At 44.2% G+C, this 115343-nt stretch carries 111 protein-coding genes, 2 tRNA genes and 1 pseudogene (2 of these 114 running past the window's edge); 59 read left to right on the top strand and 55 right to left on the bottom strand.

Annotated elements, in window-relative coordinates; all coding sequences use genetic code 11:
• The 3 genes from D0C36_RS14970 to D0C36_RS14960 all read left to right on the top strand — a co-directional run.
• Positions 1–29, top strand: the 3' portion of a protein-coding gene (locus D0C36_RS14970; RefSeq protein WP_117392413.1) for an aldehyde dehydrogenase (NADP(+)). The gene continues 1456 nt to the left of window position 1, outside the view; only the last 29 of its 1485 coding nucleotides appear in the window; its start codon lies beyond the left edge, outside the window; it ends in the stop codon at positions 27–29.
• Positions 30–77: 48 nt separating this feature from the next.
• Positions 78–1499, top strand: a complete 1422-nt coding sequence (locus D0C36_RS14965) for an aminopeptidase P family protein (RefSeq protein ID WP_233524491.1) — start codon at positions 78–80, stop codon at positions 1497–1499.
• 160 nt (positions 1500–1659) lie between these two features.
• Positions 1660–3207 (top strand): alpha-N-arabinofuranosidase, encoded by a 1548-nt coding sequence (locus D0C36_RS14960; RefSeq protein ID WP_117392412.1) that lies wholly within the window; start codon positions 1660–1662, stop codon positions 3205–3207.
• Between the two features lie 15 nt (positions 3208–3222).
• On the opposite strand, the gene D0C36_RS14955 is transcribed toward D0C36_RS14960, so the two are convergent.
• On the bottom strand, positions 3223–6276 hold the full coding sequence (locus tag D0C36_RS14955; RefSeq protein WP_117392411.1) for a beta-L-arabinofuranosidase domain-containing protein: 3054 nt from the start codon (positions 6274–6276) through the stop codon (positions 3223–3225).
• A gap of 207 nt (positions 6277–6483) precedes the next feature.
• Here D0C36_RS14955 and D0C36_RS14950 point away from each other — a divergent pair, with 207 nt between their 5' ends.
• Complete coding sequence (locus tag D0C36_RS14950; RefSeq protein ID WP_117392410.1) at positions 6484–7389, top strand: alpha/beta hydrolase; 906 nt, start codon at positions 6484–6486, stop codon at positions 7387–7389.
• A 602-nt stretch (positions 7390–7991) separates the two neighbouring features.
• On the opposite strand, the gene D0C36_RS14945 is transcribed toward D0C36_RS14950, so the two are convergent.
• On the bottom strand, positions 7992–9185 hold the full coding sequence (locus D0C36_RS14945; RefSeq protein ID WP_199502030.1) for a sulfite oxidase: 1194 nt from the start codon (positions 9183–9185) through the stop codon (positions 7992–7994).
• Between the two features lie 114 nt (positions 9186–9299).
• Here D0C36_RS14945 and D0C36_RS14940 point away from each other — a divergent pair, with 114 nt between their 5' ends.
• Positions 9300–9695: a YidH family protein gene (locus D0C36_RS14940; RefSeq protein WP_117392409.1), complete on the top strand. Its 396-nt coding sequence runs from the start codon at positions 9300–9302 to the stop codon at positions 9693–9695.
• Positions 9696–9741: 46 nt separating this feature from the next.
• Positions 9742–9966: a hypothetical protein gene (locus D0C36_RS14935; protein ID WP_117392408.1), complete on the top strand. Its 225-nt coding sequence runs from the start codon at positions 9742–9744 to the stop codon at positions 9964–9966.
• An 11-nt stretch (positions 9967–9977) separates the two neighbouring features.
• On the opposite strand, the gene D0C36_RS14930 is transcribed toward D0C36_RS14935, so the two are convergent.
• Positions 9978–10430: a DUF305 domain-containing protein gene (locus tag D0C36_RS14930; RefSeq protein WP_117392772.1), complete on the bottom strand. Its 453-nt coding sequence runs from the start codon at positions 10428–10430 to the stop codon at positions 9978–9980.
• A gap of 145 nt (positions 10431–10575) precedes the next feature.
• Here D0C36_RS14930 and D0C36_RS14925 point away from each other — a divergent pair, with 145 nt between their 5' ends.
• From D0C36_RS14925 to D0C36_RS14860, 15 genes are all read left to right on the top strand, one after another.
• Positions 10576–11682, top strand: a complete 1107-nt coding sequence (locus D0C36_RS14925; RefSeq protein WP_117392771.1) for a c-type cytochrome — start codon at positions 10576–10578, stop codon at positions 11680–11682.
• Positions 11683–11692: 10 nt separating this feature from the next.
• Entirely contained in the window at positions 11693–12151 is a 459-nt protein-coding gene (locus D0C36_RS14920) for a DsrE family protein (RefSeq protein WP_117392407.1), read from the top strand.
• 32 nt (positions 12152–12183) lie between these two features.
• Positions 12184–13104 (top strand): molybdate ABC transporter substrate-binding protein, encoded by a 921-nt coding sequence (locus D0C36_RS14915; RefSeq protein WP_117392406.1) that lies wholly within the window; start codon positions 12184–12186, stop codon positions 13102–13104.
• Between the two features lie 4 nt (positions 13105–13108).
• Positions 13109–13849, top strand: coding sequence for a substrate-binding domain-containing protein (locus D0C36_RS14910; RefSeq protein WP_117392405.1), 741 nt, complete (start codon positions 13109–13111; stop codon positions 13847–13849).
• A gap of 163 nt (positions 13850–14012) precedes the next feature.
• Positions 14013–14159: a hypothetical protein gene (locus tag D0C36_RS24540; protein ID WP_157541623.1), complete on the top strand. Its 147-nt coding sequence runs from the start codon at positions 14013–14015 to the stop codon at positions 14157–14159.
• A 14-nt stretch (positions 14160–14173) separates the two neighbouring features.
• Positions 14174–15067 carry a LysR family transcriptional regulator gene (locus D0C36_RS14905; protein WP_117392404.1) on the top strand — a complete coding sequence of 298 codons (894 nt, stop codon included), beginning with the start codon at positions 14174–14176 and terminating at the stop codon, positions 15065–15067.
• Positions 15068–15076: 9 nt separating this feature from the next.
• Complete coding sequence (locus tag D0C36_RS14900; RefSeq protein ID WP_117392403.1) at positions 15077–15538, top strand: hypothetical protein; 462 nt, start codon at positions 15077–15079, stop codon at positions 15536–15538.
• A gap of 115 nt (positions 15539–15653) precedes the next feature.
• Entirely contained in the window at positions 15654–16313 is a 660-nt protein-coding gene (locus D0C36_RS14895) for an MBL fold metallo-hydrolase (RefSeq protein WP_117392402.1), read from the top strand.
• A 46-nt stretch (positions 16314–16359) separates the two neighbouring features.
• On the top strand, positions 16360–16968 hold the full coding sequence (locus D0C36_RS14890; RefSeq protein ID WP_117392401.1) for a Crp/Fnr family transcriptional regulator: 609 nt from the start codon (positions 16360–16362) through the stop codon (positions 16966–16968).
• A gap of 59 nt (positions 16969–17027) precedes the next feature.
• Positions 17028–17831, top strand: coding sequence for a sulfite exporter TauE/SafE family protein (locus D0C36_RS14885; protein ID WP_117392400.1), 804 nt, complete (start codon positions 17028–17030; stop codon positions 17829–17831).
• Entirely contained in the window at positions 17818–18378 is a 561-nt protein-coding gene (locus D0C36_RS14880) for a YeeE/YedE family protein (RefSeq protein WP_117392399.1), read from the top strand. Before D0C36_RS14885 ends, D0C36_RS14880 begins: the two co-directional genes overlap by 14 nt.
• Positions 18375–18785: a DUF6691 family protein gene (locus tag D0C36_RS14875; RefSeq protein ID WP_199502029.1), complete on the top strand. Its 411-nt coding sequence runs from the start codon at positions 18375–18377 to the stop codon at positions 18783–18785. Before D0C36_RS14880 ends, D0C36_RS14875 begins: the two co-directional genes overlap by 4 nt.
• A gap of 1 nt (position 18786) precedes the next feature.
• Positions 18787–20124, top strand: coding sequence for an MBL fold metallo-hydrolase (locus D0C36_RS14870; protein WP_117392397.1), 1338 nt, complete (start codon positions 18787–18789; stop codon positions 20122–20124).
• 98 nt (positions 20125–20222) lie between these two features.
• Positions 20223–20750 (top strand): class I SAM-dependent methyltransferase, encoded by a 528-nt coding sequence (locus D0C36_RS14865; RefSeq protein ID WP_199502046.1) that lies wholly within the window; start codon positions 20223–20225, stop codon positions 20748–20750.
• A 75-nt stretch (positions 20751–20825) separates the two neighbouring features.
• The gene (locus D0C36_RS14860) at positions 20826–21797 is read left to right on the top strand and encodes a YeiH family protein (RefSeq protein ID WP_117392396.1); all 972 of its coding nucleotides are present in this window, start codon (positions 20826–20828) and stop codon (positions 21795–21797) included.
• Between the two features lie 63 nt (positions 21798–21860).
• Here D0C36_RS14860 and arsB read toward each other — a convergent pair whose 3' ends face one another.
• From arsB to D0C36_RS14815, 9 genes are all read right to left on the bottom strand, one after another.
• Positions 21861–22925 carry an ACR3 family arsenite efflux transporter gene (gene arsB, locus D0C36_RS14855; protein ID WP_117392395.1) on the bottom strand — a complete coding sequence of 355 codons (1065 nt, stop codon included), beginning with the start codon at positions 22923–22925 and terminating at the stop codon, positions 21861–21863.
• Positions 22925–23344 (bottom strand): arsenate reductase ArsC, encoded by a 420-nt coding sequence (locus D0C36_RS14850; protein ID WP_117392394.1) that lies wholly within the window; start codon positions 23342–23344, stop codon positions 22925–22927. Before D0C36_RS14850 ends, arsB begins: the two co-directional genes overlap by 1 nt.
• On the bottom strand, positions 23345–23779 hold the full coding sequence (gene arsN2, locus D0C36_RS14845) for an arsenic resistance N-acetyltransferase ArsN2 (protein WP_117392393.1): 435 nt from the start codon (positions 23777–23779) through the stop codon (positions 23345–23347).
• An 11-nt stretch (positions 23780–23790) separates the two neighbouring features.
• On the bottom strand, positions 23791–24360 hold the full coding sequence (locus tag D0C36_RS14840) for a DUF6428 family protein (protein ID WP_117392392.1): 570 nt from the start codon (positions 24358–24360) through the stop codon (positions 23791–23793).
• Between the two features lie 53 nt (positions 24361–24413).
• Positions 24414–24746 (bottom strand): ArsR/SmtB family transcription factor, encoded by a 333-nt coding sequence (locus D0C36_RS14835; RefSeq protein ID WP_117392391.1) that lies wholly within the window; start codon positions 24744–24746, stop codon positions 24414–24416.
• A gap of 79 nt (positions 24747–24825) precedes the next feature.
• Entirely contained in the window at positions 24826–25773 is a 948-nt protein-coding gene (locus D0C36_RS14830; RefSeq protein WP_117392390.1) for a DUF5712 family protein, read from the bottom strand.
• Between the two features lie 3 nt (positions 25774–25776).
• Positions 25777–26331, bottom strand: a complete 555-nt coding sequence (locus D0C36_RS14825; RefSeq protein ID WP_147321999.1) for a BfmA/BtgA family mobilization protein — start codon at positions 26329–26331, stop codon at positions 25777–25779.
• A 459-nt stretch (positions 26332–26790) separates the two neighbouring features.
• Positions 26791–27144, bottom strand: coding sequence for a hypothetical protein (locus tag D0C36_RS14820; protein ID WP_117392388.1), 354 nt, complete (start codon positions 27142–27144; stop codon positions 26791–26793).
• Positions 27141–27407, bottom strand: coding sequence for a helix-turn-helix domain-containing protein (locus tag D0C36_RS14815; protein WP_117392387.1), 267 nt, complete (start codon positions 27405–27407; stop codon positions 27141–27143). The genes D0C36_RS14820 and D0C36_RS14815 overlap by 4 nt, the downstream gene beginning before the upstream one ends.
• Positions 27408–27669: 262 nt before the next feature.
• Here D0C36_RS14815 and D0C36_RS14810 point away from each other — a divergent pair, with 262 nt between their 5' ends.
• The gene (locus D0C36_RS14810) at positions 27670–28359 is read left to right on the top strand and encodes a hypothetical protein (protein ID WP_147321998.1); all 690 of its coding nucleotides are present in this window, start codon (positions 27670–27672) and stop codon (positions 28357–28359) included.
• Between the two features lie 38 nt (positions 28360–28397).
• Here the strand turns inward: D0C36_RS14810 and D0C36_RS14805 are convergent, their stop codons facing one another.
• The 4 genes from D0C36_RS14805 to D0C36_RS14790 all read right to left on the bottom strand — a co-directional run bounded on the left by D0C36_RS14805 (position 28398) and on the right by D0C36_RS14790 (position 30937).
• Complete coding sequence (locus D0C36_RS14805) at positions 28398–29048, bottom strand: zeta toxin family protein (protein WP_117392385.1); 651 nt, start codon at positions 29046–29048, stop codon at positions 28398–28400.
• Positions 29049–29052: 4 nt separating this feature from the next.
• The gene (locus D0C36_RS14800; RefSeq protein ID WP_147321997.1) at positions 29053–29325 is read right to left on the bottom strand and encodes a hypothetical protein; all 273 of its coding nucleotides are present in this window, start codon (positions 29323–29325) and stop codon (positions 29053–29055) included.
• A gap of 44 nt (positions 29326–29369) precedes the next feature.
• Positions 29370–30608 carry a site-specific integrase gene (locus D0C36_RS14795; RefSeq protein ID WP_117392383.1) on the bottom strand — a complete coding sequence of 413 codons (1239 nt, stop codon included), beginning with the start codon at positions 30606–30608 and terminating at the stop codon, positions 29370–29372.
• A gap of 255 nt (positions 30609–30863) precedes the next feature.
• Positions 30864–30937: transfer RNA gene (locus tag D0C36_RS14790), tRNA-Asp, on the bottom strand.
• Between the two features lie 352 nt (positions 30938–31289).
• Here D0C36_RS14790 and D0C36_RS14785 point away from each other — a divergent pair.
• From D0C36_RS14785 to D0C36_RS14775, 3 genes are all read left to right on the top strand, one after another.
• The gene (locus D0C36_RS14785) at positions 31290–32975 is read left to right on the top strand and encodes a sodium:solute symporter family transporter (RefSeq protein WP_117392382.1); all 1686 of its coding nucleotides are present in this window, start codon (positions 31290–31292) and stop codon (positions 32973–32975) included.
• 249 nt (positions 32976–33224) lie between these two features.
• The gene (locus D0C36_RS24865; protein WP_199502028.1) at positions 33225–33974 is read left to right on the top strand and encodes a collagen-like domain-containing protein; all 750 of its coding nucleotides are present in this window, start codon (positions 33225–33227) and stop codon (positions 33972–33974) included.
• Positions 33975–34202: 228 nt separating this feature from the next.
• On the top strand, positions 34203–37169 hold the full coding sequence (locus D0C36_RS14775; RefSeq protein WP_158557120.1) for a TonB-dependent receptor domain-containing protein: 2967 nt from the start codon (positions 34203–34205) through the stop codon (positions 37167–37169).
• Between the two features lie 58 nt (positions 37170–37227).
• On the opposite strand, the gene D0C36_RS14770 is transcribed toward D0C36_RS14775, so the two are convergent.
• Both D0C36_RS14770 and D0C36_RS14765 read right to left on the bottom strand, forming a co-directional pair.
• Complete coding sequence (locus D0C36_RS14770) at positions 37228–37602, bottom strand: response regulator (RefSeq protein ID WP_117392380.1); 375 nt, start codon at positions 37600–37602, stop codon at positions 37228–37230.
• Positions 37603–37794: 192 nt separating this feature from the next.
• Positions 37795–39978: a S9 family peptidase gene (locus tag D0C36_RS14765; RefSeq protein WP_117392379.1), complete on the bottom strand. Its 2184-nt coding sequence runs from the start codon at positions 39976–39978 to the stop codon at positions 37795–37797.
• Positions 39979–40068: 90 nt separating this feature from the next.
• On the opposite strand from D0C36_RS14765, the gene D0C36_RS14760 reads away from it, so the two are divergent.
• Positions 40069–41604 carry a serine hydrolase gene (locus D0C36_RS14760; RefSeq protein WP_117392378.1) on the top strand — a complete coding sequence of 512 codons (1536 nt, stop codon included), beginning with the start codon at positions 40069–40071 and terminating at the stop codon, positions 41602–41604.
• A gap of 321 nt (positions 41605–41925) precedes the next feature.
• Here D0C36_RS14760 and xth read toward each other — a convergent pair whose 3' ends face one another.
• A complete protein-coding gene (gene xth, locus D0C36_RS14755; RefSeq protein ID WP_117392377.1) occupies positions 41926–42696 on the bottom strand; it encodes an exodeoxyribonuclease III in 771 nt (256 codons plus the stop codon).
• A gap of 48 nt (positions 42697–42744) precedes the next feature.
• Positions 42745–44571: an FAD-dependent oxidoreductase gene (locus D0C36_RS14750; RefSeq protein ID WP_117392376.1), complete on the bottom strand. Its 1827-nt coding sequence runs from the start codon at positions 44569–44571 to the stop codon at positions 42745–42747.
• 68 nt (positions 44572–44639) lie between these two features.
• On the opposite strand from D0C36_RS14750, the gene D0C36_RS14745 reads away from it, so the two are divergent.
• Complete coding sequence (locus D0C36_RS14745; protein ID WP_117392375.1) at positions 44640–45176, top strand: YfiT family bacillithiol transferase; 537 nt, start codon at positions 44640–44642, stop codon at positions 45174–45176.
• Here D0C36_RS14745 and D0C36_RS14740 read toward each other — a convergent pair.
• The 4 genes from D0C36_RS14740 to D0C36_RS14725 form a co-directional block, all read right to left on the bottom strand.
• Positions 45173–45916, bottom strand: a complete 744-nt coding sequence (locus D0C36_RS14740; protein ID WP_117392374.1) for a lysophospholipid acyltransferase family protein — start codon at positions 45914–45916, stop codon at positions 45173–45175. The two genes, D0C36_RS14745 and D0C36_RS14740, sit on opposite strands and share 4 nt — an antisense overlap.
• 49 nt (positions 45917–45965) lie before the next feature.
• Positions 45966–46526 carry an NUDIX domain-containing protein gene (locus D0C36_RS14735; RefSeq protein ID WP_117392770.1) on the bottom strand — a complete coding sequence of 187 codons (561 nt, stop codon included), beginning with the start codon at positions 46524–46526 and terminating at the stop codon, positions 45966–45968.
• A 133-nt stretch (positions 46527–46659) separates the two neighbouring features.
• Complete coding sequence (locus tag D0C36_RS14730; RefSeq protein WP_117392373.1) at positions 46660–47634, bottom strand: glycoside hydrolase family 43 protein; 975 nt, start codon at positions 47632–47634, stop codon at positions 46660–46662.
• A 4-nt stretch (positions 47635–47638) separates the two neighbouring features.
• A complete protein-coding gene (locus tag D0C36_RS14725) occupies positions 47639–48379 on the bottom strand; it encodes a YdcF family protein (protein ID WP_158557119.1) in 741 nt (246 codons plus the stop codon).
• 254 nt (positions 48380–48633) lie between these two features.
• On the opposite strand from D0C36_RS14725, the gene D0C36_RS14720 reads away from it, so the two are divergent.
• A complete protein-coding gene (locus D0C36_RS14720; protein WP_158557118.1) occupies positions 48634–49311 on the top strand; it encodes a response regulator transcription factor in 678 nt (225 codons plus the stop codon).
• A gap of 198 nt (positions 49312–49509) precedes the next feature.
• Here D0C36_RS14720 and D0C36_RS14715 read toward each other — a convergent pair whose 3' ends face one another.
• The 4 genes from D0C36_RS14715 to D0C36_RS14700 all read right to left on the bottom strand — a co-directional run bounded on the left by D0C36_RS14715 (position 49510) and on the right by D0C36_RS14700 (position 53815).
• Positions 49510–50151 carry a gluconate 2-dehydrogenase subunit 3 family protein gene (locus D0C36_RS14715; RefSeq protein ID WP_117392370.1) on the bottom strand — a complete coding sequence of 214 codons (642 nt, stop codon included), beginning with the start codon at positions 50149–50151 and terminating at the stop codon, positions 49510–49512.
• 4 nt (positions 50152–50155) lie between these two features.
• A complete protein-coding gene (locus D0C36_RS14710) occupies positions 50156–51892 on the bottom strand; it encodes a GMC oxidoreductase (protein WP_117392369.1) in 1737 nt (578 codons plus the stop codon).
• A gap of 32 nt (positions 51893–51924) precedes the next feature.
• Positions 51925–52599 carry a 3-keto-disaccharide hydrolase gene (locus D0C36_RS14705; RefSeq protein ID WP_117392769.1) on the bottom strand — a complete coding sequence of 225 codons (675 nt, stop codon included), beginning with the start codon at positions 52597–52599 and terminating at the stop codon, positions 51925–51927.
• A gap of 214 nt (positions 52600–52813) precedes the next feature.
• Positions 52814–53815 carry a hypothetical protein gene (locus D0C36_RS14700; RefSeq protein WP_117392368.1) on the bottom strand — a complete coding sequence of 334 codons (1002 nt, stop codon included), beginning with the start codon at positions 53813–53815 and terminating at the stop codon, positions 52814–52816.
• A gap of 167 nt (positions 53816–53982) precedes the next feature.
• Here D0C36_RS14700 and D0C36_RS14695 point away from each other — a divergent pair, with 167 nt between their 5' ends.
• Complete coding sequence (locus D0C36_RS14695) at positions 53983–55236, top strand: DEAD/DEAH box helicase (protein WP_199502027.1); 1254 nt, start codon at positions 53983–53985, stop codon at positions 55234–55236.
• Between the two features lie 259 nt (positions 55237–55495).
• Positions 55496–56380: a TIM barrel protein gene (locus D0C36_RS14690; protein WP_117392367.1), complete on the top strand. Its 885-nt coding sequence runs from the start codon at positions 55496–55498 to the stop codon at positions 56378–56380.
• 186 nt (positions 56381–56566) lie between these two features.
• Here the strand turns inward: D0C36_RS14690 and D0C36_RS14685 are convergent, their stop codons facing one another.
• The gene (locus D0C36_RS14685) at positions 56567–57967 is read right to left on the bottom strand and encodes a Gfo/Idh/MocA family oxidoreductase (protein ID WP_117392366.1); all 1401 of its coding nucleotides are present in this window, start codon (positions 57965–57967) and stop codon (positions 56567–56569) included.
• Positions 57968–58177: 210 nt separating this feature from the next.
• Here D0C36_RS14685 and D0C36_RS14680 point away from each other — a divergent pair, with 210 nt between their 5' ends.
• The gene (locus D0C36_RS14680) at positions 58178–60082 is read left to right on the top strand and encodes a beta-N-acetylhexosaminidase (protein ID WP_117392365.1); all 1905 of its coding nucleotides are present in this window, start codon (positions 58178–58180) and stop codon (positions 60080–60082) included.
• A gap of 161 nt (positions 60083–60243) precedes the next feature.
• Here D0C36_RS14680 and D0C36_RS14675 read toward each other — a convergent pair whose 3' ends face one another.
• On the bottom strand, positions 60244–60666 hold the full coding sequence (locus D0C36_RS14675; RefSeq protein WP_117392364.1) for a hypothetical protein: 423 nt from the start codon (positions 60664–60666) through the stop codon (positions 60244–60246).
• 141 nt (positions 60667–60807) lie between these two features.
• Between D0C36_RS14675 and D0C36_RS14670 the strand changes: the two genes are divergently transcribed.
• Both D0C36_RS14670 and D0C36_RS14665 read left to right on the top strand, forming a co-directional pair.
• Positions 60808–61230, top strand: coding sequence for a YybH family protein (locus D0C36_RS14670; protein WP_117392363.1), 423 nt, complete (start codon positions 60808–60810; stop codon positions 61228–61230).
• Between the two features lie 39 nt (positions 61231–61269).
• Positions 61270–61956 carry a hypothetical protein gene (locus D0C36_RS14665; protein WP_117392362.1) on the top strand — a complete coding sequence of 229 codons (687 nt, stop codon included), beginning with the start codon at positions 61270–61272 and terminating at the stop codon, positions 61954–61956.
• Positions 61957–62040: 84 nt separating this feature from the next.
• Here D0C36_RS14665 and D0C36_RS14660 read toward each other — a convergent pair whose 3' ends face one another.
• The 4 genes from D0C36_RS14660 to D0C36_RS14645 all read right to left on the bottom strand — a co-directional run bounded on the left by D0C36_RS14660 (position 62041) and on the right by D0C36_RS14645 (position 66849).
• Positions 62041–63042, bottom strand: coding sequence for a PAS domain S-box protein (locus tag D0C36_RS14660; protein WP_117392361.1), 1002 nt, complete (start codon positions 63040–63042; stop codon positions 62041–62043).
• 190 nt (positions 63043–63232) lie between these two features.
• Complete coding sequence (locus D0C36_RS14655) at positions 63233–64696, bottom strand: hybrid sensor histidine kinase/response regulator (RefSeq protein ID WP_117392360.1); 1464 nt, start codon at positions 64694–64696, stop codon at positions 63233–63235.
• Positions 64697–64739: 43 nt separating this feature from the next.
• On the bottom strand, positions 64740–65177 hold the full coding sequence (locus tag D0C36_RS14650) for a response regulator (protein ID WP_117392359.1): 438 nt from the start codon (positions 65175–65177) through the stop codon (positions 64740–64742).
• 22 nt (positions 65178–65199) lie between these two features.
• Positions 65200–66849, bottom strand: a complete 1650-nt coding sequence (locus D0C36_RS14645; protein ID WP_117392358.1) for a PAS domain-containing sensor histidine kinase — start codon at positions 66847–66849, stop codon at positions 65200–65202.
• A gap of 250 nt (positions 66850–67099) precedes the next feature.
• Here D0C36_RS14645 and D0C36_RS14640 point away from each other — a divergent pair, with 250 nt between their 5' ends.
• Positions 67100–67405 (top strand): EamA family transporter, encoded by a 306-nt coding sequence (locus D0C36_RS14640; RefSeq protein ID WP_147321996.1) that lies wholly within the window; start codon positions 67100–67102, stop codon positions 67403–67405.
• Here the strand turns inward: D0C36_RS14640 and D0C36_RS14635 are convergent.
• Positions 67402–67974 carry a DUF6438 domain-containing protein gene (locus tag D0C36_RS14635; protein ID WP_117392356.1) on the bottom strand — a complete coding sequence of 191 codons (573 nt, stop codon included), beginning with the start codon at positions 67972–67974 and terminating at the stop codon, positions 67402–67404. The two genes, D0C36_RS14640 and D0C36_RS14635, sit on opposite strands and share 4 nt — an antisense overlap.
• 148 nt (positions 67975–68122) lie before the next feature.
• Here D0C36_RS14635 and D0C36_RS14630 point away from each other — a divergent pair, with 148 nt between their 5' ends.
• Both D0C36_RS14630 and D0C36_RS14625 read left to right on the top strand, forming a co-directional pair.
• Positions 68123–68959: an SDR family NAD(P)-dependent oxidoreductase gene (locus tag D0C36_RS14630; protein WP_117392355.1), complete on the top strand. Its 837-nt coding sequence runs from the start codon at positions 68123–68125 to the stop codon at positions 68957–68959.
• A 62-nt stretch (positions 68960–69021) separates the two neighbouring features.
• Positions 69022–69942 carry a helix-turn-helix domain-containing protein gene (locus D0C36_RS14625; protein WP_117392767.1) on the top strand — a complete coding sequence of 307 codons (921 nt, stop codon included), beginning with the start codon at positions 69022–69024 and terminating at the stop codon, positions 69940–69942.
• Here D0C36_RS14625 and D0C36_RS14620 read toward each other — a convergent pair.
• Both D0C36_RS14620 and D0C36_RS14615 read right to left on the bottom strand, forming a co-directional pair.
• Entirely contained in the window at positions 69939–70640 is a 702-nt protein-coding gene (locus D0C36_RS14620; RefSeq protein WP_117392354.1) for a hypothetical protein, read from the bottom strand. The two genes, D0C36_RS14625 and D0C36_RS14620, sit on opposite strands and share 4 nt — an antisense overlap.
• 38 nt (positions 70641–70678) lie before the next feature.
• Positions 70679–71170, bottom strand: coding sequence for a GyrI-like domain-containing protein (locus D0C36_RS14615; RefSeq protein WP_117392353.1), 492 nt, complete (start codon positions 71168–71170; stop codon positions 70679–70681).
• Positions 71171–71305: 135 nt separating this feature from the next.
• On the opposite strand from D0C36_RS14615, the gene D0C36_RS14610 reads away from it, so the two are divergent.
• Positions 71306–73750, top strand: a complete 2445-nt coding sequence (locus D0C36_RS14610) for a TonB-dependent receptor (RefSeq protein WP_117392352.1) — start codon at positions 71306–71308, stop codon at positions 73748–73750.
• A 131-nt stretch (positions 73751–73881) separates the two neighbouring features.
• Entirely contained in the window at positions 73882–74799 is a 918-nt protein-coding gene (rlmF, locus tag D0C36_RS14605; protein WP_233524489.1) for a 23S rRNA (adenine(1618)-N(6))-methyltransferase RlmF, read from the top strand.
• Between the two features lie 131 nt (positions 74800–74930).
• On the opposite strand, the gene D0C36_RS14600 is transcribed toward rlmF, so the two are convergent.
• Positions 74931–75437 carry a DinB family protein gene (locus D0C36_RS14600; protein ID WP_117392350.1) on the bottom strand — a complete coding sequence of 169 codons (507 nt, stop codon included), beginning with the start codon at positions 75435–75437 and terminating at the stop codon, positions 74931–74933.
• A gap of 142 nt (positions 75438–75579) precedes the next feature.
• Between D0C36_RS14600 and D0C36_RS24685 the strand changes: the two genes are divergently transcribed.
• On the top strand, positions 75580–75738 hold the full coding sequence (locus D0C36_RS24685; RefSeq protein WP_199502026.1) for a hypothetical protein: 159 nt from the start codon (positions 75580–75582) through the stop codon (positions 75736–75738).
• Between the two features lie 60 nt (positions 75739–75798).
• Here the strand turns inward: D0C36_RS24685 and D0C36_RS14590 are convergent, their stop codons facing one another.
• A complete protein-coding gene (locus D0C36_RS14590; protein WP_117392766.1) occupies positions 75799–76779 on the bottom strand; it encodes a GlxA family transcriptional regulator in 981 nt (326 codons plus the stop codon).
• A gap of 118 nt (positions 76780–76897) precedes the next feature.
• On the opposite strand from D0C36_RS14590, the gene D0C36_RS14585 reads away from it, so the two are divergent.
• The 5 genes from D0C36_RS14585 (at position 76898) to D0C36_RS14565 (ending at position 79629) form a co-directional block, all read left to right on the top strand.
• The gene (locus D0C36_RS14585; protein ID WP_199502025.1) at positions 76898–77113 is read left to right on the top strand and encodes a hypothetical protein; all 216 of its coding nucleotides are present in this window, start codon (positions 76898–76900) and stop codon (positions 77111–77113) included.
• A gap of 27 nt (positions 77114–77140) precedes the next feature.
• Positions 77141–77548, top strand: a complete 408-nt coding sequence (locus D0C36_RS14580; RefSeq protein ID WP_117392348.1) for a VOC family protein — start codon at positions 77141–77143, stop codon at positions 77546–77548.
• A gap of 18 nt (positions 77549–77566) precedes the next feature.
• The gene (locus D0C36_RS14575) at positions 77567–77947 is read left to right on the top strand and encodes a DoxX family protein (RefSeq protein ID WP_117392347.1); all 381 of its coding nucleotides are present in this window, start codon (positions 77567–77569) and stop codon (positions 77945–77947) included.
• 5 nt (positions 77948–77952) lie between these two features.
• Complete coding sequence (locus tag D0C36_RS14570) at positions 77953–78492, top strand: SRPBCC family protein (protein ID WP_117392346.1); 540 nt, start codon at positions 77953–77955, stop codon at positions 78490–78492.
• A gap of 261 nt (positions 78493–78753) precedes the next feature.
• Entirely contained in the window at positions 78754–79629 is an 876-nt protein-coding gene (locus D0C36_RS14565; RefSeq protein WP_117392345.1) for a DMT family transporter, read from the top strand.
• A 44-nt stretch (positions 79630–79673) separates the two neighbouring features.
• On the opposite strand, the gene D0C36_RS14560 is transcribed toward D0C36_RS14565, so the two are convergent.
• On the bottom strand, positions 79674–79961 hold the full coding sequence (locus D0C36_RS14560; RefSeq protein ID WP_117392344.1) for a hypothetical protein: 288 nt from the start codon (positions 79959–79961) through the stop codon (positions 79674–79676).
• Positions 79962–80050: 89 nt separating this feature from the next.
• Positions 80051–80926, bottom strand: a complete 876-nt coding sequence (locus tag D0C36_RS14555) for an alpha/beta fold hydrolase (protein ID WP_199502024.1) — start codon at positions 80924–80926, stop codon at positions 80051–80053.
• Between the two features lie 268 nt (positions 80927–81194).
• Here D0C36_RS14555 and D0C36_RS14550 point away from each other — a divergent pair, with 268 nt between their 5' ends.
• On the top strand, positions 81195–82742 hold the full coding sequence (locus D0C36_RS14550; RefSeq protein ID WP_117392342.1) for a DHA2 family efflux MFS transporter permease subunit: 1548 nt from the start codon (positions 81195–81197) through the stop codon (positions 82740–82742).
• Positions 82743–82801: 59 nt separating this feature from the next.
• Complete coding sequence (locus D0C36_RS14545) at positions 82802–83422, top strand: TetR/AcrR family transcriptional regulator (RefSeq protein WP_117392341.1); 621 nt, start codon at positions 82802–82804, stop codon at positions 83420–83422.
• A gap of 36 nt (positions 83423–83458) precedes the next feature.
• Here the strand turns inward: D0C36_RS14545 and D0C36_RS14540 are convergent.
• The 3 genes from D0C36_RS14540 to metG all read right to left on the bottom strand — a co-directional run bounded on the left by D0C36_RS14540 (position 83459) and on the right by metG (position 86578).
• Positions 83459–83530 (bottom strand) — tRNA-Arg (locus D0C36_RS14540).
• A 54-nt stretch (positions 83531–83584) separates the two neighbouring features.
• Positions 83585–84436, bottom strand: coding sequence for a hypothetical protein (locus D0C36_RS14535; RefSeq protein WP_117392340.1), 852 nt, complete (start codon positions 84434–84436; stop codon positions 83585–83587).
• Between the two features lie 75 nt (positions 84437–84511).
• Positions 84512–86578 carry a methionine--tRNA ligase gene (metG, locus tag D0C36_RS14530; protein WP_117392339.1) on the bottom strand — a complete coding sequence of 689 codons (2067 nt, stop codon included), beginning with the start codon at positions 86576–86578 and terminating at the stop codon, positions 84512–84514.
• A 130-nt stretch (positions 86579–86708) separates the two neighbouring features.
• Here metG and D0C36_RS14525 point away from each other — a divergent pair, with 130 nt between their 5' ends.
• Together D0C36_RS14525 and D0C36_RS14520 are read left to right on the top strand one after the other, a co-directional pair.
• Positions 86709–87623, top strand: a complete 915-nt coding sequence (locus D0C36_RS14525) for a S66 peptidase family protein (protein ID WP_117392338.1) — start codon at positions 86709–86711, stop codon at positions 87621–87623.
• Between the two features lie 18 nt (positions 87624–87641).
• Entirely contained in the window at positions 87642–88049 is a 408-nt protein-coding gene (locus D0C36_RS14520; protein ID WP_117392337.1) for a DoxX family protein, read from the top strand.
• A gap of 86 nt (positions 88050–88135) precedes the next feature.
• Here the strand turns inward: D0C36_RS14520 and D0C36_RS14515 are convergent, their stop codons facing one another.
• Genes D0C36_RS14515 through D0C36_RS14505 form a run of 3 tightly spaced genes read right to left on the bottom strand, consistent with a single transcriptional unit; the run spans position 88136 to position 93925 of the window.
• A complete protein-coding gene (locus D0C36_RS14515; RefSeq protein ID WP_158557117.1) occupies positions 88136–89161 on the bottom strand; it encodes a DUF1735 domain-containing protein in 1026 nt (341 codons plus the stop codon).
• 34 nt (positions 89162–89195) lie between these two features.
• Positions 89196–90635 carry a SusD/RagB family nutrient-binding outer membrane lipoprotein gene (locus D0C36_RS14510; RefSeq protein WP_117392335.1) on the bottom strand — a complete coding sequence of 480 codons (1440 nt, stop codon included), beginning with the start codon at positions 90633–90635 and terminating at the stop codon, positions 89196–89198.
• A 35-nt stretch (positions 90636–90670) separates the two neighbouring features.
• Positions 90671–93925 (bottom strand): SusC/RagA family TonB-linked outer membrane protein, encoded by a 3255-nt coding sequence (locus tag D0C36_RS14505; protein ID WP_117392334.1) that lies wholly within the window; start codon positions 93923–93925, stop codon positions 90671–90673.
• A 184-nt stretch (positions 93926–94109) separates the two neighbouring features.
• Between D0C36_RS14505 and D0C36_RS14500 the strand changes: the two genes are divergently transcribed.
• The 3 genes from D0C36_RS14500 (at position 94110) to D0C36_RS14485 (ending at position 99047) form a co-directional block, all read left to right on the top strand.
• The gene (locus tag D0C36_RS14500; protein WP_117392333.1) at positions 94110–94451 is read left to right on the top strand and encodes a PadR family transcriptional regulator; all 342 of its coding nucleotides are present in this window, start codon (positions 94110–94112) and stop codon (positions 94449–94451) included.
• Positions 94452–94470: 19 nt separating this feature from the next.
• A complete protein-coding gene (locus D0C36_RS14495) occupies positions 94471–96123 on the top strand; it encodes a PspC domain-containing protein (protein WP_117392332.1) in 1653 nt (550 codons plus the stop codon).
• 437 nt (positions 96124–96560) lie between these two features.
• Positions 96561–99047, top strand: a complete 2487-nt coding sequence (locus tag D0C36_RS14485) for an outer membrane beta-barrel family protein (RefSeq protein ID WP_117392330.1) — start codon at positions 96561–96563, stop codon at positions 99045–99047.
• Positions 99048–99167: 120 nt separating this feature from the next.
• Here D0C36_RS14485 and D0C36_RS14480 read toward each other — a convergent pair whose 3' ends face one another.
• Positions 99168–101669, bottom strand: coding sequence for a M14 family metallopeptidase (locus tag D0C36_RS14480; RefSeq protein WP_117392329.1), 2502 nt, complete (start codon positions 101667–101669; stop codon positions 99168–99170).
• Between the two features lie 96 nt (positions 101670–101765).
• On the opposite strand from D0C36_RS14480, the gene recQ reads away from it, so the two are divergent.
• The 4 genes from recQ to D0C36_RS14460 all read left to right on the top strand — a co-directional run bounded on the left by recQ (position 101766) and on the right by D0C36_RS14460 (position 106662).
• Positions 101766–103916, top strand: a complete 2151-nt coding sequence (gene recQ / locus D0C36_RS14475; RefSeq protein ID WP_117392328.1) for a DNA helicase RecQ — start codon at positions 101766–101768, stop codon at positions 103914–103916.
• A 32-nt stretch (positions 103917–103948) separates the two neighbouring features.
• Positions 103949–105280: a UDP-N-acetylmuramoyl-tripeptide--D-alanyl-D-alanine ligase gene (locus D0C36_RS14470; RefSeq protein WP_117392327.1), complete on the top strand. Its 1332-nt coding sequence runs from the start codon at positions 103949–103951 to the stop codon at positions 105278–105280.
• 140 nt (positions 105281–105420) lie between these two features.
• Positions 105421–105627, top strand: a complete 207-nt coding sequence (locus D0C36_RS14465) for a hypothetical protein (RefSeq protein WP_117392326.1) — start codon at positions 105421–105423, stop codon at positions 105625–105627.
• Between the two features lie 6 nt (positions 105628–105633).
• Complete coding sequence (locus D0C36_RS14460; protein WP_117392325.1) at positions 105634–106662, top strand: hypothetical protein; 1029 nt, start codon at positions 105634–105636, stop codon at positions 106660–106662.
• On the opposite strand, the gene D0C36_RS14455 is transcribed toward D0C36_RS14460, so the two are convergent.
• The gene (locus D0C36_RS14455) at positions 106652–107794 is read right to left on the bottom strand and encodes an NAD(P)/FAD-dependent oxidoreductase (protein ID WP_117392324.1); all 1143 of its coding nucleotides are present in this window, start codon (positions 107792–107794) and stop codon (positions 106652–106654) included. The two genes, D0C36_RS14460 and D0C36_RS14455, sit on opposite strands and share 11 nt — an antisense overlap.
• Before the next feature lie 105 nt (positions 107795–107899).
• Here D0C36_RS14455 and D0C36_RS14450 point away from each other — a divergent pair, with 105 nt between their 5' ends.
• Positions 107900–108616, top strand: a complete 717-nt coding sequence (locus D0C36_RS14450; protein ID WP_117392323.1) for a zinc metallopeptidase — start codon at positions 107900–107902, stop codon at positions 108614–108616.
• A 104-nt stretch (positions 108617–108720) separates the two neighbouring features.
• Positions 108721–109386 carry a hypothetical protein gene (locus tag D0C36_RS14445; RefSeq protein WP_117392322.1) on the top strand — a complete coding sequence of 222 codons (666 nt, stop codon included), beginning with the start codon at positions 108721–108723 and terminating at the stop codon, positions 109384–109386.
• 315 nt (positions 109387–109701) lie between these two features.
• Here the strand turns inward: D0C36_RS14445 and D0C36_RS14440 are convergent.
• The 4 genes and pseudogenes from D0C36_RS14440 to D0C36_RS14425 all read right to left on the bottom strand — a co-directional run.
• Positions 109702–110355, bottom strand: a pseudogene (locus D0C36_RS14440) (phosphatidylserine decarboxylase family protein); the annotation flags it as partial.
• Positions 110356–110379: 24 nt separating this feature from the next.
• A complete protein-coding gene (locus D0C36_RS14435) occupies positions 110380–111192 on the bottom strand; it encodes a phosphatidate cytidylyltransferase (protein ID WP_117392321.1) in 813 nt (270 codons plus the stop codon).
• The gene (locus D0C36_RS14430; RefSeq protein WP_117392320.1) at positions 111189–111401 is read right to left on the bottom strand and encodes a putative signal transducing protein; all 213 of its coding nucleotides are present in this window, start codon (positions 111399–111401) and stop codon (positions 111189–111191) included. The genes D0C36_RS14435 and D0C36_RS14430 overlap by 4 nt, the downstream gene beginning before the upstream one ends.
• Positions 111382–112323, bottom strand: a complete 942-nt coding sequence (locus tag D0C36_RS14425; RefSeq protein WP_117392319.1) for a CPBP family intramembrane glutamic endopeptidase — start codon at positions 112321–112323, stop codon at positions 111382–111384. Before D0C36_RS14425 ends, D0C36_RS14430 begins: the two co-directional genes overlap by 20 nt.
• Before the next feature lie 39 nt (positions 112324–112362).
• Between D0C36_RS14425 and dusB the strand changes: the two genes are divergently transcribed.
• Entirely contained in the window at positions 112363–113355 is a 993-nt protein-coding gene (gene dusB / locus D0C36_RS14420) for a tRNA dihydrouridine synthase DusB (RefSeq protein WP_117392318.1), read from the top strand.
• Positions 113356–113397: 42 nt separating this feature from the next.
• The gene (gene apaG / locus D0C36_RS14415; protein ID WP_117392317.1) at positions 113398–113784 is read left to right on the top strand and encodes a Co2+/Mg2+ efflux protein ApaG; all 387 of its coding nucleotides are present in this window, start codon (positions 113398–113400) and stop codon (positions 113782–113784) included.
• 495 nt (positions 113785–114279) lie between these two features.
• Here apaG and rplS read toward each other — a convergent pair whose 3' ends face one another.
• Complete coding sequence (gene rplS / locus D0C36_RS14410) at positions 114280–114627, bottom strand: 50S ribosomal protein L19 (RefSeq protein ID WP_117392316.1); 348 nt, start codon at positions 114625–114627, stop codon at positions 114280–114282.
• A gap of 199 nt (positions 114628–114826) precedes the next feature.
• On the bottom strand, positions 114827–115343 hold the 3' portion of the coding sequence (gene trmD, locus D0C36_RS14405; protein ID WP_117392315.1) for a tRNA (guanosine(37)-N1)-methyltransferase TrmD. The gene runs 158 nt beyond the window's last position; 517 of the gene's 675 nt are visible here — the last part of the coding sequence; the start codon falls outside the window, past its right edge; its stop codon occupies positions 114827–114829.

The following is a 115343-nucleotide window of genomic DNA, read 5'->3' as shown; positions in this document are numbered from 1 at the left end:
GCTTGTTTGACGGCGAATGGAAAAAATAAGCCGTTAATTTGACTAATATTTGCATGCCGGTTACCTAAATAACCGGCATGCTTAATTTTACGATTATGGAGTTTCAGCTTTTTGATAAACAGGTTTACGAGCAGCGCCGCAGCGTTTTAAAACAAAAAATGAGCGGTAAAGGCATCATCGTTTTAATGGGAAACGATGAGAGCAGCATGAATTACAAGGACAACACCTTCCCTTTTAGGCAGGATAGCAGTTTTCTTTATTATTTCGGGCTTGATGTGGCGGGTTTGGCAGCCGTGATGGATACCAACACCGGCGAGGAAGTGATATTTGGTAACGACCTTACTATCGATGATATCATCTGGACAGGTACCTTACCATCAGTAGCCGAAATGGCGGCATTGGCAGGCGTATCTCAAACCAAAGCCTACCCGCAAATTGCTGATTACATTGGCAAAGCGCTCTCTGCAGGCAGGGCCGTTAATCTTTTACCGCCTTACCGCCCCGAAAATAAGGTAAAGCTGGCGACTTGGTTACAAACCGATATTGCCGGCCTTAAAAACCATGTATCGGTAGATTTGATCAAAGCCGTTATTAGCCAAAGGGTGATCAAAACAGCACTTGAGGTTGCGGAGATAGAAAAAGCCGTAAATATCAGTATTGATATGGAATTGGCGGTGATCAAATATGCGCGCCCGGGCATACGCGAATACGAACTGGTAGCCAAAGCTCATGAAGTAGCCATAGCAAACGATGCAAGGCTCGGTTACCCGGCCATCATCACCAAACATGGCCAAACGCTGCATACGCACTATTACGGTAATATTTTGGCCGATGGCGATATGGTACTAAGCGATATCGGTGCCGAAAATGCCATGCACTACGGCGGCGACCTTACCCGCACCTTCCCGGTAGGTAAACAATTTGACACCCGCCAGCGCGAACTTTATGATGTTGTGCTAAACTCAATGGATCATGCCATTAGTTTATTAAAACCAGGCACGAGGTATAAGGATATACACCTGCAGGCTTGCCAGAAACTGGCGGAAGGCCTAACAGCAGTGGGCATAATGAAAGGCGATACTGAAGAAGCCGTTGCCGCCGGTGCGCACACTATGTTTTTCCAATGTGGCTTGGGCCACATGCTGGGTATGGATACCCACGATATGGAAGACCTTGGCGAGCAATACGTAGGCTATACCGATACGCTTAAGAAAGAGACAGAAATTTTCGGCTTAAAATCCCTGAGGCTGGGCCGCGAGCTTGAGGCCGGTTATGTGCTTACCGTTGAGCCGGGCATCTACATCATCCCCGAACTGATAGACCGTTGGGAAGCCGAGAAAAAATACAATGACTTCATCAACTACGATGTATTAAATACCTACCGCGATTTTGGTGGGATCCGCATTGAGGATAACTTCCTGATAACTGATAACGGCAGCCAGTTATTAGGTAAATACCTGCCTAAAACAAGGCAGGAGATAGAAGCTTTAAGATCATAAGACACATTCTTTCTTATCTAACGATAAAAGCGGCCTGCATCCTAAGATGCGGGCCGCTTTGTTAAATGCCTGCTATAATGTGTTAATTAATAGTAATTTGCTTTATGGCTTAATAATTATTTTTAGCCGTTACTAAATCCGCCAACCTCAACAGTATCTTATGAAGTCACTATTTTTTAAAGCTTTTATTGCCTCATTTTTATGCTCTTTGGTTGTTAAAGGGCAAACCATCATCAACGTAGAGCTTAAGAGCGCGGCACCCAACCCGGTGATCAGTAAATATATTTACAGCCATTTTGCTGAGCATTTGGGCCGGGGTATTTACGATGGCTTTTACGTAGGTGACACTTCAAAAATACCAAATACCAATGGCGTACGTAATGATGTAGTTGCAGCGCTTAAGAAAATGAAGATACCATCGTTAAGATGGCCCGGCGGTTGCTTTGCCGATACTTATCATTGGAAAGATGGCATCGGCCCGAAGGATAAAAGGCCGGCCATTGTAAATAAATGGTGGGGTAACGTTGCAGAAGACAATAGCTTTGGCACCCATGATTTTTTAAACCTTTGCGAGCTGTTAGGTGCCGACCCCTATGTAGCCGGTAACGTTGGCAGCGGCACAGTACAGGAATTGGCAGATTGGGTACAGTACACCAGCTCTGATAACAAAAACCCCATGTCTGACCTGCGTAAGGCCAATGGCCGCACTGAGCCCTGGAGCGTAAAGTTTTGGGGCGTAGGCAACGAGGCCTGGGGCTGTGGCGGCAACATGACACCGGAGTACTATGCCAACGAGTTTCGCAAATACGCCACATTTATGGGGAGCTCAGAAGGCAAAACCAAACTGTTCCGCGTAGCATCGGGCGCCAGCGATGATGATTACAACTGGACTGAAACCCTGATGAAGAATATACCACACCACCTTATTGAAGGGGTAGCCATTCATCACTATGCTGTTATTGATTGGAACCATAAAGGCCCGGCAACAGGCTTTAGCGAGGAACAATATTTTACCACTATGCAGCGCTCGCTCCAGATGGACTCGTTGGTGACCAAACATAGCCGCATAATGGATAAATACGATCCTAAAAAACAAATAGCCCTTGTAGTTGATGAGTGGGGCGGATGGTATGACGTAGAGCAAGGCACCAATCCGGGTTTCCTTTACCAGCAAAACACCATGCGCGATGCCATGATAGCCGGCACTACTTTAAATATTTTTAACAACCATGCAGACAGGGTGCGTATGGCTAACCTTGCCCAATGTATAAATGTGCTGCAGGCGGTTATATTGACCAATCAACAAAAAATGATACTTACGCCAACTTACTATGTGATGGAAATGTACAACGTGCATCAGGATGCCACGCTGGTACCTACACAGGTGAGTGATACTGAATACAGTTTTGGGAAAGATAAACTACCGGCGGTATCAGCCTCGGCATCAAAAAATACCGCGGGGGTAGTAAACATCACTCTAACCAATATTGACCCGGCTAAAAAGCAGAAAGTAACGTTAAGACTAAACGGGCAAAGCTTTAAAAACATCAGCGGGCGTATCCTAACATCAGCCAAAACCGGTGATTGCAATACGTTTAATGCACCCGATAAGGTGAAAACAATAACCTTTAAAGATTTTAAAATGACCGGCAATACTGTAGAAATAATACTGCCCGCCATTTCTGTAGTTGCACTTTCACTTAATTAACGCTCTGCTATCGTATCACTTTAAAAGTACATCCAGGTAAACCGAATAGCGGCCATACGAATCATAGAATGGCTTAAACGGCACACCTTCAATAGTAAAGTTGAGTTGCTTTGGGTCGCCTTTAATAGCACTGCTGATATCTTGTGCATCAAGCGTTACCTTGCGCCAGTCTTTTCGCGCTTCATTTTCCTGGGCGGCTAACAGTATAGGCCCATAAAACAGGCTGGCTATATTCTGCTGATCCATAACGGGATCAAGGTGGAAAGTGAATGGCATTTTCAGATCAATCGCGTCACCGCTTTTCCAGGTGCGGCTGAGTTTTAAATAGGTGCCGGGCGTGGCCGTAACTTGCTGCGCTTGCCCGTTTATCTTTACAAAGAAACCTTTGGTGGCCCATCCCGGTACGCGCACATATACGTCAAACTTGCCGCTGCCTTTTATGGTCAACTTTGTGTAGTCTTCATGCGGGAAATTGGTGTTTTGCTCTATTACAACATTGCGCTCCGTCCACCTCAAAGTTGAGGGGATATAGAGGTTAACATACAAGGCCTTGTTATCCGTACTTTTAAAATAGATAGAGTTTTGGAGCTTGGTATTGCTTTCCAATCCTGTGCCATTGCAGCAGGTGAAGCCGGTCATGTCGCCGTTACTAAATTGTTTTGCCGAGCCGGGTCTAAGCGGTACATGATAAGTATTTGCCGGGCTATCCTCATCTACCGAAGCCAATATATGGTTATATAGCGCCCGCTCGTAATAATCCATCAGTTGGCCTTGCTGGTTGTACATAAACAGATCGCTGGTTAGTTTCAGCATATTATAGGTTGCACAGGTTTCGTTTTGCCCCCCGGCCGAGAATCCATTTTGGTACAAAGTTGCCGGCTGCCCAATAAAACACTCGGCATTAGCCGGGTTGCGTGCGCCTGCAACACCACCAATACTGTACATATAATCGCTAATAGCTTTGTGCCAAAAATTGTCGGCTATTTTGTAGTAATCGGGGTTGTTAGATGCCCGGTAGGTTTCAATACTTCCTATGATCTGCGGAATGTGCTGGTTAGCATGCAACCCTCTAAAATTATCTACGTTTTTCGCCAAACCGCTGTCGTGTTGCTTATCCCCAAAAAATACCCTGATGTTATCAAACTGCTGCGCGGTCTCGAGATAGCTTTTGTTACCAGTTAACTCGTACAAACGCGCCATTACCTCATTCATGCCGCCGTATTCGCCTGCTATGTAAGTATTCCACATCTTAATAAGGGTATCTTGCGGTAACCTGCTCAGGCGGGCATGCACCCAGTCGCCCATGCGGGTAGCTGTGGCAAGAGCTTTTTTATTATTGCTTACTGCGTAGACATCTAACAAACCGGCCAAAATTTTATGCAGGGTATAATACGGCGCCCAGATCTGATTTTTTTGCCCGCCATATTTGGCGCCATGCTCCAGCATAATAAACTGATCAGGCGGATAGGCGCTAATATATCCCGTTCCCCAATTCCAGTAATCGGTGCGCAGGCCCTCGGTACTCAAGTCAGAGTCATATTTAGTTTTCCCTTTACCCACCGGTACATCCGCGGGGTTAGCAACATGCGGGCCGCCGGGCTTTACGGCTACGCCGGATAGTTGGGAGAGCGAATACAAGGTATTCACCATATATGCCATTTTGCGGGCAAAATTTGCCTGTAAAACCTTATTATAACCCGTACTTGCATAAGCCTGCGCAATGGCCGTAAGGTAATGCCCGGTGGCGTGCCCGCGCAGTTTGGTATCCTGGCTATCCCAAACACCCAAAGGTTTGGCGCCCGCCGGTTGCTTTTGCCCAAAGGTTTCCCTAAACATATACAGGAACGAGTTGGGATCTGTTTTGGCAAGGGTTGTGATAAACTTGTCCCTGTTTTCTTCAAACTTGGTTTGATTGCCGGCCACATCATTATTTAAAGACACTTGACTTAGCTTAAAGGCTTGCAGGGTTGGTTTTGGGGCCAAAGCTTTTGCCACCTCGTTTACGGTTACGGTAACCTGCGGTTGCAATACCGTACCCGGAACGCGGCCAGTAATTTTATATTGGCCGGGCTTAAGAACCTCATTATTGTTATTTGGGTTTGGCCATAGTACCCTCACCTTTGGCCCTTTTATGCCGTTTTTATATACCCCGTTCAAATACCCGGGCAAGCGTGGCAGATTGCCAACTGTTGTAGATACGGTGGTATCTGCAACGCTGACTAAATAAGCATTGTAAAGCTGCGGCTTTGTAGCCGCAAAATGTTGAAGGTCATCTTCTGCGGCAGCTTGGGTGTTCACATTTACATCACTGTTACCTTTTAAAGTATTGCCGTAGATAGTTGCAACCTGCTTACCAGACAACGGAACACGGTAAACGCGAACATCATGCAAAAGCGCATTTAAATACGGATCTGTAGCCGTTAACGATCGCCCCACATACAGTGTTTTCTTATCATTCCTATTACCAAAAACCTGCGTTAGCTCATTTGGGATCCCGGTTGCCTGCCCAGCTTGTTTCCCGTTAAGATAAATGAATGTTGTTTTTGATGAAATATCTATCACCACGGCCAGATGCGCCCATTTGTTCAGTTCGATAGCCGGGGCTATAGCCGGCAAATTACTACCGTTGTTTGTTAGTATAGCCTGGTAACCCGGCTGCTGCACGCCACCTATAGGGCTGGCGCTGAAATGGTTTTTTTCATTCTTCCCGAAATCAAAAAAACGCTGGCCCGGCTGCGTTGAACGTAAATAGATCCAACCTGTAACGCTTATAGATTCCAAACCGGTAAGCACCTCACCGGGCAGGTTTATAAAAGCATTTTCTCCGGATAGCGATAATACTTTACCGAAACGGCTATCGCCCACAAAACTCCAGTCGCCATACAATTTACCATGCAGGTTATTCCGCGACCAGTCTTTTACATCGCCATTAAGAACGTAACGCGCAACCATATCTGTTTCGCCAATGCCGTCCAATATCTGATCTCCGCTTTGGGCATACGAAACCCTCGTCGCCAAAAAAAAGATGGCTACGATAAGCAAGGCTATTATTTTAAGATTTTTAACCATATATCATTGTTAATAAACAAATTAACATCTAACAAAGTCGGCATTTTGAAGCATAACTTCGATGGTCTAAAATAACTACTTAGCTTGGCGATATCGGTTTAAATATTAGCTTATTGTTAGCGTATACTAACCCGGTTGCCCCTTATAAAAACTACTTCAAATTTATTATACGCTTTAATCGGCTATTTTTGAGACAATATAAGCCCTATGAAAAATCTTCAAATTGTGCTGTTTTTCTTTCTTCTGATCATTTCAAGAAGTGCCGGTGCACAAAATGAAAACCCTATTATAAAATTTCTGCCCAAAGGCACTGTTCTTTATCAGAATGTATCTTATGCTAACGATACTTTAATTAGGCATCAGTTAGATGTTTACATCCCTTCTACCCAAAAAGGCTCTTATCCTGTAGTGGTTTGGCTACATGGTGGCGGATGGCGAAAAGGCGACAAATACAGTGCGATGGACTATATGGGCACCACCGCCCGTGAAATGATTGAAAAAGGATACGCCATCGTATCCGCAAATTACCGGTACAGCAGTACTGATCAATTTCCGGCACAGATACAAGACTGCAACCAGGTGTTAACTTATATCACTGGGAATGCAAGTAAATACCATTTAGACGTTAACAGAATAGCCTTGATAGGTTTCTCTGCAGGCGGCCATCTTGCGGCTTTGCTGGGCCTATCCAATAATAATAAGGTCGGCAGGTTTTATGCAGACGGGAACATTCAGCAATGCAATATCAAACTTGTTTTTGATTACTACGGCATAAGCAATCTTGAAACACTTACCGGGCCGGGAACCACCGACCCGAACAGCGGTGTTCAATTACTCATTGGTGCCAAAGCCGCCGAACAGCCGCAAAAAGCTAAAGAAGCAAGCCCGGTAAATTATATAGACCAAAATGACCCGCCATTTTTTATTGTGCATGGCGATAAAGACCAGGCGGTGGATCATAGTCAGTCTGTAGAACTAAGCACAAAGCTTAATGAAGCGCATGTAAAAAATGAATTGCTACTCTTGCCCGGTGCGCCCCATGGTGGGCCTTTTTTTGACACCCCGGCCGTGAGAGCTAAGCTTTTCCGTTATTTGGAAAGATATTTAAAGTGATCAAAAGATTTTTAGGTCGGCTAATTAAAACAATTCCAAAACTCTTACAAAACGGACCTTTTGAAAACAAAAAAGCCTGTAAGTTGATGACTTACAGGCTTTATGCAATCTTGAAATTGCTTTGNTAGAGGGTTTTGATACCCTTTCTGCGGAATGGACGGCTCCGTAACCCTGTCCATTTATGTGCTGTTATTCAGTATTTTACCAATTTTCAACTACTGTACTCCCGAATTTTTTCTGAGCAAAGACAATAGCATTCAATATCAAATGATACTAACAAAAATAAGAAAAACCGGCAAATAGTAGCCAATTGTTACCATGATTAAAACATAGGGACATTAAGTGCTGGTGTGATTGGCGGCCATGCTATTGAACTCACCATTCTTTATTCATTACTTAAGCAACCAAAAGCGCTAGCCGGGTAAAATGTCAGGGCCGGGGCGCAACCGCTGAAAGCGGACAACCGCGCCACGCTTGTATAGCCTTGACTTTTTGTCCCGGCGGTGGGCTATCTTTGCGTTTGTGGTGAATAAGATAAATGGAATTTTTATTGGAATTATTTATGTTTAGAGAAGATCATTGGGTATTTACCTGGCAATATTCTATTGCGCTTCCACTTCAACCGTTACGATCTTGTTTACCATATAAGTTCTTCGGTCTTTATCATGCTGCATAGGCTGTGTAATTCCATTACTATCGGTTGCTCTCGACATTAGCTTATGCCGCTGTTGTCCCAGCGGAACCTCCCAGTTGTATTCCCAAAGCCGCCATGCAAACCTAACTGACTTGCCTAATAACTTTGCCGGTTGCCAAGTTTTACCTTCATCGAAGCTAAGCTCTACCTTTACGATTTCGCTTTCGCCGCACCAGGCCGCACCATGCACCCGGTATATTTTACCTGCAGGGATCACTTCGCTTAGCGCTGGTCTGGCGATCTCTGCTTTTACCTGTACTTCGGTAACTGCGGTCAGTGTCGGCTGTTCATCAGTGCGTTTCCAATATGCATATTCCAGGGTTTGCCAATAACCTTCAAACGGCTTATTTACAGCTAATATCTTGGTTAACCATTTCACTGAAGCCATACCATACCAGCCCGGGATGATCGCCCTTACCGGGTACCCATGCTCAGGGCTAAGGTCCTTTCCGTTCATTTGATAGGCAAGGATCACCTCCGCCTGCATCGCTTTAGTAAGCGGTAGACTTCTGGCGAAGTGGATAGCACCGGGAGACTTGGGTTCTTCCGAAACTTCACCTTTATCTGCTCCTTCCAAGATGATCTCGACTGCTCCCTCTTTTATCCCAGCCTTTTCAAGTAACACAGCAAGTGGCACACCTGTCCATTCTGCATTCCCTACGGCACCCTGTTCCCACAACAAGCCTTTTACCTTTGGGGCCAAATTGGCGCGCCCATTTCCGGCGCACTCCAATGTCGCCATCACTTTTTTTGCGGGCAAAGCACGTAACTCATCATAGGTGAGCGTGATCTCTTTATTAACATGCCCACCGATCGTCATTTTCCACTCTTTCGCCTGTAGCTTCGGGATTGGGAAATGAGTGCGTATAAAAAACTGATTGTTTGGTGTAATGGCTTCTGAAAGCATCGGAAAAGGGAATTCAAAATTGACCGGTTCCTTTTCCCTGATGATTAGGCCCGGGAAGGATGGTTCAGATCCTTTATCTGCGTTACTCGCTGAAGCGATTCCCGGAATGATTGCGGTTGCCATGACGGGAACTGTCCCTTTCAGGAAAGCACGTCGTCCGTTATTGTTCGTTCCGTTATTTTGCGCCTTATCCATAATTGACCGATTTTGATTGGAGTGTTAAATAATTAAGGATCGGCAGTGCATTTTGTTTGAACAGGCAATCTCGACCGGTTGCCAACAAATCAGCTTTTCAATTGCTTAGATCTTATGGAAATACCAAGCGCAAACACGAACAAAGAAAAGATCAATCCCGGTGATCATCTGGCCAATGAACGCACCTTTTTGGCCTGGATCAGGACAAGTATCGCTTTAATGGGTTTTGGGTTTGTAGTCGTAAAATTCAGCTTGTTCGTCAAGCAATTATCCCTCGTTATTACTGACAAGATCGTTCTGCCAGGGAAGGGCTTTTCCGCGACCATCGGGATCATACTCGTCGCTATCGGTGCCCTGATGGCCTTGTTAAGTTATTTCAGGTATCGACGTATTGAAAAACAATTGCTTAGAAATACCTACTTTCCTTCGTTCGCCTTATCGCTTTTGCTGACCGTTGCGATAGTACTGGTCAGCGGGTTGCTGCTTTGGTATCTTTTACCCAATACCTGATCAACCCTTTTGTGGAACAATTTTAATATTTAAGGGTTAAATAAACATGGGAATACATTCTGAATTTATGGTATCCGCTACGATACCTGGCGGTTCCGATCAGCAATATAAAGTGACGCACCAGGACGAAACATTTGCCGTGGAGACAGATAGCGGAACGATCACACTTATAAATAATGGTGATAATTCATGGAGTATTGTTAACGGTGATATCTCGCAAGAGTCCGCCAATATTATTGGGCAGGCTATTGAAGACCATTATCAGAAGTAATTCTTTCTGAACTATCGCTCAAGCCTTTCGATCATCTTCTTCATTTGTATGATCTCTGCCTGCTGTGCCTTAACAATACTATCCGCCAGTTTGCGCACCTCCGGGTCTTTGAGTTCGGCGTTTTTACTGGTCAGGACCGCTATAGAGTGATGCGGTATCATGCCCTTCATCCACTGGATATCGCCCACAGCGATTTGAAGTCTTACGCCCCATAAGGCAGTGCCGAAAATGACAATACTGAATACCATGATCAAAAAATTCTTCTTTCGATCGGTATACATATTGCGCATCATCATCAACATTAGAACTGCCATCGGGCAGATCATCAGTGAGGTCATGTAAAATCTGGTCAGGTTAAGATAAATATGATCCCACTCATACACATTAAGATACATAACGGCATACATGATCATGAATGACAGCGCAAGCATGATCAGGAAACGTGTATAGACTTTTTTATTCATGATCGATCTTTTATGGTAAAACCCAACTGTTTCTAAAATGTTCATTTGTTAAGATACCATAACCACAGGTTATCAATCATCAAATTTTGTGATATAACTTCAGCCTTTTTCGCTTGTACTTTTGATGTATCAACCAACAAACAAAATGAAACAGCAAGACGAAAATAGAGAAGTGACCAAAGCCTTGGTAAAAGTATCAAAGGCCTTAATTACCGTAAGTGTTTTGTTTGCGGTTTGTATAATAGTGGTGATCGTGACATTGATAGTACCAACTGGTCATTTACCTGGTAAGGATTCCCAGAAGATAAATGGCAGATCCGACCAACCAGTTACCATTCCATCTACCGAAGCCTCTGCCGGTACGACACCACGCCCTATTCCGGCTGATGCATGGAAAGCTCCAAATGATAATACGATACCTGCCGGTAAAGATGGCGAGATGATCAAATATGGCAGGGAGCTTGTAGCACATACCGCCAGATATTTTGGCCCTCAAGGCAGCATCGCGAAGATCACTAACGGGATGAATTGTCAGAACTGCCACCTTGATGCCGGGTCACGCCTTTTCGGTAATAATTATGCCAGCTTTATTGCTAGTTATCCAAAACTGAGCAACAGGAGTGGCAGGGTGGAGCAGCCTGAAGAACGCATCGCTGAATGCTTCGAGCGTAGTTTGGCCGGTAAAGTACCTAACCCATCCAGTAAAGAGATCCAGGCCATGTTGGCTTACATGAAGTGGATCGGCAAGGACGTAAAGAAAGGTCAGAAACTATTTGGAAATGCAACAGAAAAGCTGGCATTCATGGACCAGGCAGCAGACCCGGCCAAGGGCAAGGAAGTGTTTATGATGAAATGCCAAAGCTGCCATGGTGCTAATGGCGAGGGCCTGCTTAACGCCGATAAAAAAACCTACGCCAATCCGCCGTTATGGGGAAAGCACAGCTATAACGATGGCGCAGGCATGTACAGGCTGACCAATTTTGCAGGTTTTGTGAAAAACAATATGCCATATGGCGCTTCATATCATAGTCCGCAATTAACAGATGAAGAGGCCTGGAACGTTGGCGCCTTTGTTAACTCCCAGCCGCGCCCTCATAAGGATCAGCAACATGACTGGAAAGACCTGAAAAAGAAACCGATCGATTTCCCGTTCGGGCCTTACGCCGACCAGTTCAGCGAGAAGCAGCATAAATACGGGCCGTTCAAACCCATCAAAGACGCACAAAAACAAGCATCAATCATCAAATCATAAAATAAGAACCATGAAAAAGTACATCATCATTTTAGCAGCCTTCGCGCTGACCGCTTTCACAAAAACTGTTAAAGCACAACAAACCGATCCCGCCGCCTTTACGGGCGCAACCGCAAAGCTCAAGCATTACGATGCGCTTTACATCATCAATTCCGGCGATGATAAAAAGATCAAGGGGACGTTAAGGAACATCAATAACGCGCTGGAAGATCCAAGACTAAAAGGTAAACTCCATGTTGAACTGATCGCTTTTGGTGACGGCGTGGCTGTTTACATGAAAAGTAGCGCCTATGAGCAAACTTTAAAGGACCTACAGGCAAAGGGAGTGGTGCTGGCACAGTGCGATAACACGATCAAGGAAAGGAAAATTGACAAAGCCGACCTGTTTCCATTCATCTCCTATGTGCCGAGCGGCAACGGTGAGATCATCATCCGCCAATACGAAGGCTGGGCTACTGTACATCCCTAATAAGCATCCTCATTCAATTTATATAAACCATCATGAAATATCTTCAAAAAATAACATTTGCAATAACAGCAATAACAGCCTTGAGTAGCCAGGTAAAAGCACAGGATCACCGATTTGATCCACCCTGGAATACCCCGCCTGAAAGCAAGGTGCAATTTACCGTCCCGGGAGTCGACAATGTACCCGATCTGTTCGGCGACATTAACGACCCGCAACTGGTGGTATTCTTTGCCGGAAATCAGTTCATGTGTATAGACGACCTGCTGGCCGCGTTCAAAAAACAATACCCGCAATACCAGCGTGTATTTGCCGAAACCTTGCCACCGGGCATACTGGCTAAGCAGATCATAGGTGGCAGCATTGTTATTGGGAACATGCGTATCACCTTGAAACCCGATGTTTACACTGCAGGAAAAAGCCGGATCGATCAGATGCCGGAATATTTCAGCAAGACCGCACCTTATGCCTACAACCGTTTAGCTATTATGGTGCAAGAGGGTAATCCTAAAAAAGTGAAGGGATTGAAAGACCTTGGGCGTAACGATGTGCGTGTAAGCATGCCCAATCCGGAGTGGGAAGGAATTGGTAAACGTATAGAGGAAGCTTATGTAAAAGTGGGCGGTGAAACCTTAAAAAATACGATCATGGATACCAAGGTTAAAAACGGCAAAACTTTTCTAACCCAGATACACCACAGGCAAACGCCAATGCGCATTATGTATCAACAGAGTGATGCTGCACCGGTATGGTACACCGAAGCCTATTATCAGAAAATGATCGGTTACCCGGCAGATATGGTGGAGATCCCTGAGAAAGATAACATCAGCGCCACTTATGTGGCCGGACAATTAAAGGCCGCGCCGCACGCGCAGGCTGCGCAGGATTTTATGGACTTTTTAGTAAGCCCGGTAGCCAAATCAATTTACCGGAAATATGGTTTTATAACAAAATAACAATATGAAAAGATCGATCATTATCATAGTTCTCATGGCCAATGTAGCTGTGGCCTTCGCCCAAAAAGACACCCTTCACATTTACGGACCCGGCGGCCCGCTTTCAGCCATGCAGGATTGCGCTAAAGCATTCACCGCTAAAACAGGTATTCCTGTAAAAGTAACCGGTGGCCCGGAACCGAAGTGGCTTTCACAAGCGCAGGCAGACGGCGATGTGATCTACGGCGGTGCGGAATATATGCTTACGCAGTTCATGCAAACCCATCCGGGAATGGTTGATGCAGCCACACGTGTGGAACTTTATAAAAGACGCGCGGCCATATTGGTAAGGTCGGGGAATCCAAAACAGATCACAAGTTTAAAAGATCTTGCCAAACCCGGTATAAAAGTGCTGGACGTGAACGGAGCCGGGCAGTTGGGCTTGTGGGAAGATATCGCCGGTAAAGAAAACCTGATCGGCGCGATACAAAAAAACATCGGCGGTTCCTACGCCAATACCGCGCTGGGCATCGAGGCCTGGAAGAAAGACAAAAGCTATGATGCCTGGATCACCTACGCATCGTGGCACAATAATTTGAAGGATGTTACGCAAGTTGTGGAATTGTCTTTGGCATCACGCTTATATCGTGGTACGCCGGTAGCACTTACATCCAATACCAAACAGGCTACGCAAGCCAAACAGTTCATTCAGTTCTTGCAAAGTGTCGATGGCCATGTGATATTTAAGAAATGGGGCTGGGAATAAAGCTCATATTTAAAACCCTAACATGAACTGAACGACAGAATCAGCCTGTTTTTGCCTTATATGCTTGAGCTGTTTTTCATAACCTTAGGCTATCAACCATCTGTTTTGACGATGAAAATGACTTGGTGTTATGATTGATCTTTGAGTTATAAGCAAAGAGATCATGAAAACTATTCAACGTTATGTACATTATCAATTTGATGACCAAGCAATAATAATTGGCAACAAGGTTATAAATATAGCTGTATCAGTCATCGCCTTGGCAGCAGCTACTTTCCCATTTTTGTTGTTATTTTTCCGACTTAGCTAATAACATTTATCAGTATGTTCGATTTTCGATTACAGGTTTTTCATACAGTGGCCAAGAGGCTGAACTTTACTAAAGCTTCTGCTGAGTTGTATATCAGCCAGCCTGCGGTAACCAAGCATATCAAAGAACTGGAGGAACAGTTCAAAACGACGCTGATAGAACGTAGCGGGAATAAAAAAATATCGCTCACACCTGCTGGCGAAATGTTGCTGGCTTATGCGGATAGACTGGCCGCTGTTTACAACGAGCTGGACTTTGATATGAACCTGCTGATCAAAAAACATTCGGGTACGTTGCGTATCGGTGGCAGTAATACGGTTGCGCAATACGTGATCCCCCCGGTATTAGCCCGGTTCCACGAAAAGTTTAGAGACGTACAAGTGAACCTGGTGCCCGGTAATACTGAGCAGGTGGAACTGGCATTGTTAAACAAAGAGATCGATCTGGGTATAGTAGAGGGCATCCTGCGTAATCCGCAACTCAGCTATCAGGAATTTTTGAGTGATGAACTGGTGCTGATCTGTAGCGCCTCAAATACTTTTAAAAAGGACAGCATTAAACCGGAAGAATTAAAAGATTTACCCTTATTACTACGTGAACCAGGTTCAGGGACTTTGGACGTCATTGCTCACGCTTTAAAGCCTTTCAATATTAAGTTATCAGATCTGAATATCGAGATGCAGTTAGGCGGCACGGAAAGTATAAAGTCTTATTTGCTACACAGCAAATGTTTTGCATTTGTATCTGTGCAGTCGATATTAAAAGAACTAAAATACAACGAATGCAGGATCATTGATATCAAAGATCTGACTATAGAGCGTCCATTTTATTTTATCCTGCCACACGGTCAACCTTCATCGTTAGCAGAAATATTTATGCGATTCGCTAAAAGCTATAAGAGCCTATAAGCCTCTGATATGACTGAAAAGAGAAATAAAGTCATCATCATGTTTATTGCTGAAGCGCCTGGTTCTATCGATAAACATTTTTATTTAAAGAACACCAATTTATTCCGGGCAATGCGCACGGCCTTTGAACAGGCTTTTGGTAAATTTAGTTCTGCTGACGACTTTCTTGACTTTTTTAACAAGTCCGGATGCGTCTTGGATCACCTTTATCCTTTGGGTAAAGAAATATTGACTAAACCAACGGGTTATGCTGCCCGGCAGTTGGCAGATCGCATGCGTTCGCTTCAACCTGATCATGTTATTATTCTAATGAAGCGTATTGCTCCCGTTATCTGCAAAGCTGCCGTCGATGCTGATTTTCCCTCGTCTAAAATTCTAATTACAGCATATCCAGCAGGAAGTGAAAGGAACAGGCAGCTTTTTATAAGAGATGTATCAAATTGGTCAAAAAAAATGTTCGATAATATTTAGTTATCGCGATGTCTGTTTACCATAATAGATCTCTTTACGGCAATAGGATCTGATAGCTTGGTTGGGCTGGAAACTTTCCCATCATTTGAGGGTTTATTTATCATATTCAAATGCTATGAAAATATCTAAATATATCCACTCTTGCCTACTACTGGAAAAAGACGGTTTTCAGTTATTATTCGATCCCGGTAAGTTTACATTTGCCGAGGACTTAGTAAAAGTGGAGCAATTTATTAAAGTCAATGCTGTCATCATTACCCATAGTCATCCCGACCACCTGGACGTGGAACAACTGAAAGCCATCGTTAAATTAAGCGGCGCTAAGATTTATACCAACAAAGAAGTCGCTAAAGAATTAAAAGAGTCCGGGCTATCTTATAACTTGGTTGAGGCCGGGTTGTTCGATATCGGTCCTTTTGCTTTGCAGGCGATCAATGTAAAACATGAAAATATTCTTGATAGTCCATTGCCTGATATGCAGGCCTACTTGATCGATGGCAGGGTCTTAAATCCTGCGGATTCTTTTGGCACTTATGATGATGAATTTCAACAGCCTGAATTATTAATACTGCCTGTTATGGCTCCGTTTACGACAGAGATAGCGGTAGCGGAGTTTGCTGATCATATTAAACCCAAGGCCGTACTACCGGTGCACGATGGCTACGCCAAGGAATTCTTTTTAAAACAACGCTACGAGACCTATAGTAAGCACTTTGAAAAACGAGGGATCGTATTTCATCAGGCCATGCAACCGGGTTTTAGTATTAGCATTTGAAGAAGCAGTATTAGGTAATAGATCTTAAGACTGCTAAATTTACTCAATGATACAGTTTGGCCCTGCGTTGCAATTAGAATTAGAGGCAAATAGCCAGCGTAAGCAGTTGCCTGCCGGTACGGTGCTGATGTCGTCAAACAGTTATGTGCGTTCGTTGCCGGTGCTTTTATCCGGCAGTATGCGGGTGATGCGGCAGGATGAGGATGGCCGCGAAATATTACTTTATTACATTAAGCCCGGCGAAAGCTGCATCATGTCATTCCTGGCCGGGATACATGAAGATACCTCGAAAGTACACCTGGAGGTGGAAGAGGATGCCGATGTACTGATGTTGCCCATTACCAAAGCCAGCGAATGGATAAAGAGCTATCCCGAATGGGCCGATTTTATCTTTAAGCTTTACCACCAGCGTTTTGAGGAATTACTCACGGTAATTAACGAAGTGGCCTTTCAAAAACTGGACGACCGCATTGTTGAACTGCTGAAGAAGAAGGCTGCGGTATTTAATTCCCATGAGTTTCAGCTCACGCACCAGCAACTGGCAGAAGAGTTAGGCACTACGCGCGAAGTGATCTCACGCCTGCTTAAACAGATGGAAAAGAAGGAAATGATCATTCTTTCCCGCAATAAGATCACTTTAAATTTCCCTGTGTAACATAAGTCACTAATTACCGGGCTTAAAGCGGATAGCTTTGTTCCATCAATCATCAGATTTTGGAAATAGCAGGTTACGCAGCTTCGGTTTTAATTGGTTTATCCCTCGGTTTGATAGGCGGTGGTGGCTCTATCTTAACCGTACCTATTCTCGTTTGTTTTTTTGCTATTGATCCGGTATTGGCCACCACATATTCTTTATTTGTAGTTGGGCTCGCAAGCACCGCAGGTGCGGCCAGCCATTATCAAAAGGGCAATGTAGATGTGAAAACGGCATTCTTATTCGGTTTACCCTCATTAACGGCGGTATTTATAATGCGGCGATGGGTAATGCCGATCATGCCAGTTCATTTATTTACCCTCGGCCATTGGGCGTTAACCAAAAGTATGCTGCTGATGCTGATATTTGCCGGGTTGATGCTGGCCGCATCAGTTTCCATGCTACAACGGACAAAAGGAATCGAACTTGCATCAATTGAGATCAATTACCGAAGGCTTATCTTACAGGCCATAGCGGTTGGCCTCATCACTGGTTTTGTGGGGGTTGGCGGTGGCTTTTTGATCATCCCTTCACTGGTATTATTCGCCGGTCTGCCGATGAAAAAAGCTATAGGCACCTCGCTCATGGTGATGGCCATCAGCTCGCTATTGGGGGTATTGGGTGATATCACCGGGCATGTAGCCATCAATTATTCGTTCTTAGCCATCTTTTCGGGTTTCGCCATTGCCGGTATCATTCTCGGCAGTTACCTTACGCGGTTTATCAGCGATACGCGCCTGAAACCGGCCTTTGGCTGGTTTGTACTGGCTATGGGTATCTTTGTTTTAATAAGCACTTTAACCAACTCCTATGAATATCATTAAACACCCCTGGCCCTGGTATGTAGCAGGGCCATTAATAGGCCTCATCGTCCCGGCGCTATTGCTATTGGGTAACAAAACATTCGGCATCTCATCCACCTTGCGGCAGATCTGTGCGGCATGCATTCCTGCAAATGTTTCCTTTTTTAAGTTTGATTGGAAGAAAGATGCCTGGAACTTGTTTTTTATCGCCGGTATAGTGTTGGGAGGATTCATCGCTGCGCATTTGTTATCCAACCCCGGCCCGGTAGCCATCAACCCTAAAACTACCGCCGCTTTACAGCAACAAGGCATCAAAGATTTTACAGGGCTGCTGCCGCAGGATATTTTTGGTTTCAAAGGGCTTGCAACTTTAAAAGGATTTGTATTTATCGTTGTCGGCGGTTTCCTGGTCGGCTTCGGTACCCGCTATGCAGGGGGCTGCACATCCGGGCATGCCATTATGGGTATTTCCTCTTTGCAATGGCCTTCGCTGGTCGCAACCTGTTGCTTTATGATCGGCGGCTTTGTAATGACCTGGTTGATCTTACCTTATTTATTACAGCTATGAGGAACCTGAAATTTTTACTGGTCGGGATGTGCTTCGGTATCATCCTGATCAAATCCGAAGTGATATCGTGGTTCCGCATACAGGAAATGTTCCGCCTGCAAGCCTTCCACATGTATGGCATCATCGGCAGTGCTATTGTAGTCGCCATGATCTCCATCTTGTTGATCAAACGATTCAATATCAAAACGATCCATCAGGAAGCGATCATCATCCCGGATAAGCAGTTTAACTGGGGCTATGTTTATGGTGGTTTGATCTTCGGATTGGGCTGGGCGCTTACCGGTGCGTGCCCAGGCCCCATATTCGCGCAGATCGGCAGCGGCATTTTAGTTACCTCAGTTACCCTGTTGAGCGCCATAGCAGGTACCTGGGTTTATGGTTTATTACGTGAAAAACTTCCACATTGATATGAAAATTGAACAATTTGAAGATAAAGGGCTATCGCATTATTCTTACGCGGTATTAAGCGAATGCGAAAACAAGATCGTGCTGATCGACCCGTCAAGAGACATTACGCCCTACCTGTCTTTTGCCCAAACGCATGGTGCTGCCATCATCGCTGTGATCGAAACCCATCCGCATGCGGATTTTGTAAGCGGACATCTGGAATTGCAACAGGTTACCGGCGCGGTCATTTATTCTTCCAAGCTATTGGGCGCGGAATATGCCCATCAAACATTTGATGATGGTGATGAGATCGTATTCGGTAAAATAAAATTGAAAGCTTTGAACACACCAGGGCATTCGCCAGATAGTATCAGCATTGTTCTGGAGCATGATGGCAAGGACAAAGCTGTATTTACAGGTGATACTTTATTTATTGGTGATTGCGGCAGGCCCGATCTGCGCGAGCAGGCGGGTAACCTAACTGCGAAGCGCGAGGAGTTGGCTAAACTAATGTATCATTCGCTACGCGATAAATTGTTGACTTTAGATGATGTGGTTGGGGTTTATCCGGCACATGGGGCAGGTACCTTATGCGGCAAAGCATTGAGCGAAGCTAACCGCAGTACCATTGGTGCGGAAAAGGCAGGTAACTGGTCATTACAGGAAATTAGCGAAGCGGAATTTGTGCGCGAGTTATTGGCAGACCAACCGTTTATACCCAAGTATTTCGCCTACGATGTCGCCTTAAATAAGCATGGTGCCATAGGCTTAAAAACAGCTTTAGCCGATGTCCCTGTCAAAAAACCAATTACGTTAAACAGCAAACTGTTTATTATTGATGCAAGGCCTGAAGCAGATTTTAAAAAGGGGCATCTACCGGGATCGATCAATATCCAGGACGGCGGCAAGTTCGAGACTTGGCTGGGTAGTATCATCGCGCCGGAAGAAGTGTTTTACCTGGTAGCGGAAAATGAGGAGAAATTAAAGCAATTGATCAGCAAAACGGCAAAGATCGGTTACGAAGCTTTTATAGAAGCTGCATTCGTTGTAGCGGGTGGCGATGAACAAATGGCAGAGCTGCATTTGGCGCATTTTGCAGCGCACCCGGAGCAATATACTATCGTCGATATCCGTAATGAAGCAGAAATAAAAACACAGCCGGTCTTCAGGAACGCCATCCATATTCCACTGTACGAGCTTCGGGAATGTTTAGCGAATATACCTTTAAGTAAGCCTGTCGTAGTACATTGTGCCGGTGGGTACCGCAGTGCTGCGGGAAGCAGTATCATTGCCAACGCGTTGGGGACAAAAACCAAGGTATTTGATCTGGGCGAGGCGATCAAAAACTTTATATCCTAACAATGGCAAACAAAAAAGAACACTGGGAAAACGTTTATGCTCAGAAAAAACTGACCGAAGTAAGCTGGTACGAGCCAATACCGTAAACCTCGTTAACGATCATCAATAGTTTTGACCTTCCCAAGGATGCCGCGATCATCGACATCGGCGGCGGGGACAGTTTATTGGCCGATCACCTGCTGGCATTGGGCTACACCAACATCACCGTTTTGGATATTTCCGCTAAAGCCATTGGTAGAGCAAAATTGAGATTAGGCGATAAATCCAATGAAATTAAATGGATCGTGAGCGATGTACTGAATATTGTAACCGGCGATCAATATGACCTTTGGCATGACCGCGCAGCTTTTCATTTTCTTACCGAACCAGAAGATCAAATCAAATATGTGGCGGCGGTAGCTAAATATTTAAACGCTAATGGAAAACTTATCATCGGGACTTTTAGTATCGATGGCCCGGAAAAGTGCAGCGGATTAGCGGTTGAACGTCATTCACCTGCTTCATTATCAAACATTTTCCGGGAGCACTTTCATTTAACGGGAAGTATGGAGCATATCCATCATACGCCATTTAATACCGGGCAGCTATTTAATTACAGCTGGTTTCAAAATTACCATAACCTGTAGTTATCGGCCATCGCCTTTTATGATAAAAATCATCACTAAATAAGACGGAATTTTGGGGTATCAAAAGCAAAGATCATGGATACCCAACATCAATTAACTCAAACCCATACATTTCTTCACCTGAACGAAAACACCCGCAAATTTATCTTTATTATTTGCGTGACCTTGTGCCTTACACCATTCGTCAGTCCGGCTATCGCGCTGTTATTAGGTTTGGCGGTTGCACAATTATCAGGTCACCCTTACCTGCATTTAAATCATAAGGCTACACACTTGTTGTTACAGGTATCGGTTGTGGGGTTGGGTTTCGGTATGAACGTGCATAGCGCCATGCAGGCCGGTAAAGAAGGCGTGCTGTTTACCATCGCATCGATCAGCAGTACTTTGGTGTTCGGTTTCCTGATCGGCAAATGGCTGAAGATCGAAACGAAAACTTCTTACCTGATCTCAAACGGTACGGCTATCTGCGGTGGCAGCGCCATTGCAGCCATCTCTCCGGTGATCAAGGCCGAAGAAAAACAGATCTCTGTCGCTTTAGGTTGTGTGTTTATACTGAACTCTATCGCGCTGTTTGTGTTCCCGGTAGTCGGGCATTACTTCAACTTATCACAAACCCAGTTCGGTTTATGGTGTGCCATTGCCATTCATGATACCAGTTCTGTTGTCGGGGCTGCCAGTAAATACGGCGCACACGCTTTAGAGGTAGCTACTACAGTGAAATTAGCCAGGGCGCTGTGGATCGTGCCGATCTCATTTTTGTCGACCTTTCTGTTCAAAAACCAATCTAAAAAAGTAGCTATTCCTTATTTCATCGGGTTATTCATTCTGGCAATGATCGCCAACACTTATCTGCCGGTAGTAAAACTGATCAGCCCCTACATGGTCATGATAGCGAAAGCTGGACTTACCTTGACACTGTTCCTGATCGGTGCAGGTCTATCTCGCCAGGTATTGGCTTCAGTAGGATTCAAACCCTTGGTGCAGGGTGTGGCGTTATGGATATTGATCTCAGTGAGCGCCTTGTACGCTATCCTGCATTTGGTATAGATGAACATGGGGTCGAGAAGTATCAAATGCCCTTTTTTCGGTCGGTCGTTTTATTTTTTAGGATCAGGCTGGGTAGTATTTGGTTCTAAACCAAAAAGCCAAATTCACTAATGCTATCAGCGCCGGAACTTCCACAAGCGGGCCGATCACACCGGCAAATGCTTCACCTGAATTAATGCCGAACACGCCGATGGCAACAGCGATAGCCAGCTCAAAATTGTTACCGGTTGCCGTAAAGGCAATAGATGTCGATCTTGAATAATCGGCACCGAATGACTTGCCGATAAAAAAACTGGCAATAAACATAATGGTAAAATAGATCACTAATGGGATAGCGATGCGCACTACGTCGAATGGTATTTTTACAATCAGATCACCTTTTAAGCTGAACATGACGATAATAGTGAATAGCAGGGCGATCAAAGTTATCGGCGATATGAAGGGTACATATTTGGTATTGAACCATGTTTCGCCTTTCAGTTTAATGAGCGTATAACGGCTGATCACGCCCGCTGCAAATGGAACACCTAAATAGATGCCGACCGACTTGGCAATTTCTGCGATCGTAATATTAACAGCCAGACCTTTTAAGCCGAATAGGGGCGGCAGGATCGTAATGAATATATAAGCATAAACACTGTATAACAGCACCTGGAAAATACTGTTCAAAGCGATCAGGCCGGCGGCATATTCACGGTTGCCCTCAGCGAGTTCGTTCCAAACCACAACCATCGCGATACAACGGGCCAACCCGATCAATATCAGCCCGATCATATAATCAGGATGGTCGCGCAATAGTGTGATGGCAAGAATAAACATGAGTATCGGACCGATGATCCAGTTCAAGATCAGCGAAGCGCTCAATACCTTAGTATTGCGGAATACTTCGCCCATGTTCTCGTATTTCACTTTGGCCAATGGCGGATACATCATCAGGATCAGGCCAATGGCCAGCGGGATATTGGTGGTACCGCTCGAAAAGGAATTAATAAAAGTGGCCGATGAAGGGAAAAAATAACCAAGGCCAACACCAATGGCCATCGCCAGGAAGATCCACAAGGTGAGGTAACGGTCAATAAAGCCTAATCGTTGTCTTTCAACAGTCGGCGCGCAGTGGTCAATACTCATTAGTCCTTTAGGTTTTCGTTCACGAAATTCCTTGCGTATTGCCTGATCATTTCCCGCACTTCGCGAAACTGCTCCATAATTTGTTCATCTGTACCAGTAGCTTTGGCCGGGTCCGGAAAATTTTGATGCAGTTTAATAGCCTTGGTTGGGAAGTAAGGACAATTCTCCTTCGCGTTATCGCAAACGGTGATCACGTAGTCGAAAGGGATATCGGCATACTCATCTACATTGTTGGAAGTATGGCCGGATATATCTATACCATCACGCTTCATGATCTCAATGGCTTTGGGGTTTACGCCATGCGTTTCGATACCTGCGCTGTAAATAGTTGCTTTGTCACCTGCAAAATAACGCAGGTAACCTTCGGCTATTTGGCTGCGGCAGCTGTTTCCTGTACAGAGCACTAATATGTTTTTCATTTATAATTTAATTAGAGGTTTTGACATAACGACTGCCGAAACCGGGCAGACATGGGAAAATTCGGATGAAGCTTTTAACGGTTCGGGCACTTCTTCCCGGCTGACGCGTTTAAAGCCATGGTTTTCAAAATGACCAGGAGCTGTTTCTGTCAGCAGAAAAAGCTTGGTCATGTTTTGATCTAAGGCTGTAGCTTCAATTTTTTGCAAGAGTTGAGCGGCGATGCCTTGTTTTCGGAAATTGGGGTGAATGACCACCGAACGCAGTAGACCATTACTGCCGTAGATCTCCACTCCGGCGGCCCCGATGACTTCGCCATCGTTAATGGCGACAAAGAAATTGTTCAGTGTTTCCGGCAGATCTGCATAAGGTAGTTTGGCCAAACTTAAAAGTTCAACTACTTCTGCTTTGTAAGGTTGCGCAGCTTTGATCTCCATGATGAAGTTGTTTAACAGCAGCCCCCGCCCGGTGTGCAGCAGGCTTCAGCGGGTGCAGCCAGGTTCACTAATTGTACTTTTGGTTTTTCAACGACCGCAGGCGCACAACATTCCTCACCCTTATCATTCGTGCCGCAATTGCCGCCGCGACCAATAGCCTTGCATTGCACCGCATCCGGGCGCAGGTCAACGATTAAAGCATTTTCACTCACGATCATTTCATTGGGGAACATTTGGCGGGTATCAAATTCAGAGTTACCGAACTCGATCTTTACTGTACCATTGGGGTTCAGTGGCAGCATTTTCTCGACGATATCCACGATAGATAAAGCTTTGCCTACTTTCATCGAACGCTCTTGCTGTTCGCCCTCCGGCACCCAAAGCTGTACGATAATTTCTGTCCAGGCATTCATTACGCCGCCGCAATCCACGGAAGTGATCGGCGCTTGTTTGATCTCGGTGATATGGTAAGCTGGATCTACCAGTTTGCCTTCTGCATATTGGAATTGCAGGTCAAGGTCCGGATGCTGTAATAAGGTATCCTTAAAGGTTTTCCAATTGTTGGCTTCTATTTTATTCATGGCTTTGTATTTGTTGCTTATTGTAATATTACGATAGATCAAGCCAAAAAATTTTAACAGCAGCTATCGTTCTTTTCTGTGTAAGAGCCAAACAATATATTCAATTCCAGTTGCAGGGCTTTCCAGGCTTTGGGCTCAATACAATAACATACACTCACCCCCTCAATAGTCCCTTGTATCAGACCGGCATTCTTCAGCTCTTTCAAATGCTGCGAAATGGTCGCTTGCGCTAACCCCAGTTCTTCTACCAGATCGCCGCAGATACAGGCATTCGCTTTAATGATCTGCTGTAAAATAGCGATACGAGCGGGATGCGCAATGGCTTTTAACTGCACTGCCAGCTTGTTTTGCTGTTCGTTGAATATGTCCGTTTTGGTAATGCCCATAACTATATTGCAATATTACGATTAAATTGACAATCAACAAATTTTATTAAAAGACAGACTGTATCGATTACAAGCAACTTTAATAACGATAACCTTGACCTCTTTTCTTTTTCTTTTTTGGCCGGTCTGACTGGGGAGAGGCGGCAATATGTGTTTGCTCCAGTAATACATCTAAGAACTTTCCGATTGTTGTACCAGTAGATGCCATCATTTTTTGTGGTGTAGTAAATTGTTGCTGAGCAACTCCTTCGGCTAATTCCTTTATTTGATCTTTATCAGGGGAAAACTGTTCTCCCGCAGAGAGTATGTCCATTTGGCGCCTTTGTTCAAGGCTACCGTTTTTTATTACATTGGCATAAGCCATAGTATCATGCAAGCCACGGTCAAATTTAAAATGTTGATCAAAAATATGCTCGCCACATTGCTTGAAAGCTACCCGGTCAAATTCGCCCATCTTTTTAGAATGTTCGACATTTCTTCCGCGTGAGTTATTCATTGGGCTTAGCTTTACAGTATTGCCGGCATCCTTACGGCTGACAATCACTTGTATGTGCATTTGTTCTCCCGGCTTTCGTTCTCCCCGTTTTTTTAAGCCTTCCTTTACTTCCTTATCCTCATAACTGTAATAGCGGTAATTTTCCAATTTGGCAAACCATATCAAGTCATTGCTATCTTTAATATTGGCCCGGTTAAAATTGCGCGCATATTCATCCATCACCAATACTGCATAACCTTTCAGTAGTTCCTTAACTTGTTCCCGGTTATTCTCTGCGAACAGGTGATTGAGCTCTTTTTGACTCGGGCTGATATTTACAAGGAAGAATTTTGCATCATTGCGGCCGAGTTTAGCAATATTATTATCAATCTTTTGCCTTACTTCATAGGCGGCATAAAGATTATCTGTTTGATTAAACCAATATTCTTGCTGTGCATTATCTAAACGATTCTCCTTTTCCAGATAATTGACCAACCCTCCTGCACTGCCCTTGTTATCTGCTGTTTTGCTGTCTGTTATATTAATAAACATATCTTATCTTAATATTTCTATTTGTGCTTTTGTAGTTGACAACAATTCTTCCTTTTCCCGGCCGGTATTAAAACCACTGATATTTTCCCTGGCTTTCACGTAGCCCTCCAGTATCAACACAAATTGCTTCTTCAGTTGGTCTTTACCGGTTTGTTGAAGTTCTACACGCTTCATCACATCAGCAATAAGTTTAAACCTGTCTGATGCTGTTTGCTGCCCGGCCAGCATTGTATTTAAACTTGGCGACAACGTTTCGTTAAAAAAAGTTATAACATTCCTAAATGCTTCAACCATTCGGTCTACTTCCCGCCGGGTAGGTATCAGCAAATCATTTTCCTGGGTTTTAATGAAGCCAATCAAATCTTTATGGTTCTTTATGAGCGAGTTCTTTAGCATTTCATCATTCAGATCCATTGGATCTTTCTTGCTTTTGTAGAAATAATCTACCATTTGAATAAATATCTGTCGCTTTGTCCTTCCCAATTTCAAGGCAATCTTCTCAAACTTTTGATCGACCGCTTCGGGATACCTTACCGACCTGGTGTTAATGTCTTGCATACATCACAATTTTTTTGTTAAAACTTTGCTGGCATTAAACTATATATCTTGATACATAGATGTACAGATAGCCAGCTATATGGGATACCATTAAGTATCCTGAAATTGGCCTTTTTAAAGCCGTAGGAGCAGGCAAGTATCCCCGGAGGATACTTCAAACCCTTTTTGCAGCGCAAAAAGCAAGCAAAGTAGGGCTCTGCCCAACTTCCGCTTGCTCCCTTATGGGACAAGCCAGGTAGCCATCCATATTTGCACAGTTGATATTAAAAATGGTTGTCGCACTTCGCGCGACAACCATTTTAATGGCCAAGAGAAGTACTTGAGGGAGTGGACTTGAATGGTGGGTAATATCATTCTTGAGATAATTGAGTAATAAATTGATATGCCGGTAAATTGGTACACTGATATATGTTTATGTGGTTATCCCAATACAAAATAGCTGGATAACAATTTATCCAGTTACATAGATATATTATTACCAACATGGCTTTCAGAGTCGTTTACTTTCCAGTTTTCCGGCCAGTCAACCGTACTTGCTTTTGTCGGGTGATAGGATGGCAGATAGAGGATGTAACCAAAGTCCCGTAACTCTTTAATGCACTTTTGATAAGTGGCGGTGGATGCAATTCTTGACGTCGCCATTAAACCGCTTCTGCTTATTTTAAATGGACGCTGATAGCCTGAGCGCTGCCAAAAAATGAAAAGCCCTGAGAAAAGACTGACATGTGTGGGAAACAACCGCTCATCCTTACCCAGTGATCTGAATAACTTTGAATAGCCTTTTAAATCCATTGAAGATGATAAGGCTTTCATTTTACACCTCCTTCTAACAGTTTGTGAATATCTTCCAACTTGTAATAAAGCATTCCGCCAATTTTGGCAAACCTTAGTGTGCCATTGATACGCAGGTTTTGTAAGGTGCCTGGTGATATATTTAAAAGCTTTCTTACCTCTACACTTTTAAGCCACTTTTTCCCCTGGCTTTCTACAGGCTCGATCATTTGCCTGATCTCCTGGAGCAGGTCTTTTTTAAAATCATTCAAATCGTCTTTCGTGATCACTTCAATTGCCGCCATATTTGATTTGTTTAAATTGCAAAACAGTAAAAATTAATTATCAATGCTCCTAACGACTATCAACATCTATTTGAGAATCGTTGAAATGCCTAAATGATGCAGAACAAATTTAGTTAATGTTTTGATAAAATAAAATAATATCAAAACATTTCTTATTTTTGTATCATTCCACTGAAATATATTTAACGAGAGATATATTACATTTGAAAAATCATCATTGGCAGGTACTTAAATAATGGGGAAGATCGGTTACAAAACATATTTGAATGACAGGCTTAAACAAGTGGACTTTCATGGTACGCCGACATTTCCCTTATACATACAGATTACTCACGAACGAAAAAGCATCTTTTTTAAAAGCTATTATTTCCAGTTACTCTCAAAGCGTAAGTATTTGATCGTTGTTCCGGGTATAGTTTCTAGAGGGCCATCGTTGGAGTTTGTAAAGAGCAGGGAAGAAGTGATTATTAAGTATTGTATTGAACAACTTGGTGATGCTTTTTCGCTCGACATTTTCAAAGCATCATATGATGGCATGAGCACTGATCTGTGTGATATGCTGGAAGGTGGCTTTTTTGAATACCTGTTTAATTTCTTTTGGGACGAGGGAAACCCGTATATGCGGGACGCTATACAAAATGCGGTCTCTACAGTGAACCCGTATGACTTGCTTCATGACTTTAAACGTATGTTTAAAGCCGACTTTTATAATAAGTTGATAGAAAATTCCTTTTTTTATGCGCCTCCGTATTTGCCGCTTTATGGATTTAAAGATGGCCCGCAAAAAGGAGATCCGATTATTTTTTCTGTTATGGATTGGCAGGATGATTCTGTTAAAAAGAAATTTAAAACTTACGTGGAGAAAACTTACCCGTTTGCGAAAGCTGATGAAATAGTAAAAGCTGTAGATACCTGGGCACAAAAGTATTTGTCCTCATTTTCCGGAAAATGAAAAAGCCGCTCCATTTGAAGCGGCTGACAGGAAGTATGTTAACGACTTGGGCCTCTGTAAGGTCGCAATTCTTGTGTAGGCGAAGGTGGTATGAATTTCTCGACAATAGAGTTTATCCGATCGACAAACTTTTCGGGTATATTAATACTTTGATAAACAACGCTTCGATTTTGGATGCTAAGCAAGGAACGAAAATGTTGGTTACTTTTTGAAGCATCAGCGATCTCTACGTTATCAAAGTGATCGGCAAACCGTTCGATATATTCCAACCCTAAATCGTAGTTCTGTTGAATGTTTTTTATATCTACAAAATGTCCACCGTTTTTAACTCTTTCATTCACACGGAAAACAGATTGCTCAATACTATCTAAAGTCAAATAAATCAACTGGGTGGCATAACCGTGCGCTTTAAAATGAGCAACAACATCCATCAATGATTCGTCTCTGAAATTTGTTTCCAAAGTAAAATGCCGTCTATCTTTAACAGCGGTATTCGCCTGTCTAAAAAAATCTTTAGTCGCTTCCTCATATATGCGTCGTTTAGGCATATGAGGTGATTGGGCCTCTATCTGTGCAACAACTTTGTCCACGTCAAAAATAATGGCACCAGGTTTCGACAAATCTTTAGAGAAAGTCGATTTTCCCGCTCCATTTGGCCCCGCGACAAATAATAGTTGCGGGTTTGACATAAGATTAAAGGGTTTTTATAAAGTGTTCCTGATATTTATCGTCCATCCACATCAAGTCCTTGCGGTCAACGTATTCGTGTACCGCATGGGACGTAGTTGGGCAAACAGAGGGATCGTAATATGTGATGTAACCACCTTTAGCAAATTTTTCCTTTTTCATCGCTTCGTAGGTCGGCCTAAGTCGTTCCTGCCTTTCTTCTTCTGATAGATCAAAAAAGGATTTTAAACGTAAGTCGATTGCTGCGTTGTTACTCATGGTTTGACGGAATGTTCTCATACAAATATAAAAATTGAAATATTAAGAATTATGAATGTTGATATTTAGGCGGTCTTGGCTACACGTTTCTTTGGTAACAGTTTAGCCTCTAATTGCGACATGTCTTCGCTGATTTTATGATCCAAAACTTTGGCATATATCTGCGTGGTCTTGATGCTGGTATGCCCCATCATTTTAGATACCGTTTCAATGGGTACACCATTATTTAGGGTAACGGTAGTGGCAAACGTGTGGCGGGCAATATGAAAAGTGAGTTCCTTTTCAATATCACAAATACCTGCAAGTTCTTTTAAGTAAGCATTCATTTTTTGATTACTCATAACAGGTAATAATAGGTTTTCAGCGATACATTGCGGATGCTTATCGTAGGTGCGAATAATACCTGCTGCCACAGGTAAGACAGGGATACGGGAAAGTGTATCTGTTTTTTGGCGCTGGGTATATATCCAGGTTTTGTTGTCAATTCCTTTTACCAGTTCAGAACGTTTAAGCTTTCGTGCATCAACGTAGGCCAGCCCCGTGTAACAACTGAAAACAAAAATATCCCTTACCGTGCGTAAGCGTGCGTTCGGGATTTTCTTTTTTGTCAACCGGTCAAGCTCTTTAGTGTCGAGTACCTGCCTGTAAACCTTTTGGGTACGTGGCTTATAATTCAGATATGGATCGATTGTCAGCCAGCCATTACCCAGACAGATCCGCACGATCTTACCGAGGTTCTTAATATATTTTATAGCAGAATTATTGGCGCACTTACGGACAGTCCGAAGGTAGTATTCAAAATCGTTCAGGAATGCAAAGTTGATCTTGCTAACGGGGATATCAGTAATATTATATTGCCATTGCATAAAATCCTTGGTGTGCATTAAAGCTGTTTCGTAACGCTGCCAGGTGCTTTTCTCAAACTCATGCCCAATCAAAGCTTTCATCTTCTCATTGTGGTCTTCAAATATGGCCACAAGGGTTCTTGCACGTTCTAGTTTACCTGTGTAGCGACTCTTAATGGTTTCTACCGTTACTGTTTCATCGGCAGCAGTCATCTGTCTATGGATTTCGTAAAGCTGATGCTCAATACTGCTCATGAAAGCATTAAGGGAGCGGGCATCTTCTTTATTGCCGGTCGCCCTGCCGGTATCAATATCCCAGCGGTCAGGATTACATTTCCGGCCAATGGAAATTTCGGTACGTTTGCCATCCACAGTGATGCGCAAATAAATAGGGGCTGAACCTGATTCATAATTCTTAGGCTTTCTCAGGCAGAAAAGCACGGCGAGCATAGTTCTCATGTTGTTTTAACTTGCTTTTAAAGTGAACAAAATTGTTAATTAAGTCACTTGAAATCAAGATGCGCAATCACTGAACAGGTTGATATACAGATATATATCAGTTAATTCGGGAGTTGTTTTGTGGCTCGGCTATTAACTCCCGAATTATTGTCATTTTCCTTGCGAAAACTTGAATAATTTGGCTTGGCCGTAAAACAAAAAACCCTTCAAATGATATCATTTGAAGGGTTTTGCTTGGTAATGTTACCTTTTTAGCGGAATGGACGGGACTCGAACCCGCGACCCCATGCGTGACAGGCATGTATTCTAACCAGCTGAACTACCACTCCGTTTGGGACTGCAAATATACGCTTCGTTTTTTATTTCACAATTTTTTTTTTCAAAAAAGTGATTTTATTGTTTTTTGCCTTTATTTCCGTCAAAAACACAGTTTTTAAAAATTTAGTTTAAATTCGTTTTTCAATACCCCAATATAAACCGGTTTATAACCATTTAATTCTGATAAACGCATGCTGCTTTTTAGCATTAATAGGGGTACGCCCTTTGCAAAAAAGGGCATGTTGTTACTGACAGTCAAAACGTTATAAAAGCGGCATTATATTAAGGGTTAAAGCATCATCAAAAAACTCATTAAACACTATATTTATCCTCAAACCAAATAAACCCAATTAGTAAACATAGATGAAAACCCTATCAAACGGCGATTACATTGTATTTTTTATTTACTTCGTGATCGTATCAGCATACGGCTACTGGATCTACAAACGTAAACATGACGCCGATGCAACCTCAAAAGATTATTTCCTGGCCGAAGGCTCTTTAACCTGGTGGGCAATCGGCGCATCGCTTATTGCTTCAAATATCTCGGCCGAGCAGTTTATCGGCACCAGCGGTTCGGCATTTAAAATGGGCCTCGCCATATCTACATACGAGTGGATGGCTGCAGCAACCCTTATCATCGTGGCTATATTCTTCATCCCCATATATCTTAAGAACAAGATATTTACCATGCCGCAGTTTTTACATGAGCGCTATAACGGGACTGTAGCAATGGTGATGGCCATATTCTGGCTGTTGTTGTACATTGTGGTAAACCTTATGTCTATCCTTTACCTGGGTGCATTGGCCATCAGCGGTATATCGGGCATTAACATTATCTGGTGTATTGTTGCACTGGCGGTGTTTGCCGTTATTATTACCCTTGGCGGGATGAAGGTTATTGGCTATACCGATGTTATACAGGTATTTGTGCTGATATTAGGCGGTTTGGTAGCTACGTACCTTGCGTTAAACCTCATCAGCGAAAAATCGGGCACAACGGGCATGTGGAACGGCCTTAATATTATGCGCAGCGAAGCCAGCGACCACTTCCACATGATATTTGATAAGAGCAATCCAAATTATATGGAGATGCCGGGCTTATCAGTATTAATTGGTGGTATGATCATCGTTAACCTTAACTACTGGGGCTGTAACCAATACATCACCCAAAGGGCGTTAGGCGCTAATCTAAAAACAGCACGTGGCGGTATCCTTTTCGCAGCGTTTCTTAAACTGTTGATGCCGATTATTGTGGTTATACCGGGCATTGCGGTTTATTTGCTTTATCAAAAAGGTATGTTTCACCAGGAGATGCTAAGCTCATCGGGCGTTAACGACCCAAATAAAGCCTACCCTTCGCTTTTAAACCTATTGCCTAATGGATTAAAGGGTTTATCATTTGCAGCGCTTACAGCGGCTATTGTGGCCTCATTAGCAGGTAAAGCAAACAGCATAGCCACCATCTTCACTTTAGATATTTACAAGAAAGCTATTAACCCCGGCGCCACAGATAAAAAACTGGTTACACTGGGTAAAATTTCAGTTGCTGTTGCAATGGGCCTTGGTGTTATCATGTCACTATTAATTGGCGAACAACTGATGGGCGAGGGTAAACAGGGCTTCCAATATATACAAGAGTACACCGGCTTTGTATCACCAGGTATATTTGCCATGTTCATCTTAGGTTTCTTTTGGAAAAAAGCCACGCCGAATGCAGCACTGTTTGCAACTATTGGCGGCTTTTGCTTCTCGGTATTCTTTAAATTCCTGCCTCATTTTGCAAACCTGGCATTTATGGCGCCGTTCGGTTTCTCAAAAGACAATGGTGCAGGCGTTTACGAGATCCCTTTTATTGACCGTATGGGCTTTGTATTTATCCTTTGCGTAATTGGTATGTACTTCATATCAATGGCCGATCAACGCCGAGGCGTTAAAACCAGCGGCCTTGAGGTTGATGCATCAATGTTTAAAACATCACGTGCATTTACTGCCGGGGCACTTATAGTGGGTGGCATTATCGTAGCATTATATTCATTTTTTTGGTAAATATTTCGTTTACCGACAACAGAGGCGGCCATGTGTCGCCTTTGTTGTTTTACAAACACATCAACTGTATATCAAGCATTTACAATACAACAGTTGCCTAATTTCGGTATTAATAAAAATTCCGAAAACGAGTTTAAAGCAAATTTATTTCATGGGTTAAGTTTTTTTTGAAACTAATTGTTAAAGGCGTCGTAGAAGGCTAATACACAAATTCAATACACTCACAAAAAATCTCCAATAACTCGACTCATGAAAAAAACTAAACTATTATTCACCGCTTTTGCATTTTGCTGCCTAAGTTTTGGCGCTTGTAAAAAATCTACCACTCCTGGTCCGCAAGGCCCTAAAGGCGACGTAGGCGCTACTGGTGCTGCCGGCACAAACGGCACAAACGGTACCGATGGAACAAATGGCACAAACGGAAAAGATGGTAAAGACGGAGCAACAGGTGCTACAGGAGCAACCGGCGCCACTGGTGCTACCGGTGCTATAGGCCCGCAAGGCCCAACCGGTGCTACGGGTGCCACAGGAGCAACCGGTGCTACAGGTGCAACCGGCGCTACCGGACCGCAAGGCCCTAAAGGCGACACCGGCGCTACCGGCGCAAATGGCCAGGACGGTAAAGATGGCAATGCCAACGTACAAAGCTTTGTGCTTACCAACAAAAGCGTAACGCTTACTGGCTTTACAAAATTAAACGTTCCGGCTATAACGCAAGACGTTGTTGATAAAGGTTTAGTATTAGTATATTTTAGGGTAACGGGTCAAACCACAAACTACTACGCCCTTCCGTACACAGAAATAGACCGCTCACTAAGCGTATCAAGTTATGGTGTTGGTTACGTAGATATTAAAGCAAACTTTACTGCACAAGGGGGCATCGATTTCCGTGTAGTAGTTATCCCTGGTACCAGCTTAGGTTCGTTAGCTGTAAACCATCCGGGGTTAAACCTGCGTAGCTTTAGCCAGGTTGCCTCAACATTTGGCTTAAGAAACTAAACAACAATTACTTACTGTATAAAAATTTATACAGCTATTTAATACAATAGTATACCAAGCCCCGCCTATGCGGGGCTTTTCTTTTTGCTTATGTAACAATCATATTGCGTACATATTATAATATGTAACAATGATATGATTTTTAAATTTTTAAGTAGGATAAAGTGAACATTTGCACAATAAATGTTATTTACCGATATCAAACCCCTACTACTCAAAAAGAATTTTATGAAGTATATATATCTAATATTGGCACTAACAGGCCTAAGCTTTTTGCAGGCAAACGCCCAAACAGCAAGGCCACTGAGCGGTACCGTTATCGACTCTACAAAATTAACCCTGCCGGGCAGCAGCGTTAAGATCAAAGATGAACTGGGCGACAGCACCGTTACCAGTACCGATGTTAACGGTAAGTTCACCTTCCCGGCGGTAAAGGGCAGCAAGATCACTTTAACTGTAAGCTCGATAGGTTACGAAGGCCTTATAAAACACTTTACCCTGCCGGCAGATGGCAAGGCTGTAACGCTTGATCCTATCGTCCTTAAATCGGCCGTTAGGCAATTAGGCGCAGTAACCATTGTAGGCGTTAACCCGGTAGTTTTTAAGGAAGATACCGTACAATACAGCGTGAGTGCCTACAAAGTGCGCGAGAATGCCCCTATTGAGGATGTAATTAAAAAGATACCGGGTATTGATGTTGATAAAGACGGCAACGTTACTGCACAAGGAAAACAAGTTACCAAGGTACGCGTAAACGGTAAAGATTTTTTTGGCGGCGATGTGCAAAGTGCCACCAAAAACCTGCCTGCCGATGTAATAGAGAGCGTACAGGTAATTGACGATTATGGCGACCAGGCTAACCTTACCGGCGTTAAAACAGGCGAACCCAATAAAGTATTGAACTTTACTATCCGTAAGGATAAAAACTACGGTTACTTTGGCCAGGCAACCGCAGGCGAAGGCCGCGACCTTTTGCCGAAACAGGATGGTGCGGATGTTAAGAACGACAACCGCTATATAGGCCTGTTAAACTTCTTCAAGTTTAACGGCGACCAGCAGATCTCCGTGATAGGTAACCTCAACAATACCAACGTTAACACTTTTACCTACGGCTCTCCTAACCCTGGTGGCGGTGGCAATGGCGGCGGTGGCAATGGTGGTGGCGGTGGCGGCCGTCAAAGCGGCGGCGGTGCCTTCCGTGGCGCAAGCTCAGGTTCAACAACTTCTGCTACCGGTATTACCAACGCACGCTCTATTGGTGCAAACTTTAAAGACCAATGGGGTAAGGCGCTCTCAGTTTATGGCAGCTACAGCTATACTGATAATACCACATTTACTAACTCTAATGTTATACGTAAACTGCCGCAAAGCACCAATACCGACAAAAGCCAAATTACCAGCAACCCAACAAACCATCGCTTTAACTTCAACCTGGAGTGGAAGCCCGATACCATCAACTATTTGAAGGTAACACCTACCTTTAATTATGCGGGTAGTAACGTAACCGGTAAGGACGACCAGATCTCACAAGTTAACGGCGTTACCAGCCTGGCCTTTAATTCTGTAACGGCATCAACATCAGTATCTCCAAATTATGGCTTAACCGGTTTTTATAACCACCGTTTTAAGAATAGTAAACGTAATTTAAATATAGGCTTTAGCGCTAACACCGGCAGAACCAATCAATTTGATAACCCAATTTATCAGTTTACAACAGGGCCAAGCACAGCGCCTGCCAACCAGGTTACTTATACTGATAGCAAGAACACCAGCTATGGCCTCAACGGCTCATACATGGAACCCATAGGCAAGGTATCGTTCATTGAGTTAAACTATGCCTTCAATCATAACTTTACATCAAGCGATAAAGAGGCCGATACCGTTTACGCAACCAACCCAGACCGCTATCACCGCTACGATCTGCTAAGTAACCGTTACGAGTATACTTTTACAACCAATCGTTTTGGGTTAAACTATCGCCTCATCGAGAAAAAATACAACCTTACTTTAGGTATCGGTGGCCAGCCATCTAAACTGGATGGTGTTAACCTGTTAACCAATACCAAAACCAGTTTTTCAACTTTTAATGTTATCCCGGCGGCAAGCTTCAATTACACATTCTCTCGCAGCCAGGCTTTGCGTTTCAATTATAACGGCAGCAGCAACCAGCCAAGTTTTGATCAGTTACAGCCCGTTATTGATTTCACCAACGCGCTTTTCCCGGTACAGGGTAATCCTAACTTAAGGCCCGAGTTTGCAAATAACCTGTCATTACGCTACAATGCCTTTAGCTTTCAAACCGGTAATATTTTTCTTATCAGCGCCAACTATACTAAAACCGATCATAAGGTTGTACAAAATGTAGTGTCTTATCCAGCTGAGTTCGATGCTGCCGTTTTGGCCGCCAACCCTGATCTGAAAAAATACCAGAACACCAACCTTATCCAGTACCAAAATGCTGATGGTTATTATACATACGGCGCCAATTTCTTGTATTCTAAACCGTGGAAAGACCGCAAGTACACGTTAATATTTGGTAGCCAGGTAAACTTTACCAATGATGTTGGTTATTCTCAAAAAATAGATGCAATGAATGTTGCTTCGGAGATAACAAGAAACGTTGCTAAAACTTTAACGTTTGCGCCTCAACTACGCTTCCGCGTAAATGTTACCGATGTAATTGATGCAGAGGCATTCTCAAGGCTATCGTTGACAAAAATAGATAACAGCGTGCTGCTTAACGGCACACAAAACAGCAACATCAGATCATTAGACCTGGGTATAAATGGTAAAAACTATGTTTGGAAAGATTGGACATTCTCTTACGATTATACCAAAAACCTTAACTATGGTTATGACCCTAAATTGCAGGTTAAAAACCCTAACTTATTAAACGCATACGTAGAGCGCCGCTTCCTTAAAGATCACCGTGGCACCCTGCGCTTTGCGGTGTATGATATATTTAACGAAAACACCGGATTTTCTATCACCAACGCCGGTAACATACAAACACAAACCAATGTTAATAAACTTGGCCGGTACGCCCTGTTAACTTTCACTTTCCGCTTGCAGAAATTTGCAGGTAAAGCGCCAAGTCAAGACAGAGGTTTTAGAGGTGGTGACCGCGGCGATCGTGGCCCTGGCGGCGGTGGCCCGCCTGCAGGTGGTCCTCCTCCGGGTGGTGCCCCAATGTAACATAAAAGAAAAGGCCCAATGCAAAATGCATTGGGCCTTTTCTTTTATAATAAGTTTATTACTGTTTTACCAATACAGAATTGATTACTTTCTCCAGCTCTTCCAAATCAAAAGGTTTAGCCAGGTAGGCTTCGGCACCGGCATGGTCGGCCAGTAACTGGATATCACTATTGGCCGAGAAATACACCACCGGGATAGCTTTCAGTTTCTCGTCCTTCTTTAACGTTTGGGTTGCAATAATACCGCCCGCATCGGGGATCCAGTTATCCATCAGGATAACATCGGGTATTACGGCGCTTACTTTTTCTATGATATTGTTGCAATCTGTATGCGTGTGGACTTCCCAGCCCTGCTCTTCGAGAATGTAATTGCAGATAGATAAAATATCCTCGTCGTCATCAAAAATGATGATCTTTTTACTGGTGTCGCTCATGGGTAAAGTAGAGGTGTGAAACTATAAAGAAGTTTTAATAAAAGCAAAATTTTTTAATTAGGGGTGTAAGTTACAACATCTAACATTTTTTACCCCCGCGCTATGTAACACAAAATTAACTATCGTGTTTTACCGACACAATAAAAAAGCCCGCTTTTAATTAGCGGGCTTAGTTTTTTAACAGTTGAGATATTATTTTGCACCCGGCGGGCAGTGCTCTCTTAAGTATTTAGTGAAAAGATTACGCAGGTGTGTGCTTGTACCCGGCCCTTCAGATATGCTGTGTGTACGGTTAGGATAAGCCATCATCTGGAACTGTTTATTGTACTTAACCAATTCGTTTATCAGCTCCTCGGCATTTTTGTAGTGCACGTTATCGTCGCCGGTGCCATGTATATACAGCAGGTTCCCTTTCAGATTTTTAGCGTACGTAATAGGCGATCCTTTGATGAAAGGCGCGCGGCCTTCATCATTAATAGGCACTCCCATGTAACGCTCCTGGTAAATGTTATCATAAGTCAATTGGTCGCCTACGGCGGCAATGGCAATCCCCGTTTTGTAGATCTCAGGATATTGGAACATCAGGTTTAAGGTTGATGAACCACCACCGCTCCAGCCCCAAACAGCAACGCGGGCGCTATCCACAAAAGGCCATTTTAGTATCTCTTTAGCGCCCATAGCCTGGTCGCGGATGTTGGTGATACCAATGCTTTTGTAAACAGCCTTGCGCCATGCAGCACCCTTAGGTGCCGGTGCGCCGCGGTTCTCTAACGAAATATAGATGTAACCATCTGCCGCCATATCACCGGCGTACAAAAAGTTGCGGCCGGCGCCATAAGTATCTGTTACGGTTTGCGCAGCAGGTTCGCCGTATACATAAAATACCACAGGGTATTTCTTGTTGGGATCAAAATTGGTTGGTTTTTTCATCCAGCCGTCCAGCTCAACGCCATCAACGGTTTTCACTTTAAAAAACTCCGTTTTGTTTTGCGCCGTAGCATCCAGTTTAATAGTATCGCCGCTAATGTGCTGATGATTAGGCAGGCTCACCACCTCGCTTTGCGGGCGGGTGTATGCGTTACTGAAACTGTGCATAGCCAGTTTACCACCAGGCGCCACTTCATAATCGTGACTGCCCGGCTGGTTTGCAGGGGTCAGACGCTCCTCTTTACCGCCGCTAATTTTAATGCGGTACAGGTAGCTCTGCGTAGCATTTGTTGGCGATGCAGTGTAGTAGATATAACCACTGGCCTCATCTATTAGTTTAATACCGGTAATATCATAATTACCCTTGGTAATCAATGTCTCTTTGCCCTCGCGGGTAATTTTTGAGATGTGTCTCCAACCGTCTTTTTCGCTCACCCATAAAAACTCTTTGCCTTTGTTCAGCCACTCCCATCCTACAGGGTTACCATCATTCCAACGGCTTTTGCCGTCTATCCAGGCTTTATCAGTTTCCTGGTGGATAACGCGGGTAGTACCGTTTGATATATTGCCTATGAACACCTTGCTCTCTGTTTGTGCACGGTTCAGTTGCTCCAGTATAATTTCGTTGGGGTTTTTAGAAAACTCCATACGGGTAATGTAATGCTGTACGGCATCGCCCGGTACGGCCATCCATTTGTTGGCGGCAGTAGTTACATCAACCACACCAATGCGGGCCATGCTTGGATCTTCGCCTGCCACGGGGTACTCAACAGGTACGGTGAACGAGTAGGTAGAATCCGTAGTGTTCAGCATCAGGTAGTTTTTGATCTTGCTCGCATCAATCTGCCAGTAAGCAATATTCCTGCTATCCGGCGACCAGCGGAAACCGTCGCGGCAGTCAAACTCTTCCTCATAAGCCCAGTCGAACGTGCCGTTTATGAGTTTTTTAGTGCCATCGGTGGTCAGCTGCTTAATGCTGTTATCAGCAAGGTTCTCTACATAAATATTGTGCTCGCTTACGTAAGCCACCTTGCTACCATCCGGAGAGAATTTGGCAAACATTAATGATGATACAGGCAGGCCTTTACCTAATTGCACAAGGCTTTTATTTTGCGGGCTGTACACCCAATAATCGCCACGGGTATCATAGCGCCAAACTTTTTTTGTGTTGTTGTTGATGAGTACCTTTTGCCCGTCATCAGACAAACTGAAACGACGTATAGCAATAGGCGATTTGCCTGCCGGGGTAAGCATTTCTTTGGTTATCCACGGGGTTTGCTTGCTGTCGTCGCGGGCATCAACCTTTACTATCTCTCCGCCTTTTATCTGGTAATATTGGCTTCCGTCTTTAGTCCAGTTGGTACTTTGCGCTTTAACGCTTGTTTGCCAGCTAAACGGCAACAGTAACGCCAATGCAAACCAACCTTTACGGTAAAACTTTATGTTCATACAGTTAAATTGATTGTGTTAATTAAAATAAATAATGGTGCAGTAAAAATTGCGTTAAATTAGCATTTTAATGCCTTAGCAAACAAGTTCATGAAAAAATTACACCTGCTTTTCTCCTTCTGCCTGATAACCAGCCTTTCGGTAAACGCCCAAAAGATAGATCGTAGTAAGTTTATTACCGATAGTTTGGATGCGTACATCAACCGCGCGCTTACCAACTGGCGCATTCCCGGTGCCGCCGTTTGTATTGTTAAGGATGGAAAGGTGGTAATGATGAAGGGTTACGGCATAAAAGAACTTGGCCTGCCCAACAAAGTTGATGCTAATACCCTGTTCATGATTGGCAGCAACACCAAGGCATTTACGGCAACGGCGCTGGCCATGTTGCAGGCTGATAAAAAGTTATCGCTTGATGACCGCGTTACCAAATACATCCCCGAGTTTAAGCTGGAGAACCATGCTGCCGGCGAACAGGCCATCATCAAAGATCTGCTTTGCCATCGCTTAGGTTTCCGCACTTTTCAGGGCGATTTTACTTTCTACAACAGTAACCTGAGCAGGCACGAAATAATTGAGAAGTTAGGCAAGATGAAAGCCACCTATCCTTTCCGTACTACATGGGGCTATACCAATGCGGCTTTCTTAACCGCAGGCGAGATCATTAACCGTGCCGTTGGCAAACAATGGGAAACGTACCTGAAAGAAAGCATTTTTTCTCCCCTTGGGATGAACAGCACATTGGCCCTTACTGCCGAAATGCCAAAAGCAACCAACCGCACTGTTCCGCATACTTTGGTTGATGGCCGCTTAACTGCCCTGCCTTACGCCACGCTGGATGGCATTGCACCGGCCGGCTCAATCAGTTCATCAGTAAATGATATGAGCAAATGGGTAATGGCTTTGCTGGATAATGGTAAAGTGGGCAACAAACAGGTGATACCTGCCGCGGCAATAGCTGCTACCCGCCAGCCCATGGATGTGGTGGGCAACACTTACCACCTTAACGGCGACAGCGGCTTTCAACTTTATGGCCTGGGCTGGTTCCTGCAGGATTACTGCGGCAAGCGCCTGGTAATGCACGATGGTGGTGTAACCGGTTATGTATCATCTGTCACCCTTGTACCATCAGAGAAACTGGGTATTATAGTATTGACCAATACCGACCATAATGCATTATATGAAGCTTTACGCTGGGATATTATTGATGCATACTTAGGCAACAAGAATTACCATTACAACGAGGAGTTTCTGGAAGATAACAAAAAGGAAACAGCAAGATCTCAGGCGGCAGATAAGCTTAAACGCGATACGGTGATGATGAACCTGAAACCTCAACTATCCATAGGCAAATACACCGGCAAATACTTTAATGACCTTTACGGCAACATGACCATTGAGCGCGGCGAAGAAGGCAACCAATTGGAAGCCCGTTTTGAGCACCATCCAAAAATGTATGCCAAAATGCTACCGCTCGGCGGCAACCGTTTCCAGGTAACCTTCTCTGATCCTACCTTCGGTAAAGCGGTATTCCCTTTCATGGTAAGGGACGGCAAAGTAACCGGTATCCGGGTCAAAGTAGCAGAGTTTGTAGAGCATGACCCGTATGATTTTAAGAAGTTGGATTGACGAAATCAACACTACGTCATTGCGATCCGCCAGCTGGCGGAGTGGCAATCCCCGGTATACCGAGCGGCTCTGTAAGTAGAGGATTGCCATGTCGCTGACGCTCCTCGCAATGACGCACTTATTAATCACCCCTGTCACTTCGAACGAGGTACGAGGAGAAATCTTGTTATGCATTCTTAGCGAACTTGTCTTATCTAACAAGATTTCTCCTCCGTCGCGCTCGTTCGAAATGACAGATAGCCAAAACACTGCAACACCTGGCAATCAGCCAATTAAAATATCTGTTAACACAACAGCGTCAGTAACAAACCATTGTTCACACTAATCCAGTTCTATCCAAACCGGCGCATGGTCGCTGGTTTTTTCCCAGCCGCGCACTTGCTTATCCACGCCGGCGGCCTTTAAACGGGCATCTATAGCAGGGCTAAGTAGGAAATGATCTATCCGCAAACCGGCGTTACGGCCATAAGCATCGCGGAAATAATCCCAGAAGGTATAGATGGTTTCGTCGGGGTATAATTTGCGTAGGGCATCCGTCCAGCCCTGGTCAACCAGGTTTTTAAACGCAGCTCTCGTCTCCGGGCGGAAGAGTGCATCCTCTACCCAGCGCTCGGGTTTGTAAGCATCCTTTTCGGTAGGTATCACGTTGTAATCGCCCGTTAACACAACCGGCTTGCCCGATGCCAGCAGATCGGCGGCATGGCGGGTCAATCGGTCAAACCAGGCCAGTTTATAATCAAACTTTGGCCCCGGTGCAGGGTTGCCGTTTGGCAGATACAAACCACCAACGGTTATACCGCCCACCTCAGCCTCAATGTAACGGCTATGCAGGTCTTCGGGGTCGCCGGGCAGTACGTGTCGGCTCTCTCTTATCTCCAGTCCCTTTGAGAGGATAGCCACTCCATTCCAGCTTTTTTGGCCATGCCATATAGCATTGTACCCGGCATCAATAATAGCCTGCTCGGGAAACTTCTCTTGCGGGGCTTTAAGTTCCTGCAGGCAAACAATATCGGGTTGGGTTTCCTGCAGCCAGCGCAGCAATACCGGCAGGCGGCCGTTTACGCCGTTAACATTATAGGTGGCAATTTTCATGAGGATAGTGTTTGCTCAAATATATTGCAATTGCAGGGTTAAGCGCAACTAATTTATCACCTTGCCACTTATATCAACCTTGCGGGCAAAAGGGTTAAAAAAGCGGTTGGCCAGCACCGCAAATTCGCGGCGGGTGATGGGGCGATCGGCTTTAAATTCAGTATCGAACTTATAATAACTCTTCCAGCTCTTTTGCAGGGCATTGCGCAGATCATCAGGGTCGCGCAGGTTCATGTTGCTGATAAAGGAGATAGTATTAGCAACGGTGAATAGTTGCCCCGGCTTTTCCTGATTAAACCAGATGAATGAGCGGGAATAGATCTCATCCAGAAACGGGCGAATCTCTGCTGTAGTCACGGTACTATCGGGCATAAATAAAACCTCTGTCCTGTTACCTTTTATCTTCTGCACACCTTTAAGCATGCCGGTAGCGCCAACTTGCTGTATAGCCCTCCAGGCCGGGTCGGTTTGTTTAATATCTGCAAAAGGCATCAGGTAACCCTTAAAATCAAGTATCTCGCCCTGGATGATGCGCGGCTGCAAGTTTTTGGTGGTGGTTTGAAAAAAAGCGCGGAAGGCAGCAGCGGCACCCGCACCCTGTCCTAAGCTCATCTGCACAGCAGCATCAGTCACGGCGCCGTTCACCAGGTGGGTTACTGATAACGCCTTCTCCGTAACAAACAAATTCTCCTGATCTTTTACTACTACGGCACCCAACGGAATAGTAAACGCCGGGAAAGGCGGATAACTAATATGCAGCACACCGGCCTCGCTGTAATGCTGTCCCGGAACAGCATCGCTCACGGCAATTGCTGTGCGGTATAACTGAGACCCGCGGTCATACGGTGTGTAAATATCATCAAGCATCATCCGCACCAGGCCTGCCGCACGGCGGTTCTCGCGGACGTAGGGGATATACGGCAAATGGTCGGCGGTTTTAAAATCATCAGCAAAGCCAAAATTTTTAAAGCCCAGTTCGGTTTGCAGGTAGTAGATCAATCCAAGGGTGTGCAGCCTTGCCTTTCGAAACGTTTCAGCACGGTTCTCGGGCTGCATGTCTTCGCTGGTCACCGAGTACTGGCTGGCGCAATTATCCCAGTTGATCATGTATTTATCATTGGGTAGTTTCGCGCTGTTCAACAGTTTTTTGACGTCTACGCCTTTAAGGCAGGCGTATTTTGACGCATCGTAGCCTTCCGGCTTGGGGATGGTATGATCGGTGTTTCGCCCATAATCCCGTAGTGTAGCAATATAGCTGATGTCTTCGATCTGGTTGGTGGCATTGGTTGGGGCTAAGGCTTCTTTAGAATCGCTGCGGCTATCGAAACCTGCCGTCATCAACACGTTGATCTTGCTTACCACATCGCCCAATTCGGTGGCATCTATCAGCGCTTTAGCCTTTATAGTTACTTTTTCTTTATTGTCGATGATGGTCACTTCCCAGCCTGTGCCGTCCTTCTTTACATCAGTAAAAGGCGTGTTGAGTTTTACGGTGAGGTTCTTTACAGTATCGGTCAGTTTCTTGAGGATGGTTGCCCCCATGGCTGGTTCAAAGGCCAGCGGGGCGTTGTAAGTGGTATCATAGCCAAGGCGCAGTTTGTAAACATCAACCACCCTTTTGCGGAACTCTCCGTATATGCCTGACGGGAAATTACGGTTGGTTTCCAGGTAACTGAATCCACCTGCCGTCATGGCCCCGCCCAGCCATGGCCCTTGCTCTATCAATAAGGTTTTTACCTTACTGCGCGCACTTTGTATAGCTGCCGAAACACCGCTTGCGCCGCCACCAATAACCAGTACATCGGTTTTTATGGTTTCGGCATAGGCGGTTGTAAAGCCGAGGCAAAGGACTATGAGGAGTAACTTTTTTATCATCAGTTCAGCGAAATATTCATAAAACGCTAATTTAGGCGCGTTCTATATCCACCCATAAAAATATAACAATGATACTTACCGACGAACAAATGCGCTATCCTATCGGAAAATTTACACCACCCGTGTCATACACCGAACAGGACTACCGCAATTGGATACATGAAATAGCTACTTTACCCGGCCGTGTGCGTGAAGCCATCCTGGGCCTTACTTACGAGCAACTGGACACCCAATACCGCGCCGGCGGCTGGACGCTGCGCCAGGTTGTACACCATTTGGCTGATAGCCACATGAATGCGCTTTGCCGTTTTAAACTGGCGCTTACAGAAGAAAACCCAATCATAAAACCCTACGAAGAGGCAGCCTGGGCCATCCAACCGGATTACCGCCTGCCGGTTGAGCCTTCTTTAAAAATGCTTGAGGGCATTCATCAGCACCTTGTTGCGCTGTTTGAAAGTTTTACCGAAGACCAGTGGAATCGCACCTTTATACATCCTGAATCGGGCGCCGTGATCTCATTAAAACGCAACCTGGCAACATATGCTTGGCATGGCAATCACCACCTGGCGCATTTAACAGAAACCGTAAAAAGGATAAGAAGTTAAGCCTGCAGCTTTTCAACCTTTGCCCTTATGCGGTCTTCGGCCAGTTTAACCAGTTCATCAACCGTACCGGTTGATGGCTCTATTGGCTCAAGCACTTCCCAGGTCATGGGGGTAAAGGTATTTAGCGGATACATGCCATATTGAATCAGTTTCCAGCTATCGGTAATAGCTACCGGCACTAATAAAGCATTGGGGCATTTCTTTAGTAAGGTTGCAATACCTGCCGATTGGAAAGTTTTTACATGCCCGTCTTTAGAGCGTGTTCCCTCAGGGAATATCATAGCACCCCAGTTATTATCTTTCATGCGGGTGCCAAACTTGGATAGCTCCATTATAGAACCGCGGGGGTCTTTACGGTCTATATTAGCACCGCCACCATGGCGAAGGTTGAATGAAATAGAGGGAATGCCTTTTGCCAGTTCAACTTTTGAAACAAACTTGGCGTGGTACTTCCACAGGAAAAAGATCATCGGCGGGATATCGAACAAGCTTTGATGGTTCGCCATAAAAATAATAGGCCGACCAACAGGCAGGTTCTGCTCGTTTTTAAAATGCACGGTGTTACCCGCAAAGTAAACCGATGTTACTAAGAAAAAATTAAGGATATCCACACATCTCTTATGCGCAGCATAACCGCCCAACTTAAGGCAAATCCATTGCAGGGGATGAAAGATCAGCAAAAACAGGAAGAATACCGAAATAGCTATCGGCGAAAGGATGTATCCTAAAAACTTTCTCATAATGAACTTACAAATTTAAGTTTTTTTGAGAAATGGATAAGTGTTTCAGTTATAAAGTGTTCTCTAACTGCATTAACTTTACTTTAAGTATCGCTGCAACAGCAAGGCAATCGGTTATTTCGCCATTGCAAACCATGCGGTAAACCTCATCAAAAGGCACTTTATTTACCATCAGGTCTTCGGTATCCTCGGGCTCAGCCTCAAATTGCTGCAGGCCTTTGGCTACGTACAATATGCATAATTCATCAGTAACAGAGTTTGATAAATGCATCCGTTGAATCTCTTTCCAGTCTGATGCTTTGAGCCCGGTTTCTTCTAATAATTCGCGCTTTGCCGATTCTAAAGGATCAATCCCCAACGGGCCACCACCTTCGGGGATCTCCCAGCTGTATTGGTTCAGCGTAAATCGGTACTGGCCCACCAGATAGGTGTTCATGTCATCATCCAAAGGCAATATACCAATGGCGATGTTCTTATAGTGCACTTTGCCATAAATGCCCGGGTTTCCCGATGGGTTGATCACCTGGTATTCGGTAACGTTTATCCACGGGTTATCATAGATGGGTTGTTCTGATACAATTTTCCAGGGGTTATGGGTGGGGTGTTGCATAGTACCGGAATTAAAAACCATGTCATTGCGATCCGCCGGCTGGCGGAGAAGCAATCTCCTCACACGCTACTCAAACGCGAGGAGATTGCCGCGTCGCTAACGCTCATCGCAATGACATGATTGTATAATGTTCTTACTTTATCTTATTCGCCGTTACACCTTCATTGGTCATTTTAACGGTATTGATGAGGCCGTTTTTATCGAAGGTCATTTTATCTATACAGGTAACGCGGTGGTTGCCATCGGTCTCGCCAAGCGGGCGGCGGTGGTAAACAATGTACCACTCATCTTTGCCGGGCACCTGTATCACCGAGTGGTGGCCTGCGCCGGTAGCAATGGCGGCATCCTGTTGTAAAATAGTTCCTTCTTTTTTAAACGGACCATTAACACTATCGCCGATGGCGTAGGCTACTTTATAGTCGGGACCAGTCCATCCGCCTTCGCTCCACATAAAGTAGTATTTACCCTTACGGATAAACATGATAGGCCCTTCCACATAACCTTTCGGCGTCATTTCGCGGTAAGTTGTGCCATCAGCAAAAGGCTCCAAACCTGTAAAATCGCTTTTTAACCTGGCGATGTTGCAATGCCCCCATCCGCCGTAAATGATGTAGTACTGGCCGTCTTTGTCCTTAAATACAAACTGATCTATAGGTTGGGCGCCGTTCACAATTTTGTCTATCAGGGGTTTGCCCAACAGGTCTTTAAATGGGCCTTCGGGTTTATCGGCAACTGCCACACCTATACCACCGGTCTCATTGTTGTTCTGGATATCGTTAGCTCCAAAGAAGAAGTAGTATTTGTTATCCTTTTTAACAATGGCAGGTGCCCACATGGCGCGTTTGGCCCATTTTACGTTTGATGAATCGAGCACGTTATCATGCTTCGTCCAGTTCACCAAATCGGGCGACGAAAAGGCGTCAAAATGTACTTGTTTGTTGTAGGGTGCCGAGTAAGTAGGATATACCCAATACTGTTTACCAAAAATGGCAGCTTCGGGGTCGGCATACCATCCTTCAGCAATGGGGTTACCTGATGTTTTTTTTTGCGCAACGCCTTGCTGGGCAATCCCAGCAATGGCTAATAAGCCTAATAATAGTTTTTTCATACGTTTATCTTACTAATGCTACAACGTAGCCAATAACTTCTTTAATATATAAATTCCACAGTTCAATGGCATCAGCATTGGGGATTATAGCCTCGGTGCTAAAATGTTTTGTCTCCAAATAATTGCAAGGATAAGGAATAACCTCGATGTTATGTTTCTTAAATATCAAAGCCGCCCTGCGCACATGAAAAGCAGAAGTAACTAATAAATAAGGCCCTTTAAGACCGCTTTTTTGCAAAAGTACTTTGGAAAATTTTGCATTCTCGTCGGTATTTCGGGCATTGCTGTCTAAAAGCACCAAGCTATCGGCAACTCCCGATTGCCTGAATGCCTTTTTCACAAAACTTACTTCGTTAAATTTATCAGGATACAGACTGGCGTTTCCGCCGGTAAAAAGTATGCGGCCTGCGGTGCTATCTTTTAAAAGGTTAACAGCTGTATAATACCGGTTACCGGCCCAGTTAAAGAATCCATTGCCGGTTTCGTCCTCAGAAACAAAACCTCCTAAAAGAATAATGGCACTGTATTTTTTGCCGGATAATTGCGCAGGGGCCTTATCCCATAGCCGGGCAAAACCATCAGCAGTAGTTCTTATCGAGAACAAGTAAAATACAATTATGCCGGCTATCAATGCCTTTTGCTTCTGTTTACCTTTACGCGTTATAGCGGCATAAACAAATAATGCAAATGCCCAAAACAGCGGCATGGCAAATGCTAAAAGCACCTTAGAAAGGATAAAGTACATACTGCCGCAAAATAGCATTTTTTACAATAATGCGCCCAGCAATACCACAAATGTAGTATTGCGAAATACTGTGTTGCGGTAGTATCTTAGCTGTTACAACTAAACCTACACAATGAAACGATTTTTTACCCTGGCATTTATGGCTCCGGCGGCGGGTTCAGTTTCTAATAGTTAATATAACTTATGGTACAAAGACGCAGCCAAGGCGGCTTTGTTATTTTTAATTTATCTTTAAACAAAACAGGGTGATGACCATGAGCAGTATACGGGTTGCTATTGTTGATGATAAGCGATTGTTGCGCGAGGCGCTTGTTAACAATATTGCCAATTACAAAGAAATAGAAGTTGTTTTGCAGGCCGGCGACGGGATGGATTTTCTGAATGACCTTGCCGGGCTACGTGCCGAAGACCGCCCCCAAGTGGTGCTAATGGATATTGAGATGCCCGTTATGAATGGCATTGAAGCGGTAATGATAGCTAAAGACCGCTATCCTGATATGCATTTCCTGATGCTTACTGTTTTTGATGACGATGATAAATTGTTTGATGCCATTAAAGCCGGGGCAGATGGTTATTTGCTGAAAGATGAAAAGGTATCAAATATTGTAAAGGCCATTGCCGAGATAGTACACGAGGGCGGTGTGCCCATGTCGCCACGGATAGCCCGGAAAGCGCTGGGCCTGTTGCGCAATAAACCAGAGACTGTTGAGCCAGCCAGTCCTGCGGCAGACAATGAATACGCCCTCTCTGCCCGCGAAATGGAAATCCTGAACCGTATTGTTGATGGGTTAAACTACCAGGAAATTGGCGAGCGCCTATTCATTAGCCCGCATACGGTGCGCAAACATATCGCTAATATTTACGAGAAGTTGCATGTATCAAACAAGGCATCGGCTATAAAAGTAGCTACGCAGAAGAAGTGGTTTAATTAGAGCTCCTTCCAAACACAATGTCATTTCGAGCGAGCTTGCGGTGGTATCGAGCGCGCGGGGCGACGAGAAATCTTCTGCATGCGATACTTACGGCGGAGAAGATTTCTCCTCGCTGTCGCTCGTTCGAAATGACATAATTATAGAGTACAAAAAAGGCAAACCTTTCGGTTTGCCTTTTTAATATCAGGATATATCCAATTATATCGTCACGTTCTCCATACCGTATTGTTTCAATACATCGACTGGTACGCCTGTCCATTTGTTTGGGGCATTCCCGGCATAGCCAACATCTTTCGTGCCCATCTCGCTGCTCCAGAAACCTGAGGCGGTAAGGTTACGCATCAAACTGAAAAACTTAACACCTTGTGCAACCTCTGCTTTGGCAGTAGATGGATAAGCTATTTGGTCTAACAGTTCTGTTTGTTGCTTGCTGCTGCATTTGATGAACGGGTTGCCGTAGTGGTTTAAGCAATACAGGTCAACCCATTTAAGGCCGCCACGCATTGGTAGTTTATGTGATGGCATATCCTTCACAATAAACTCGATAAACTCGGGCACTTTGGCATCAGATGCACTGCCGGAGTGCTCATCTTTTGGGATAATGATATCTGCCAGCACAGTGATAGTAGCCATCTCGTGCTCGTCAAAGTATTTCTCTTCTTTTAACTTATTCTCACGTTCAACCTCTTCGGGCATACGGCCGGGTACAGCTTCCTGTTTGCCGCCGGCTGCAGCAGTATCTGCTTTTTTGTCCTCGCCGGTTTTACAACCTACGCCAACCAAAAGGCCCGTGCTAAGGGTTCCTAAACCTAATGCTTTAAGGGAGTCTCTTCTGTTCATAAGGCTATACGTTTAGTTTTTTACGTTGTGATAAAATGTATTCTGCAGTACGCATGCTTAGCGCAAGGATGGTCCAGGTGGCGTTTTTATCACCTTGCTGAACAAACGGAGCGGCATCAACCACAAACAGGTTGTTACAGTCATGCGCCTGGCAGTATTTGTTAAGGGCCGATTTTTTAGGATCATCGCCCATACGCACCGTACCCACCTCGTGGATGATCTTGCCTGGTGCCTCTAAACCGTAGTTGGTTTCGGGGCCTTGCATTTTACCATGGATAGCGCCCATATTGTGCAGTACCTCTTCAAAAGTTTCTTGCATGTGTTTGGCTTGGGCAATCTCGTCGTTTGTCCATTTGTAGTGGAAACGCAATACAGGGATACCGTATTTATCAACCACACCATCAGGGTCTATCTCGCAATAGTTATCGGCACGGGCAATGGCTGTACCACGGCCGGCCATACCTACCTGCGTACCAAAGAAACGGCGATAATCATCTTTTAATCCAGCGCCGTAACCGCCGCCTGGTTTTTGCTTACCATCGCGGCCCGGAACGGCACCGTTCATATTCTCTATACCCCAGCCAAAGCCATAAGTTGGCATGTGCATACCGCCACCGTACTCGATGTGGTAACCACGTGGGAAATTCAGTTTTTTGTTATCTAACCACCAAGGCGAGTAGATGTGCACACTGCCCACACCATCCTCGTTATAGCGCTTGCGGTCCATCAGCTGCGGAAGAAAACCACCCGCGCTTGAACCTGTACTATCATGAATGTATTTACCAACTACACCGCTGCTGTTGGCCAAACCACCCGGGTGTGCGGCTGATTTTGAGTTAAGCAACAAACGTGCAGATTCGCCCGCACTGGCTCCCAGGATAACTATTTTGGCGTTTACCTGGTACTCCTGCATATCTTCGCGGTTAACATAAGATACGCCGGTAGCTTTACCTTCTTTATCGGTTAATACCTCGCGCACCATGGCGTTGGTGATCAGCTTAAGATTGCCGGTTTTTAATGATGGGATTACCAAACATGATGATGCCGAGAAATCGCCATACACTTTACAGCTACGGCCACATTGCCCGCAGTAGAAACATGCACCACGGTCTTTGTTATCTTTAAGTGCTTCTGTCAAAACAGAGCCACGACCGGTAATCACCTTAACGCCCGCTTTGGTAGCGCCTTGTTTAATGAACAGTTCATTTAAACGCGGTTTTGGCGGCGGAAGGAAGATACCATCCGGTTCGCTTTCAATATTTTCTACCGTACCGTAAACACCTATCATGCGGTCAACACGGTCGTAGAACGGTTTAAGGTCATCATAAGTGATAGGCCACGGATCGGTTAAACCATCTTTGGGCTTAAAGTCATCAGGCCCCATACGTAATGATATACGACCCCAGTGATTGGTACGGCCGCCCAGCATACGCGCGCGGAACCACTCAAACTCGGTACCATCCTTAGTAGTATATGGCTCGCCATCCAATTGCCAGCCGCCGTAAGCAGCATCAAAATCACCAAACGGACGGGTTGTACCAGCACCACGGCGGGCAGATTCCCATGCCCATTTTAACTGGTGCGAATCTGTTTTCGGATCGAAATAAGCACCAGCCTCAAGCATCAGTACTTTTAAGCCGGCATGCGCCAGTACGTAACCGGCCATACCACCACCGGCGCCCGAGCCTACAACAATAGCGTCGTAAACCGTGCCGGTCTTTTTTATCTGAAGATCTTCCATTTATATGTCGAACTATAAATTAAGAGAGTAAATTACAAAGTTTTAAGCTTGATGTTCTTGTACGATACAACAGCACCGTGCGATTGCAAAGCGATGTGTCCTTTTGGATATTTAGCAAAATCTTTCCAGGTTTTAAATTTGCTGTTATTGATCAGCTCGGTCCACTCGGGGCTACCCATTTGTACGTTGATCACTTCTTTGCCATTCAGCCAGAAAATAAGGTGACCGTTTTCTTTATGGATCTTAGCGGTATTCCACTGGCCTGCCGGTTTTGCAGCATCAGCCGGGGCGGCTTTCATATCATATAATGAACCTGCTAAGTGATTAGCTTTTTTATTGTCTTCGGCTTTCTCGTTATCTAAAACCTGCATCTCTATCCCAGATAGGTAAGTAGCGCCCAAAGCAGGATCTTCGTGCACGCCGAAAATAATACCGCTGTTCCCGCCTTCGGCAATTTTCCAGTCGATAGAAAGTTCGTAGTTTTCGTATTCAGCATCGGTAACCAGATCAGCCTGGTTAGGTGCTTTAGGGTCTAACTGTAAAGCGCCGTCAACAACGCTCCACGGGCCCGCATCTTGTTTTAAGTAGGCATGCCAGCCATTAGTAGTTTTACCATCAAACAGGCTTTGAGTGCCTTTTTTTGATTGTGCAAATGATGCGTACTGTAACGTTGCTACAGCAAGAGTGCTCAAAATAAGTTTTTTCATATTCATGCAGATTGCAACAGCACAGTTAGGTGCTGCCGGTTTATTTTAGTGCGTGTAAATCTAACATTTATTTTAATTGCTGCTGTAATAACGCAGTTTGTCAATCAAAATTTTTACAGTTTAGAATTGTTCTTGAATACTGATACACTCCACTAAAAACAAGGGTTTGAGCACCCTTTACTGCAAACTGCCAACCGGCCACTACAAACTCACACTACTTGCTAAACAGGAAATTCAACCCCGAGGCTATGCCCAGCTGCATGTAGAAATAGTTGTCCTGGAAATAGATATTGTAATCGTCCTGCCCGCGATAGCCGGCGCCAACCAAAAAGGCTGCGTTATGCATAAACGGGAACTGGTAGTAATATTTTAAGCTGGCATTTAAGCGTTTACCCAAATCGGTAGCGGCATAACCTGTTTTACCGGCAATGTAGGTAAAATCAAACTGCAGGCGCTGCCAGTTTCTAAAGTCAGATTTATTGGGGTCAATATCGTCCTGGTAGCGTTTGGCCAGGTTGTGGATGTAGGTACCATTAACACGCACAAAACCGTAATGGCCCGGCAGGCCCAGAGAGGCACCGCCACCATCGTCAAATAAAGAACGGTGCATTTCTATCCCAAGGGTTCCAAATTGGTTTAGGATAGTATTTGGCTTATCGGTTCGTTTACCAAGCGTATAATTCACCTGTATAAAATCGGTACTGAATTTGCCGCTGTCCACATTTACGCTTCCATCGGTATTTAGAGAAGGCCCGCGGATACCGTTGGAGTGGTGTGTATATGATGCTGATATATATTGCGGATGATAAGCATCATTATTTAACCGGTAGTACAGGTTTAAGCCCGGCATATAGCTTGGCGATTTTACCGGGTTACCATATTCTTTCAGCAACCTCACTTTAACCCTTGCCGACACATCAACAAACAAGCGCGATCGCGGTGAACTCAGCAATACAAAGTGTGTATTTACATCGCCAACCAATAAAGTTTTATTAGGCTGAAAAAACTCCTGCCCTAAAAATGCCGGCGACAGGTTCTGGATATAGATATTATTAAAATCGCGGTTAAGGATGCGGGTTGCCACTTTGCTGCTATCAACAGGTAGCGTAACACGGCCTGTATCAGTCCCGGCTGCTACGGCTTTTTGATATGGAAATGCCAGTGCCAAAATGGCTATTAATACAGAATACAGGTAGGTTCGTAGATGTTTAAGCATATTAAATAATTACCTTCAGTAATAAACGTGAATGCGTTTTGTTTGGATTGTTACGCATTTGTAGTATTTAACAGTTGCCAAATGTATAGCACCTATTAACATTGTAAAGTAAAAACAAGCTTAAGCGGCATTTTTTGCTACCTTGCAGGCATACGTTTAACAATAGAGTGACATTTCAGGATTTTAATTTCGACGAACAACTTTTAGAGGGTGTTTTAAGCATGGGCTTTAATACCCCTACCCCAATACAATCAATGGCCATTCCGGTTATCATGAATGGCGACGACCTGATAGCTTGTGCACAAACAGGCACGGGCAAAACCGCGTCATATTTGCTCCCTGTTTTAGATAACATCTGCAAAACACATAAACACCACACCACTGCTTTAATATTGGCACCAACCCGCGAGTTGGCACAACAGATAGACCAGCAGGTAGAAGGTTTGGCCTATTTCTCGGGCGTAAGTTCGCAGGCTGTTTTTGGCGGCGGCGATGGTATGGCCTATGAACAACAACGCCGCGGTATCGAAAACAATGTAAACATCATCATAGCAACACCAGGTAGATTGATAGCCCATCTTACATCGGGCGTGTTAAAGATGAACCACATTACCCATTTGGTTTTAGACGAAGCCGACCGTATGCTGGATATGGGTTTCCATGACGATATTATGCGGATAGTAAATTATCTGCCTAAAAAACGCCAAACGCTGTTATTCTCGGCTACCATGCCGCAGCGCATCCGCAAGCTGGCTAACGCCATATTGCATGAGCCACAGCAGATCAATATCGCTATTTCGCAACCTGCTGCCGGGATAGATCAGCAGATCTACCGCCTGCACGATCAGCAAAAAACGCCTTTGTTAAAGCTGATACTGAAAGAGGGTTACCAAAGCTCTATCATCTTTGCATCCCGCAAGGAAATTGTGAAATCGCTTTTTAAGGAACTGAAGGCTGCCCATATCAACACTGCTGCATTCCACTCAGATCTGGAACAGAAAGAGCGAGAGGAAATTTTGCTTCGCTTTAAGAACAGGCAGTTGCCGGTTATTATTGGTACCGATGCCCTATCGCGCGGTATTGATGTTGAGGGTATCGACCTGGTAGTGAATTACGATGTACCACCTGATCCGGAAGATTATGTTCACCGCATTGGCCGTACGGCACGCGCGGCAACAACCGGTACCGCCATCACCTTCGTTAACAACCGCGATCTGCGCCGTTTAAAAAGTATCGAGGAGCTGATTGAGCGCCCTATTACAGAGAAAGAATTACCGGAAAGCCTGAAAGGTATTGAGCCGATAAAAGAAGACCGCTCTGACAGGCACGATGATAAGAGAAGAGGCGGCCGCCGCAACGACCGTCGTTTCGGTAAAAAGAAACCACCGAGACCTGCAGGTGGTGAAAGTAAACCGGCATAAGAAATTTACAAACAAGGCACAGTGATTTAATCATTGTGCCTTGTTTGTTTAATTACCCCTGCTGCCCGTGTTGGTGTTGTCACCAACACGAAGCTATGCAGATCAATAATTGTTGGTGACAACACCAACAATGGCGTGGAGACTCCTTGTTATTTAAGCCAAACCAGCTAAAATTTTAAACCTTTTTATTTTTCCGGTGTCTATTTGTTTTAAAACACCAATGTGTTACATTTACACAACCAATTAAAAAAACCAGATAATGACATCAAGACGCTCGTTCCTTAAAAGCAGTGCAATGCTATCGGCAGGCCTGTTAATGGCTCCTGAATTATTTGCAGCTAAAAAGAAAAAATACATAGGCGTACAGCTTTACACCGTACGTGATGCAATGGCTAAAGACCCTGTGGGTACTTTAGGCAAAGTTGCTAAAGTAGGCTTTAACTCGGTTGAGGGTGCTACTTATACCGGCACGCAGAAATTTTACGGAATGGAGCCTGCCGAATTTAAAAAGGTGCTGGGCGATAACGGCCTGATAATGCCAAGCGGACACTTTATGTTGGGCGAAGGCATGCCTGATACCAAAGGCACTATTGTTAACGACTGGCAAAAAGCGGTTGACGATGCCGCAGCGGTTGGCCTTAAATACATGGTTTGCGCTTACCTGCTGGATAGCGAACGCGGAACACTTGATCACTATAAAGAAACTGCCGAGAAACTAAACAAAGGTGGCGAGATAGCTAAAAAAGCCGGCATACAGCTTTGCTACCACAACCACGATTTTGAGTTTGCATCACAAGATGGTAAATACCCGTACGATGTATTGCTGGATTCAACCGATGCCGATTTGGTAAAAATGGAGATGGACATTTACTGGATGTACCGCGCAAAGCAAGACCCTATTGCGATGTTTGAGAAACACCCGGGCCGTTTCCCGCTATGGCACGTAAAAGATATGGATAACACCCCTAAACAAATGTTTACCGAAGTTGGTAACGGTGTTATTCCGTTTAAAAAGATATTTGCCCATGCAAAAACTGCGGGCTTAAAGTATTTCTTTAACGAGCAGGATATTTGCCCAGGCGATCCGTTTGTAAGCATTACTAAAAGCTACAACTACATTAAGGCAAACCACTTCCACGTGTAACTATTGATTGAACACTTATAAAAGTAAAGCCGGCCGCTGAGAAGCGCCCGGCTTTTTTGTTTGGTACAAATTCGTCATTGCGAGGAGCATAGCGACGTGGCAATCCCCTACTTACAGAGCGGCTCTGCTTATCGGGGATTGCCACGTCGCCTTCGGCGTCCTCGCAATGACGGGAAAGTGGCGATGTTACACCAATTTCATATTCTCCGCATCCCAACGGATAACTTTCTTCTGGAAATAGCTATCGTTACAGGCCAGTGCCGGAGCTGCTGCCCTAAAACCGAATACAGCATCTTCCACAATTGGTTTACCGGTGCGGATAGCATCAAAGAAATTGGTCATGTGGTCAATGTTTGCGCTATAGTCTTCAGGGGCTCGATAAACTATCGGCTCTGATTTAGGAGCTTCCTGCTGGGCTTTTGTCCAGCGCTGGTTGTAAGCCGCCAGTAGTTTCTTTTGCTCTGCCTCCGGGTAGGTTTCTAATGAATCCCAACCACCAATGCCCGGCGCATCAGTAATATGGTTTTTACGGATGCTGAAACTTTCGCCTTCTCCGCCCAGGTCCATTACACCTTCAGAGCCTATAATTTTTGTTGTGCCGTAATCACCCTCGCCGCTTACAAAGTTCACACGAAGTGTTACCTGGAAAGCCGGATGCTCTTTTGTTTCGCCGTACTGGATAACTGCACTCATTACATCGGGCACGTTACGGCCATCTTTCCAGTAATCTAAAGCACCTATCGAGAAAATGGTCTCGGGCCCTTTTGAACCGGTTATAAAATGGATACCGCTTAACAAGTGAACGAACAAGTCACCGGCAACTCCGGTACCATACTCGCGGTAATTTCTCCAACGGAAGAAACGCAGCGGGTCAAAATCATGCTTCTCATTTGGCGGTGCCGTAGCCTGGAAACGCGCCCAGTCTACATTTTGTATGTTACCGTCCATCGGCAGTGTGTATTGCCATGCCCCCAATCCGCTGTTGCGATTAAACGATGCTTCGATAGAGTTGATCTTTCCTATTGCTCCGGCCTCATACATCTCCTTCGCTTTGCGATAAGCAATACTGCTTACACGCTGGCTGCCCACCTGGAAAACCGCTTTAGTTTCTTTCTGCACGCGGATCTCCTCAAGGCCCTGGCTTATTTTATGCACCATTGGTTTCTCGCTATATACAGCCTTGCCTTTGCGCATGGCATCAATGGCTATCTGGCTGTGCCAGTTATCGCTGGTAGCTACAATTACGGCATCTATATCTTTACGCTCCAGTATCTCGCGGTGATCCATGGTTGTGAACAGGTCTTTACCGTACACCTCTTTTGAACGGGCAAGGCGGCCTTTGTACAAGTCGCACACACCCACCAGCTCTACCCCCGGAACTGCCAATGCCGCGCGGGTATCATTAAAGCCCATAATGCCCATACCTATGGTAGCAATGCGCACTTTATCATTAGGGCTAACGCGCTTTTTATCGCGTAGTATACGTACTTCGTTCTCTTGTTTTGCGGCAAAACTGTTAAGTGAGGCAGAGGTCAGTAATACTGAGGTGCCCAGATGTTTCAGAAACTTCCTGCGGTCTGTAGACATAGCTTAGTTGTTATTAATGGTTGATAGCTGTTGAGAGCAGCTGTTGGTTTATCAATGGCAATTTAAATAAAAAAACCAATTTCCAATATTTGCAGTTATATAATATTCAGGCACTTATTGGCGCAATCTTTAAGTATAAAAAACTTTTTAAATAATATTAAAAAGTTATAACTTGCATATCATCCACAAACCAAAACTCAACAAACCTATATGAAGAAATTTTCCCTATTGGTATTGTCATGCCTGCTGGCACCGGCTGTTTTTGCACAAACACCAACCAGCACTTTTGCAATAATACCCGAGCCGGTAAAAACCACCGCGCACACCGGCCAGTTCATTTTACCTAAAGAGATTACCGTACAAGCTCCTCTTACTACTAAGATGACACCGGTGCTTGATCTCATCAAAAGTAAATTCTCAACAGCTACCGGTAAAATGGTGCACGTAAAAGCATCTGCCCCTACCGCAGCTATTAAATTAGTGCTTAATACCACGCCTGATAATGTTATAGGGCAGGAAGGTTATTACCTGTCGTCAAAAACACATGGTGTTACTATAAAAGCCAATACCGAAGCCGGTTTATACTATGGCTTGCAAACTTTATTCCAGCTGTTGCCTAAAGAGATAGAGGGTAAAGAGGTTGCTAAAAATGTAAAATGGACCGTACCGGCAGTTGACATTACCGACTATCCACGTTTTGCCTGGAGAGGATTAATGTTAGATGTATCTCGCCACTTCTTCACTAAAAAAGAAGTAATGAGCTATATAGATAACATGGCTAAGTACAAGCTTAACCTGTTTCACTGGCATTTGACTGATGATGAAGGATGGCGCGTGGAGATCAAGAGCTTCCCTAAGTTAACCACGGTTGGCGCTTACAATATTAAACGCGAAGGCGAGTTTGGTAATTTTGCCCCGCCAAGACCAGGCGAGCAACGCAACTACGGTGGTTTTTATACTCAGGATGATATCCGCGAGGTAGTAAAATATGCGCAGCAGCGTTTTGTGAATATTATGCCCGAGGTTGATGTACCGGGCCACAGTTTAGCGGCTGTTGCATCATACCCAGAGCTTTCGGCCACTGCCGGTGCTGATAAATACACTGTTCGTTATGGTGAGAAAATTATGGACTGGTCTAAACCGGGCCACCCTGCCATTGTTGATAATACCCTTAACCCTGCGGGCGAGTTCACTTACCAGTTTCTGGACAAGGTTGTTGGCGAGTTGGCACAGCTTTTCCCGTTCCAGTACATCCACATGGGTGGCGACGAATGTGCTAAAAACTTTTGGGAGCAAAGCGACCAGGTAAAAGCGCTGATGGCTAAAGAAAACCTGAAAACGCAGGAAGAAGTACAAAGTTATTTTGAGAAACGTGTAGAAAAGATAGTAGAATCAAAAGGCAAGAAGTTTTTGGGTTGGGATGAGATACTGGAAGGTGGCATTGGCCCTAACGCTGCTTTAATGAGCTGGAGAGGTGTTAAAGGCGGTATAGAGGCTGCAAACCTTGGCCACGAGGTAGTGATGAGCCCAACTACCTACGTTTACCTCGACTACATGCAAAGCGACCGCGTAATGGAACCGCATGTTTATGCATCATTACGTTTAAGCAAAACTTACGAGTTTGACCCTGTTCCGGCTGGTGTTAATGCCAAACTGATAAAAGGCGGACAAGCCAACTTATGGACAGAGCAAGTGTACAACATCCGCCAGGTGGAGTATATGACATGGCCACGTGGTTTTGCACTGGCAGAGAGCGTATGGTCGCCGGCGGCTAAAAAGAATTTTGATACCTTCTTTGGTAAAGTAGAGAAACACTTCGCACGTTTTGATGAGGCCGAAACCAAATACGCGCCAAGTGCTTACGACCCAGATTTTAAAGTTGGCCGCAACGCAGATAGTACATTAAATGTTACGCTAACCAACGAGGTAAAAGGCCTGGATATTTACTACAGCTTTGATAACTCATACCCGGATAGATTTTATCCTAAGTACATTGGTGTGTTAACCGTACCGATTGATGCCACACAATTAAAGGTAATCACCTACCGTGGCAAACAGCCTGTAGGCCGCATGATCAGCATGCCGATATCTGAATTGAAAAGCAGATTGAAGTAAGAAGAATTTATAAATAAGAAAAGCCGCTAAAAGCGGCTTTTCTTATTTATACCCACGTCATTGCGAGGAGCAACAGCGACGTGGCAATCTCTTCAGGATGAGCCTCTCTGTATAGTTCGGAGATTGCTTCGTTCCTCGCAATGACGCGTTTTGATGTATGATTAGTTAAGCCTTTTCATCCTCGAGAATGGATACCCGCCGCAGCCTTTTTTTGGATTTTGCCTATCAGCTTTGGCGGTGCTTTCGGCAATGGCATCTGTTTTGGCGTCATAAACAGAAAGGCAAAAACCCCACTTCCATGGCTCCATATTACTGAACTGCATATAATCAATACGGGTATACAAGCCGCCTTCGCCCGGGTTTTGGGCATCGTTACGGGCTACTATGTATTGCTCTTTTGTATTCCATTTTATAATATGGTATTTACTGCGGGGCTGTTGTATCCAAAGGGTATCGTTGATAGAATACTTAATACCATAATCGTCTGCAAAATTTCCTTTGAACAGATCTGGAACCTTACTTTGCTGTTGCGGAGCAAAAAACGAAACAAATGCTATTAATGTGGATATATATACAGAAAGCATAAACTTACAATTTAATACTATTTACAGGCACTTGTGCTAAGTTAAGAACAACAATATACTTCTTAAAGGCCAACTGTACAACAAGCGATATATGCAGTATAGGTGTAAATACAACTCCCCTAACATTTGTATATTAGGCCTATGAAGAAACTCATCATCTGCTGCTTTTTAATACTCTCAGTTATTTTTGTTAAAGCGCAAGACCGCCAGGCGATACTAAAAGTAATGGAAACATCACGCCAGGCCTGGAACAAAGGCGACCTGGAAACCTTTATGCACTGTTACTGGAAATCAGACTCGGTAATGTTTGTGAGCCCAACCGGCCCTACTTTCGGCTACGCCAACACGCTGAAGAACTATCAGCAAACCTATGCTAAATCTAAAACCAACATGGGCACTCTTACCTACGCCATAAAAAAAGTTGAGATCATAAACAAAGACAACGCATTTGTTTACGGTGGCTGGCATTTGAAATATAAAACCAGTTCATCAACAGGCTACTACACGCTATGGTTTAAAAAGATAAACGGAGCGTGGAAGATAGTTGTCGATCACTCGAGCTGAGAGAACTTTGAACAGATCTATCAGATAAAGGACTAAAATATGCCTAAAGCCTTAAAAATTATCTCATTCGGGTTAGCAATCTCGATTGGCTTCGCTGAATGCAAAAACAAAGCCTCAAAAAGTAACGCAAAAGAATTTGAAGGGATAATTACATATCACGAGGTAATTAAAGATAGGGATAGCCTTTTTAATTTAGAGGATACCGTACAATTGTTTTACTCACACGGTAATTACGTTAGCCTTCACTCTTATAGATTGCCGAGTTTTCATTTGGTTAAAGATTATTACTTCAAAGATGGGCCTTTAAGATTACTACTTTTCAATAATTCAGACACTTTACGCAAACTACAATTAAATAACCCAAAAGAAAGATTGGAGAAGTTCAGCGTTAATAAGATAAACGACAAGATACTTTCGCAGCCGTGTGAAGAAATTAATCTTACTACGAGTTTCGCCGAAAAGGACTCGAAAACATACACCGATTTTACGTTTGTATTTTCCAGAGATTACTTAAGTGTAAATAAAGAAGATTTTAAAAATTGGCGCTTGGGTTTCTTCAATAAAGTGGTTACCGAGTCTGGGGAATTTTATTTAAAGCTGAAAGCGGTACATTATGATAGCTCACACAAAAATATTTTATCAAGTAAAACCTATGACGTGATTTCGGTGAAAAAGCAGGCTATCGATCCAAAGATGTTTGAAATTGATGAAGATAAAATTAAATAATAACTTGAGTTAAAGAAGCAAATCGGCATTTAGCCTTATAACCAAATGCCGATTTTTATTCTTATTAAACGATCAAAGGTTGCTTTAGCTTTTTGCCTGCTTTAACGCATCACGTTCTTTAATAACGCGTGCCAGTTCTTGCGTGCGTTCTTGTAACAATTGCTCCAAATAGGTTTTATTTTCTAATAACTCGGCTTTTATACGCCTGTTTTCTATTGCAAGGTTGGCAAAGCGGGCTCCGTATGTTATTCTTTGCAGATCTTTATCCGCTGGTGTTTGAGGTTCGCTATGGTAAATTGCAAACGTACCTACCAGTTCTCCTCTTGCTGATATAATGGGTTGCGACCAGCATGAGCGTACTCCGGCCCTAAAAGCAAGATCTTTATAGTCGGCCCAATATGGGTGGGTGGCTATATCCTCAACGCAAACCAATGTTTTAGAAAATGCAGCGGTTCCGCATGAACCTACGCCTTCAGCAGCGGTTACTCCATTGGTTGCCTGATTATAAAAATCGGGCATACCGGGTGCTGCACCAAAATTTAGTGTGTTAGTTTTTTTATCGTAAAGTTGGATTGTACAAATACAGTTGGGTGCTTCTTCTTCTATTGATCTTACAATCGCATTCAAAATGGTATATATATCGGCATCAATAGCCAACAGTTCTAATATGCGCACGCGGTTACGCTCTCTAAGCCTTAACAAATTACGCTCGCTTACATCTTTTACGGTACACTCATAGAAAGCTTCGCCTGCTTTATCAAAGCATCTGTAATATATTTCTACCGCAAAAATACTGTTATCTTTTTTGCGAAAATCGCGCTGCAGGATAAGCGAATTTGATGTGAGAAAATTTGCCCAGCCTTTTTGTGTTGAAATTGTTTGCAAGCCTGCTTCAAGGTCGGCAATGTTCATCTGCAACAGTTCGGGTTTGGTGTATCCTAACATCCGGCAAGCTTCATTGTTGGCTTCTAATAAATTTCCACTCTCATCATGTATCAGGATGCTATCAGAGTTGGTTTCAAAATAAGATGCATATTGTTGTGATCCCCCGGCAGAAGAAAGCGGGGAGTTGCTATTTGTAGTCATGTGTTTGTACCAGCTTAATAATTAGTAAGTTAACCTTTTTACAATAGCGTACAAAACAATTGTTATTCCATAATGGTTTAAACGCGTTTTAGCTATATTAAAGCATTAACCACATCGATTGGGCGTTGCGTTACATCCTCATTTCGCCTACAAACCACCCCAAGCCTGTAAGGTAAGCCACATGTGCTTCTTACATCTTCTTCAAAGCAAAAAAGAAAGTAGTGCCCTCGCCCAGGTCGCTTTCTACCCAGATGCGGCCGCTGTGGCGTTCAAGTATCCGTTTTACAATGGTGAGGCCCATGCCTACGCCCTCGTACTGGCTGCTGCTGTTGTGCAGGCGGCTAAATATCTCGAAGATCTTTTTGTGGTTCTCCTTGGCTATACCTATACCGTTATCGCTCACGGCAAATACCAGTTCATTTCCCTGCTCAAAACTGCGCACAGTAAGCTCCGGTGTCTTATCGCCGCGGTATTTGATTCCGTTACCCATCAGGTTCTGAAACAATTGTACCATGGCCACGTAGTTGGCATCAATCTCGGGCATAGCCTGGATGCCAATAACAGCACCGCACTCGTTCACTTTTACCTGCAGGTTTTGCAGGGCTTCTTCTGCAGCTTTGGTCATGTCTACCTTCACAAATGCATCAGCTTGCGAATCCATTACCGTGTACTGGTATATTCCCTCAATGGTGTTGGTCATGTTGTGCGATACACCGGTAAGCAGGTCCATAGTATCCTTCAGTTCAGGCGCCAGGTCATCACCCAAAATTTGCAGCGTATTAATGAGCAATACTGCCGATGCAATAGGCGACCGCAGATCATGCGCTATGATGTGTGCAAAGCGCTCGAGGTCTTGGTTCTTCAAACGGAGCATCTCCAGCAGGCCGCTGTTGTAATTCTCCAGCTTTTTGTAGTTCAGTACCGATTTTACAATGCTTGGCAATATCAGCATGTGTTCGCCTGCATTCTTATCTTTTATCAGGTAATCAGCTGCGCCTGATTTCATCAGCTCTACAGCTGTCTTCTCTGATCCCTGTCCCGTGGCTATCACAATAGGGATGTCAACCTCTGCAGCAATAGCTATAGAGTCAAACGCAGTACCATCGGGTAGGTTAAAGTCTGATACAATAATATCGTAATTCTTGCGGCTTACCTGAGCCCGCAGATCAGCAATGGTAGATACTACATCGCACTCGTATTGTGGGTTCAGTTTAATAAACTTACGTTTAATAAATGCAATATCTATCTCTTCATCCTCTAAAAACAAGATCTTGCTTTGGCCGGTAACCGCCAACTGCTCGTTAATAAATTGGTTAATAAGTTTAGGCAATTGTTGCAGGTAAGTATTGCCGGCATCTTTAACCAGCTCTTTTACCACATGGTTCTTTACCGACGCCGAAGTTTCATCCTTCAACATCAGTAAGGGGATTTTAGTAAGCTCGAGGAACGGAGTAAGCTGCGAGTAAAAACCACGGTTTACGAGGTTCTCCTGCGCTATGATCACATCGCAGTTGTAAAGCTTTACAGATTTATCAAAATCGTCTTGCGTTTCGTAACTGCTTATTTGTGCTTGTTTAAATGCAGCGCTTAGCACATCAGTAAGGTGCACCAGGGTTTGTTTATCGGCAAGTAGGGCGATTCTCAAATTGTTCATCGCGTTGGGATCAGAGTATAGGGCAAGTAATAAAGCAGAGAATTTATTTTGGCGGTTGGTTAAGTATTAGCCAGTACATGCCTAATTGCTTAACGGCTTCAGCAAAGCCACCAAAATCAATAGGTTTTACAATGTAGCTGTTAACCCCAAGATCATAGGCTTTTTTAATATCCACATCCTCGTTTGATGAGGTCATGATAATAACCGGTGTGTTTTTTAATCCTTCCGATGATTTTATTTGTTCCAAAACCTCGAGGCCGTTAACGCGTGGTAATTTCAGATCCAGTAAGATCAATTTTGGTACAGCCTGCAGTACTTTCTCCGGGCCGGTGCCAAACAGGTAATCAAGGGCATGCTGGCCATCTTCAAGCCACTTGATGTCATTTATAAGGTTGTATTTTTTTAGTGCGCGTATGGTAAGGGTGGCGTCTTCTTCGCGGTCTTCTACCAAAAGTACTTCAGGATATTCTTTAATATTCATAGTGATGTTTGGGGGTTAAAGGTTATGCGTTTGGCAGGCTAAAGCTAAATGTTGCTCCTTCGCCCAATGTACCCTCGGCGCTAACCTGGCCGCCATGTCTTTCAATTACTTTTTTAACAATGCTGAGGCCTATACCGGTACCCTCAAACTCTTTATCGTTATGCAGGCGCGAGAATATTTTGAACAGCTTGCTCTTGTACTTCTCGTCAAAGCCCGCCCCGTTATCTTTCACAGAATACACCGTATTGTTATCGTTTGTTTCTGAGCTAACGATGATTTTAGTCTCCGGTGTATTGCGCGAGTATTTTAACGCATTTGAGATAAAATTGGTTACCACTTGTGTTATCATGGCCTGGTCGCCGTTTGATGGTGCAAGCTCGCCCAGTTCAAAACTTACTTTATGGCTTTTAGGTTCCTGGCGCATCAACTCATCAAACACATTTTGGAAGATGGACTTCATATCCAGGTGGGTATTGATCTTCTCGGCTCGGCTCAGTTTAGAGAACGACAGGATATCATCTATCAAATGGCCCATCCGCAGGGCATTGCTTACAATGGTATTCAGCGTTTTTTGCCCGTCATCATCAAGCTTATCAGAGTAATCCTCTAACATAATGTTGCTGAAGCCGGCAATAGCACGCAAGGGTGCACGCAAGTCATGACTAACCGAATAGGAGAATGCTTCCAGTTCTTCATTAGCATGTACCAGTGCAATGGTGCGTTCGGTAACCAGTTGTTCCAGGTGATTTTTATACTCCAATAGTTCGGCACGTATACGCCTGTTCTCAATAGCCAGGTTGGCAAAACGTGCACCGTAGGCTATACGCTGCAGGTCGGCATCCTGTGGTGTACGCGGCTCGTGGTGGTAAATGGCAAAGGTGCCAACCATATCGCCGGTACCAGATATAATAGGCTGCGACCAGCACGATTGCACTCCGGCTTTAAAGGCCAGCTCTTTAAATGGTGCCCAGTATGGGTGCGTGCCGATATCATCAACAATGACCAGTTTTTTTGAGAACGCCGCAGTGCCACATGAGCCTATGCCGTCGCCTACAGATATGCCATCTATTGCCTCGTTATAAAAATCGGGCATGCTTGGTGCTGCACCGGTACCCAATGTATTGGTTTCTTTATCATAAAGCAGGATGGTACAGATAGATGTTGGGTCTTCTTCCTCGATTGATCTTACGACAGAATGCAATACCGTAAAAAGATCAGCATCACCCGCCAGTTGCTCCAGTACCCTTGCGCGGTTACGCTCTCTTGCACGCAGCAGGTTACGCTCGCTTACATCTTTAATGGTACACTCGTAAAATGCCTCGCCGTTTTTATCAAAGCCGCGGTAGTGGATCTCTACGGCAAAACTGCTTCCGTCTTTTTTACGAAAATCGCGTTGCAGGATAAGTGAGTTTGATTTAAGAAAATTTGCCCAGTCTTTTTGAGATGATATGGTTTCCAGGCCGGCTTCAAGATCGGCAATATTCATCTGGAGCAGCTCGGCTTTGGTATAGCCTAAAACGCGGCAAGCCTCGTGGTTGGCGTCAATTAAATTTCCGCTGTCGTCATGTATCAGGATACTATCAGAGTTGCCTTCAAAATAGGCTGCGTATTGTTCCTGACCCTGCTGTAGCTGAACAGCAGAAACGGGGGAGTTGCTGTCACTTGTTCTCATATAGCTATGTAAACTTTAACTATGCCGAAATTAACGCATTCGGGTTTCTATACAAAGCACTTGTTATTCCTTATAGGAATATGATATTGCGATGCTTACCTAACTTATATATTTGAAACCTAACACCAAACCCGACCATTGGACATTACTAAAAATACACCTGCAGATCCTTTTGCCATGCTTTGGTCAAACAATGTAGCGGTGACAGGTGCACACTGTTCCGCTCAAATACCTGGTACTAGGTGGATTGATGGCTATCCTTGTCTTCTGGAACGTACGCATTTTTGAAAGCCTTAGCTGGCGATTAGAGTTATGCTTTGGTTTATTCGTGGGATTGTTCGGCACTATTTTGCCGCCGCTGTTATTTAGTAAAGGTTTCCCTTCATTGGGTTTGGGCAGGGGTAGCATCTTGGCTGCTATAGAGATTCCGGTGTCTATCGGCACGGCATTTCCTTTTCTTAGAGAGCAGATCCCGTTTACACAGGTGCTGGGGTGCTTGTGTATTATTGCCGGTATTGTTTTTCATAATGTTCGGTTTAGGAAAACGGCAATTTAATCGGTTTTATCCGGCGGTAAAAACTGTACGTGGTCTGTTGCCGGCATAGGCGCGAGGCCTTCAACTTTCAGCTCGAACTTAAGTGAGCCTTTAACAGGTTTTGGTTTTACCGTTTTATAGCTTTTAATGATGGAGTAAAATGCATCAGACACGCTATCGGGCAAACTCGCCGATTGCGCCACAATATGTTTTGTTTTATTGCTGCAGTGTATTAAGATCTCGAGGCTTTGGTCATCTACCGAATGCTGATAAGAACTATCGAGAATTTTGTAGTTGATATTCTCTAACATAACGTTGAGACTGTCCCAGTAGCTCCGGCTTATTTTGGATGTGAAGTATCCACGCAATTTTTCCTTTTCTACAACGCCATCCGGTAACGCGAAAGAGGTTTCCCCGCCGAAGTAGTTATAGTTAAGGTCCTTGTCAATACTTACAATGGTTAACTGGCAAGGGCCAAAACAGCTACCGGTGGCTATCTCTATTTTAGTGATCTCGTTATTTCTTTGCTTCGAATCGTGGCAAGACCAAAGCAAAACTATCGGGACTAATAACATTAGGTAATGTTTCATGACAAAGCCTGGTTCTGATAAAGATGCAAAATAAGATTATTTAACCACTATCTGCCCCTTCCTCATTTTGCCTACAAACTCCCGCAATTTGGCTACACACACCACCATCCCTCTGCCGACCTTTGGCTTATCATAAAAACGATACAGAATGAAAGATCAACAGAAAAATAAAGTGTGGTTTATTACCGGTGCATCGCGCGGGTTTGGGCGTGTATGGGCCGAGGCAGCCTTAAAACGTGGCGACAACGTTGCCGCCACCGCCCGTAAAGGCGAAAGCATTGCCGATTTGAAAGACCAATACGGCGACAACGTACTTATTCTTACCATGGACGTAACCAATACCGAACAGGTGAACGCCGCCGTTAAACAAGCCTATGAACATTTTGGCCGTTTGGATGTGGTGCTTAATAATGCCGGTTACTCGTTGGTTGGCACAATTGAAGAAGCAGCCGCCGATGACGTGCGCGCCTTATACGAAACCAATATTTTTGGCACCTTATCCGTTATAAAAGCAGCGCTTCCGTTGCTGAGGGAACAGGGATACGGGCATATCGTTGGTGTATCAAGCGGGTTGGGCCACATTGCCATGCCGGTAATCGGTTACTATTGCTCATCAAAATGGGCGTTTGAGGCCATACATGAAAGCCTTGCTGCCGAGGTAAAAGCCTTTGGTATAAAGGTGAGCATTATTGAGCCGGGCGCTTACGCTACTGAGTTCGGCAGCCAGGAATCATTAAAGTTTGCTGTCGGCATCGATGAGTACACCGGTTTTAAAGCCAAATTTGTTGAGGGCCTGCAAGGGATAAAACGCGGCGACCCGCAGGCTACACCTGATGCCGTTATGGCTTTGGTTGATGCCGAAAACCCACCGTTGCGATTGAATCTTGGCAATCAGAACCTGTCGCAGGTACGCGCTGCCTATGAAAGCCGCCTGGCCGAGTGGGAAACCTGGGCTGATATTGCTAACGCCGCACAAGGCAATTAATAAATATAGAGAATACACGGCAATGAAAATTGCCGTGTATTATTACGTAAATTGTGATGGATATGAAAAAGCAGGATAATCCGCATACGTTTAGTTCGCTTACCGAAGCACACCGGGCTTTTGGCTTGCCACAGCCGCAACACCCGCTCATTAGTTTGATTGGCAGTGCTACGGTTGAGGATTTTGCAGGACACGCGCCGGGCGCGCATGTGCTTAGCTTTTATAAAATATCATACCGACCGCAGCTGAGCGGCAAAGTGCGTTACGGGCAGGATTATTACGATTTTGATGAAGGCGGACTTCTGTTTGCTGCACCCGGCCAGCTTATTGGCAACAACGAGCCCGAGGCAGAGAGCCAGTGCTCGCTCTACACCCTTCTTATCCACCCCGATTTTTTGTGGGGGCATCCGCTGGCTAAGAAGATCAAACAATACGGTTTCTTTTCTTACTCAGCTAACGAGACACTGCACCTGTCTGAAAAAGAGAAAGAAGTGATCATCGGCATATTCGCCAACATTAAGGATGAGCTGGAAAGCAGGCTGGATGATTTTAGCCAGGATGTGATCATCTCGCAGATAGAGTTGTTACTTACCTATGCCAACCGTTTCTACAAGCGACAGTTCATCACCCGTAAAGCCATCAGCAATAACCTGCTGCAACAACTGGAAGAGATATTGGATGAATATTTTAATAACGAAAAGGCGCTGAGCGAAGGCCTGCCTACCGTTCACTTTCTGGCAGATGAGTTAAGCCTTTCGCCAAGTTACCTGAGCGATATGCTGCGATCATTAACCGGACAAAATGCTCAGCAACACATCCACAATAAATTGATAGAAAAAGCAAAGGAGAAGCTCAGTACTACAAACCTTTCGGTAAGTGAGGTAGCTTACGCCCTGGGGTTTGAGCATCCGCAATCGTTCAGCAAGTTGTTCAAGACCAAAACCAGTTTATCACCGGTAGCGTTTCGGCAAGCGTTTAATTAGTGTGTATGCACCGCAAACCCCGCCCGGCTATCGGTAACCGGCGACATCCATTTTATTTTACTGCGCTTAACCGCTCCGTTTAACTTATTTGCAGGGATAACTTTCTTATCATCAATAAGTACATTATCGTCTGCCGACGTTAATTTTATCCAACCGGTGTTGTTTACAAGGTATGGTGTATCATCAACCATTACAAAAATATGCTGGTTACCTCTTTTTGCATGCGCCAGTTGGTTGTCAAACCCGCGGCGCTCTTTCAACGATGAAAAGCCATTTAAAACATCCGCATACTCTATGCTGCCTTTGGGGCCAACAGCATTTAATGAGGAGAACGACTCAATTTTTGAGCCTTTTTGCTGCAGGCCAAAATACATAATACTTTTAGCCCCATCGTTCATATTACCCCAATGCTCATTCTGAGTTGATGACCGGTAACCGGTTTTTACAACACGAAGTTTAAAAAAGATCTCGCCGGGCCTATCGTAATGGATGGCTACTTTATAATAACCGTCTGAATTGGTGCTGCCCAATAACTTATGTGTAGCATCATCATAGATCTCGGCAGACACAACAGGGGATAGTGTTTGACTATCAACTACTAAGCCTGCAATGTTGATGATGCGTGCAGCGGCCTGCAAGCTAAAGGTGGTGGCAATTAAAATAGCCGATAAAATTAAGGATAAGGTTTTGCGGTTCATTAGCATCAATTGTAATATGGCCGCAAATTTACTTATTTCTATTGTTTTGGCTTCACAGGGATCCAAATTTCCTCTTCCGATTCGGGGTCGTTGTTCTTGTACTTTGTACCCAGCACCTCAAAATGTGGCCTGTCATCTATTTCATAATCCGATTGCGGTAGCCACTCGCCCAGGATGTAACGGAACGTTGGCCCAAAATCAATGGCACGGCCCTTGTAATCAAACACTGCATACAGGCCGCCGGGTAATTCAAAAATTTCCATACCATCGGGCACTTCGCTGATCTCGTAAACCTCGGCCAACGCCCATTTTTGGAAAGTTGCTGTAGGGTCAAAGTTCTCTAATTGTGGCAGAGCATTGTAAACCTGCAGGCATATCAGATCATTATTTAAGCGAAATTTAATGTTGCCCTTGTAAGGCATAAAGCCCTGCCAAAGCTGTTGCGTTTTGTTATCGGCAAAACTCATCACCACTTTTTTACCTATTAACTTTTTAGAGCCGATCTCTTGAATGCGTGATTTTAGATTCATGATAATGCAAGGTACGTGATAATAAAGCATGGCTGTACTGCCTGATGCTGCTTTAGTTAGCTTTTTAGATTGATTATAAATAAGTTGTTTAGAACTATTCTAAACAGTACATTTGCCGCATCATCAATCCCTTGTATGAAAAAGAAAGTTTTACATATCATCACAGTATGTATCCTTTTAAGCACTGCGGCATTTGCCCAAACCGGCTTAATAAGAGGTACCGTAAAAACAGTTGACGGCCAGCCGGCCGAGTCAGTAACCATAGCGTTAAAAGGTACGGGCAAAGGTGCCAACACTGCACAAAACGGGGCTTTCCAGATAAGGAATGTTGAACCGGGCAATTATACGGTGGTTGCATCTTTTGTGGGTTTAACTACAAAAAGCCAGGCTATCAGTATCAAAGCCAACCAGATAGTAACCATCAACTTTGTGCTTGAGGAAAACTCGGCTAAACTGAGCGAGGTGGTTATATCGGCCAATAAGTCAAGAAACAAGCTTACTTCATCAGTAGCTAAAATGCCGCTGAAAAACCTGGAGAATCCGCAGGTTTACAACAGTGTATCATCAGAGATCATCAAACAACAAGCCATCACTTCTTTTGATGATGTGATCCGTAACGTGCCGGGCTTGAGCCAAACATGGCAATCAACCGGCCGCGCAGGCGATGGTGCTTCATACTTTGCGCTTCGCGGATTTGAGGCGCAAACCACATTGGTGAACGGCTTACCCGGCCTAACCGGCGGCAACTTTGACCTTGCCGATGTTGAGGAAGTACAGGTAATGAAAGGCCCATCGGCAACTTTGTTTGGAGCAAGTTTTGTTGGTTATGGCGGTATCATCAATACCATTACCAAAAAACCTTACTACAACTTTGGCGGCGAGGTAGCTTATAACGTTGGTAGCTTTGGTTTAAACCGGGTAACGGTTGATGTGAACTCGCCATTGAGCAAAACCGAGAAAATGGCACTGCGTGTTAATGCCGCTTATCATACCGAGAACAGTTTCCAGAATGCCGGTTTCAAAAAGTCGTTCTTTGTAGCCCCTGCATTTACCTGGGAAGTGAATAATCGTTTAAAGATAGATGTGCTGGCCGAGATAATGAACGAGAGACGTGCCGTAGCACCGGTGTTTTTCCAGTCGGACAGGGCAACGCCGTTAATTGCAGCGAACGTAAAGGATCTTGGTCTTAACTACAACGAGTCGTTTATGAACAACGACCTGCCGATAAAGAACCCGCGCAACAATATACAGGCACAGGTAAACTATAAACTAAGTGACGAGTGGAACTCACAAACGGTATTGGCCTACAGCACGGCAAAATCAGACGGGTACTACTCTTACATTTATGATGATGGCATAAGAGATAACTTTTTTGCACAGTATTTCCATATCGAGAATAACCTTACTAAAACCTTTAACATCCAGCAAAACTTCAATGGCGATTTTAAACTCTTCGGCTTGCGTAACCGCTTGTTGGTTGGTTTAGATTTCCTGAGCCGTACGGTTACTGATAAAGGATCGGGCTGGGCTACGGCAAGGTACGTAACACCACAAAATGCAAATGTTGCTTTTGATTACACCGATGCAGATAACGATATCCATTTCCCTGCCACGCCAAACTCGCAGTTAACGCGGGGCTTTATCAACAACCTGCTGCCTGCTGATGGTTACGGAAACTCAAGTTCTGTTAATCGCACTTACGGTGCGTACGCTTCAAATGTTTTGAACATCACCAATAAACTATCTGCCATGTTAAGCTTAAGGGTAGATCGTTTTGAGGCACCAAACGAAACAGAAGCCGATCCGAACGGGTTCGGGCAAACAGCCTTTTCGCATAAATTAGGTTTAGTTTACCAGCCGGTGTTAGATAAGGTATCCATTTTTGGTAACTACATGAATTCGTTCAACAACGTTAATCCATCGCTTATATACGATGCCGACGGGCAGTCTACCAACCAGTACAAGGCCTTTAAGCCGGAGCACGCCAACCAATGGGAAGTAGGTGTAAAAACCAATTTGTTTGATGATAAGTTATCGGCCACCATATCATACTATGATATTAAGGTAACAGATCGCGTATATACCGATCCTAATAACCAGAACAACTCGATACAGGGTGGCCGTGTTAAAAGCAAAGGTTTTGAGATTGCCATTAACGCAAATCCAACGCAAGGTTTAAACCTTATTGCAGGCTATAGCCACAACTCAACAAAAGTATTGGCCGGTGCTACAACCGATTTTTACAACGAACCGGGCCGCACGCCGGGCGGCCAGGGCCCTGCAAATCAGGCAAACTTTTGGGCTACCTATAAATTCCCCGCAGGTGCACTTAAAAACTTTGGTATAGGCGCAGGTGCAAACTACGCCGGCGAGTACAAAGTGATAGATAACAGCGTTACCGGTGTATTTGCATTGCCAAGTTACACGCTGGTGAACGGAACGGTATTTTTTAACTCGAACCATTACCGCGTAAACTTTAATTTGAATAACATTTTAGATAAGCAATACTACATTGGTTACTGGTCAATAAATCCGCAAAAGCAGCGCAACTTTGTTGCTACGGTTGCGTATAAGTTTTAGTATATAATATAAGTTAGTATTTAAACGATAGGTTGATTGATTAAAAGTCCCGGCGCAAGCACGGGACTTTTTTGCTATACAGCCTTTAACCGTTTTAAATAGCTTACTTTTGCAATTGATCAATTTACAGAATGACGATGGCCGATAAGCAAACGCAAAACACCGGAGAGAAAACCAGCCTGCACCCACGCAATCCGCATAGGGAGCGGTACGATTTTGCTCAGCTTACCAAGGCTTTGCCAAAGCTATCGGCATTTATGTTTACCAATGAGCACGGTATTAAAACCATCGACTTTACCGACGCTGAGGCTGTGAAGATGCTTAACAAGGCCATTTTGAAACAGCAATACGGCATTGCCTCGTGGGATATTCCGCAAGGGTTTCTGTGCCCGCCTATTCCGGGGCGTGCTGATTATATCCATTACATAGCCGATATTTTGGCAGAAGGTAATGGCGGTGAAGTACCAACCGGCAACCAGGTAAAAGTGCTGGATATTGGGGTTGGTGCAAACTGCATTTATCCGCTTGTTGGGCATAAAACCTACGGCTGGCAATTTGTGGGTAGCGAGGTAGATTATATTGCTGCAGGCTCGGCAAAAAAGATAGTAGAGGATAACAAGCTTACCGATGCGATAGAAATTCGCACGCAAAGCTCTTATGCCCACATCTTTCAGGGCATTATTAAACCCGGCGAAAAGTTTGATATTACCATGTGTAACCCGCCGTTTCATGCATCGGCAAAAGAGGTAAATGCCAACTCGCAGCGCAAGTGGCAAAACCTAAAACAAGATAAAGGTACCGACCTTAACTTCGGCGGCCGCAACACTGAGCTTTGGTGCGAAGGTGGCGAACCCCGTTTTCTTAATAAAATGATGAGCGAGAGCAAGCAGTTTGCCCATGCCAGCAAATGGTTCTCGTCACTCATCTCTAAAAAAACAACCCTGCCCGGCTGCTTTAACTCGCTCGATTATTTAGGTGCCCGCGATGTAAAAACCATCGATATGGCACAGGGGCAAAAAAGTAGCAGGATTTTAGTTTGGCGTTTTTAGTGAAAGATAAACAAACTGTCATTTCGAACGAGCGACAGCGACGTGGCAATCCCCGATATGCAGAGCCGCTCTGTAAGTTGGGGATTGCCACGCTACGCTCGCAATGACGCGCGGAGAAAAAGATTGGCCAATTACCTATCCCAAAACGGATTTGGCTCAATACCCAGTGCACGCAGGTAAACATAGCCCTGGCCGCGGTGGTGTATCTCGTTATCGATAAAGTAAAGGATGGTGTTGATCACGCTGTTCTCGTACATGCCGAAAGCTTTTACCACATCATGGAAATGCTCTTCAGGGATCTGCGGCCATAGCTCTTCAATTTGTTCAGTAACATCGTCCCAGGCCTCAAGTAGGGCTTGCTTGGTGGCAAGGTGTACGCTTTGGTCAAAGTGGTCAAGCTCTGGTGTGGTGGTCCATTGGCCGGTAACAAAACCATTCATGCCGGCACTGGCAAGGCCTATCATTTCGCCGGCCAGTTCGCTGTAGGGGCGCATGCCACCTATCGAAAATTCAAACAAGTCTTTCTCCGGGAATTGCGCTAATATCTTACGGCTCAATGCGCGGTGGCTTTGCCAGTTTTTTAAAAGTTCTTCGTTGGTAATTAATGGTTTTGCTGTCGTTGTTGCTTCACTTGTCATGGCTATTAGTTTTTGTTGATGAAGCAAAGAAACTATGCGCGAATGACAACAGTATGTCAGCAGGATTTTTATATGTTGAAAAAGGTATATTATTTTTATGTTAAGCCCCGCATCGAGGCACGCAACTTGCTTAGTTAACTATATGCAAGTCAACTATTTCGTTATCGGTGTTGTTATATTATTGGGTTTGGCGCTGCTCATATTCCTTATCCTACGCAACCGCAAGGATGAGAAAGATTTTGAGAAAGACCAGCTGGACGATAATGACATCACCAACCCGCAAGATCCATCAAAGGATTAAGCAGGGCAGCTACTTACTTCATCATTCTTAAATCGAAATTCATTATTCGATATTACCTAATCAAGCAGCCGCGTCTTTGCTATACTTGTTTCGGTACTCTATCGGCGATAGCCCAGTTATTTTTTTAAATATCATCCTAAAGGCTTTAGTATCGGTATAGCCAACATTATACATCACCTCGTTCACATTCTCGCGCATGCTTTCCAGGCTTAGCTTGGCAGCTTCAATGCGTACGCGCTGCATGTATTCTACCACGGTGTTTGATGTAGCCTTTTTAAACCGGCGCTCCAGGTGGCGCCTGCTAATAGCAAACTGATCGGCCAAATGGTCAACCGTTATTTTATCGCGGTAGTTGGTCTCAATAAACTGCTGGGCCTTTTGTATCACATCGTCATCATGGTCCTTTTGCCCATGGAAAATGATGAATAACGACTGGCTGTGCCTGTCAATATCTATCTCAAATATCTTAGATGAATTAATGGCCATATCCCTGCCGGCAAATTTTTCAACCAGGTAAAGCAACAGGTTTAATGATGAGTACGCGCCACCGCTGGTATAAATGCCACCTTCGTCGGTAATGATCTTGTAGGGCATCAAGTTAACCTCGGGGAAACGTTTTCTGAAGTCGTCAGCCATTAGCCAGTGGGTGGTGCAATTACGCCCTTTTAATAATCCGGTAGAAGCCAGTATAAAGGCACCTATACAAAGCGATGCTATCTCAGCACCGGTTTTATATTGTTTAATAAGCCATGGTATCAGGTCGTCATTATCCTGCAACAACTTGTTCATATCACCATGTACGGCGGGGATAACAATAATGTCGGTTTTGGTAACCTCATTAATGGTAAGCTCCGGTTTAACAGTGAACAGTCCGTTGGTAACAGTGGTTTCCTTGTTTAAGCCCACAAGCTGCACCTTAAACAGCGGTGGCCTGCGCATGCGTTCTAAGGTTTGGTTAACCATTGTAAACATTTTGTAAGTAGCCTCAATGCTGCTTAAGCTGGTATCGCCTTGCGGTATAAGTACTGATACATGTTTCATAATACCAAAGTTAATGTACATTGCCGTCGCAATCAACCCCTTACATTGTCGTAATTACACCGTACTAAATCCTTAAAGCAGCCGCACCTTTGCATTGTACCGTTTAAAAGAGTTTTGTATGACCATGATAGAGGTATTTAAAACCAACGTGCAAAAGGCGGCGCAATCGCGCTTAATGATCAAGCTGCTCACCGCGCACTTCCCAACAAGTAAGGTGAATTTTGATCTGGATGATTGCGATAAAGTGTTAAGAGTTGAAGGAAAAGATCTTTGTGCACAACGTATCATTGAATTGCTTAAATTGAACGGACATTACTGCGAGATACTGGATTAATCAATTGTAAATTAAAAAATTAAGATCATGTCAAAAATTAGTGCTTACATCAATTTCCCAAACAACGCAACCGAAGCCATGACCTTTTATAAAGAGGTTTTTGGCGGAGAACTTAACCTGATGAAAATTAAAGATTCGCCGATGAAAGATAATTTCCCGGCCGAACTGCAGGACGCCATTCTGCATGCCGACCTTACCGGTGATAGTTTTACCATACAGGGAACAGACCTGCCTGATAATAATGTCAAAGAGTTTACAGGCGCGGTATCGTTAACTTTTGCTGTGGCTTCAAAAGCCGAAGTGCAGGAGAAGTTTGACCAGCTAAAAGAAGGCGGCAAAGTGATATACGAGGTAATGACTTTCTTCGCCGGTACAATGGGGCATGTGATAGATAAATTCGGCATCCGCTGGAACGTATTTACTGATGAACAATAACCATTGAACTTTATCACAATGAATACAAAGTCTATAAAAATTATCTATTGGATACTCACTACCTTATTTATTTTAGCTATGCTTGGCGACGCTTACGGCGGCATAACCAAACAACAGGCCGGGCAGGATGTATTGCGCCATTTAGGCTACCCGATGTACCTATTGGTGATATGCGGTATTTTTAAACTTTTTGGCGCTATTGCAATAGCGCAGAACAAGTGGCACATCATTAAAGAGTGGGCATTTGCGGGCTTCTTTATCAATTTTGCTGGAGCGGTTGCTTCTCGGGCTGCAATGGGTGATGCCTTTGGTGAACTGGTGCCGCCGTTTGTGATGCTGGCGATTATGTTTATCTTGTATTACTTTTGGAAACAATACAATAAAACTAAAACCGCCTAAAACTTATGGACACCTTATACACCATCATCGGCATTTTTGCAGGTATAATTGTTGTAGTAGTAATATTGGCTATCATTGCGCCAAAAGGCTACAATATCCAGCTAAGCATTATCATCAACAAGCCAAGGCAAGTGGTTTTTGATTATGTGAAATTTTTGCGCAACCAGGATAACTACAGCAAATGGGTAATGATGGATCCCAACAAACGCATGACCTATACAGGCACCGATGGAACAGTTGGTTTTAACGCCGCCTGGGATAGTGATATGAAGCAGGTGGGAAAAGGCAACCAAACTATTGAAGAACTGGTAGATGGCGAACGCATAGATATCCGCCTGGTTTTTGAAAAGCCGATGTCGGGTGTGGGCGATGCCTATATTGCCACACAGTCTGTAACGGAAGAAAGCACTTCTGTTAAGTGGGCCATGGCAAGCAAAATGCCTTTCCCGATGAATGCTATGCTGCTATTCATTAACATGGATAAAATGCTTGGAAAAGATATGGAAGAGAGCCTTGCCAATCTTAAGCAAGTGTTAGAGAAATAGTTTTTATCTATAAATTTTTAAATGCCCTGTTAATAATCTTTAACGGGGTATTTTTTTTATAATTAATACCTTTTTTATTTTTGGTTATAAAACTTTTATGATCAGGGAAATAATGTAGCTTTACCAGCACTATGCTTAACATGAGTTGCCTTCCGCCTCCATCCTCATTTTTTATAGTTTAATACCTATAAATTAATTGTGGTTTAATGCTCCGTTTTCTGCGGATGCAATGCCTATTTCTTAATTTTTACTACTTAAAAAATGAAACAAGCATATCTTAAATTACATATTGCCCTTGTTTTGGCGGGCTTCACCGGCATATTTGGCAAACTTATTACACTCAATGCAGCGCTTATTAGTTGGTACAGGTTATTCTTCTCAGCAATCATTATGTTGCTCTTTTTTGCCTTCAAAGGCAAACTTCCGGCAACCACAACGGCCTCAAAATTAAAGATCAGTTTTACCGGGCTGTTGCTGGGCATCCATTGGATACTGTTTTACGGCAGTATTAAATATTCAAATGTATCTGTTGGTGTAGTGTGTTTTGCGCTCAGCAGTTTCTTTAATGCCATTCTTGGCCCGGTGATCAACAAGCGGAAACTTTCTATCCAGGAATTACTATTGAGCAGCCTTACATTATTAGGTATTGGGTTGATATTTGGGATGGATGCAGGTTATCGTACAGGTATCATCTTAGGCGTGTTCTCATCTATATGCTCGGCGCTTTACACGCTGTACAGCGAGCGCATTGTTAAGGATTATGACAGCCCAACCTTTATGCTTTGGCAAATGAGCGGTGGCTTTGCAGGGTTAACCCTTTTAATGCCATTGGTGCTTTGGATAACGCCGGTTAAATCGCTCATACCATCAACGCCTGATCTTCTATGGTTGGTTGTTTTAGCTGCTTTCTGCACCGTGTTGCTTTATTTTCTCATCAACGCATCGTTAAAGCAAATCTCGTCGTTTACTGTGAGCCTTACCTTTAACCTCGAGCCGCTTTATACCATATTACTTGCGGTGGCCATTTTTAAAGAAGGCCGCGAGTTTACGGCAGGCTTTTACTGCGGCTTGGTATTGATCATCAGTTCGCTCATTTTCCAGATGTACAGGGTGCGGCGTTTAGCTATCACTACCTAATAGCCCTAAAGCCCGGCAGCATTATGCAACGGGGCTTCTATTTGCTACAGAAACTCTTGTACAAGTTGCTCCCACTCTTCATCCAAAGAAACATCGGGACGGGTTTGGCGGGCTCGACTGTACCAATAGTCGGCATTCCATATATCGCCCTCCTTACGGTGCAAATAAGCATGCACCCATGCCGATGCTTTGTCGCTCAGTTGGTCAACCTCGGCATGTGCCTTCTGCCAGTCTCCTTTGCCATCATACCAAAGGCTTTTAAGTTGTACAGATAGGCCGCTTTGGGGTTCCGGTAAACTCAATGATGCTTTAAACTCAGTCAGCGTTTCCATAGGTTTTTTTTAGCAAAAATACGTGTTTAGAATACAAAAAGCCGCTTTACGGTTAAAGCGGCTTTTTGTAATTTATGATAGTGTTAAGGTTATTTCAAAAAGCTGTTCATGTATGCCAGGATAACAGCACTTTGCATCATGAGGCCAACATGGCTTTGTGCCGGCACAATAGCCAATTGCGATTTGGGCATAGCCTGCATATCTGCAGAAACGCCACCGCCTAATAGTTTATAAGTTTTGCCCAGTTCAACTTTATCTAAACCATCATTATCCCCGGCAATGATCAGCACAGGTGCTTTTATCTTTGCAATATTGGCGTCGCCCATATCGAATGGTTCGCCTGCAAAAACAATCATCTGGGCAATAAATTTGCTCCATTTTGTTTTGTCGGGCGCTACAGCATCATAGGCCGTTTTCATCGGGCTGTTATCAAAAAGCTCGGGCTTAAAAGATTTAAAGGCATCAGCTATTTCAGGTATCCAACCGGTACTTTTATAAGTAGACGAGATGATCACCATTTTATTTATACGTTTAGGATAAAGTATAGCGAACTGGTACGCTACTGAGCCACCCATACTATAGCCGGCAACATCGGCGCTATCTACTTTCAGATAGTCCATCACTCCGGCCACATCCATTGCAAGGTTCAGGTTAGTGAGCTTCCTATCTGAGAAAGGCGTATGCCCGTGGCCCTGCATCTCGATAGCAATCACTTTCCTGGTCTTAGCCAACTCAGGGATGATCTGGTTCCAGTTACCCTCAATGGTCATGAAGGCCCCGTGCAGCAATATGATAGGTTTTCCCTGGCCATAAACCTCGTAATAAACTTTAATGCCATTAGTTGGAGCCAAGCCCTTGTCCGATGGCTTAAGTTGTTGTGCCTTTAGTTGCGCTGCTGCAAACAGCAACACCGCCATCGCAAATAAGAGCTTGAGTCTATTTGATCTTGTAGATTGCTTTTTCATGATACAGGTTTTATTTGTTTGATTGATTGAACAATACAAATATCAGCTGCATTTGATGAATCTACGCTGTGCGAAAGTGACAAATAAAGGGTGGAATGCGACACGACAGAGGCAAAAAAACTTCTCGAAGTGAGTCAATTGAAATTTAAATAAAAAGCTTCGTCGGATAATGCTGGGTCATCTTCATGTCAAAAAACCAAACAAACATTTTAAACAAATGTTTTAATCAATCGATTGAATAATTTTGTGGCGTAATATTTTATACATCATGGCAGAAACCGGATTTAGAAAATGGGTTATTACGGCAACTGTTGTTGTAGCATCCCTTTTAGAACTAATTGATACCACTATCGTAAATGTATCTATCCCGCAGATACAGGGAAACCTTGGCGCTACTATAACTGATACCGCATGGGTGGTAACCGGTTATAGTGTAGCAAACGTTATTATTTTGCCTATGTCGGGCTGGTTGAGCAGTTTTTTTGGGCGCAAAAATTACTTCCTTGTGTCGATCATTGTGTTTACCATCGCCTCGTTTTTATGCGGTAATTCAACCGGCCTTACCGAGCTGGTTTGTTTCAGGATACTGCAGGGACTGGCAGGTGGCGGCTTGTTATCTACAGCGCAGGCTATTTTATTAGAGACCTGGCCGGCAGAGCAGGTTGGTACAGCAACAGCGATCTTTGGGCTGGGCGCAGTATTTGGCCCTACCGTTGGCCCTACCATTGGCGGGTATATTAATGATCATGCATCATGGCAGTGGATCTTTTATGTAAATATACCTGTAGGATGCTTAGCCATAGCCGGAACGCTGTTATATATACGGCCCACCCAGCCTACCGGCAAAGACAAACCAATTGACTGGTGGGGAATTGTGTTGTTAGCAACAGCAGTAGGCAGTTTGCAAACCATCCTGGAAAAAGGTGAAGATGAAGACTGGTTCTCAAAAACTTATATCATCATACTAACCGTTACCGCCATACTGGGCACCCTGTTGTTTATATGGCGGGAGTTGAGCACCGATCATCCCATTGTCAATTTCAAAATAATGCGGCACCGGAGTTTTTCAATGGGTATGTTCACATCGCTTATCCTGGGCCTGGGCTTGTATGGGTCTAATTATGTATTCCCGTTATTTACGCAGAGTCTCCTGGGTTTCTCTGCGCAGCAAAGCGGCGAGATCCTGTTCCCCGGCGGGATATTTACCGTACTGTGTATGCCGTTTGTCGGCATCATGCTCAACAAAGGTGTACCGGCACAATTTATGGCAGTTACGGGGCTTATCTTATTCTATATATGTTCTATGATGCTCACCCATTCTACCTTAGCATCAGGGGCAGATGATTTCTTTTGGCCGCTGGCCATACGCGGGATCGGGTTGGCTTTACTTTTTGTGCCCTTAACCACACTGGCTATCGGCGGCCTTCGCGGGCAAGAGATCGGCCAGGGCGCTGGCTTAAATAATATGATGCGCCAGCTGGGTGGCTCATTTGGTATTGCAGGGCTAAACACTTTGATACATATCAGGCAGGCGGTTCATCGCAATAACCTGCTGGTTAACATCAATGTGTACAACAACAATTTTGTTGAAAGGCTAAATGGACTTATCCGCGGGTTTCAGGCAAAAGGCCGGTCGGTTTTTGATGCTACGCAGATGGCGTATGCAAGTATAGAGCGTTCGGTACAAAAGCAAAGCCTGCTGCTGAGTTATATCGATGCTTACTGGATAGTGGGTATCGTAATGCTTTGCACCATCCCTCTGGTTTTTCTACAGCCATTTGTTAAAGGCCAAAAAGCCGTGGCCGATACGCATTAAGCTCTACCGGGATTTATTTGTAAAGCTTTTTATAGCTTTACAAATAAATCCTGAGAAATATGGCTTTTGATGCCGAAGGTTCAACCGAAGAAAAAATAAAAGACGCCGCCCGGAAGATCTTTACCAAAAAGGGATTCCTGGCTACTACTATACGTGACATTGCTGCTGAGGCTGGTATAAACCTGGCATCTGTGAATTATTATTTCAGAAGCAAGGAGAAGCTTTTTGAATCTATAATGGATGAAACCATCAGCAAATTGTTTAACCAGATAGAGCCTGTTTTAAATGATAAGGGCAAATCTATTGAGGAGAAGCTCGAGATCTGTGTGGCCTATTATATCGATAATATGCTGCAAAACCCCGACTTTGTTTTTTTTACCGTTGGCGAAATTATGAGCGGCCGTGTTGATAACCCCGGCATGATAGCTAAAATAAGGTCACTGGAACAATCTCATTTTGCACAACAGCTTAAAGACCTGCATGCCGAAAATAAAATTGATTTCCATCCTATAAACCTGCTTTGGAACATCACCAGCATGGTATTTTTCCCATTTCTAACTCGCCCCCGCCTGCTGGAATCGGGCTATTTTAATTCTGAAGAATTTGCAGAATTAATGCAGGAACGAAAGAAATTGGTGCCTTTTTGGATAACACAGATGATCGAAACAAAAAAGCCTTAAATCTTTACGATTTAAGGCTTTGTACTTTTTCCTTTGTACCCCCGACGAGAATCGAACTCATATCTAAAGTTTAGGAAACTTCTATTCTATCCGTTGAACTACAGGGGCGGTTTTTTTGAGTATGCAAATTTGCACATTTTACCCGACCCTGCCAACAAAATTTTACTTGCTTTTGGCGTTCTGCGAATCGGCAACCGCACCCGCTGCCCCTATTGCAGCCACGGCCCCTGTTACGGCCATGGCTTTACCAAAACCGCTGGCTTTTGAACTGATAAAGTAATCGCCACGCTGGCGGTTAAATTCGCGTAGGTATCTCGGATCGCTGCCGGTGTTGAGTGTACGCGATACATAAAACTTGTCTTCGTACACAACAGGGATATTTTTACCATCGGCTACTGTATATGTAGTAAGGTAACTCCTGAAAGCAAGGGGCGAATTGCTTTCGTTAAAAAGTGCTGTATTTACTTTGGTCAATTTCACCGTGTCCGCAAAATTCTCAATCATCCTTATCTTATGGAAGGCTGTATCCGGCACTTGTATAAAGCCATTAGCAAGGCGTAGGGTTGTGTTAGTGCTTTGGGTGTGTGGCGGTAAAAAAGTAGTTGTTTTGGGCAGGTTTGCAGTAGCGTTTATACTGCCATTGGTATAAGTTGGGTTACTTATTACGCTGTTGTTATTGTTACCCCGGTAAGTGTAAGAATCGGCAGAGATGCTACCGTTCAGTTTAATATTATCGGGCACATAACTGATGGCCTTATCCCCTATTACCAGGGCCGATTTTTGCCAGTCGATGTACAGCGGCTCGTTCAATTTGTTGAACACGTTTACTGTTACAGGGGCATCAGCGCCATAAAACGAATAAGAAATACGTACCGAGTCATTCTCAAACTCGTAATTACCCGTTTGCTTGTTAGGTTCTTTACCTGTTGTACTGCTGATTACGTTGAGTTGATACTTGCTGCATGATGCTAAGATTGCACAGCAAGCCAAAGTGATGATAAGTGGGAGTCTCATGATAGTTTGGTTGTTATTATACAAACTGAGACTTAAATTTTTACCATGGGTTTAACCCATGGTAAAAATATTTTTCTAACGTATTACTGAGCCGTTATCCATGGCATAACCCGGTGCAACAAAGCTCAGCTTGCCTTCGGCGTCTTCGGCCATCAGGATCATCCCTTGCGACATAATGCCTTTTATCTCTCTTGGTTCAAGGTTTACCAGTATACTCACTTGCTTGCCGATGATCGCTTCAGGCTCATAATATTCGGCAATGCCGGATACTACAGTGCGTTGATCTATCCCTGTATCAATGGTTAGTTTAAGCAGCTTTTTGGTTTTGGCAACTTTCTCCGCAGTTAAAATGGTACCGGTACGGATATCCATCTTCACAAAATCATCAAACGATACGTTTGCTTTCGCCGGAGTAACTGGAGCTTTTTCTGCAGGCACAGCCGATGCGGCCTTTTTATCTGCCAGTTTTTGGATCTGCTTTTCAATGGCCTCGTCTTCTACTTTTTCAAATAACAGAAAATGAGGATTCAGCTGATGCCCGTTAGCGAACTCCACTTCCTGATCGAGGGCCATTGGCGCAATGTTTAGCATACCAAATATTTTATCGGCAGTACATGGTAAAAACGGCTGTAGACAGGTTGCTAAATGGGCCACTATTACCAATCCGTTATGTAATGCATTTTTTGCTGCGTCAGGATCTGTCTTAATTTTTTTCCATGGTTCCTGTTCTGTAAGATAACCATTACCCAAACGCGCCATATCCATAACATTTTGCAATGCCTGGCGGAAACGATAGCTTTCCAGATTTTTAGCTAACTCATCGTATAAATTACCCAGCTTCTCATTTACTTTGGCATCGGTTAATTTGATGTTACCATCGCCTTCTACCTTACCGCCATAAAACTTATGCATTAACGTCATTATACGGTTAACATAGTTACCTAAAATATCAGATAATTCGTTGTTAACACGTGCCTGGTAATCTTTCCAGGTAAATTCGCTGTCGCTGGTTTCAGGTAGTATTGATGTCAGTACATAACGCAGTTCATCCTGTTTACCGGGGAACTCTTCCAGATACTCGTGCAGCCAAACGGCATGGTTACGCGAGGTAGAAAGTTTATCGCCTTCTAAGTTCAGGAACTCGTTGGCAGGTACGTTTTGTGGCAATACATAGTCGCCATGCGCTTTAAGTATCGCCGGGAAAATAATACAGTGGAACACGATATTATCCTTGCCGATAAAGTGCAGCAGGCAGGTGTCATCAGCATCATCTGCTTGCTTTTTCCAGTATTGCTGCCAGTCTTTATTGTTATCGATAGCCCATTGTTTGGTGGCCGAGATATAACCTATAGGCGCATCCATCCAAACGTAAAGTTTTTTGCCTTTTGCTTCTTCAAGAGGTACGTCGATACCCCAATCCAGGTCGCGGGTCATGGAGCGCGGCTGCAGGCCCGATTTTAACCATGAGCGGCATTGGCCAAATACATTCACTTTCCACTCGCCTTCTTTCTCATCTATCCATTTCTCTAACCACGGTTGATACTTATCCAAAGGTAAATACCAGTGTTTAGTTGGTTTTAAAACCGGCGTTTTACCGCTAAGGGTTGATATAGGGCTGATTAGATCTGTAGGGTTCAGTGATGTACCGCAGTTCTCGCACTGGTCGCCGTAAGCGCGGTCGTTGCTGCAAACGGGGCAGGTACCGGTAATGTAACGATCTGCCAAAAACTGGTCGAAATCTTCATCGTAATATTGCTCAGAGAACTTCTCTACAAACTCGCCTTTCTCGTACAAGTTCAGGAAAAACTCCTGCGACAGGTCATGATGTATAGGCGATGATGTGCGGTGATAAATATCAAACGACATCCCAAAATCTTCAAAGCTCTGCTTTATCTGCGCGTGGTATTTATCAATAATAGCCTGCGGGGTAGTACCTTCCTTTTTTGCTTTTATGGTGATAGCGGCGCCATGCTCGTCAGATCCGCAGATGTACACTACATCCTTTTTCAAAAGGCGCAGGTATCGCACAAATATGTCGGCTGGCAGGTAAGCACCGGCAAGGTGGCCGATGTGCAGCGGGCCGTTAGCATAAGGCAGGGCAGAAGTAATAGTGAATCGTTTATATTTATTAAGTTGCGACATTCAACCGGGATGTTTTATTTAATTTGCAAAGATAGCTTTTTAACCGGTAAGTCGGGAAAGACCGAAAGTTCGTAAGACTTACCTACAATCTGTATCTGCCATTAAAAATCATTTGTAATCTTTCGGACTTATGCCGACTAATATACTTTCTCCCATCATACCACCCTATCTTAAAAGGGGCGACAAGGTAGCTATCACCTGCCCTGCCAAGAAGCTGCCCATACCTATGACGGATGCCGTAAACCTGCTTACCGGCTGGGGCCTCGAGGTAGTATTGGGCGATACTGTTTCTGCCAGCTACCACCAGTTTGCCGGCGATGATAATTTCCGCGCTGCAGATCTGCAGCGCTTTATTGACGACGATAGCATCAAAGCCATCTTTTGCGCCCGTGGTGGCTACGGCACCATCCGTATGATAGATAAAGTAGACTTTAGCAAGCTTCAGCAAAACCCGAAATGGTTCATCGGCTTTAGTGATATCACTTTGCTGCATTCGCATATCATCCAAAACCACGGCTTAGCCTGCATCCACGGGCAAATGCCACTCAACATACCTGATGCCTCTAAACACTCGTTAGAAACGCTCAGAACAGCTCTGTTTGGCGAAGAATTAAACTATGGTATCGAGCCCAACCCTTTAAATAGATTTGGTGATGCTACCGGCATCCTTATCGGCGGCAATCTTTCACTAATGGTAGCTGCAAATGGATCAATAAGCGATGTTGATTATGCTGGTAAGATACTTTTTCTGGAAGATGTAGGCGAATACCTCTACGCGGTTGACAGGATGTTGCGCTGCCTTAAACGCGCCGGTAAACTGAAAGACCTGGCAGGCCTCATTATAGGCGGCTTTACAGATATGAAAGACAACGACATCCCCTTTGGGCAAACGCTGGCGGAGATTGTGATAGATGTTGTTAAGGAATATAACTACCCGGTATGCTTTGATTTCCCGGCGGGGCATATGAGCAATAACTGCAGCCTTATCTTAGGGCAACAGGTAAACTTAGCCGTTACCGAAACTGAAGTAACAATTAAACACTAAATACATAAATTCTACTCTATGGCGTACTTAAGCAATTTGGGTAAGTATAAAGACTTTGGCTTACTCGTTACCCGTGTCGGCCTTGGCGCAATGTTCATTTATCATGGTTATCCAAAACTAATGGGCGGCCCGCATTTGTGGGAGCAGGTTGGTGCATCAACCAAATACGTAGGCATCAACTTTGCACCTGTATTTTGGGGCTTTATGGCTGCCGCCACCGAAACCCTGGGTGGGTTTCTGTTGATCATCGGCCTCGCTTTTCGTCCGGTTTGCCTACTGTTACTGGCAACCCTTATAGTAGCAACATTTAGCCATATTGGTGGTGGTGATGGCTTATCAGGCGCATCACATGCCATTGAGGATGCTGTTGTGTTTGCCGGTTTATTATTTATTGGCCCGGGTAAATATAGCGTTGATAAAAAATAAACGTTTTGTTTTCAGCAAAAAGTTAACCGCATTAAAAAAGCCGCTCATCAAATGATGAGCGGCTTTTTATATTATAATCGGGTTGATTATCTCTCGCCAATGTAAGTCCAGGTTTCATCCCAAACTGTACGGATGTTAGGTGGAGCAACCACAACGCTTGGTTGAAGCATACGGTATTTAATTTTTACCGTTTTTGCGCCTGCATCATAAGCGTTGGTACCGCTTGGGTCTAACTGAGCTGAACGGGTGTTACCTGCCGGTTGACCATAGTAGTTTGTAACAGCCACTACCTTATCAGTAGCCGGGTCAAACTCAACAACCAGGGCAAAGCTACCGTATTGGCTGTATGATGTACCAGATCTGATAGGAATGTAGTTACCACCGAAGAAGTAGTTATCATAAAGCTCACATTTAGTAGCAGAAATAGTACGTAACTCATATTCCATTGGAGCGCTAACACCGGTAGTGTTGCTTGCGCTTGATAAGAACTCGTTGATGTGGCCCAAAGTTGAGTTAGTAAAGTCCTGCATAGAACCATCAACTGAATACACACCATCATACTTGTTCTTTAAAGCGATAGCAGAGATGATAGTGTCTTTACCTGCTTTAGCAGTTAAACCGCCTGTATTTGACAATACGTAAGCTATCACATATTTTTTTGACGGGTCAAATTTAGAACCATCTACATTTAATATGTAGTTTTTAGCAAAATCACCGGCAGCAAAGTTAAAGGTAAGTGTATTACCGGCCTTAACTATAGAGGCATCTGTTTTTTGAGTGTACATGTTAGTTGGCAGCAACTCATAATCAGTACCATGCTCAGTGTTGTATTTAGTTATGTAAGCCTGGCCCAGGTCTGTTAAAACAAAAGTGTTTGCTTTGTTTAATGCGCCGTCGCTTGCCGCATCCTTACGAACAGAGAACATGTTGATCTCGTTGATCGTAGTGAACGGGCTAAAGAACTGGCTTCTTACTTTTCCCTCTGTAATCCTTACAAAGTCTTTTCCTTTACCTGCAGCTGAATCACCCTCGAATGAGTCTTTACGGCAGGCGCTGAAAAGCACCATTGCCGAGCACGCAAGCAACAGATATTTTGTTATGTTATTTTTCATTTTTGAATATCTAATTAATTTAAACATTTACTGGTTACTGTGCAGCACCGTCAGTTGCCCACCACACTTTAGCTTCCTGAACATCTTTACCACCCGGTATTTTTGCAACCGCTGCTTTATAGTTAACAGTGTTAGTTGTTGACTCTGAAGTAGCATACACGAAACGGTTAACGAACGCACCAACAGCATCAGGAGCAGGGGTAAGTACAGGGAAACCAGACTTACGATAAATATCCCAACCCATGTGGCCATTAGGATAAGAAGCTATCCATCTTTGAGTAGAAATCTTCTCGATGTCATTTGCGCCATTAGTTAAAACAACGCCACCTGATGTAAGATAGCCTGCGGGTAATGTTACGCCCCATTGCTCGAATGATAAGGTAATACCCCTATTGTAAGCAGTTGGATCAGTGGTTACCCATCCCAATTTGCTAGCTTCAGCAATTGCTAAAGTAACTTCAGCAGCGGTAACAATGTTAACAGTACCATCTTCTTTTCTAAGGTCGCCTCTTAGTATACGTGCCCAGTTAGTGTTAGCATCTGTAAATTTAATAACGTTATCACGTTTTAAACCGTAAGGCACGCCTACTGAAGATGTTGCTACGTTACCAGCCTGGTCAGACTCGCCACCGAAAGGGTTGATACGGCCATCACCAAGTGAACCCAATTTATCTGTCATGGTTTTGCTTTCACCATAGTCTTTACGACCGTCGTATACTGACCACCAACGGCTTTTGTAGTTACCACCCGGATACTTCAATTTCATGTTATCTGCATTGGTAGAAATGTAACCACCAGCCATAGCATTTTTAAATGCTGTAGCAGCAGGGCCAGCTGCAGTAGGGTATTTTTTAGACTCTTGTAAAGAAACTAACATAATAAGTGAGTTAGCTGCTTTTTTCCAAGCCGATGCATCACCGTTGAAAATGATATCACCAGGGATAGCTGAGTTATCTAACTCACCAGCAGCTGTAGCAAGAGTGCTAAGGATACCAGCGTAAATGTCTTTCTGATCATCGTATTTCGGTTTAATACCGTTAATACCTTTTAAAGCTTCAGAGTAAGGAACATCACCCCATGAATCGGTAACTGCCCAAAAAGTGTACTGCTGTAAGATCTTTGAAACAGCAATTTGGTTTTTTGTAGCGTTCTTATCATCGATGATACTTTGCAAGTCAAAAAGCACGCCGGTGTAATAACCAGTGAAATCAATTTGCGGCAGATTGTATAAAGACGTACCAGAGTACTGAGTCTCAGAAATATACTGAGAGTACTGGGCACCGTTGATTGACAACGTACCGTTTGATGAATAACCGGTTATAGCCAAACAAGAGTTTGTTAACAAAGCGTTTAAAAGCTTAGTATTAACCTGAGCCGGGTTGGTGTTTGCATCACCAAAGTCTGTCGGCTTGTTACATCCTACCACACCCAATGAGAATAGGGCCGTTAGGGCATATATATATCTTTTTTTCATTTTGTAATATCTTAAATTTGATTTTTTACCAGTTCTCAGAATCCTACCCTTAAGTTAAAACCAATTGCTCTTGTACCAGGTAACTGGCCGGTTTCACCGGTAACCGCAATAACCTGAGACGGATCAAAATCTTTAGTTTTTGCATATAGCAAGAACAAATCACGACCTACAACCTGGAACGATGCATTTTTGATGTATTTGCTTATACCCAGTTTTTGAACAGGGATACGGTAAGATACACCAAGCTCGCGAAGTTTGATGAAAGTAAGATCGTAGATATACGGATCGTAAGTTTTAACGTTGTTTAAGTTGTGGAAATAATCCTGTGCCTCAACATAGAAGCTAACCGGTTTACCATCTTTATCAACACCGGTTGTGTGTACACCACCACCATCAGCAACAGCATCACGAATTGGATTGCCTTTGTCGTTCAATACAGCAGTACGAGCAGTCAGACCGCTGAAAGAACCAAACGAGTTTGATAATGATACGAATTTACCACCAAACTGGTAGTCAAAGTTTGCGTTGATAGTGAAGTCTTTAAACACAGTGAAGCTGTTTTGCAAACCACCAGTGTGTCTTGGAACTGCGCTACCAAAATAAACGTTAGGGTCATTCTGATAGAAACCAGTTGCGCTTAGGATAGGCACACCTGCTGAGTTACGCAGGATACCGTTACCATAGATCTGGCCCCATTGTTTACCTTTCTCGTGTACTAAGTATGGCATATCAGTACCCCATACGTATTGGCCTGCAGGGATACGGGTGATATCGTATTTGTTGCTGATCTCAATAACTTTGTTATCAAGCAATCTTCCGTAAGTACCGCTGATGGTCCAGGTGAAGTTCTCAGAACGGAATGGCTGACCTGAAAGCGTGATATCTAAACCTTTTCTGGCAACTTTACCTACGTTAGTGTAGATTGAAGTGTAACCGCTTGCGCCGTTGATAGCGATAGATTGAGGGAAATCAACCTCGGTACCATCCCAGTAAGTAGCAGTGAAACCAAAACGATCGTTAAAGAAACGCATATCTAAACCAAACTCTTTCATGGTTACAACAGAACCTTTAAGAGCAGGGTCTATGTATTGGTCATTGATACCTTGTACAAGGTTGTTACCAAATTTAAATGCGCTAACACCATATAGAGCGCCCGGGTAGGTGTACGCACCAAAGGTTGTACCGTTACCGAATGCTTTAGGAGACTGACCCCATGTTGCTCTTACTTTACCATAGCTTAACCAGCTTGATTGGCTTTTCAGCAGATCGCTGAATACAAATGAACCACCAAATGATTTAGAAAGGATTGAAGGTTTTGAAGAAGGTAATACTGAGATCCAGTCGTTACGTAAAGTACCTTCTAAGAAAACTAAGCCTTTGTAACCAATGTTAGCATTACCATACAATGCACGGTATTGCTCGCGGATACGGCTGTTATTAACAGTAGCAGGGTCAACAGAGTTACCAATAGTAAACAGGTCATCAATTGATAAACCGTTATTTGTGTTAGCAGAGTTGTCTTTGTAAGTCCAGTTAAATACGTCAGTACCGGCGTTAGCTTTGATACTGAAATCTTTAATGGTTTTGTTATAGTTTAATACAAACTCCCAGTTCTCGCGGTTTGAGTAGGTTGTGCTGGTGTAGTAGTAACCTTTATTTCTTGCCTCGTTACCTTGAGTTTGGGTACCGCTGTAATTTAACTGAGAGCTATATTTTTGCTCTTCCCATGAGCCAACGTATGCTTTACGGTAAGTACCGCGCAAAGTAAGGTCATCAGTTATTTTGTAAGCTAAGCCAATGTTACCAAATAAACGATCGCGGTTAAAGAAATTCGCGTGTAAGTCTTGCGCAGTGTACGGGTTGTACCAGTAGTTAGCTGCGTAAAACTGACGTGGATCTGATGGATTGTATGCAGTTGGGTTCAAGTGGTTCCAGGTTGCATATGCACCATCAGGAGATTTTAAATAACGTAACTCTTGCAGGATGCCCATATCCAAATCGCGGTGGAACCACTGGTTGAATGAACCTGATGAGTTGTTTGAGTACGCGTCATTGATCTCACCGTTTAATTTGCTGTTAGTGTAGTTGATATTTGCACTTAAAGTCAATTTCTTGCTCAAATCAACAGAGGTGTTAAGCATGAAAGTGTTTTTCAACAAATAAGTAGTAGGGATCAAACCACGGGTGTATTGGTTACCGTAAGATACTTTAACGTTGTAGTTATCTGCAGCCTTGTTGAAAGAAACAGAGTTGTTTAAAGTAATACCTGTTTGGTAGAAATCACGCGCGTTATCCGGCTGCGGAGTCCATTTAGCAGTTGTGCCGGTGTATTTAGTACCAGGGTACCATGAGTACCATGGAATATACTCCTGACCTACCATTTTAGGGCCCCAGCTTGCGTCATCTGAATAATCCGGGTAGTATTTACCGCTCAGTGGTTTCCACTCTTCAGGATCGCCGGCTTTCCAGGTGTATTGCATAAAGTCAGCAGCTGCACCACCACCATAAACGTTTTGGTAGTTTGGAAGAATGTAAGGCACATCAAACTGAGTACCTAAGTTAAGGTCGATACCTAAACCGTCAGTTTTTCTTGCTTTTGCTAAAGTGATCAAGATTGCACCGTTAGCCGCTTGCGGACCAAACTGAGCAGAAGAAGCAGGACCCTGTAATACAGTTACCGACTCGATGTCATCGTTGTTGATATCATCAATGTTAGTAACGATAGTACCGTCAACTATGTAAATTGCGCCGTTACCTGTTCCAAAACCAGATGCACCACGAAGCCTAACCTCAGTTTGTCTGCCTAATGCACCAGCCGATTGGCTACGTACCTGCAAACCTGCAACTTTACCGGCAAGGGCGTTGTTAACGTTAGTTTGGCGTACAACGTTCAATTGAGCGCCACCTACCTGCTGTGCAGAACCAGATGATGTACGAGAGTTTTGTTTAACACCGAATGCACCGGTGATCACAACCTCAGTTAATTGAGCTGCGCTTGAAGTCATTGCAAGGTTTACCGTGCCATTCGCGCCAATAGGAGACTCAGCCGGTTGGAAACCAACGAAAGTGAACCTTAAAGCTTTTGCTGATGCAGGTACTTGCAGAGAGAATTTACCAGTTGCACTGGTTTGAGTACCAATAGAAGTTCCAGTTACTGTAACACTTACTCCGGGTAACGGCAAACCGTCATCCTTTGAAGTAACTGTACCAGTAATTGTACGATTTTGTGCATAAACCTGCGTTACAAACAACGACAGGAAACACAAACTTACTAGTAGAAGTTTTTTCATGTTGTTAATAATAAGATCAGTTAATAGTTAATTAGTCATAAAAGTAATGTACCGTTATGAATAAATCAAATTAAAATGTGAAAAAAGATGCTTTTTTATAAAAATTCATAAAAATTTAAGAAAAGTACAAAAAATACAGTACTATGTATTGCATAATACATTCCAAAACATATATCTTTGTATTATGATTGTTGAGAACACACAAACCCAAATGAGGAAAGGCATACTGGAGTATTGCATCCTTTCCATTATAGCTAAGGGTGAGATATATGCATCTGATATCATCGCCGAGTTAAAAAAAGCCCGGCTGCTGGTGGTTGAAGGTACTTTGTACCCCTTGTTAACCCGATTAAAGAATAACGGCTTACTCTCATACAATTGGGTGGAGAGCACATCCGGGCCCCCAAGAAAATATTATGTACTATCTGATGAAGGCCGTAAGGTGCTTGAACAATTAGATATTACCTGGCAGGAACTGGCCTTTGCTGTGCAAACGTCTATCGGCGACAGAAATAACCAACAATAACCTTTAACACCACCCAATCATGAATAAGACTATTATCATAAATATAAACGGCATCGTTTTCCATATAGAAGAGAATGCCTATGAGATATTAAAAAATTATATGACGGATGTGCAGCGCCACTTTATGGGCTCTGCTGACAGCCTTGAGATAACAACTGATATTGAGAACCGCATTGCAGAAATGTTTAACGAGATATTACTGCGCGAAGGCAAACAGGTAGTTATTGAGCAGGATGTAATAGCTGTAGTAGAACAAATGGGCTCTGTTGCCGATTTTGAAAGTGCCGAGGATGGTGATGCTCATACGGCAACCGCAGGCTTTGCATTCCCATCACAACCACGCCGCCTGTTCCGCGACCCGGATGACCACCTCGTGGCTGGTGTTTGTGCAGGCATTGCTAACTACTTTGACTTTAATGCCGTTTGGGTTCGTTTGCTGCTTGCCGTACTGGTAGCCTTTGGCGGAACGGGCGCTATATTATATATAATACTATGGATAGTGGTACCTAAAGCAAAAACCCGTGCCGACAGAATGGCCATGAAAGGCCAGCGCCTTAACCTGCAGGGTTTTAAAACCAATTTTGAGGAAGAAATGAGCGGCCTGCGCAGCAACCTGTCCAACTTTAGCGATGAGGCCCGCCCCTTTGTTTACAAAACCCGCGATTTTGCAGGCGATTTCTTTCAACACTTCGGCACCTTTTTAGGCGGAGCAGGTAAGGTTATATTTAAAGCTATTGCCGTATGTGTATTGTTGGCATGCTTTGGTTGTATAATTGCCGTTATTGGTACCGTGGTTGCCGCTCTTGCCACCGGCCACTCAGGCATTTACCACATGTTTCCGTTCAGTTTAGCTAACGAGCGCATCAATAACATATTCCTGATATGTGCAGTGTTAATGTTGATCATCCCGTTACTGGCGATCATTTTAGGTGTATTAACCTTCGTGTTCAACACAAAAGGTATTGGCCGTGCTACGGCATCTACTTTGTTAATGTGCTGGATAGTTTCTATCAGTGTTGTAATATATTACGCAGTTAAAATAGCAAGCGACTTTAAATCAGGCGCCAGCTACAGCAAAACCATTAACGTTGCACCAACATCAGATAACACGTTTCACCTTAAGCTAAATCAAACCAAATTTTTAACTGCAGAGGATAGTGCCCGTTACGATATCAAAGATTTTAAAAACGGTGTAATACTTGATAATAATGAGGACGACCTGGACTCTCCAAACTCATCTGCATATTTAAATATAGAACGAAGCGAAGTAGCACAACCTGTATTGGTTGAAGAGTTTAGCTCGCGTGGTGGCGACTATCAGGATGCATTGAATAATGCCCGCGCCATAACCTATCATTTTGAGCAAACCGGAAACGTTTTGAAGTTTAACCGCCGCTTTAATAAAGATGTTAACCGCAGCTGGCGCGGCCAGGAAGTAAGGCTGACTTTAAAAGTACCTTTGAACACCAAACTTGTTATTGATGATGATATCAACAGCATGATAAACGGTATCAACGTGTATGATTGCAAACAGGATAACAAACAGGAAAATGCATCATTTGCCAATTTCCTGATGACCGATAATGGCCTGCAATGCAAAATAGATACGCTTGTAACGCCAAACCAAGTGCTAAAAACCGACAGCGTTAAAGCTGATACCGCAAAAAAATGAGGCCCTTTGTAAAATATGTAAGCCTGCTGCTGCTGAGCAGCGGGCTTATATTTTCTACTTATTTGAGTAATTATTCCAAAAGCCCTGTCGCGACATCCACCATTACCAAACAAGCGGAAGCAAAACAAACCGGCTCCGCAGAAAAAGACCATCCCCAGTATTTTAGTTTCCAGCAGATTATAGAATTTATTGTTCCTGCACTAAAAAAATAGCGTTTTTGATGTAACCTTTCCTGCCCTTTCGTCATCTTATAACAAAACGCAACAATAGCTGCTTAGGCAGCAAGAAGGGGAAAACACAAATACATCGTGCATGGAAACATCTACTACCTTGAATAACTAATAGCGGGAACTCCGCAAAACACTCAAACTATTTTACCGGCAAAAAAATAGAGGACAATATCCTCGTGGATTTCTATTGCCTAAACTTTTTCAACCATGAAACAATTAACCAGAATATTATCCATCGCTTTACTGGCATTTACCTATGGCCAGGCAAAAGCACAAAATACATCTCCGCCACAATCATCCGTAACAGGCGCTTTCATTAACGAGCAGTCAAAACCTGTTGATTATGCTACCGTAACACTTTTACGCGCAAAAGATTCATCGGTAGTAAAAGGCACGTTGACCAATGATGCAGGTAAATACACTTTTGATAAGATCAGCGCCGGCAAATACATTGTAAAAGGCACAAGCGTAGGTTATCAGCCATCATTTTCGCCCGCTTTTGAAGTAAGCCAAAGCGCCGTTACAGCACCTACCCTAACTATGGCTACCGCCAGTCGTAGTTTGCAGGGCGTAAACGTGATAGCCAGTAAACCGCTAATAGAGCGAAAACTCGACCGTACCGTAATGAACGTGGAGAACAGCGTATTAGCAGCGGGCAATAATGCTTTGGAAATCCTTGAACGTGCACCTGGCGTTACTGTTGATAAAGACGATAACATCAGCCTTAAAGGTAAACAGGGTGTTACCGTGATGATAAACGATAAGCTAACCTACATGTCGGCACAGCAGTTAACTACTTATTTGCGCTCTACCGATGGCTCCAACATCCAGTCGATAGAGGTGATCACCAATCCATCGGCTAAATACGATGCGTCGGGCAACTCGGGCATCATCAACATAAAACTTAAAAAGAACAAGATGGTGGGCACCAACGGCAGTTTAACCGCCAACGCAGCATACGGTAAAAACTTCAGGGATAATACCAGTTTAACGCTGAACCATAAGAATGGCGACCTTAACTTGTTTGCCACCCTTTCGCGCGGTGATTTTAACCGCGAGAATAATATTGCCATTGATCGTCGCATTGACAGCGCCGACAAAAGCACCTACTTTAAGCAGCAAACCAAAATGATGAACCATACCCACTACAACAACTACCGTTTTGGGGCCGATTATGGTACATCAAAAAAGAATACTATTGGTTTTGTGGTGAATGGCGATTACACCAACGAATATAACGATAATACCGGCACTACCTGGTTAGGGCGTACTCCTGCAGCTAACGATTCTTACCAAACCACACGCTCTGATATTAAACAAACCTATCGCAGTATATCTGCCAACGTAAACGATAAGTTTCTGATAGATACGCTTGGCCAGGAGATCAGCGCCGATGTTGATTTCTCGAGATATCGCAACAACTCTGATGCTAACTACGATACCTATTTCTACAATCCAGACGGCAGCACCCAGATACGTCCTTTGTACATCAAGAACCAAACGCCATCAACCATCAACATCTGGACACAGAAGATAGATTACACCCTGCCTATCAGCAAAACTTTAAAGTTTGAGGCCGGTGCCAAATTTAGCTCAGTAAAAACAGATAACGACCTGCAGGCACAGATTGATACCAGCACCAATAACAGCCACGCGTTTATTAACGATACCAGCCGTACCAACCGTTTTGTTTATAACGAAAGGATCACTGCAGGATATGTTAACCTGGGTAAAACGTTCAAAAAAACCTCGGTACAATTGGGTTTAAGAGCCGAGAACACCTCATCAACCGGGACGCTGTATGTTAACCTGAAAGCGCCGGTTGCTATCAACCGCAATTATCTTAACTTTTTCCCGAGTGTGTTTATCAACCATACTTTGTCTGATAAGCACGAACTGGGCATAAGCTACAGCCGCCGTATAGATAGGCCTAACTATGATAACCTTAACCCTTTCAGATACTACCTGGACCAGTACACCTACGAAGAAGGCAACCAAAACCTGCGCCCGCAATACACCAACGCATTTGAGTTAAGCTACACTTACAACAAAACCGTTAACCTTACATTAGGTTACAGCCGCACAACCGATGCTAACGTACAGGTATTATTTGCTGACACCGCTACAAAGGCAACCTACCAAACCAACGTGAACATAAAGGCGCAGGATGCATACAACGCCAACATCAACACGCCGTTTACCATTACCAAATGGTGGAGTGGTAACTTTAATGGAACACTGTTTTACCAAAAATTCAGTGCCGATACCATTCGCTCTGGCAGTGGTTTGGTATCAAACACCAAGCTTGATGCCGGTAAACTGGCTTACCAGGCACGCCTGAACCAAACATTTTTGTTTAGCGGGTTTAAAGCAGAGGTTTCGGGAAACTACCAATCGGCTTTGCGTTATTCAACGTTTGAGATAAGGCCGCAGTATTCTGTTGATGCCGGTGTAAGCCGTTCATTCGCCAACAAAAAGCTGAATGTTAAATTGGGTATAACCGATATATTCAACACCCGCCAAAACAACGTAAATACTGATTTTGATAACACGCACGTAATTATTCGCCAGAAAAACGAGACCCGTTTAGGCCGATTGACCTTAACCTACAACTTTGGCAACAGCAAAATTAAAATGCGCCAGCACCAAAGCGGCGCCGACGACGAAAAAGGCAGAGTAAAAAGCGGGAATTAGGATCTTAGAATCAAGAGGCAAGAACCAAGAGACAAGAAAAAAGCCCCGTTGCGTCGTAACGGGGCTTTTCATTTGTAAATCCTTGTCTTGATTCTTGATTCTTATTTCTTGACTCTTCTTCTACTGCCCCACCATAAACACCGCATTACTAAACAGCAACTTTCCATTCTCCCAAAAGCTGCGGAACAGCGGATCATCGGCCAGGTAAACTACCGAACCGCGGCCAATGCTTTGCACGCCCATGAGCATGCCGCTGGTTAATTTCTGTTTGGTAAGGAAGCCCGCAAAACCGGCAACATAAGCTTTGCTATCTATGGTACCCACGCTCCAGTCGTCTTCGCCGAGCGGTTCGTAAATATCTTCACTAAGTTTTAGCGAGTAGTAATAGTTAGGGAAGCCATAGCCCAGCGGATGGGTGTTATCCATATTTACTTTAAAGATAGCACCGGGGATACTTGAGCGCAGGGCATCGCGGTTGCGGTCGGCATAAAGGCGTTTCGGTTCTTTACCTTTAGCTGCGGGCTTGTCGCTTTTCTTATCTTCTTTAGCTTTAATATCGAAGCCTTTTTTATCTACCAATGATGCAACGGCATTTTCCATGGCAATAAGTTTACCCCCATCGCGGATCCAACTTTGCAGGTTATCTGTTGATAGATCATTATACCGGCCATCAGGCAATACAATTACATCGTACTCGGCCAGTTTTAAGCGGTTAAGGTCCTGATAACGGATAAGGTTGATAGGATACCCTATCTGCTGTTCCATAAAGTGCCACACCTCTCCCATCGACTCTGAATTGATACCATCGCCTGATACCAAAGCTATCTTTGGCCTGCGGATATATTTGATATCAAACGAACCGATATCCGATCCTTTATCTACAAAGCCTGATGACAGCGGCGTTATCTCGTGACCCAGCTCCGAGGCTATCTGCGTAACCACGCGGTCGAAATCCATTTTCTCATTACCGGTGCGTGTCACCAGCAAGGAGCCCGCGGTAAATTTTTTACCGGCCGCCTCAAACGGATCTTGCGAGTAGCGCACTTTAATGCCTCGTTTCAGCAAAGCCGAAAGAAACCGAACATCGGCAATGGATTGCCACGCCGAAACATAGGCATACGCTTTTGTATTGGCCGGGAGTGTAGCTTTAGTTACACTCCAGTTGGCATTGGCCGGTTTGTATGATTCTTTTAAGCCGTAAGCTTTCAATCCATAAGCATAAGGTAATGACCATGCAGTGATATCATAAGTTGATGAATCTGGTATCACCGTCTTAGGCTCCAGCAACACATGCAGCAATACCGATTTAGGCTGATAGGCGTTTACTACCAGATCATTCGGCCCCACGTTGTATTGCTCGTTAACACCACTGAAATAGTTAAAACCATTCACGCTTTTATTGGATAGGCCGTAACCAAACTGGATACCGTTGCGGGTAAGCAGTTTTGCCAGTTGCTCCACCTTCTCGTTGTTATCGTTTTTAATAATGTATGTTTTAAATTGCCCCGGCGGGTTTTGGCGGCTGTTATCATAAAACTTTTTAAACTCGCTCACCACTTTCTGGCCGTTGGCTGATACTGCTTCGATAGTAGCCAGGCCTGTTTCGTGGTGGTGCGCAATGCGCTGGGCAAGGGTCAGCGTATCGCCGGTGCTGGTAATAATAGCAAGGCCTGCCCCTATGCCGCCCTGCTCATACGTCATGCCGATGGAGCCATTGTACAATGGATAAGTATCGCCGTAAGATGGATACAGCAGGTCGAACTCCTGTTTGGTAAAATACATCCAGCCGTTGGCGTCAAAATGTTTTGCGTTGTTCTTACCAATGGTCACCTGAAAATCGCGCTGCCATTGGGTAATATCCTTATGGTAAGGCTCGGCAGCGGGGGCAAAATAGTATGGCGTGTTATAATACTGCTCGTGAAAATCAACATGTATCTGCGGCAACCACGAGTTAAACAGCGCCACACGGGCTTGCGTCTCTTTTTGTGCCTGCCATGCCCAGTCGCGGTTAAGGTCAAAGTAGTAATGGTTTACCCTGCCGCCTGGCCATGGTTCCTGGTGCTCGCGCGCATTGGGGCTGGCATTGGGTACAGCACCCACTACCGAGTTATAGAAATTCACATAACGCTCGCGCCCGTCGGGGTTCAAACATGGGTCGATGATCACAACCATGTTCTTCAGCTCGGCCTGTATTTTGGTATTGTTAGGGTCAACCAGGTCATAAAGCGTCCACATGGCGGCTTCGCTTGATGCAGGCTCATTACCATGTACGTTATAGCTCAGGTAAGTAATTACCGGGGCATTGGCAGATGCTGCACCGCTCTCAATCCCCGCAATGCGCAGGTTGTTGTGCCGTATCTCATCTAAACGGTTAATGTTATCTGCCGATGCAATAAACACCGCTATCTGCGGGCGGCCCTCATTGGTAATGCCAAACTGCTGCAGCTTAATGTTTTTAGAAACCGATGCCACGTATTTAAAATACTCAACAATGCGGTAGTGCGGTGTAAAGTGTTCGCCCAGTTTATAACCCAGGAATTGCTCGGGCGTTTGTAGTTGTTGCGCAAAGGCGGCAATGCAACAAAATACAGCTATAAAAGTGGTAAGTAATTTTTTGATCATGCGGGAATAGTCAGTTCAGTAAAGCTAATCTAAGCATATTTTTTTGCCCTTGCGCATGGGGCTGTAAATTCAAATCTGCACCTTTGTGCTTACAGCATGACACCAATCCAGGCCCTTCAAAAATATTTTGGTTACAACGAGTTCCGGCAATCGCAGGAAGCCATTATCAACACCGTTTTAAACAAACAGGATGTAATGGTGCTGATGCCTACCGGCGGTGGTAAATCGCTTTGCTACCAGTTACCGGCGGTTTTACTTAACGGATTAACCATCGTTATATCCCCGTTGATCGCCCTGATGAAAGACCAGGTAGATGCACTCAACATAAGCGGCATCCCTGCGGCGTATCTCAACTCGAGCCAGTCGCCTGATGAGCAGAAGGACATTGCTATACAACTGCAAAACAACCAGCTAAGATTGCTTTATGTTGCACCGGAGCGCCTGTTCTCGCCGGATAACCGCATGATGGCTTTCCTGAAAACGTTGAACGTGGTACAATTTGCCATTGATGAGGCGCACTGTATCTCTTCGTGGGGCCACGATTTCCGTCCGGAATACCTGATGCTGGCGGGACTGAAAACAGCGTTTCCCGGTGTGCCGGTAATAGCCCTGACCGCCACAGCCGATAAGCTGACGCAGAAGGATATTTTAGAAAAGCTTAACCTGCACGAGCCTTCGGTTTTTGTATCATCATTCAACAGGGCTAATATCACTTACCGCGTTATCCCGAGGCGCAAAGGTTTTGACCAGTTGCTGGATTTTCTGGAAGAGCGCAAAGAAGAGTCGGGTATTATCTATTGTCTTTCCCGTAAATCAACCGAGGCGTTGGCCGCCGACCTTAAAGAAGAAGGTTACGCCGTTGAGGCCTACCACGCCGGTTTAAATAACGAAGTAAAAGCTAAAAACCAGGAAGCTTTTTTACGCGATGATGTAAAGATCATTGTTGCAACTATCGCCTTCGGGATGGGGATCAATAAATCAAACGTGCGCTACGTGGTGCACATGGATCTTCCTAAAAATATAGAGGGTTACTACCAGGAGACTGGTCGCGCGGGCAGGGATGGTTTACCATCTGACGCCATGCTGCTATATTCGCCGGGCGATGCCATTAAGCTGCGTGGCTTTGCCATGGTAGAGAACAATGCCGAGCAAAGCGCCATCATGCTGAAAAAGCTGGATGACATGGTGAATTACTGCCAGTTGCATGCTTGTCGCCGCCAGTATTTGATGAATTACTTTGATGAGGATTTCCCGGACCATTGCGGCTCCTGCGATTTTTGCCTGAGTGAGTTTACCAAATTCGACGGCACACTTATCGCCCAAAAAGCATTATCCGCGGTAGCGAGATTAAAAGAACGCTTCGGCAATACTTACGTGATTGATTTTCTCCGCGGATCTAAAAGCGAAAAGATCTGGGCCGATCATAAAGCGCTTAAAACTTATGGCGCCGGGGCCGATATCAGCAAAGCCGACTGGCAGCGCTACCTGCGTGAATTAACCGGCCTGGGTTTTCTGCAGCAGGCGGATGAAAACGGTTATCCAACCTTAAAACTCACACAAAAAAGCGAAGCCATATTAAAAGGCGAACAAAAGGTTGAGCTGATAGCGCACCACACCATTGAAGAGCAGGGGCACGAAACCCCTACCTACGAAACCGAACTACTTGCCGCCCTGCGCCAGCGCCGGCAGGAGTTTGCTATTAGTGAGAATATCCCGGCTTATATTATTTTGTCTGATGCTACGCTATTGGAGATGGCTACTTATCTACCACAAAAACTGGATGAGTTAAGGCTTATCTCGGGCTTTGGCGATGTGAAACTGGCAAGATATGGCCGCGAGTTTTTGGAACTGATTGTTAATTACAGCAAAGCGAAAGGCTTAGAATCCCTCATCAAACGGAGATCACCTAAACGGGAGCGCAAACCTAAAAAAACTAAAACCTCTGATACCAATAAAGCCAGCCTGGAGCTTTTTCAGCAAGGCTTATCGGTACATGAAATAGCTAAAGAACGCGGACTATCGCCTACCACTATCGAAGGTCATTTATCATCTTTTGTGCAAAGTGGCGAACTGGACGTAAGCACCTTCGTTATCGCAAGTAAAATACCGGCCATCCAGAATGCTGTTGAAAGCTATGGTGCCGAACGCCTCGCCCCGCTAAAAGAAGTTTTGGGCGATACCTACAGCTACGGCGAAATAAAAGCCGTCATCGCCTGGATGAATTTTATGCAAAACGCAAAAACCTAAAACCTGCCCGCTGTTTTATATATTCGTATATCATGACCACTACCGAAGAAATTTACCATTTATACCAGCAGCACCCTGTTATCAGCACCGATACACGCAGCATTGCGCCCGGCAGCCTGTTCTTTGCCCTTAAAGGTGATAAGTTTGATGCCAATACTTTTGCCGAAAAAGCCATTGAAGCAGGCGCAGCTTATGCCATCATAGATAATCCGGAATATGCAAAAGGCGATAAATTTCTGTTAGTTGAGGATGTATTGACTTCGCTGCAAGACCTGGCGAGGCATCACCGCAAACAACTGACCATCCCCGTGATAGGCCTTACCGGCACCAACGGTAAAACTACCACCAAAGAGCTGATCAATGCGGTGCTATCACAAAAATTTAACACCCTTGCCACCAAAGGCAACCTCAATAACCATATTGGTGTACCGTTAACCATTTTGACTATCGATAGCTCGCACGAAATGGCGGTGATAGAAATGGGCGCTAATCATCAGAAAGAGATAGCCCTACTTTGCAGTATAGCACAGCCAAGCCATGGCATGATCACCAATGTAGGCAAGGCACACCTGGAAGGTTTCGGCGGGGTTGAAGGGGTTAAGATAGGCAAAGGCGAGTTATATGATTTCCTGAATGAAGATGCCAGCCGCGTGGCGTTCATTAACAGCGACGATAATACCCTGCAGGAAATGCAGAAAACCCGCAGCCTGCAAAACGTGGTGTACTACGGCAAAACCATTAACAACGATAACCTGGTAACCGGTAAATTATTAGAGAATGCGCCCCTGCTCAGCTTTAAGTGGAACGATAAAAAAAGCTCATCATACAACGTAAAATCGCAGCTGACGGGTTCTTATAACCTGGACAATATATTAGCCGCAGTTTGTATCGGCACCTTCTTTGGACTGGATTCTGACGAGATCAACGCGGGCATAGAAGGCTATCAACCAAAGAACAACCGCTCGCAGATCATGCAAACCGCCAGCAATACGCTGATATGCGATTTCTATAATGCCAACCCAAGCAGCATGTTTGTAGCTATCGAGAACATGGACAAGGTAAAAGCCGACCGCAAAGTGGTTATCCTCGGCGATATGTTTGAGATGGGCCCGGAGTCTGCCGTTGAGCATACTGCCGTTATCCAAAAAGCTTTAGCCGCAAATGTGGATGAACGCATTTTTATCGGTAAAGATTTCTCCAGCCAGCAAACAGAGGTTGATAACAGTAATTTGATCAATGCAACTTTCTATTTAACCGCAGAGGATGCGATCATCGGGTTGAAAGAAAACCCTATCAAAAATGCTACGGTATTGATAAAAGGTTCAAGAGGAATGGCGCTGGAGCGATTGGTGGAGTTGTTGTAAATGACCTGTTTATAAGATTCTAATTTGGAAATACCGTTGTATTTTCTTATATTTGATTAAATAAAATTCTACAAATGGTCTATTAATAATGGCACCAGTTTTGTAGAATTTTTCTATTAGAAACAATTTAATTTTCATTTATGAGCATTATCACATTAATAAGAAACGTCTTAGGCTCTTATTTCAGCTCTGATATGGATGTTATGAGTGACGAGGCTAAGAAAATCTTTTCCAATCCTGACGACAGGAAAAAGTATATTGAAGCTGTTGAAAAATTGAAAGGAACAACATCTAAAGAAGAAACGATAATTCTTTCTACTCAAGAAAAAATAACTTTAGTATCTTAATTCTCTGTGGAAGGCCAATTTACAATAAGCACTATTATCATTATTGTTTGGCTAATCTTTCCAGGGGTAATTTTCAAGCGTTTTTATTTTAAAGGTCAATTTGCCAAACAATTTGGGGTTGGCCTTTTTGCTGATAGACTTATAACAAGTATATTTTGGGGCATTGTTGTTCAAATTATAACGTTTTTGATTTACAGCAGGTCTTTTGGATTTACATTCACCAGCATCAAAAGCAAGGCTGAAGAACTGTATGGTAAAATTGCCGACAATAAAATGCCGGATCTGACGTATGATCGTTTAACATACATCCTTGGCTATCTCGCTTTTTTAATTTTGGTTGCCTTTTTACTCGGCACGGTTTTTCATCATCTTATTAGGCTTTTTAAAATCGATTTAAAATTCCCTGTTTTTCGATTTTCTAATCATTGGAATTATTATTTCAGAGGCGAAATAGTAGCAATGAGCGAATTTAGATCTCTTGACAAAGGGAAGTGGTTATCTACCATGGTCGATATTGTCATTGACGACGGGACAGACAATAATAAAATGATTTCTGGTTTTTTAACCCAGCATACAATCTCTCAAAAAACTGGTGATTTAGAAGCGCTGTATTTAACCGGCGCCAAGAGATATTCAAAGACATCTCAGGCATTTAAAGATATTCCCGGGGATTGCTTAGTAATTCCTTTTGATAAAGTTATAGACTTAAATCTGAGGTATACTTTCCAAGCCTTAACCCCCCTTCAAAGAAAAGAGCTTATATTTAAAAAGGCTGTCCGATTTACTTTGAGTATTGGATTTATCATAATTCTCATTGTTCCATGGACATTTTCTACTGAAATATTTAATACATTACTTGGGATAATCTTTGGGATAACAAGTTGGATTTTATCTGTAATTGTCGTTTCCAATCCATTCCATCCTAACATAAACAACCGTCTGTCCCTAAAGGATCAGATTGCTACAGTGATATTTATTTTATTTACGGTTGCCATAATGCTCTACTTTTGGAGCCTACTGCCAATCAAGCCCTAATCACCAACCTCGCCACCTCTTCCCCTACCAATGTCCCCATGGCAACGCCCATACCGTTGCAGCGTACGGCGCAGAAGATGTTGGGCTCAAGCTCTTTTACTATCGGTTTCAATTCTTCACCGAAACCCATGATGCCGCTCCACCAGTAGTCTATTTCAAAATCGGTATCAGGCAATATCATGCCCCGCAGATAGTCAGTAAGCTTTTCCTGTACCATCTGCGTATGCCCGAAGGCTGTGGTCTCTTCCGCCTTAAAATCAAGATTACGCCCACCGCCGAAAAGCACGCGACCATCAATATTTCTGAAATAATAATAACCCTCGTTAAAGTGGTATGTGCCCTTGAGTTTCAAGCCGGGTACAGGCTTGGTAACCAATACCTGCCCCCTGCCGGGAACAACGGATAATTCAGAGTAAAGCTGCCGCGCAAAGGCATTAGTAGCCAGGATAACTTTGCCTGCCTTAAACGCGCCGGCAGAGGTTTGCAGCACAACGGCACTACCTTCGTTTTGGATGGATCTAACCGCGCAGTTATTCAGAACCACTACATCTTTCTCATATACTTTATGCAGCAAAGCCCGCATCATTTTGCCGGTATGTATCTGGCCCTCAAACGGGTTGTAGATGATATATTTAACACCGGCAAAGCCAAAACCTGCAATTTTAGCATCTGCAACTGCATAAATGTCATGCCCATCTATTGCGGGCTTTAATATTTTATTCAGGTGATCTATATTCTCAAAAGCCCGGTTTGCTTGTGCCTGTTCATTGTTTAAAAACAACTCGTAGCCGCCGTGCTGGTGATAATCTATGGCCTTATCGCCAAGGTTTTGGCGCATACGCTGCAAGCCCCGCCATTTGTAGTTGGCCAGGCTTGCCAATTCATTTTCTGATAAGGTTTTCAGTGCATCCAATTGCTCAGAAACTGTCCCAAAGCACGCAAAACCCGCGTTTTTTGTGCTGGCACCACTCGGCAGAAAGCCTTGTTCCAGCACCAGCACTTTCAAATTTGGCTCCGTAGTTTTCAGGTGTAGGGCGGCATTTAAACCCACAATGCCGCTGCCAATGATGATCACATCGGCCCTGCCGGTAAAGGCAGTACGCTCCCAGTAAGAAAAATTGTCGTTATCCATTACATCAATCTTAATTAAAACGCTGCAGATTAATTCTATCGCGCAGCAAACATTTTTAAATGGAATGCTTTTTGAAATAGGTGAACCATCTAAAACTATTGAAAAATGAGCACTTTATTATTTATCCCTTATAACTCGGCCTGGCTGCTGATGATTGTAGTGGCGCTGGTGAGTTTCGTTATCCAATGGCGTTTTAAAAGTAAGTTTAAGCAATATTCAGAAATGCCGCTACTATCGGGCCTGTCAGGCGCCGAAGTAGCCCAACGCATGCTAAAAGATAACGGCATTTACGATGTACAGGTGATCTCGGTTGAGGGTCAGCTTACCGACCATTATAACCCCGAAACCAAAACGGTGAATTTGAGTCCGGATGTTTACGCCAGTCGCAGTGTGGCTGCCGCAGCAGTTGCTGCGCACGAGTGCGGGCACGCTGTACAGCATGCTAAAGCCTACAGCTGGTTAACATTCCGTTCGGCCATGGTGCCTGTGGTAAATGTGGCGTCCACACTAACGCAATGGACGCTGATGATTGGCATTATGCTGCTGTTCTTTACCCACAACGTATTTGTACTGGCCATTGGAGTTGGTGCACTGGCATTGGTAACGCTGTTTAGCTTTATTACCTTGCCGGTTGAGTTTGATGCGAGTAACCGTGCTTTGGCATGGCTAAATAATAATTACAGCGTAATGCAAACCCGCGAAGAGCATGAGCAGGCCAAAGACGCCCTTTGGTGGGCCGCCATGACCTATGTAGTTGCTGCTTTAGGTGCATTGGCAACATTGGTTTACTATGCTTCTTTCCTGTTCAACAGGCGCAACTAACGGAGCAGAAATTTATAAGAGATCGCCGGGGTGAAAACACTCCGGCGATTTTTTTTGCCCCTTCTGTAACGCTTTGTTTTAAAGCGCCGTCATGTATGTATCTTATGAAAAAACAGGTATTTACATATATAGCGTTGGCGCTTATGGCCCTGCAGGCCTGCAAAAAAGACAGGGTGCAGCCGGGTGATATACATATCCCCGAAGATCCCATCGAGACCACACCGGTTACCGGCGAAACGCAGCCATCTAAAGAAAACATCGTTTACCGTAAGCTGAATAGTTCGCTTGGCTACAACAAGCATATCTTTTTAGATGCCAATGCCGATGGCGTGGTGGATATCAGCTTTTCGAGCGTGCTGATCATGCACGATGGTACGCAGCACCTGTACCTCTCGGCTTATTCAAAAGCAACCACCGGTAACAGAGTGTACGTGCAAAAAGGCGACGAACTGGTGAATGGCGGTTTATGGACCTATCCCTTCAGCGAAGGGCAAATTATTGAGCCGACCGAGGCGAACAATGTAAAGTTTACGGCCAATCAGCAAAAGGCGGTTATCATGAGCATAACATCAGCTTCGCCTAAAGATAAGGTTAACGGCCTTTGGGTGAACCAGGCGGATAAATATTTAGGCTTTGCTTTAAAGATAGACGGAGAGCCTCATTTCGGCTGGGTAAAACTGAGCCATGTCACTGCCACCAATGAAATTAAAATAAGCGAATACGCATACAATAAAAACGCCGGCGATGATATCCGGGCCGGCGAAAAATGATCTTTGGGTTTAATTAGTTTAGTGTTAAAAAGGGGCCGCGCGATGCGAGCCCCTTTTTTGTTATTTCTTATCAGTGCCTTTATCTGCAGCCGGCTTGCGTGGTGCGCGCGGCTTAGCAGGTGCTTTCTTCGGCGCAGGAGTTGCTTCCGTTTCAGGAACCTCAGTTGTTTCTTCAACCTCTGGTTTCACTTCTTCATGCTCAATAACCAGTGTTGGTTCGGCATGTTCTTCGGTCAACACTTCAGTATGCTCGGGGATAACGGTTTCTTCAATCACATCTGATGTAGTATCGGGCAATGGCTGGCTTACGCTGGTCAGCTCGGCTAATACGGTGCGGCCACCTTTAACAACCTGGTCGAGCTGTACGTTTATTTTGGTACCCAGCGGCAGGTAAATATCTACACGCGAACCGAATTTGATAAAGCCAAACTGGTCGCCTTGTTTTACGGTATCGCCTTCTTTAACATACCATACAATGCGGCGGGCCAATGCGCCGGCAATCTGCCTGAACAATACTTGCACGCCCTGGCTGTTCTCGGTAACAACGGTAGTACGTTCGTTCTCGGTTGATGATTTCGGGTGCCATGCCACCAGGTATTTACCCGGGTGGTATTTAAAATATTTTACAATACCGCTGATTGGGTTACGGTTTACGTGCACATTTACCGGCGACATAAATACCGACAACTGGATGCGGCGGTCTTTTAAAAACTCAGGTTCGTCTGTTTCTTCAATTACCACCACCTTGCCATCTGCGGGGCAAAGCACATGGTTCTCGTTAACATCGATAGCAAAAACCGGGCTGCGGAAAAACTGAACGATGATAACAAACAGTGCAAACGACAGGATATAAACTATCCACTTTACAACATGCGCCTCAGGGAAATAGAACTGGATAAGCGCGTTTAAAACAAAAATAAACAGTATGCAAAGGGCAAGTGAAGTATATCCTTCTTTATGAAATCTCATAATTGTATTGTGTTTGAGGCAAATTTAAGCATTTAAAACAAAGTGCAGGTATGTATAAACAATTGGCGCCGCGAATAGCAAACCATCAAAACGGTCTAAAACACCGCCATGGCCGGGCAACAATCCACCAGAGTCTTTTACGTTGATGCTGCGCTTGAACATGGATTCTATCAGGTCGCCGGTGGTGCCGATGACGCCGATGATGATGGCGATGCTTACCCATTGTTTCCAGTCCAGTTCAGGGTAGTACAGGCTAATGATATAAGCCACACCGGCAGCTATCGCAACGCCACCAATAAATCCTTCCCAGGTTTTCTTTGGCGAATGGCGCTCAAATAGCTTGGTGCGCCCAAAAGCTCGGCCGGTAAGGTATGCCCCGGTATCGTTGCTCCAAAGCATGATGAGAAATGCCAGCGGAAAATGGAAATTGTAAACTCCCTGCGCATACGCCAGTGCATGGAAGAACGTGAAAGGCATCACTGTAAATATCAAGCCTAAAAAAGTAAACCCGATATTGGTGAATGGCGTGGGCGATATCTTGTAAAGCTCCTGTACAAAAACAGAAGCCAAAGTAAGTGTGAGCAAAAATAAAAGTTTGTGGTAAACCGGCTGGTCCTCCATATTCATCAGCCCGAAAAGCACAAATATGGCTACCGCATTTACAAAACCCGCGCTGCGGTTAACCGTGATGCCACTTTTAATAATTAAGCCGTAAAACTCGTGCAGGCAAAGCAGGGTGAGTACTAAATAAAAGCCTAAAAAAACCTGAGGCCCTAAAAGCAGCGAGCCTATCATCACAATTAAAAAAAAGAAGCCGGTTATGGCGCGTGTCTTCATAAAGTTATCTGGTTCAATATCATCATCTCAATAGCCTGGCTAAAATCGTCCTGGTGCACATAAACCTCTACTGCGCCGAAATTTTGATGGGATGATGCCTGCCTATTCAGCAAAACAGCGTCAATATGGTTCCCTGTAAGCATTTGCTTAACAATTTCAGACTGATAGTAATTTGAAGAGGTAAATACCTTAACCCAGTTCTTCTCCATTTAATGCGGGACTTTTTTTACCCTCTGCTACCTTTTTATATACCAGCAGCAAAATTATAATAATTATCAGGCTAAATATATATTGCCACCAGCTAAATACATGCTGGTCATCGGGGTCGAGATTTATGCGTTTGGTTTGAAATAAATATGTAGCAATTACCGCCGTACTATTATTAAGGAAATGCCCCCATACAGCCGGCCAAATACTGCCGCTGTAAACCACAAAATAACCGAACATAGCGCCTAACAACAAACGTGGCAAAAAGCCGTAAAACTCCATGTGAAATGCGCTGAAAATAGCCGCGGTTATCCAGATAGCAGCGTGTTGGTTCTTTGTCCATTTAATTAATACGCTTTGCATGCCACCGCGGAACAAAAACTCCTCGGCAATAGCAGTAAGCAAACCTACCAGGAACACGTTTTTAACGCAATCCCAGGTATTGTGCATATTCAGGATGGCTGCGGTAACCTTTTTAGCACTCTCTTCGCTTTGCTTCATCCAATTCTCGATACCTTTTAACCACTGCGGAAGCACCATTTGCTGGTTAATGTTGCTCAATATCTCTATCAGCGGCGATGATACCATCATGATAAAGAACGCCACAACGAGTAACATCGGCGGGAAGCTTTGTTTAACCCTCAGGTATTCCTCTGACTTGCGCATTACCCAAGCCGCAAAGACAACGGGTGCAACAAAAATGGGTATAGTAGTGGTAACTATCTGTAAAAGGTAAAGCGCTGGTATACTGTGGGGATCGCTAAAGTTAAGACGGGCAATATCCATTATCAGCCCAAAACCATAAATAAGCCCTACAGCCAGTATCCCGAGAACATTAAAAACCACAAAAACCCCGGCAAATATCACCACAAAGTAAAGGAATTGCCTTGCCGGAGATGTTTGATACACAGCACTTTTCATCATATAAGCCAAATTGCGTAAATTTGCATCGTAAATATAGTCATGTCTGTACAAATAGGGAACATAGATTTAGGGGAATTTCCGTTGCTGCTTGCACCAATGGAAGATGTGAGCGATCCGCCTTTCCGTTACGTGTGTAAGCAAAACGGGGCCGATATGATGTATACGGAGTTTATATCATCAGAGGGATTGATACGCGATGCTGCCAAGAGCCGCCAAAAGCTTGATATTTTTGAGTACGAGCGCCCGATAGGCATCCAGATATTTGGCAGCGATATTGAGCACATGCGCGAGGCTACCGAGATAGCCTCTGCGGCAGGGCCCGATCTGATGGATATCAACTACGGCTGCCCGGTTAAAAATGTGGCCTGCCGTGGTGCGGGTGCAAGTTTACTGCAGGATATTGACAAGATGGTGGCCATGACCAAAGCGGTTGTAGAAGCTACTCATTTGCCGGTTACGGTTAAAACCCGCCTGGGCTGGGACGATAATACGAAAAACGTTTACGAAGTGGCCGAGCGCCTGCAGGATGTAGGTATTAAAGCCCTAACTATCCACGGCCGTACCCGCGCACAGATGTACAAAGGTGTTGCCGACTGGAGTTTGATCCGCGATATAAAGAAGAACCCCAGGATAAAAATTCCTATTTTCGGTAATGGCGATATTGATTCGCCCGAAAAAGCGGCCAACTGGCGACTGGAATATGGTGTTGATGGCATGATGATAGGCCGCGCAGCTATTGGTTATCCGTGGATATTCCGCGAGGTAAAACACTTTTTTGCCACCGGTGAACACCTGGAGAAACCAACCATTGCCGAGCGTATTGATGTGTGTAAAACGCATTTAGTTAAGTCGATGGAATGGAAAGGGCCAAAGACGGGCATTTTTGAAATGCGCCGCCATTACAGCAACTATTTTAAGGGGCTGCCTGATTTTAAAGAGTTTAGAATGAAACTTGTTGTGGCTGCATCCGTTGAAGAGATAATGGATATATTGGAGCAGGTTGACAAAAAATATAGCCTTGAGATGGCTTAATATTTGCGCGCAACAAATATATTTGAATTAAAAGGTATTAGCATGGCTACAACTATTACAGAAGGTGTTAAGGTTTCGGTTGAAACAGTTTATCAGCCGGAGTACTCAAACCCCGCAAACGATCATTTTATGTTTGCCTACCGGGTAAGCATCGAGAACCTTGGCCAGTACGCCGTACGCCTGGTTAGCCGCCACTGGTACATCTTTGACTCAAACGGCGCCAAGCGCGAGGTTGAAGGCGAAGGCGTGGTAGGTATGCAACCCATCATAGAGCCGGGCAACAGCCACGAGTATGTAAGCGGCTGCAACCTTAAAACCGATGTGGGCAGCATGAAAGGCGAGTACCTGATGGAACGCCTTGTTGATCACTCTACATTCAATGTACAGATACCGGAGTTTTATTTAATAGCGCCTTACCGCTTGAACTAAGCCTCCACTTTAAAAATATTGAAGCCCCGATAGTGTTTTACTATCGGGGCTTTTTTTGTGCGAACACTAACAACAATGTCACTTCGAGCGAGCAGAGGGGAGGCTTGTGTAATGGGGCGAGGAGAAATCTTCTGCGACGTAAGGATCGTGCGTAGAAGATTTCTCCTCGCTATCGCTTGTTCGAAATGACATTTATGGTTTTAACGTTTAAATAAACGCGGTTAGATTCCTTGCTCTTGTTGGTGTTGTCACCAACAAGCCTCATGCAAGTCAAAATATTATATCGCGCGCAAAGTTGTTGGTGACAACACCAACAATGGCAGAGGACAATTGCACACTTTGCATACCGGATCAGCTTAAAGAGATTGCTTCATACCTCGCAACGACGTTTGGTGTATTAACAACAAGACGGCATTACCACACAACAAAAAACCCGCGTTAAAAAACGCAGGTTTTAAATGTTTTATGAAGCAATCGCTGTTAAAGCGAAGGTAATTAAACTCTTTTTGATTTGATACGAGCAGCTTTACCGGTAAGGGCACGTAAATAGTACAATTTAGCACGACGTACTTTACCAACGCTGTTCACTTCAATTTTATCAATGTTTGGAGAGTTAAAAGGGAAGATACGCTCAACACCGATACCGTTAGAAACTTTGCGTACAGTGAAGGTTTCGCTGTTACCAACGCTGTTACGTTGTAAAACAACGCCTTGGTAAACCTGAACACGCTCTTTGTTACCTTCTCTGATTTTATAATGTACGCTAACAGTGTCACCAGCTTTAAAAGCCGGGAAGGTATTTTTTACTACTGATTGCTCTTCTACAAATTTTACTAAATCCATGATTTTTAGCTTTTAAACCCGATTTTTAGCCCGTAAAAATCGGAGTGCAATAATACGGAATTTATTTTAATTAGAAAACTCTTCTTAAAAAATTTCCACAAAATATTTGTTGTTAACAATTTGACAGCTACCTATATGAGTAGAAAGCTTTTAAGAAAGGCTTCTACTCCCCCTTCAGGGGGCTGGGGGCTTTGCTTTTTTACTCTAACAGATCTGGCCTGCGTTGTTTAGTACGCTCCAAAGCCTGCTCAAAACGCCATTTTTCTATTTGGGCAGCATTGCCGCTTAACAGCACATCGGGCACTTTGTGTCCGTTCCAATCTGCCGGGCGGGTGTAAATGGGCGCATCCAGCATATCATCCTGGAAAGAATCAGACAAAGCCGAGGTCTCGTCAGACAATACACCAGGTATCAGCCTCACTACAGCATCAACCAATACCGCTGCCGGCAGTTCGCCGCCCGATAGTACATAATCACCAATTGATATCTCGCGTGTAACGTAGAGGTCGCGGATGCGCTGATCGATGCCTTTGTAATGACCACAAAGCACAATGATATTTTTCTTGATAGATAGCTGGTTGGCAATGCCCTGGTTAAGCGTTTCACCGTCAGGGCTCATAAATATTACCTCATCGTACTCGCGTTCGCTTTTCAGTTTCTCAATACACGATGCAAAGGGCTGTATAGCCATCACCATGCCGCTGCCCCCACCGTAA

It is taken from the genome of Mucilaginibacter conchicola, from assembly GCF_003432115.1.
In the GTDB taxonomy this organism is placed as follows: domain Bacteria; phylum Bacteroidota; class Bacteroidia; order Sphingobacteriales; family Sphingobacteriaceae; genus Mucilaginibacter; species Mucilaginibacter conchicola.
This window is presented reverse-complemented; position numbering and strand designations above follow the sequence as displayed.

What these genes read in the sequence shown, in the direction of transcription:
- D0C36_RS14870 (WP_117392397.1), top strand. Translation starts at nt 18,787, where the DNA reads ATGAAAATTGAACAATTTGAAGATAAAGGGCTATCGCATTATTCTTAC.
- D0C36_RS14805 (WP_117392385.1), bottom strand. Translation starts at nt 29,048, where the DNA reads ATGTCAAACCCGCAACTATTATTTGTCGCGGGGCCAAATGGAGCGGGA.
- D0C36_RS14700 (WP_117392368.1), bottom strand. Translation starts at nt 53,815, where the DNA reads ATGCTTAAACATCTACGAACCTACCTGTATTCTGTATTAATAGCCATT.
- D0C36_RS14500 (WP_117392333.1), top strand. Translation starts at nt 94,110, where the DNA reads ATGATTGTTGAGAACACACAAACCCAAATGAGGAAAGGCATACTGGAG.
- D0C36_RS24540 (WP_157541623.1), top strand. Translation starts at nt 14,013, where the DNA reads ATGAAAACTATTCAACGTTATGTACATTATCAATTTGATGACCAAGCA.
- D0C36_RS14715 (WP_117392370.1), bottom strand. Translation starts at nt 50,151, where the DNA reads ATGAACAGAAGAGACTCCCTTAAAGCATTAGGTTTAGGAACCCTTAGC.
- D0C36_RS14610 (WP_117392352.1), top strand. Translation starts at nt 71,306, where the DNA reads ATGAAAAAGAAAGTTTTACATATCATCACAGTATGTATCCTTTTAAGC.
- D0C36_RS14615 (WP_117392353.1), bottom strand. Translation starts at nt 71,170, where the DNA reads ATGAATCTAAAATCACGCATTCAAGAGATCGGCTCTAAAAAGTTAATA.
- D0C36_RS14600 (WP_117392350.1), bottom strand. Translation starts at nt 75,437, where the DNA reads ATGACAAGTGAAGCAACAACGACAGCAAAACCATTAATTACCAACGAA.
- D0C36_RS14895 (WP_117392402.1), top strand. Translation starts at nt 15,654, where the DNA reads ATGAAAATATCTAAATATATCCACTCTTGCCTACTACTGGAAAAAGAC.
- D0C36_RS14670 (WP_117392363.1), top strand. Translation starts at nt 60,808, where the DNA reads ATGAAGAAACTCATCATCTGCTGCTTTTTAATACTCTCAGTTATTTTT.
- D0C36_RS14925 (WP_117392771.1), top strand. Translation starts at nt 10,576, where the DNA reads ATGAAACAGCAAGACGAAAATAGAGAAGTGACCAAAGCCTTGGTAAAA.
- D0C36_RS14860 (WP_117392396.1), top strand. Translation starts at nt 20,826, where the DNA reads ATGGATACCCAACATCAATTAACTCAAACCCATACATTTCTTCACCTG.
- D0C36_RS14835 (WP_117392391.1), bottom strand. Translation starts at nt 24,746, where the DNA reads ATGGGCATTACCAAAACGGACATATTCAACGAACAGCAAAACAAGCTG.
- D0C36_RS14815 (WP_117392387.1), bottom strand. Translation starts at nt 27,407, where the DNA reads ATGGCGGCAATTGAAGTGATCACGAAAGACGATTTGAATGATTTTAAA.
- D0C36_RS14820 (WP_117392388.1), bottom strand. Translation starts at nt 27,144, where the DNA reads ATGAAAGCCTTATCATCTTCAATGGATTTAAAAGGCTATTCAAAGTTA.
- D0C36_RS14565 (WP_117392345.1), top strand. Translation starts at nt 78,754, where the DNA reads ATGAAACAAGCATATCTTAAATTACATATTGCCCTTGTTTTGGCGGGC.
- D0C36_RS14750 (WP_117392376.1), bottom strand. Translation starts at nt 44,571, where the DNA reads ATGATAAAAAAGTTACTCCTCATAGTCCTTTGCCTCGGCTTTACAACC.
- D0C36_RS14660 (WP_117392361.1), bottom strand. Translation starts at nt 63,042, where the DNA reads ATGACTACAAATAGCAACTCCCCGCTTTCTTCTGCCGGGGGATCACAA.
- D0C36_RS14485 (WP_117392330.1), top strand. Translation starts at nt 96,561, where the DNA reads ATGAAACAATTAACCAGAATATTATCCATCGCTTTACTGGCATTTACC.
- D0C36_RS14640 (WP_147321996.1), top strand. Translation starts at nt 67,100, where the DNA reads ATGGCTATCCTTGTCTTCTGGAACGTACGCATTTTTGAAAGCCTTAGC.
- D0C36_RS14730 (WP_117392373.1), bottom strand. Translation starts at nt 47,634, where the DNA reads ATGAAAAAACTATTATTAGGCTTATTAGCCATTGCTGGGATTGCCCAG.
- D0C36_RS14720 (WP_158557118.1), top strand. Translation starts at nt 48,634, where the DNA reads ATGAGCAGTATACGGGTTGCTATTGTTGATGATAAGCGATTGTTGCGC.
- D0C36_RS14900 (WP_117392403.1), top strand. Translation starts at nt 15,077, where the DNA reads ATGACTGAAAAGAGAAATAAAGTCATCATCATGTTTATTGCTGAAGCG.
- D0C36_RS14560 (WP_117392344.1), bottom strand. Translation starts at nt 79,961, where the DNA reads ATGGAAACGCTGACTGAGTTTAAAGCATCATTGAGTTTACCGGAACCC.
- D0C36_RS14880 (WP_117392399.1), top strand. Translation starts at nt 17,818, where the DNA reads ATGAATATCATTAAACACCCCTGGCCCTGGTATGTAGCAGGGCCATTA.
- D0C36_RS14665 (WP_117392362.1), top strand. Translation starts at nt 61,270, where the DNA reads ATGCCTAAAGCCTTAAAAATTATCTCATTCGGGTTAGCAATCTCGATT.
- D0C36_RS14645 (WP_117392358.1), bottom strand. Translation starts at nt 66,849, where the DNA reads ATGAGAACAAGTGACAGCAACTCCCCCGTTTCTGCTGTTCAGCTACAG.
- recQ (WP_117392328.1), top strand. Translation starts at nt 101,766, where the DNA reads ATGACACCAATCCAGGCCCTTCAAAAATATTTTGGTTACAACGAGTTC.
- D0C36_RS14875 (WP_199502029.1), top strand. Translation starts at nt 18,375, where the DNA reads ATGAGGAACCTGAAATTTTTACTGGTCGGGATGTGCTTCGGTATCATC.
- D0C36_RS14630 (WP_117392355.1), top strand. Translation starts at nt 68,123, where the DNA reads ATGAAAGATCAACAGAAAAATAAAGTGTGGTTTATTACCGGTGCATCG.
- D0C36_RS14745 (WP_117392375.1), top strand. Translation starts at nt 44,640, where the DNA reads ATGATACTTACCGACGAACAAATGCGCTATCCTATCGGAAAATTTACA.
- D0C36_RS14680 (WP_117392365.1), top strand. Translation starts at nt 58,178, where the DNA reads ATGAAGAAATTTTCCCTATTGGTATTGTCATGCCTGCTGGCACCGGCT.
- D0C36_RS14770 (WP_117392380.1), bottom strand. Translation starts at nt 37,602, where the DNA reads ATGAGCGACACCAGTAAAAAGATCATCATTTTTGATGACGACGAGGAT.
- D0C36_RS14725 (WP_158557119.1), bottom strand. Translation starts at nt 48,379, where the DNA reads ATGTACTTTATCCTTTCTAAGGTGCTTTTAGCATTTGCCATGCCGCTG.
- D0C36_RS14585 (WP_199502025.1), top strand. Translation starts at nt 76,898, where the DNA reads ATGACCATGATAGAGGTATTTAAAACCAACGTGCAAAAGGCGGCGCAA.
- D0C36_RS14495 (WP_117392332.1), top strand. Translation starts at nt 94,471, where the DNA reads ATGAATAAGACTATTATCATAAATATAAACGGCATCGTTTTCCATATA.
- D0C36_RS14840 (WP_117392392.1), bottom strand. Translation starts at nt 24,360, where the DNA reads ATGAATAAAATAGAAGCCAACAATTGGAAAACCTTTAAGGATACCTTA.
- apaG (WP_117392317.1), top strand. Translation starts at nt 113,398, where the DNA reads ATGGCTACAACTATTACAGAAGGTGTTAAGGTTTCGGTTGAAACAGTT.
- D0C36_RS14690 (WP_117392367.1), top strand. Translation starts at nt 55,496, where the DNA reads ATGACATCAAGACGCTCGTTCCTTAAAAGCAGTGCAATGCTATCGGCA.
- D0C36_RS14760 (WP_117392378.1), top strand. Translation starts at nt 40,069, where the DNA reads ATGAAAAAATTACACCTGCTTTTCTCCTTCTGCCTGATAACCAGCCTT.
- D0C36_RS14920 (WP_117392407.1), top strand. Translation starts at nt 11,693, where the DNA reads ATGAAAAAGTACATCATCATTTTAGCAGCCTTCGCGCTGACCGCTTTC.
- D0C36_RS14795 (WP_117392383.1), bottom strand. Translation starts at nt 30,608, where the DNA reads ATGAGAACTATGCTCGCCGTGCTTTTCTGCCTGAGAAAGCCTAAGAAT.
- D0C36_RS14480 (WP_117392329.1), bottom strand. Translation starts at nt 101,669, where the DNA reads ATGATCAAAAAATTACTTACCACTTTTATAGCTGTATTTTGTTGCATT.
- D0C36_RS14930 (WP_117392772.1), bottom strand. Translation starts at nt 10,430, where the DNA reads ATGAATAAAAAAGTCTATACACGTTTCCTGATCATGCTTGCGCTGTCA.
- D0C36_RS14830 (WP_117392390.1), bottom strand. Translation starts at nt 25,773, where the DNA reads ATGTTTATTAATATAACAGACAGCAAAACAGCAGATAACAAGGGCAGT.
- D0C36_RS14425 (WP_117392319.1), bottom strand. Translation starts at nt 112,323, where the DNA reads ATGATGAAAAGTGCTGTGTATCAAACATCTCCGGCAAGGCAATTCCTT.
- D0C36_RS14910 (WP_117392405.1), top strand. Translation starts at nt 13,109, where the DNA reads ATGAAAAGATCGATCATTATCATAGTTCTCATGGCCAATGTAGCTGTG.
- D0C36_RS14505 (WP_117392334.1), bottom strand. Translation starts at nt 93,925, where the DNA reads ATGAAAAAACTTCTACTAGTAAGTTTGTGTTTCCTGTCGTTGTTTGTA.
- D0C36_RS14825 (WP_147321999.1), bottom strand. Translation starts at nt 26,331, where the DNA reads ATGCAAGACATTAACACCAGGTCGGTAAGGTATCCCGAAGCGGTCGAT.
- D0C36_RS14800 (WP_147321997.1), bottom strand. Translation starts at nt 29,325, where the DNA reads ATGAGAACATTCCGTCAAACCATGAGTAACAACGCAGCAATCGACTTA.
- D0C36_RS14520 (WP_117392337.1), top strand. Translation starts at nt 87,642, where the DNA reads ATGGCGTACTTAAGCAATTTGGGTAAGTATAAAGACTTTGGCTTACTC.
- D0C36_RS14550 (WP_117392342.1), top strand. Translation starts at nt 81,195, where the DNA reads ATGGCAGAAACCGGATTTAGAAAATGGGTTATTACGGCAACTGTTGTT.
- D0C36_RS14960 (WP_117392412.1), top strand. Translation starts at nt 1,660, where the DNA reads ATGAAGTCACTATTTTTTAAAGCTTTTATTGCCTCATTTTTATGCTCT.
- D0C36_RS14765 (WP_117392379.1), bottom strand. Translation starts at nt 39,978, where the DNA reads ATGAACATAAAGTTTTACCGTAAAGGTTGGTTTGCATTGGCGTTACTG.
- D0C36_RS14955 (WP_117392411.1), bottom strand. Translation starts at nt 6,276, where the DNA reads ATGGTTAAAAATCTTAAAATAATAGCCTTGCTTATCGTAGCCATCTTT.
- D0C36_RS14935 (WP_117392408.1), top strand. Translation starts at nt 9,742, where the DNA reads ATGGGAATACATTCTGAATTTATGGTATCCGCTACGATACCTGGCGGT.
- metG (WP_117392339.1), bottom strand. Translation starts at nt 86,578, where the DNA reads ATGTCGCAACTTAATAAATATAAACGATTCACTATTACTTCTGCCCTG.
- D0C36_RS14685 (WP_117392366.1), bottom strand. Translation starts at nt 57,967, where the DNA reads ATGTCTACAGACCGCAGGAAGTTTCTGAAACATCTGGGCACCTCAGTA.
- D0C36_RS14965 (WP_233524491.1), top strand. Translation starts at nt 78, where the DNA reads ATGCTTAATTTTACGATTATGGAGTTTCAGCTTTTTGATAAACAGGTT.
- D0C36_RS14635 (WP_117392356.1), bottom strand. Translation starts at nt 67,974, where the DNA reads ATGAAACATTACCTAATGTTATTAGTCCCGATAGTTTTGCTTTGGTCT.
- D0C36_RS14740 (WP_117392374.1), bottom strand. Translation starts at nt 45,916, where the DNA reads ATGAGAAAGTTTTTAGGATACATCCTTTCGCCGATAGCTATTTCGGTA.
- D0C36_RS14940 (WP_117392409.1), top strand. Translation starts at nt 9,300, where the DNA reads ATGGAAATACCAAGCGCAAACACGAACAAAGAAAAGATCAATCCCGGT.
- D0C36_RS14450 (WP_117392323.1), top strand. Translation starts at nt 107,900, where the DNA reads ATGAGCACTTTATTATTTATCCCTTATAACTCGGCCTGGCTGCTGATG.
- D0C36_RS14570 (WP_117392346.1), top strand. Translation starts at nt 77,953, where the DNA reads ATGGACACCTTATACACCATCATCGGCATTTTTGCAGGTATAATTGTT.
- arsB (WP_117392395.1), bottom strand. Translation starts at nt 22,925, where the DNA reads ATGAGTATTGACCACTGCGCGCCGACTGTTGAAAGACAACGATTAGGC.
- D0C36_RS14545 (WP_117392341.1), top strand. Translation starts at nt 82,802, where the DNA reads ATGGCTTTTGATGCCGAAGGTTCAACCGAAGAAAAAATAAAAGACGCC.
- D0C36_RS14850 (WP_117392394.1), bottom strand. Translation starts at nt 23,344, where the DNA reads ATGAAAAACATATTAGTGCTCTGTACAGGAAACAGCTGCCGCAGCCAA.
- D0C36_RS14430 (WP_117392320.1), bottom strand. Translation starts at nt 111,401, where the DNA reads ATGGAGAAGAACTGGGTTAAGGTATTTACCTCTTCAAATTACTATCAG.
- D0C36_RS14590 (WP_117392766.1), bottom strand. Translation starts at nt 76,779, where the DNA reads ATGAAACATGTATCAGTACTTATACCGCAAGGCGATACCAGCTTAAGC.
- D0C36_RS24865 (WP_199502028.1), top strand. Translation starts at nt 33,225, where the DNA reads ATGAAAAAAACTAAACTATTATTCACCGCTTTTGCATTTTGCTGCCTA.
- D0C36_RS14435 (WP_117392321.1), bottom strand. Translation starts at nt 111,192, where the DNA reads ATGAAGACACGCGCCATAACCGGCTTCTTTTTTTTAATTGTGATGATA.
- D0C36_RS14575 (WP_117392347.1), top strand. Translation starts at nt 77,567, where the DNA reads ATGAATACAAAGTCTATAAAAATTATCTATTGGATACTCACTACCTTA.
- D0C36_RS14525 (WP_117392338.1), top strand. Translation starts at nt 86,709, where the DNA reads ATGCCGACTAATATACTTTCTCCCATCATACCACCCTATCTTAAAAGG.
- D0C36_RS14915 (WP_117392406.1), top strand. Translation starts at nt 12,184, where the DNA reads ATGAAATATCTTCAAAAAATAACATTTGCAATAACAGCAATAACAGCC.
- D0C36_RS14470 (WP_117392327.1), top strand. Translation starts at nt 103,949, where the DNA reads ATGACCACTACCGAAGAAATTTACCATTTATACCAGCAGCACCCTGTT.
- xth (WP_117392377.1), bottom strand. Translation starts at nt 42,696, where the DNA reads ATGAAAATTGCCACCTATAATGTTAACGGCGTAAACGGCCGCCTGCCG.
- D0C36_RS14775 (WP_158557120.1), top strand. Translation starts at nt 34,203, where the DNA reads ATGAAGTATATATATCTAATATTGGCACTAACAGGCCTAAGCTTTTTG.
- D0C36_RS14580 (WP_117392348.1), top strand. Translation starts at nt 77,141, where the DNA reads ATGTCAAAAATTAGTGCTTACATCAATTTCCCAAACAACGCAACCGAA.
- D0C36_RS14735 (WP_117392770.1), bottom strand. Translation starts at nt 46,526, where the DNA reads ATGCAACACCCCACCCATAACCCCTGGAAAATTGTATCAGAACAACCC.
- D0C36_RS14905 (WP_117392404.1), top strand. Translation starts at nt 14,174, where the DNA reads ATGTTCGATTTTCGATTACAGGTTTTTCATACAGTGGCCAAGAGGCTG.
- D0C36_RS14620 (WP_117392354.1), bottom strand. Translation starts at nt 70,640, where the DNA reads ATGAACCGCAAAACCTTATCCTTAATTTTATCGGCTATTTTAATTGCC.
- D0C36_RS14950 (WP_117392410.1), top strand. Translation starts at nt 6,484, where the DNA reads ATGAAAAATCTTCAAATTGTGCTGTTTTTCTTTCTTCTGATCATTTCA.
- D0C36_RS14625 (WP_117392767.1), top strand. Translation starts at nt 69,022, where the DNA reads ATGAAAAAGCAGGATAATCCGCATACGTTTAGTTCGCTTACCGAAGCA.
- D0C36_RS14650 (WP_117392359.1), bottom strand. Translation starts at nt 65,177, where the DNA reads ATGAATATTAAAGAATATCCTGAAGTACTTTTGGTAGAAGACCGCGAA.
- D0C36_RS24685 (WP_199502026.1), top strand. Translation starts at nt 75,580, where the DNA reads ATGCAAGTCAACTATTTCGTTATCGGTGTTGTTATATTATTGGGTTTG.
- D0C36_RS14945 (WP_199502030.1), bottom strand. Translation starts at nt 9,185, where the DNA reads ATGGATAAGGCGCAAAATAACGGAACGAACAATAACGGACGACGTGCT.
- D0C36_RS14675 (WP_117392364.1), bottom strand. Translation starts at nt 60,666, where the DNA reads ATGCTTTCTGTATATATATCCACATTAATAGCATTTGTTTCGTTTTTT.
- D0C36_RS14705 (WP_117392769.1), bottom strand. Translation starts at nt 52,599, where the DNA reads ATGAAAAAACTTATTTTGAGCACTCTTGCTGTAGCAACGTTACAGTAC.
- D0C36_RS14510 (WP_117392335.1), bottom strand. Translation starts at nt 90,635, where the DNA reads ATGAAAAAAAGATATATATATGCCCTAACGGCCCTATTCTCATTGGGT.
- D0C36_RS14515 (WP_158557117.1), bottom strand. Translation starts at nt 89,161, where the DNA reads ATGAAAAATAACATAACAAAATATCTGTTGCTTGCGTGCTCGGCAATG.
- D0C36_RS14785 (WP_117392382.1), top strand. Translation starts at nt 31,290, where the DNA reads ATGAAAACCCTATCAAACGGCGATTACATTGTATTTTTTATTTACTTC.
- D0C36_RS14445 (WP_117392322.1), top strand. Translation starts at nt 108,721, where the DNA reads ATGAAAAAACAGGTATTTACATATATAGCGTTGGCGCTTATGGCCCTG.
- D0C36_RS14465 (WP_117392326.1), top strand. Translation starts at nt 105,421, where the DNA reads ATGAGCATTATCACATTAATAAGAAACGTCTTAGGCTCTTATTTCAGC.
- rplS (WP_117392316.1), bottom strand. Translation starts at nt 114,627, where the DNA reads ATGGATTTAGTAAAATTTGTAGAAGAGCAATCAGTAGTAAAAAATACC.
- D0C36_RS14655 (WP_117392360.1), bottom strand. Translation starts at nt 64,696, where the DNA reads ATGAACAATTTGAGAATCGCCCTACTTGCCGATAAACAAACCCTGGTG.
- D0C36_RS14455 (WP_117392324.1), bottom strand. Translation starts at nt 107,794, where the DNA reads ATGGATAACGACAATTTTTCTTACTGGGAGCGTACTGCCTTTACCGGC.
- D0C36_RS14890 (WP_117392401.1), top strand. Translation starts at nt 16,360, where the DNA reads ATGATACAGTTTGGCCCTGCGTTGCAATTAGAATTAGAGGCAAATAGC.
- rlmF (WP_233524489.1), top strand. Translation starts at nt 73,882, where the DNA reads ATGACGATGGCCGATAAGCAAACGCAAAACACCGGAGAGAAAACCAGC.
- arsN2 (WP_117392393.1), bottom strand. Translation starts at nt 23,779, where the DNA reads ATGGAGATCAAAGCTGCGCAACCTTACAAAGCAGAAGTAGTTGAACTT.
- D0C36_RS14555 (WP_199502024.1), bottom strand. Translation starts at nt 80,926, where the DNA reads ATGAAAAAGCAATCTACAAGATCAAATAGACTCAAGCTCTTATTTGCG.
- D0C36_RS14710 (WP_117392369.1), bottom strand. Translation starts at nt 51,892, where the DNA reads ATGGAAGATCTTCAGATAAAAAAGACCGGCACGGTTTACGACGCTATT.
- dusB (WP_117392318.1), top strand. Translation starts at nt 112,363, where the DNA reads ATGTCTGTACAAATAGGGAACATAGATTTAGGGGAATTTCCGTTGCTG.
- D0C36_RS14535 (WP_117392340.1), bottom strand. Translation starts at nt 84,436, where the DNA reads ATGAGACTCCCACTTATCATCACTTTGGCTTGCTGTGCAATCTTAGCA.